Below are 115,343 nucleotides of genomic sequence, written 5' to 3'. Positions count from 1 at the left end.
TTCGGTGAGAAAGCAGATTTCGTCGTAGTCGTAGAACACCACGCGGCCGTGACGGGTGACGCCGAAGTTTTTCAGCAGCATGTCGCCGGGGAAGATATTCGCCGCCGCCAGTTGCTTGATTGCCAGGCCGTAATCTTCCAGGGCCTCGCGCACCTGGGCGGCGTTGGCATTCTCGAGGTAAAGGTTGAGTGGGGTCATCCGCCGTTCGGTCCAGCAATGGCGGATCAGCACGGTGTCGCCTTCCACTTCGACAGTGCCTGCGGCGACTTCCAACAGCTCGGCCAGGCACTCGGGTTCGAATTTGCTCAGGGGAAAGCGGAAGTCGGCGAACTCCTGAGTATCGGCCATGCGCCCTACGCGGTCGACACTTTTAACCAGGCGATACTTTTCGATCACCGTGGCGCGGTTGACGTTTTTCGACGGTGAAAAGCGGTCCTTGATGATTTTGAACACAGTGTTGAAGCCCGGCAGGGTAAACACGCTCATGACCATGCCGCGCACACCGGGGGCCATGATGAACTGATCGTCGGTGGTCGCCAGGTGATTGATCAGGGCACGGTAGAACTCTGACTTGCCGTGCTTGTAGAAACCAATGGAGGTGTACAGCTCGGCGATGTGCTTGCCCGGCAGGATGCGCTTGAGAAAGCCGATGAATTCCGCCGGCACCGGCACATCAACCATGAAGTAGGAACGGGTGAACGAGAAGATGATCGACACATCGGCTTCGTCGGTGATCAGCGCATCGATCTGGATGCCCTGGCCTTCGCGGTGCAGCAGCGGGATCACCAGGGGCCATTGTTCATCGCGGGTATAGATGCGCCCGACGAGGTAGGCGCCTTTATTGCGGTAGAGCACCGAGGAAAACAGCTCGACCTTGAGGTCCGGGTCCTTGCATACCCAGTCCGGCATGTTTTCCCGCAGTTGGGCTTCAAGGCGGCGCAGGTCGGCGGCGAGGTCGGCGTAGGGTTCGCTGAAGCGGTAGTCGGCAAAGATCTGCGCGAGCATTTCCGGGATTTTCCCGGCGGGCGTGTAGGTGCGCGTCTGCGCGGCCCTTGCCCGGCGCAGGCTGGGCCGAGTGGTGTGGATAAACATGCAGCCGTCGCTGATCAGGTCGTGACTGAACAGGCCGCAGAAGATCGAGTTGTACCAGGTCTCGGACAGCTCATCGTCAAAACGCAGGTCGATCAGGCCAATGTAGGCGCTTTTCACCACGGGCCACACATTAATGTCGAGTAAGGCGGCCTCATCGAAGTGCTCGCGCAGGCGTGCGGTCACTTCACTGACCTTGTCTTCATAGAGGTTGATCCGCGCCGCCGACGCCGCCTGCCCCTGCTGCCACTGAGCCTTTTCAAAACGCTCGCGGGCGCCATCGGTGATATGGCGGAAGTGCTCGCGGTAGTCGTCGAAGCCATCGAGGATCATCTGGGCGACAGCGAGGGCGAACTGCGACATGCGGGAAACCTCTATGGGCATCTGGAAGCCCTGAGCTTAGCCAGTGTACGAGTGCAGGAGAAGGGTCATTTTGGGAATGCCTCGTACACCTTCGTTCATTTCGTCCATTTATTTTCAATTTTTTAATTCGACCAATCGGTCAATAAACGCACCGTTTAGTCGCACTGCGTTTTATCTGCACGCTTAAAACGGCGGGCCTTGTCAGCCTGAGCCTGCAACATCGTTTTGCGCACGGGTCTGGGTGAACGACCAAGGGCATCGGATCCAACTAAGGGAAACCCTGATCACTACAGTGATAGCACTTTGATATACAGCGCGCCCTCTCCCTCCCTACAAGGTCCTAAGACCGATCCGGGAGCAGGATCTAATCGCCCAAGGAGCACTGAGATGTCATTGAGGAACATAAAGATCGGTCTGCGTGCCAGTCTGAGTTTTGCGGTTTTGGCCAGCTTGCTGGTGATCGTCGGGATGTTTGGCCTGGGCCAGATGGCCAAGCTGCGGCAAAGCGCGCTGATCATTGAGGAGGTGTGGATGCCGAGCATCGAGAGCATCCACGACAGCGCAACCTGGTGATCGCCAGCGCCGCCGAGCAACAGGCGCTGGTGGCACGTGATGTGGACCCCAGCCTGGTGAATATTCGCGACCTGTCCACCCAGAACGCCGCTGGCGCCACTCAAACTTCGGCGGCCAGCCAGGAACTGTCGCGTTTAGCGGTGGACCTGAATGGGATGGTGACGCGGTTTGTTCTGTAATCATTAGAAATGTCATGCAACACTCGCCGCCTATTTATGTGGGAGTGATCCGTGAGACCTGTCGACACCCTTTACTTGCTGGGGCTCGCTGCCATCTGGGGCGCGAGTTTCCTGTTCATGCGCATTATTGCGCCGGAAATCGGCACGATGCCGACTGCGTTTTTCCGCGTGTCGATTGCCGCCGCCGGGTTGCTGGTGATCCTGGCAATGATGCGCGTAAGCTGGGATTTCCAGGGCAAGTTCAAGACTGTATTGCTATTGGGGGTGATCAACTCCGGGATTCCGGCAACTATGTATTCGGTGGCCGCCCAGGTGCTGCCAGCGGGTTACTCGGCGATCTTCAATGCAACCACGCCGTTGATGGGCGTGCTGATTGGCGGGCTGTTTTTCAGCGAACGCCTGACGCCCTCGAAAGTCGCTGGGGTATTTCTCGGCTTGTTGGGCGTGGGTGTGCTGACCCGCGCGGGGCCGGTGGCGTTTGACTTGGAGTTATTGATGGGCGCGCTGGCCTGTTTGCTGGCAACCACCTGTTACGGCTTTGCCGGGTTCCTGACACGGCGCTGGCTGGATCAGCGCGGCGGCTTGGACAGTCGCCTGTCGGCCCTGGGCAGCATGCTTGGGGCGACGTTGTTCCTGCTGCCGTTTTTCGCCTACAGCGCGATCAGCCAGCCTCCAGCGAGTTGGGGTGGTTGGCAGGTGTGGTTGTCACTGTTGGGATTGGGGCTGGTGTGCACGGCGTTTGCCTACATCCTGTACTTCCGCCTGCTGACGTCCATTGGGCCGGTGAGGTCGATGACTGTGACCTTCATGATCCCGCCGTTCGGCGTGCTGTGGGGTGCGTTGTTGCTGGATGAGCCATTGTCCATGGCGCACGTGTATGGCGGGGTGCTGATTGCCGGCGCGTTGTGGTTGGTGTTGCGCCCGAAAAAACTGTGAGCGAAGCCCTTCGCTCACAGTTTGATTGGATCAGTTTTTACGGAAGACAAACATCAACCCGATGATGATCAACCCCATCCCCAGCAGACTCAGCACAGCGAGCGTGTTGCCAAAGATCAAGTAGTCCATCACCGCCGTCACCGCCGGCACCAGGTAAAACAGACTGGTGACATTCACCAGGTTGCCCCGGGCGATCAGGCGGTACAGCAACAGCGTTGCCAGCACCGACACCACCAGCGCCATCCACAACACCGGCAGGTAAAACCCGCTGTTGTGCTCAAAGTGGAACGGCTGGAACGGCACCACCACCGAACACAGCAGCAGCCCCGCCAGGTACTGCACCGGCAGCGTGCCCAAGGGGTTGTCGGCGATACGCTTTTGCATGATCGAGCCGAAGGTCATGCTTGCCAGGGCCAGCAGCCCGAACAGCATCCCGGCCAGGGACATACCGGACAACCCGATGCCCTGGTAAACCACCATGATCAGCCCCGCCAACCCCAGCCCCAGGCCGAACAGCCGGCGCCACGAGCGCTGACGTTCCATCAGCACCACCGTCAGGATCGGCTGCACGCCCATGATGGTTGCCATCATGCCGGGAGTGACTTTCAGGTCCAGGGCCAGCACATAAAAAATCTGGTAGGCCCCCAGCAACACCAGGCCGGTCGCCGCCGCATACACCATGGGTTTGCCGGGGCGTGGCAATTTCAGCTTGAGGATCGGCACCAGAATCACCAACCCCGCCAGGGCAATGGCAAAGCGGATCAACAGAAACGCGAAGGGTGAAGCATGGGCCAAGCCCAATTTGGAGAAAATCGCCCCGCTGCTCCACAGCAAGACAAACAGGCTCGTCGAGGCCGCCGCGGCCACGGATTGTTTCGAAAAAACAGACATGGATACCACCTGTCATCAGGCAAAAAAAGCCGATTCAGCAGTTGCTGAAACTCAGTAGGTTTTTTTCAGGCGGGCAGACGGGAACAGCAATCAGCTGATCAGCCCGAAAGGCCAACACCCGGCGGTGATACGACTGCGTACACCGGCGTGCGACTGACAGGTGGGGGGTAGTGACTGATCTGCGCAGGCTGCTGGTTCCCGCACGGCACGACTGCAGCGTTGGACGCTGAATCGACTACCGCTATGCGCTGGAAAGCTGGCATGGGCTGATCTTGTGTGAAGGGATGAAGAGGCCTGGACTATAACCAGTCGTTACCAGGGTTGGCAATCACTTCACCCACGCGCAGTGCGTGGAGGCGTTTTCATGCGGGCCTTGGCGGACCGGTCGCTATGCCGGGGCAGGATATGGCCTGGCTTATCGCTTCGGCGGCCTGGGCGCGGCAATAGCCACACACTTTGGTTTGAACCTGCTTCACTTCGGGTTGTTTACCTACCCGATGCTGGCCGGTTGATTGTTGCAAAAATAAGTTAAATAAACCGCCATTCCTGCCGACAACCCTTGAAAGCCTTGCGGATTGAACAACCATGCGTAATAACCAACCCGTTACCCAGCGCGAACGTACCTTCCCCGCTCAGCAACGGTTGATCTCCACCACAGATGCCAAGGGCGTGATCACTTACTGCAACGACGCGTTTGTCGAAATCAGTGGGTACACCCGCGAAGAACTGGTACGTGCCCCGCACAACCTGGTGCGTCATCCGGATGTTCCGGCGGCGGTGTTCGCGCACATGTGGTCGACGCTCAAACAAGGCTTGCCATGGATGGGCATCGTCAAGAATCGCTGCAAGACCGGTGATCACTACTGGGTTAACGCCTATGTGACGCCCGTCTTCGACGGCAACCAGGTGGTCGGCTACGAATCGGTGCGCATCAAGCCCACCTCTGAGCAAATCCGCCGGGCCGAAGCGCTTTATCACCGCATCAACCAGGGCAAGTCAGCGATCCCCCAGCGGGACAAATGGCTGCCGGTGTTGCAGGACTGGCTGCCGTTTATCCTGGTGAGCCAACTGAGCTTCATGATCGGCGCGTCACTCAACTCCCACTGGGGCTTTGCCCTGGCGGCGGGGTTGTCGGTGCCGTTGGGCCTGCTGGGCTTGAGTTGGCAACAGCGTGGCCTCAAGCGTTTGCTGCGCCTGGCCGAGCAGACCACGTCCGACCCGTTGATCGCGCAGATGTACACCGACAGCCGTGGTGCCCAGGCGCGCCTGGAGATGTCGATCCTCAGCCAGGAGGCGCGTCTGAAGACCTGTCTGACGCGCTTGCAGGACACTGCCGAGCACCTGAACGCCCAGGCGGCGCAGTCCAACACCCTGGCGCATAACAGCTCCAGCGGCCTGGAACGCCAGCGTGTAGAAACCGAGCAGGTGGCGACGGCGGTCAACCAGATGGCGGCGACGACCCAGGAGGTCGCCAGCCATGTGCAGCGCACCGCCGATGCGACCCAAGAGGCTAACCGCCTGACCGGTCGCGGTCGCGACATTGCCGGGGAAACCCGCGAGGCGATTCAGCGTCTGTCGGTGGCGGTTGGGGAGACGGGCGTGACCGTCACTCAATTGGCCAAGGACAGCGATGAGATTGGTGGTGTGGTCGATGTGATCAAAGGGATCGCTGACCAGACCAACCTGCTGGCCTTGAACGCAGCCATCGAAGCGGCGCGTGCCGGTGAGATGGGTCGAGGCTTTGCCGTCGTTGCCGATGAAGTCCGTCAACTGGCCCAACGCACCGCCGAGTCGACCGGGCAGATCCATGCCCTGATCGCCAAGCTGCAGCACACCGCTGCTGCCGCTGTGCAAACCATGGACGCCGGGCATCGCCAGGCCGAAGAAGGCGTAGCGCGGGTGATGGAAGCGGATCAGGCGTTGGTGGGCATCAGCGAAGCGGTGGCACATATCACCGACATGACGACCCAGATCGCTGCTGCCACTGAAGAGCAAAGCTCCGTGGCCGAAGAGATCAGCCGTAATATCAGCACGATTGCGCTGTTGGCGGACCAGACGTCGGAGCAGGCGTTGAACTCGGCGCAGTTGAGTGAAGAGCTGACGCATACCGCGCATACCCAGTATTCGCTGGTGGAGCGGTTTAACCGGTAGGCCGCTTTCGCGAGCAAGCCCCCACATTTGAATGCATTCACACATCTAAATGTGCGGGCTTGCTCGCGAAGGATCCCTAAGAGGCGCCGAGAAACTCAGCGACCTTCACCGCCGCAGCCTCCAAGTGCTGCTCATGACTAAACCCCGACGTCTTCAACGGCTTCAAATCATGATCCCCCGCCACCAGCCACATCACCTCGATGCTCGGCGACACGTCGTACCCCTCCACCGCCGCCCGATTGCCCAGCGCATCGCGCTCGCCCTGCACAATCAACGTCGGCGCCTTCAACCCAGCCAGGTGCTCGACCCGTGGTTTTTCCGGCTTGCCCACCGCATAGAACGGATACCCCAGGCACACCAGCCCATCGGCGCCCAATTCATCGGCCAACAAACTGGCCATGCGTCCGCCCATGGACTTGCCGCCAATCGCCAGTTTCCCAGCGACATGACGTCGCACCTCGACATACACCTCGCGCCATCCTTCCAGCAGTTTGGGCGCAGGGTTCGGTGGCCGCCTGCCCCCGTCCACCCGGCGCTGGGCCATGTACGCAAACTCGAAGCGCAACACGTTCACGCCATGCCCCGCAAGGCGTGCAGCCATGTCGTTCATAAACCCGGAATCCATTGGTGCACCGGCGCCGTGGGCCAGGATCAGCGTGACTGGAGCGGCTGAAGTCGTCCTCGACGCCGCATCCCACAGCCACCCATGTTCCCGCACACACTGCACCCATTGATCCCCGTCAATACTGGCCTTGTGCTCTTTGGCCATGCTTGCCTCGCTTTTTAGTCTGCCTATAACTCCAGCCCAAGTGTCGCATCTGCTTGGGCTGAACCGTGGATGGGGAACCATGAACACTACTTTAAGTACCGCCTATAACTACAAGGTGGTCCGCCAATTCGCCATTATGACGGTGGTGTGGGGCATCGTCGGCATGGGGCTCGGGGTTTTTCTCGCGGCTCAATTGGTTTGGCCTGCACTCAACTTCGACTTGCCCTGGACCAGCTTCGGCCGCCTGCGCCCGTTGCACACCAATGCGGTGATCTTCGCCTTTGGTGGCTGCGCGCTGTTCGCCAGCTCCTTCTACTCGGTGCAACGTACCTGCCAGACGCAGCTGTTCGCGCCGAAAATCGCCGCATTCTGCTTCTGGGGCTGGCAGCTTGTCATTCTCTCGGCCGCCATCTCCTTGCCACTGGGCTACACCAGTTCCAAGGAATACGCAGAACTGGAATGGCCGATCGACATCCTGATCACCATTGTCTGGGTGGCGTATGCCATCGTGTTCTTTGGCACGATCATGAAGCGCAACACCAAGCATATCTACGTCGGCAACTGGTTCTTCGGTGCGTTCATTATCACCGTGGCCATCCTGCATATCGTCAACAACCTGGAAATCCCGGTTAGCCTGACCAAGTCCTACTCCCTCTACGGCGGTGCGACGGATGCCATGGTGCAGTGGTGGTATGGGCATAACGCGGTAGGCTTTTTCCTCACCGCCGGTTTCCTCGGCATGATGTATTACTTCGTGCCGAAACAGGCCGAGCGCCCGGTGTATTCCTATCGTTTGTCCATCGTGCACTTCTGGGCACTCATCACCCTGTACATCTGGGCCGGCCCGCACCACTTGCACTACACCGCGCTGCCGGACTGGGCACAGTCGCTGGGCATGGTGATGTCGCTGGTGCTGCTGGCACCGAGCTGGGGCGGCATGATCAACGGCATGATGACGCTCTCGGGTGCATGGCATAAGTTGCGCAGCGACCCGATCCTGCGCTTCCTCGTCGTCTCCCTGGCGTTCTACGGCATGTCGACCTTCGAAGGCCCGATGATGGCGATCAAGACCGTCAACGCCCTCTCCCACTACACCGACTGGACCATCGGCCACGTACACGCCGGTGCCCTTGGCTGGGTAGCGATGATTTCCATTGGCGCGCTGTACCACATGATCCCGAAAGTTTTCGGTCGCGAGCAGATGTACAGCCTTGGCCTGATCAACGCGCACTTCTGGCTGGCCACCATCGGCACCGTGCTCTACATCGCCTCGATGTGGGTCAACGGCATTGCCCAGGGCCTGATGTGGCGTGCGGTCAACGAAGACGGCACCTTGACCTACTCCTTCGTCGAAACCCTGGTGGCCAGCCATCCTGGCTTCATCGTGCGGTTGGTGGGCGGTGCGATCTTCCTCAGCGGCATGTTCCTGATGGCTTACAACACTTGGCGCACCGTGCGTTCGGCGCAACCTGCCGAAGTTGCCGCTGCGGCGCAGATGGCCTGAGGAGTCTGTGATGAAACACGAAACGATTGAAAAGAACGTCGGCCTGCTGATGCTGCTCATGGTGCTGGCCGTGAGCATCGGCGGCCTGACCCAGATCGTCCCGCTGTTCTTCCAGGACGTGACCAACAAACCGGTTGAAGGCATGAAGCCCTACACCGCGTTGCAACTGGAAGGCCGTGACATCTACATCCGCGAAGGCTGCGTACAGTGCCACTCGCAGATGATCCGCCCGTTCCGCGCCGAAACCGAACGCTACGGCCACTACTCGGTCGCCGGCGAAAGTGTGTGGGACCACCCGTTCCTGTGGGGTTCCAAGCGCACCGGGCCGGACCTCGCGCGCGTTGGCGCACGCTACTCGGACGACTGGCACCGCGCGCACTTGTACAACCCGCGCAACGTGGTGCCCGAGTCGAAAATGCCGGCCTATCCGTGGCTGGTCACCGCGCAGGTCGACAGCAGCCACACCGAGACCAAGTTGAACGTGATGCGCACCCTCGGCGTGCCCTACACCGACGACGACATCAGTGCCGCCGTGGCCAGCCTCAAAGGCAAGACCGAGATGGACGCGCTGGTTTCGTACCTGCAAGTGCTCGGCACTGCCATCAAGAGCAAGAGGTGAGCCATGGGATTTGAATTCGATGCGGGCACCATCCGCGGCCTCGGCACGCTGGTGGTCGCCATCGCCTTTATCGGCCTGTCGCTGTGGGTGTTAAACAACCGGCGCAATGCGGAATTCGAACAGGCGCGCCTGTTGCCGTTCGCCGATGAACCTTCTCCATCCGACGCTCAAGAAGAGCCTGCAATAAGGAGCACTCGGCCATGACCCTGTTTTGGAGTACATGGATCTGCGTACTGACCCTCGGCAGCCTGATCGGCCTGACCTGGCTCTTGATCGGCACCCGCAAGGGCGAGACCAAGGGCAGCGTCGACCAGACCATGGGCCACGCCTTCGACGGTATCGAGGAATACGACAACCCGCTGCCCCAGTGGTGGTTCATGCTGTTCGCCGGCACCCTGGTGTTTGCGGTTGGCTACCTGATCCTCTACCCGGGCCTGGGCAACTGGAAAGGTGTGTTGCCGGGCTATGAAGACGGCTGGACGTCGGCCAAGGAGTGGGACAAGGAGATGGCCAAGGCTGACACCAGGTTCGGGCCGATCTTCGCCAAATTCTCGGCCATGCCGCTGGAAGAAGTCGCGAAGGACCCGCTAGCGCTGAAAATGGGCGGTCGCCTGTTCGCTTCCAACTGCTCGGTGTGCCACGGCTCGGATGCCAAGGGCGCGTTTGGTTTCCCAAACCTGGCGGACAACATCTGGCGCTGGGGCGGTTCGGCTGAAGCGATCAAGGCCACCATCCTGAACGGCCGTCACGCGGCCATGCCGGCCTGGGGTGACATGCTCGGCGACAACGGCGTGAAAAACGTCGCTGCCTACGTCCGCCACGACATGGCCAAGCTGCCATTGCCTGCCGACAGCACCGCTGACCTGGCCGCAGGCCAAGCGGCTTTCAACACCACCTGTGTCGCTTGCCACGGTCCGCAAGGCCACGGCATGGAAGCCATGGGCGCGCCCGACCTGACCAAACCGGCCGGCTACATCTACGGCACCAGCCTTGCGCAGTTGCAGCAAACCATCCGCCACGGCCGCCAAGGCCAGATGCCAGCGCAGGAAGCGCTGCAAGGTAACGATAAAGTGCACTTGTTGGCCGCGTATGTTTACAGCCTGTCCCACAACGCTGATGGTGCAACGCCAGAAAGCCAGCCCCAATAACATCTGACTGCCTCCTCTGATCAGGGGAGGCTCCGCTTACCTGTGGCGAGGGAGCTTGCTCCCTCGTCACAGGTTCATGCTCACTTTTGAATGAGCCACATCATGAGCGACCAAGTGTCGCACCCTTCCAAAGCACACCTTTCCCCTCCTCACTTTCGGGTCTACGCTTGTTCCCACAGTGGACCATTCCCGGCCTACGCGACGGCAGCCGTTGCGCCCCCGAAATTTCCTGTCCACTCGATCAGCTTTCCATTTCGGATTTTATCCCTACACCAAACATGGAAAGGGCGCAGAATCTGGCGTGGAACGTATTGATACAGGTCAGCCATTGCGTTGCATTGGCCCCTCGCTTTCTACATACTTGCGGCCGATTTTACCTATAAAAAAACCTAAACCGTGGAACCTTAGAATGAGCACAGCAATCAGTCCGACTGCTTATAACTATAAGGTAGTCCGCCAGTTCGCCATCATGACGGTGGTCTGGGGGATCCTTGGCATGGGGCTCGGGGTGTTCATCGCCTCGCAACTGGTTTGGCCGGAATTGAATTTCGGTTTGCCATGGACGACCTTTGGCCGCCTGCGCCCGCTGCACACCAACCTGGTGATCTTCGCCTTCGGCGGATGTGCATTGTTTGCCACCTCCTACTATGTCGTGCAGCGAACCTGCCAGACGCGACTGATCTCCGACAGCCTCGCGGCCTTCACCTTCTGGGGTTGGCAAGCGGTCATTGTCGGCGCCATCGTCACCCTGCCACTGGGGTACACCACCACCAAGGAATACGCCGAGCTGGAATGGCCCATCGCCATTTTGCTTGCCATTGTGTGGGTGACCTATGCCGTGGTGTTCTTTGGCACCATCGTCAAGCGCAAGACCAAGCACATCTATGTGGGCAACTGGTTCTACGGGGCGTTTATCCTGGTGACGGCGATGCTGCACATCGTCAACCACGCCTCGTTGCCGGTCAGCCTGTTCAAGTCCTACTCGGCCTACGCCGGGGCCACGGACGCGATGATCCAGTGGTGGTACGGCCACAACGCCGTAGGGTTTTTCCTCACCACCGGTTTCCTGGGGATGATGTACTACTTCGTGCCGAAACAGGCCGAACGTCCTATTTACTCCTATCGCCTGTCCATCGTGCACTTCTGGGCACTGATCACCCTGTACATCTGGGCCGGCCCGCACCACTTGCACTACACCGCGTTGCCGGACTGGGCGCAGTCCCTGGGCATGGCCATGTCGATCATCCTGCTGGCCCCGAGTTGGGGCGGCATGATCAACGGCATGATGACCCTGTCGGGTGCCTGGCATAAATTGCGCACTGACCCGATCCTGCGCTTCCTCGTGGTATCGCTGGCGTTCTACGGCATGTCGACCTTTGAAGGGCCGATGATGGCGATCAAGACCGTCAACTCGCTGTCCCACTACACCGACTGGACCATCGGCCACGTACACGCCGGTGCACTCGGCTGGGTAGCGATGATCTCCATCGGCGCGCTGTATCACATGATCCCCAAACTGTTCGGCCGTGTGCAGATGCACAGCGTCGGGCTGATCAACACGCACTTCTGGCTGGCGACCATCGGTACCGTGCTCTACATCGCCTCGATGTGGGTCAACGGCATCACCCAGGGCCTGATGTGGCGTGCAATCAACGATGACGGCACCCTCACCTACTCCTTCGTCGAAGCGCTGCAGGCCAGCCATCCGGGCTTTATCGTCCGCGCGTTGGGCGGTGCGTTCTTTGCCTCCGGCATGCTGTTCATGGCCTACAACGTCTGGCGCACTGTGCGTGCCTCCGACCCTGCCGAAGCCGAAGCCGCCGCCAAGATCGCCGTTGTGGGAGCCCACTGATGAAGCATGAAGTAGTCGAGAAGAATATCGGCCTGCTGGCCTTCTTCATGGTCATCGCCGTGAGTATCGGCGGCCTGACCCAGATCGTTCCGCTGTTTTTCCAGGACGTCACCAACAAGCCGGTGGAAGGCATGAAGCCGCGCACCGCGCTTGAACTGGAAGGCCGCGACGTCTACATCGCCAACGGTTGTGTCGGCTGCCACTCGCAGATGATCCGCCCGTTCCGCGCCGAAACCGAACGCTACGGCCACTACTCGGTCGCCGGCGAAAGCGTATGGGACCACCCATTCCTGTGGGGTTCCAAACGTACCGGCCCGGATTTAGCGCGTGTCGGCGGTCGTTACTCTGATGACTGGCAACGTGCGCACTTGTACAACCCGCGCAACGTCGTGCCTGAGTCGAAAATGCCGGCGTACCCGTTCCTCGTGGAAAACAAGCTCGACGGCAAGAACACCGCGAAGAAGATGGAAGTCTTGCGCACCCTGGGCGTGCCCTACACCGACGAAGACATCGCCGGTGCAGCCGCAGCCGTGAAGGGCAAGACCGAAATGGACGCATTGGTGGCCTACTTGCAAGGCCTTGGCACCATCATCAAAAGCAAACGGTGATTCTTCATGGATATCGGGATGATTCGTGGGCTGGGCACCGTTGTGGTGATGGTGGCCTTTATCGGCCTGGCGTTGTGGGTTTTCAGCCCCAAGCGCAAGTCGGAGTTTGAAGACGCGACCTTGCTGCCCTTTGCGGATGATCCCGAAGCCATCAAGCACGTCGAGCAAGCTTCTAGGAGTAACAAAGAATGACTACGTTCTGGAGTCTGTACGTCACAGTCCTCAGTCTGGGTACCATCTTCGCCCTGACCTGGCTGCTGCTGTCGACCCGCAAGGGCCAGCGGGCCGAGCAAACCGACGAGACTGTCGGCCACTCGTTCGACGGCATCGAGGAGTACGACAACCCGCTGCCCAAGTGGTGGTTCATGCTGTTTGTCGGCACCATCATCTTCGCCCTCGGCTACCTGGTGCTGTACCCGGGCCTGGGCAATTGGAAGGGCCTACTGCCAGGCTACAACTACCTCGATAACGACAAGCAAACCGCTTTCGCCAACGGCCAGACCGGTTGGACCGGCGTGCACGAGTGGGAAAAGGAAATGGCCAGGTCGGACGCCAAGTTCGGGCCGATCTTCGCCAAATTCGCCTCGATGCCGATTGAGGAAGTCGCCAAGGATCCACAAGCCTTGAAGATGGGGGGCCGTCTGTTCGCCTCCAACTGCTCGGTGTGCCACGGTTCCGACGCCAAGGGCGCCTATGGCTTCCCCAACCTCACCGACGCCGACTGGCGCTGGGGTGGCGAGCCCGCCACCATCAAGGAAACCATCATGAAGGGTCGCCATGCCGTGATGCCGGCCTGGCTGGATATCCTCAAGGAGCAAGGCGTCAGCGACGTCGCCGCCTTCGTGGTGACCAACCTTGACGGTCGCAAACTGCCAGAAGGCGTCAAGGCTGACGTGGCCAACGGCGAAAAACTCTTCGCCGCCAACTGCGTGGCCTGCCACGGCCCTGCCGGTAAAGGCACCCCCGCCATGGGCGCGCCTGACCTGACTCACCCGGGCGCCTTCATCTACGGCTCGAGCTTCGCCCAACTGCAACAGACCCTCCGCTGGGGCCGTCAGGGCCAGATGCCTGCGCAGGAGCAACTGCAAGGGAATGACAAGGTGCACTTGCTCGCGGCGTACGTTTACAGCTTGTCCCATGGGGATAAGAAGGCTGAGGAGCAGTAAGACCTTTCAAATGCTCTGAAAACACCGAAGACCTAGTGTGGGAGCGGGCTTGCCCGCTCCCACATTGGATCTCCTTCGATTTGGCGACCGAGCCAGCCAAAACCGACCCTACTTTCCAAGTCAATTGATCCAGATCACGTAGGTCGTCCCCTTTCAGCAGCAACGGGGGCGTATCATCAGGCCACTGCAACACCCTTTAATTTGACCCCGGTTGGCACGTACTGGCCGAGGCAAGTCTCCACCGCCGTGGGATGCAATGATGAGCGACCAGATACCGGTACAAGACGTTACCCCGCCTGCCAAAACCGTCGACCTCTACGCCTCGCGAGAGAAAATCTATACCCGTGCCTTCACCGGCCTGTTCCGCAATCTGCGCATGCTCGGTGGTGCCGGTCTGTTCCTGCTCTACTTCGGCACTGTGTGGCTGAACTGGGGTGGTCACCAGGCTGTGTGGTGGAACCTGCCGGAGCGTAAATTTTTTATTTTCGGCGCGACCTTCTGGCCCCAGGACTTCATCCTCCTGTCGGGCATTCTGATTGTTGCGGCGTTCGGCCTGTTCTTTATCACCGTGTACGCCGGACGCGTGTGGTGTGGGTATACCTGCCCGCAAAGTGTGTGGACATGGATCTTCATGTGGTGCGAAAAGGTCACCGAAGGCGACCGCAACCAACGCATCAAGCTCGATAAAGCGCCGATGGGCGCCAACAAATTCCTGCGCAAAGTCAGCAAGCACAGCCTGTGGCTGCTGATCGGCTTTGCGACCGGCATGACCTTTGTCGGCTACTTTTCGCCGATCCGCGAGCTGGTGTTCGAGTTCTTCACCGGCCAGGCCGATGGCTGGTCGTATTTCTGGGTGGGTTTCTTCACCCTCGCCACCTATGGCAACGCCGGCTGGCTGCGCGAACAGGTGTGCATCTACATGTGCCCGTACGCGCGTTTCCAGAGTGTGATGTTCGACAAAGACACGCTGATTGTTTCTTACGACCCACGTCGTGGCGAACTGCGCGGCCCGCGTAAAAAGGGCGTCGACTACAAGGCCCAGGGCCTGGGGGATTGCATCGATTGCACGATGTGCGTGCAGGTGTGCCCTACGGGTATCGACATCCGCGACGGCCTGCAGATCGAGTGCATCGGCTGCGCCGCGTGTATCGACGCCTGCGACAACATCATGGACAAGATGGACTACCCGCGAGGCCTGATCAGCTACACCACCGAGCACAATCTTTCCGGGCAGAAAACCCACAAGTTGCGCCCGCGCTTGATCGGCTATGCCTTGGTATTGCTGGCGATGATCAGCCTGCTGGCGGCGGCATTCTTCATGCGCTCTCTGGTGGGTTTCGACGTGAGCAAAGACCGCGTGCTGTTTCGCGAAAACGCCGAAGGGCGTATCGAAAACGTCTACAGCCTAAAGATCATGAACAAGGATCAGCGCGACCATACCTACGTGCTCGATGCTTCGGGCCTGCCGGACCTCAAGCTGCAGGGCCGCCGCGAGATCAAGGTGGCCGCCGGCGATATCGTCAGCATGCCGGTGGAGCTGTCGAGTGCGCCGGAACAATTACCATCGAGCACCAACGAGGTGACCTTCATGCTCAAGGATGCCGATGACGCCAGCGTCCAGATTGAAGCCAAGAGCCGATTCATCGGCCCACACGTCCGTTAATCAAGAGAGCCAACAATGCCCCTAGCGACTGCTGCAAGCCCCTGGTACAAGCATCTGTGGCCCTGGATCATCATTGCGATCCTGGCCTGCTCGGTGACCTTGACCCTGTCCATGGTGACCATCGCGGTGAACAACCCGGACAACCTGGTCAACGACAACTACTACGAGGCCGGCAAAGGCATCAACCGTTCCCTCGACCGTGAGTTGCTGGCCCAGACCCTGCAACTGCGCGCCAAGATGCACCTGGATGAGCTGACCGGTGAAGTCGAGGTGAACCTCACCGGCAACAGCAACCCTACCACCCTGGAATTGAACCTGATTTCCCCGACCCAGCCCGAGAAGGATCGCAAGATCAACCTGGCCCGCAGTGACAGTGAACCCGGCCGCTACATAGGCCAGGTCACCGACAAGGTCGAAGGCCGTCGCTTCGTCGAATTGCTCGGCGTGGAAGGCGACCGCACCTGGCGCATGTTCGAGGAAGAACAGGTCAGCCACGACAAAGACTTGCTGCTAGGTGATGAACCGTTGCAGGGTGCCGAAGACCTGAAAAAGTAAAAACCTGCGCTTCGCGCATCGCGGGCAAGTCGCACCGCCGCTCCCAGCCACTATAGATTCCAGATCATGACCACCCCGTGCTACCACTGCGCCCTCCCCGTCCCCTCTGGCAGCCGTTTTACCGCCGTGATCCTCGGCGAACGCCGCGAACTCTGTTGCCCCGGCTGCCAGGCGGTGGCCGAAGCGATTGTCGCCGGTGGCCTGGAAAGCTACTACCAGCACCGCAGCGAAGCCTCGGCCAACCCTGAGGCGTTACCCGTGCAACTGGTGGACGAGCTGGCGCTGTACGACCGCGCCGACGTGCAAAAACCCTTTGTACGCCACGACGGCGAACTCGCCGAAGCCACGCTGCTGATGGAAGGCATCAGCTGCGCCGCCTGTGGCTGGCTGATCGAGAAACACCTGCGCCGCCTGCCCGCCGTGGCCGAGGCGCGCCTGAACGTGTCCAACCACCGCTTGCTGGTGCGCTGGGCTGACGGGCAGTTGCCGTTGAGCCAGTTACTCAGCGAGCTGCGCCATATCGGTTACGCCGCCCACCCGTATCAAGCGGACCGCGCTGCCGAGCAACTGGCCAGCGAAAACCGCCTGGCCCTGCGCCAATTGGGTGTGGCTGGGCTGCTGTGGTTCCAGGCGATGATGGCAACCATGGCCACCTGGCCGGAATTCAACATCGACCTGAGCCCGGAGCTGCATGTGATCCTGCGCTGGGTGGCGATGTTTCTTACAACACCCATCGTGTTCTACAGCTGTGCACCGTTTTTCAAGGGTGCCCTGCGCGACTTGCGTACGCGTCACCTGACCATGGATGTGTCGGTTTCATTGGCCATCGGCGGTGCATATCTGGCGGGCATCTGGACCGCGATCACCGGCGTAGGTGAGTTGTACTTCGATGCGGTGGGCATGTTTGCGCTGTTCTTGCTGGCCGGTCGCTACCTCGAGCGGCGTGCCCGCGAGCGGACGGCTGCCGCGACGGCGCAGTTGGTCAACCTGCTGCCCGCCTCGTGCCTGCGGCTCAAGGCGGATGGTCAAAGCGAGCGCATCCTGCTTCCCGAGCTGGCGTTGGGTGACCGTGTACTGGTGCACCCCGGTGCCGTACTGCCGGCGGATGGCGTGATTCTCGACGGCCAATCGAGCATTGATGAGTCCCTGCTCACCGGTGAATACCTGCCGCAACCGCGCCAAACCGGGGATGCGGTCACGGCGGGCACCCTCAATGTGGAAGGCGCATTAACAGTCGAAGTGCGCGCCTTGGGCCATGACACGCGCCTGTCCGCCATCGTGCGCCTGCTGGAGCGCGCCCAGGCCGAGAAACCGCGCCTGGCGCAGATCGCAGACCGCGCTGCGCAGTGGTTCTTGCTGTGCTCGCTGATCGCCGCCGCCCTGATCGGCTTGCTGTGGTGGGAATTGGATTCTTCGCGGGCGTTCTGGATTGTATTGGCGATGTTGGTCGCGACCTGCCCATGTGCCTTGTCCCTGGCCACACCCACCGCGCTCACTGCCGCCACTGGCACCTTGCACAAACTCGGGTTATTGCTGACTCGCGGACACGTGCTGGAAGGGCTGAACCAAATCGACACGGTGATTTTCGACAAGACCGGCACCCTCACCGAAGGCCGCTTGGCCTTGAGAGCCATCCGTCCCCTGGGCACATTGAGCACGGACCTGTGCCTGAGCCTCGCCGCCGCCCTGGAAAACCGTTCCGAACACCCGATTGCCCGCGCCTTTGGCCGCGCGCCGCTGGCCGCCGATGAGGTGCTCAGTTCGCCTGGGCTTGGTCTTGAAGGCCGCGTTGGCGAGCGCCAATTGCGCATTGGCCAACCGGGCTTTGTCTGCGAACTCAGTGGTTGCGCGATCCCCGCCTCACCGACAGATTCGGGTCAATGGCTGCTGCTTGGCGACCGCGAAGGCGCCCTCGCCTGGTTTGTGCTCGATGATCGCCTGCGCAGTGACGCCCCGGCCCTGCTGGCCGCCTGCAAGGCGCGCGGCTGGCGCACGCTGTTGCTGTCCGGGGACAGTTCGCCGATGGTCGCCAGTGTCGCCGCCGAATTGGGGATCGACGAAGCCCACGGTGGCCTGCGCCCTGATGACAAGTTGCAGGTGCTGCAACAACTGCACAAGGAAGGCCGCAAGGTGATGATGCTCGGCGATGGGGTCAACGATGTGCCTGTGCTCGCCGCCGCGGATATCAGCGTGGCCATGGGCACCGCCACCGACCTGGCCAAGACCAGCGCCGATGCGGTGTTGCTTTCCAACCGTCTGGACGCGCTGGTGCAAGCCTTTTCCCTGGCGCGGCGCACGCGTCGCGTGATCATTGAAAACCTGCTGTGGGCCGGGCTGTACAATGGCCTTATGCTGCCGTTTGCCGCCCTGGGTTGGATCACGCCCATCTGGGCGGCGATCGGTATGTCCCTCAGTTCGTTGACCGTGGTGCTCAATGCCCTGCGCCTGACTCGCCTGCCGAGCGCGCCAGTTGCCCGAGCCCCCTCAGTAACCCGCCCGCTGCCGGTGTGAGCCGTGCGGACATGGAGTGCAGATGCCAGCTTTATACGTGATGATTCCGGCGGCGCTGCTGTTAGTGGGCGTGGCCATCTACATCTTCTTCTGGGCCGTGGACAGCGGCCAATACGACGACCTCGATGGGCCGGCCCATAGCGTGCTGTTCGACGATCAGGACCCGAATCACCTGGCCGGTGTCGAAGAAGCCAACCACCCCGAACAATCGCCCAAAGACCCGCCCCATGCTTGAACTGGCGCCGCTGTTGGTCTCCGCATTGATCCTCGGCCTGCTGGGGGGCGGCCATTGCTTGGGCATGTGCGGCGGGCTGATGGGCGCGTTGACCCTGGCGATCCCCAGGGAGCAGCGCAGCCGCAGGTTTCGCCTGCTGCTGGCGTACAACCTGGGGCGCATCCTCAGCTATGCCGCTGCCGGCGTGTTGATCGGCCTGGCCGGCTGGGCGGTGGCGAACAGCCCGGCCGCGATGTTCATGCGCGTACTCGCCGGGCTGTTACTGATCAGTATGGGCCTCTACCTGGCGGGCTGGTGGAGCGGCCTCACCCGCATCGAAAGCCTCGGACGCGGCCTGTGGCGGCATATCCAGCCCGTTGCCAACCGTTTGCTGCCGGTGTCCAGCCTGCCGCGCGCGTTGCTGCTGGGCGCACTCTGGGGCTGGTTGCCGTGCGGATTGGTCTACAGCACATTGCTGTGGGCGGCGAGCCAGGGGAATGCGTTGGACAGCGGGTTGCTGATGCTGGCGTTTGGACTGGGCACTTGGCCGGTACTGTTGGCCACCGGCCTGGCGGCTGAGCGGGTCACGGCGCTACTGCGCAAACGCAGCGTGCGGATGGCCGGTGGCTTGCTGGTCATACTCTTCGGTATCTGGACGTTGCCCGGTCCGCACCAGCACTGGCTAATGGGCCACTAAGTAGCGCCGCTCCCCGTTGATGCAAATCAAGATGGCACCCGCGACGTGCCCCTAGACTCACCCCACTAGCCAATCCGGGGGAGCGACCGCATGCTCGACGCCATTCGTTGGGACACCCATCTGATTCACCGCTACGACTTGGCAGGACCGCGCTACACGTCCTACCCCACCGCCGTACAATTCGACAGCCAGGTCGGCACGTTCGACCTGCTCCACGCCCTGCGCGACAGTCGCAAGGCTGTGCGGCCATTGTCGCTGTATGTGCATGTGCCGTTCTGCGCGAACATCTGCTACTACTGCGCCTGCAACAAAGTCATTACCAAGGATCGTGGCCGCGCCCAGGCTTACCTGCAACGCCTGGTGCAGGAAATCCAGCTGGTGGCCTGCCACCTCGACCCGAAACAACCAGTGGAACAACTGCACTTTGGCGGCGGTACGCCGACGTTTCTCAGCCACGACGAACTGCGCCAGGTCATGGCATGTCTGCGCCAGCACTTCAATTTGCTGGATGATGATTCCGGCGACTACAGCATTGAGATCGACCCCCGCGAGGCGGATTGGGCCACCATGGGCCTGCTGCGCGAGCTGGGCTTCAACCGCGTCAGCGTCGGCCTGCAAGACCTCGACCCCGAGGTGCAACGCGCGGTCAACCGCCTGCAAAGCCTGGAAGAAACCCGTGCAGTCATCGACGCCGCGCGCACCCTGCAATTTCGCTCGATCAATATCGACCTGATCTACGGCCTGCCCAAGCAGACCCCGCTGAACTTCGCGCGCACCGTGGAGGAAGTGATTAGCCTGCAACCGGACCGCCTGTCGGTATTTAACTATGCGCATCTACCGGAACGCTTCATGCCGCAGCGGCGCATCAACACCGACGACTTGCCTTCTCCGGCAGAAAAGCTGCTGATGCTGCAAACCACCATCGAGCAATTGACCCAAGCCGGCTATCGCTACATCGGCATGGATCACTTCGCCCTGCCGGACGACGAGCTGGCCATCGCCCAGGAAGAAGGCACTCTGCAACGCAACTTCCAGGGCTATACCACCCACGGTCATTGCGACCTGATCGGGCTCGGGGTGTCGGCGATCAGCCAGATCGGCGACCTGTACTGCCAGAACAGCAGCGACCTCAACGCCTACCAGAACAGCTTGGCCGGCGCGCAACTGGCCACCAGCCGCGGCCTGGTCTGCACCTCGGACGATCGGTTGCGGCGGGAGGTTATCCAACAGTTGATCTGCAATTTCAGCCTGGCGTTCGAGAAGATCGAGCCGGCCTTCAACATTGATTTTCGCGGGTATTTTGACGACATCTGGCCGCAACTGGAGGCCATGGCCGAAGATGGCCTGATCGAACTCGACGCCCAGGGCATTCGTGTATTGCCGGCCGGGCGACTGCTGGTGCGTTCGGTGTGCATGGTGTTCGATGCCTACCTGGAGCACCAGAATCGGCAACGATTTTCACGGGTGATCTGATTACATCGACAACGAGGCGGCCTTCATCGAGTCGTTGGCGCTCATACCTTTCATCGACTTGGCCAGGGAGGTCTGAGCCGACATCAGGCCCGCCTGCAAAGAACTGATTTCGCTTTGCAGAGCACTGGTCTTGGCTCGAGCCTCTTCGGGCGAGAGGTTATTGGCGGCCGCGACTGCCGCCAGTTCGGCCTGTTTTTCGGCGATCTGCTGTTTCAGTTGGCGGATCATTTTCAGCACCTGTTTGACGTTGTCGTCCAGGCCACTGTCATCGATATCCGCATTGGAGCTTTTGGCCGCACCCGCGGCTTTGAAGGCATCGGCGGAAATAGTCACGGTTACACCTTCTACCACTTTGGGCGCAGTAGCCGTTTCGGCGCCTGGAACTTCTTCCTTGGCCTCAGCCAATGGCTTTGCATCCGGCACAGTCGGAATGCGGATGGCAGGGTTGTAGGCGGCTATAACAGACATGATCCAGGCTCCGACTAATAGGTATGCCTGCTGTATCGACCTTGGTACAAAAACCTTTATACCGTTACCGGTTTTTTGTACACGCTGGCTTCAGCGGCCTCCAGTGCGTTACCCTTACGTCTTATGTGTGTTTTCCCACAAGGATTAAAAAATGTCCGAGCCAGTCAAACTGCGCGCTCACAGCCAGGCCCATTGCAAGGATTGCAGCCTGGCACCCCTCTGCCTGCCACTTTCGTTGAATTTGGAAGACATGGATGCGCTGGACGAGATCGTTAAACGCGGTCGCCCGCTGAAAAAAGGCGAGTTTCTGTTTCGCCAGGGCGACAAGTTCGACTCCGTTTATGCAGTGCGTTCGGGCGCGTTGAAGACGTTCAGCCTGAGCGATGGCGGCGAAGAACAGATCACGGGGTTCCACTTGCCCAGTGAACTGGTGGGGCTGTCAGGCATGGACACCGAGATTCACCCGGTGTCGGCCCAGGCGCTGGAGACTACGTCAGTGTGCGAAATCCCCTTCGAGCGCCTGGACGAACTGGCCCTGCAATTGCCGCAACTGCGCCGTCAGCTGATGCGCGTGATGAGCCGCGAGATTCGCGACGACCAGCAAATGATGCTGCTGTTGTCGAAGAAAACCGCCGACGAGCGCATCGCCACCTTCCTGGTCAACTTGTCCGCGCGGTTCCGCGCCCGTGGTTTCTCGGCCAACCAGTTCCGCCTGAGCATGTCGCGCAATGAAATCGGCAACTACCTGGGCCTGGCGGTGGAAACCGTGTCCCGCGTGTTTACCCGTTTTCAGCAGAACGAGTTGATCGCTGCCGAAGGCAAGGAAGTGCATATCCTCGACCCGATCCAACTGTGTGCATTGGCCGGCGGCACGGTCGACGCCTGATCCAGACGCTGCGGCCGCGCCAACTGGCGAGGCCGCAGGTATACTTCGAGTCCGTTTCCAGCCCAGGACTCTTCGACGATGACCTTTGATTCGTTCGACATCAAATCCCTGATCCGCCCTGTCATCGACTTCCCCAAGCCTGGGGTGATCTTTCGTGACATCACCCCGCTGTTCCAATCGCCTCGCGCCCTGCGGCTGGTGGCCGACAGCTTTGCCCAGCGTTATGTCGAGGCTGACTTCACGCACATCGGCGCCATGGATGCGCGGGGGTTCCTGATCGGTTCGATCATCGCCTATCAACTGAACAAGCCGCTGATCCTCTTTCGCAAGCAGGGCAAGCTACCAGCCGACGTGCTGGCCGAGGGTTATCAGACCGAGTACGGCGAGGCCTTCCTGGAAGTGCACGCTGACAGCCTGTGTGAGGGTGACTCGGTATTGATCTTCGATGATTTGATTGCCACAGGCGGCACCCTGATCGCGGCGGCGAACCTGGTGCGGCGCATGGGTGCGCAGATTTTTGAAGCAGCGGCGATCATTGATTTGCCGGAGTTGGGTGGGTCGCAGCGGTTGGAAGATATGGGGATTCCGACGTTTTGTTTGACGCAGTTTGCGTTGACTGAGCGTTGACCGCTTGAACTGATTACTTAGTTGTCCGGTCCGGCCTCTTCGCGAGCAAGCCCGCTTGCTCGCGAAGAGGCCAAGAAGAACACAAGATCACAACCCCATCTGCTTGCTGATGATTTCATTCATCACTTCCCGAGTCCCTCCCCCGATGGACAGGATACGGTTGTCCCGATACAGGCGCTCCACCAGGTTCCCACGCATATAGCCCTGGCCCCCGAGTATCTGCACGGCGTCAAACGTCACACGGTCCGCCGTGTCAGTGGCGAGGTTCTTGGCCATGGAAATTTCCTTGATCACACTCTTTCCCGCGGCCATCTTTGCCGCCTGGCGGTAGGTGAATTCGCGGGAGACTTCAACGGCAGTGGCCATTTCCGCCAAGCGATGCTTGATCACCTGGAATTTGCCGATGGGTTTGCCGAAGGCTTCGCGTTGCGCGGCCCATATAAGGCTTTCCTCAAGTGCCAGTTGTGCGGTCATGTTGGCCATAAGGGCCAAGGCCAGGCGTTCGCTCTGGAAGTTGCCCATGATGCAGGCGAAACCCATGTTCTCGGCGCCGATCAGGTTGCCAGCAGGCACCCGGCAATCGTCGAAGAATAATTCAGCCGTGTCCGACGCCCACCAGCCCATTTTCTTCAGAGGTTGGCCGACGGTAAAACCGGGGGTGTCTTTTTCGATCAGCAGCAGGCTGATACCGGCAAAACCCGGCTCGCCGGTGCGCACGGCCACGGTGTAGAAATCGGCGCGGATGCCGCTGGTGATAAAGGTCTTGCTGCCGCTGACGCGGTAGTGATCGCCGTCGCGAATGGCGCGGGTTTGCAGGCTGGCCACGTCGGAACCGCCGCCCGGCTCTGTGACAGCCAGGGCGATGATCTTCTCACCCGACAACACCAACGGCGCTACGCGCTGGCGTACGTCGGGTCGCGCCCACTTGACGACAGGCGGCAGGCCGATATCCAGCGAACCCAGCCCCGCCACCACGCCGCCGGAGCCGCAGCGCATCAACTCCTCGCTGGCCGCCACTTTGGCGAACAGATCACCTTCATGACTGCCACCCAGGGCTTCGGGGTAACCGATGCCCAGTATCCCCGCCGCGCCGGCCTTGAGGTACAGCTCTCGGGGAAAACTCTCGGCCTCTTCCCACTGCTCGACGCCGGGCAACATTTCGCGTTCGACAAAACGGCGCACGCTGTCGCGGACCAATTGATGGCTGGGGTCGAAGTAGTCCTGATAGGCAGACATCGGCAAGCTCCACTGTGAGGTAGAGCGAACTTACCAAGCGCTTGCTTGGTTATCAAGTTGACTGCAGATTTCACCCACAACACAAAACCAATGTGGGAGCGGGCTTGTTCGCGAATGCGGTGGATCAGTCAATATCTTTGTTGACTGCTACCCTGCATTCGCGAGCAAGCCCGCTCCCACCTTTTGATCTGTGTGGCCCCTTAAAGGGCGATGGGTTTGCGACCGGCGAAGGAATGCGCCAGCGTCCCACCGTCCACCAATTCCAACTCGCCACCCAGCGGCACGCCATGGGCGATGCGCGAAGTGATCAGGCCTTTGTTGCTCAGGAGTTGGGCGATGTAATGCGCGGTCGCCTCACCTTCCACCGTCGGATTGGTGGCCAGGATCACTTCGGTAAAGGTGCCCTGCTCTTCAATACGCGCCACCAGTTGCGGAATGCCGATGGCTTCCGGGCCCAAGCCGTCCAGCGGCGACAGGTGGCCCTTGAGCACGAAGTAGCGCCCGCGATAGCCAGTCTGTTCCACCGCGTACACATCCATCGGCCCTTCCACCACGCACAGCAGCGTGTCGTCGCGGCGCGGGTCGGCGCATTGCGGGCAGAGCTCCTCTTCGGTGAGGGTGCGGCACTGGCGGCAGTGGCCCACACCGGTCATGGCCTGGCTCAGGGCCTGGGCCAACCGGGTGCCGCCGCTGCGATCACGCTCCAGCAGTTGCAGCGCCATGCGCTGGGCAGTTTTCTGGCCCACGCCCGGCAAAGTGCGCAGGGCGTCGATCAGTTGGCGAATCAGGGGGCTGAAGCTCATGGGCGAAGGGTCCGACAAAACAACGAGACGCGGTTTATACCCGCGCCTCGGATTAGCGTCAAATGCTCAATCCTGTGCGACGCGCACCACCAACTTGCCGAAGTTGCGTCCCTCCAGCAAACCGATGAAGGCTTGCGGCGCCTGCTCCAGGCCGTCGACCACATCTTCGCGGAACTTGATCTTGCCATCGCGCACCCACGGCGCCATGGCGCTGAGGAACTCGGGCTGGCGATCACCGTAGTCATCAAACACGATAAAGCCCTGAATGCGCACACGCTTGGTCAGCAAGGTGCGTTGCAGCGCCGGCAAGCGATCCGGCCCGCTGGGGGCTTCATGGGCGTTGTACCCGGCGATCAACCCGCACAGCGGAATGCGCGCCTTGGGGTTGAGCAAAGGCACCACAGCGTCGAAGACTTTGCCGCCGACGTTCTCGAAATAGATGTCCACGCCCTTGTCGCACGCCTGCGCCAATTCGTTGGCAAAGTCCGCGCTCTTATGGTCGATGCAGGCATCAAAGCCCAATTCGTCTACCACGTAGCGGCACTTGTCCGCCCCCCCGGCGATCCCGATGACGCGCAAGCCCTTGAGCTTGGCCACCTGCCCCACCACCGAGCCGACCGCGCCGGATGCCGCTGCCACTACCAGGGTTTCCCCTTCCTTGGGCTGGCCGATGTCCATCAGCCCCATGTAGGCGGTCATACCCGGCATGCCCAGCACACCCAGGGCCATCGACGGGCTGGCCAGACCTTTTGGCACCGGGATCAGGTTGCGACCATCGGAAATGCTGTGGCTCTGCCAGCCGGTAGCACCGACCACCAGGTCGCCCACTTCGAATTTCGGATGACGCGACTGCTCGATACGGCTGACAGCGCCGCCGGTCATCACTTCATCGATTTCCACTGGAGCTGCGTAGGACGGTGCGTCGCTCATGCGGCCGCGCATGTAGGGATCAAGGGACAGGTACAGCGTCTTAAGCAGGACCTGGCCGTCTGCCACGTCCGGCAGACTCACCCGCTCCAGGCGGAAGTTCTCCGGGGTGGGTGCACCCTGGGGGCGTGAGACCAGGACGATGCGCTGGTTCAGTATCGGTTCTTGAGGCATGAAGGTGCTCCTTTAACGGTAATCGAATTCATCGCTATCAAGTGCAGACACCGGCTGATACCCCGAGGTTCTATAGAGTTACCGTCCCGTAGGGCGAGTAAAAAAAATGCCAGGCACGAGGCCTGGCATTTGAGTCTAGCTAAGGCTTGCCGATCAGAACGGCAGCTTCATGCCCGGTGGCAGTTGCATGCCAGCGGTCACGCCACCCATTTTTTCCTGACTGTTGGCTTCGATCTTGCGCACGGCGTCGTTGACGGCCGCGGCGAACAGCGCCTCGAGCATTTCCAGATCATCTTCGCTGGTGCCTGGCAATACGCTTGGGTCGATGCTCACGCGCTTGATGTCGTGACGACCGGTCATTACCACACTGACCATATCGCCACCGGCCTTACCGGTGACTTCGGCGTTGGCCAGTTCTTCCTGCATCTTGGCCATCTTTTCCTGCATCTGCTGCGCCTGCTTCATCAGGCCGGCCATGCCACCTTTCATCATGGGAATCACCTCAAAAGTACGTGGATCAATGATTGGCCCGGTGTTATGACGCTTGGGGCACCGGGGCTTCGACGGGTTCAATAGTATCGTGACGGACGACCGCACCGAACTGTTGCATCATTTGCTGGATGAGCGGATCAGCGTGGATCGAGTCTTGCGCTTCACGCTGGCGGTTGATACGCCGGCGGCTCGCGGCCTGAGCCGGGGTTTCCTGCTCAGGCTTGATCAGCTCGATGGCGATGGTCAACGCGCGCTCATGGTACTGGTTCAGCGCATCGTTCAGGCGGCGCTGCTGGGTCGCGTTGAACAGGGCGCTGTGGGCCGGGTCCAGGTGCAACAGCCAGTGGTCGCCTTCAATGGAAATCAGCGTGCAGTTAGCGGCGATGCTGCCGGTCATGCCGGAGATCGGCAGTTTCGGGAACAGCTCCAGCCATTGCAGCGCCAGGCCGGTGGCCGGGGCTGAAGCGGGTTCCGCCTCGGGCTCAGGGGCCGGCTCGGCGGTGTGTTCGCTGGCCAGGTCGTCCAGGTAGCTGTAGGCCGAATCCATGTCCGGCTCAATGTAGTCTTCGTCCAGCGGCGGTTCGTCGTCAAGGTCGATGCCTGGGGTGGCAGCTTCCACCTGGGCCACGGTTGGCTCGGGAACAGGCGCAGAGGCCCACTCAGGGGCATCCGGCACCACGCTGTCCGGGGTCGGCTTGGGCATCGGCGTCAGCTCGGGCTGCTCGCTGCTGGTTTCCAGCACAGGCTCCACGGCAGGCACCTGCTCGACTTCAGCGTCGGCGTCTACCGGATTATTCCAGGGCAAATCGACGACCGGCTCAGGCTCGGCGATCGGTTCCGACTCGACCACTGGCGCAGCAACCACAGGCTCTGGCTCAGGTACCGGCGCGACCGGCGCGACCGGCGCGGGTGCAGCCACCACTGGCGCAACCACTGCCGCGCCAGCCACTGGTTTGGCGGAATCAACTGTGGCCTGGCTGATCCCCACTGGCTTTAGCGGCTGTCTCGGCGCATCGGCAGCGTCCGCGGGCCGGAAGGCCAGCATGCGCAGCAGCACCATTTCAAAGCCACCGCGCGGGTCCGGCGCCAAAGGCAGGTCCCGGCGACCGATCAGGCCCATCTGGTAATAGAACTGCACATCTTCGGCCGGCAACGCCTGGGCCAGGGCCAACACGCGGTCGCGGTCGCCATGACCGTTGTCGACCCCTTCCGGCAGGGCCTGGGCGATGGCAACGCGGTGCAGCACATTGAGGATTTCCGAGAGCACGCCGTTCCAGTCCGGGCCTTGCTCCGACAGGTGGCGCACGGCTTCGAGCAACGCCTTGGCGTCGCCTTCGATCAGCGCGTGCAGCACGTCGAATACCTGCCCGTGGTCGAGGGTGCCGAGCATGGCGCGCACGTCGGCGGCCATGACCTTGCCTTCACCAAAGGCGATGGCCTGATCGGTGAGGCTCATGGCGTCCCGCATCGAACCATCGGCGGCGCGGCCGAGCAGCCACAAGGCATCGTCTTCAAACGGTACGTTCTCGACGCCCAGCACGTGGGTCAAATGCTCGACCACTCGCTCGGGGGTCATGTTTTTCAGGGAGAACTGCAGGCACCGCGACAAAATCGTTGCAGGTAGTTTCTGCGGGTCGGTGGTGGCCAGGATGAATTTAACGTAGGGCGGCGGCTCTTCCAGGGTTTTCAACAAGGCGTTGAAGGAATGGCTGGACAGCATGTGCACTTCGTCGATCAGGTAGACCTTGAAGCGGCCACGGCTCGGCGCGTACTGCACGTTATCCAGCAGCTCGCGGGTGTCTTCGACCTTGGTACGGCTCGCGGCGTCGATTTCGATCAGGTCGACGAAACGCCCTTCGTCGATTTCCTTGCACACCGAGCAGGTGCCGCAGGGCGTCGAAGTGATACCGGTTTCACAGTTCAGGCATTTGGCGATGATGCGCGCAATGGTGGTCTTGCCCACTCCTCGGGTACCGGTGAACAGGTAGGCGTGGTGCAGCCGTTGGCTGTCCAAGGCATTGATCAGAGCCTTGAGCACATGGGTCTGGCCGACCATTTCGCGGAACGAGCGCGGACGCCATTTACGTGCAAGAACCTGATAACTCATCGAAAACCGTCGCAACTGGGAAGCGGAAGCCGGTAATGCTAGCGGAGCAAGGGGGAAATTGCATCCGGCACGCTCGCCTAATCTGACTAAGCTCTCCTGATTGGCCCCAAAAAGGCCTGAACCCGGAGAGCATATGCGCGTAGTCCTGGGCGCCTTATGGATGATCACCACAGCGAGCCTGGCAGCGCCCGCACCGTTGCGTTTCTCGGTTTCCGACAGCTGGGCGATGCCCATGGTGCAATTGGAGGACGGACGGCCCACCCAGGGCATTTTGTATGACCTGATGTTGAGCCTGGCCACCCAGGTCGGTCAGCCGGCCGAATTCCACGTATTGGCACGCGCGCGAATCTCCAGCGCCATGGAGCATGGCGAGATTGACGTGCGCTGTTATGTCACCCAGGCCTGGGTCGACAACCTGTCGGGTGATTACACGTGGAGTATCCCGTTGATGGTGCAGCGCAACCTGTTGGTCAGCACTCAGATACCTGCGCAGCCGCTTCAGGTTGGCAAACTTGCGCCACAGGCCATCGGCACGGTGCTCAATTATCGCTACGCCATCCTTGAGCCTTTGTTTGCCAGCGGCCGGCTCAGCCGTGACGATGCCCGCAGCGAAGAGCAGGTGCTGCAAAAACTGGTGGCCGGGCGCTTCAAGTTCGCCGTGACCAATGAATGGATACTCGACCGGTTCAACCAGCGGATGCCGGTCGGCAAACGCCTGCACAAGGCCGCAGTGATCGATCAGCAGAACCTGGGCTGCACTGTGCGCAATGATCCGAATGTGCCGGTGCAAAAAATCCTGCGCACCTTGTTGCGCATGAAGATGTCGGGCGAGATCGACGAAATCATCAAGCTGTATACCGGAGAGGCCACCGCCAACGCCCTTCCAGACTGATCGCTGCCACGCTGGCCAACACAATCACGCCGCCCAGCACCACTTGCAGGGCGATGTGCTCACCCAGCAACGTCGCCGCCATCACCATGGCGACGGGCGGGATCAGGTACATCGCCACCGAGGCGCGGCTGACTTCGACATGCTTCAACACGTAGCCCCACGCCAGGTACGCCAAAGCACTGGGGAAAATCCCGAGCACAAGCACCGCAAGGTTTTCCGGCAACGGCGCCTGCACCACGGCAGCGGGCAGGCCAGGCAGGTTCACGCAGAGCATCAACGTGCCCCCCCACACCATGTAGCACGCCATCGTCAGCGGGCTATAGCGATGGGCATAGTGTTTCTGGATAACGAAGTACAGGCTCCACGACACCGCCGCCAGCAGGATCAGCACACCGCGCGGGTCGATATCGCCCACGCCGTGATCGCCCCAGATCACCACCAGCACGCCAAACAAGCCAAGTAACACGCAGCTCCAGCGCCAGAGGCTGACCCGCTCCTTCAAGCAGAAAAACGCGATCAACACACTGAACAGTGGTGCCGATTGCGCCAGTACGCTGGACGCCGCCGCACTCACGAATTGCTGTCCATAATTGAGGCTGGTGTGATGCAGGAACACCCCGAAAAAGCTCAACACCAGCAGCCACGGCACATCCCGCAGGCGCGGTCGGCCGATGCCCATCACCAGCGCCACACCGGCCATGAACAGCGAAGCGATCAGAAACCGCAGCAGCGCGAGCTGCCCAGGGCTGTAGCTGTTCAGCCCCATGTGCACGCCAATCGGCGAATAGGCCCAACAGAGGATGACGCTGGCAATGACTAGCGTAAGCTTCAGGGGTGACGGGGTGTTCATCGACGGCATCCGAAAACTGAGAAGGAATGCCGTCAGTCTTGGCCCGGGCAAGGCGTAGGACAATTAAGCGTTTCTGACTTCTGAATTCACTGGAACTGAGTAATGGAACTGGCCCAACTGAAAATGGTGCGAGCCGTGGCGCAGACCGGCAGCGTGGCCCATGCTGCCCTGCAATTGCACTGTGTGCCGTCCAACATCACCACGCGTATCAAGCAGTTGGAAGGCGAGCTGGGCACGCCGCTGTTTATCCGCGCCGGGCGCGGGCTGGCGATCAGTGCTGCCGGTGAGATATTCCTGGAGTATTGCGAGCGCATCCTGGCATTGGTGGACGAATCCAAACGCGCGGTGGATGCCAACGCCATTCCCCGTGGCCCCCTGCGCATCGGTGCGGTGGAGTCCAGCGCCAGCGGCCGTCTGCCGCCGCTGCTGGCGGAGTATCACCGGCGCTACCCGGATGTCAGCCTGGAGCTGGTCACCGGCGCATGGGGCGAACTGCTCGATGACCTGCAACACCACCGCCTGGATGTGGCGCTGGTGGCAGCCGGCAACAAAAGCACGAAGCTCGAGCACAGCGTGGTCTACAGCGAACGCCTCGTATTGATCGCCAGCGCCTCCAGCGCACCGATCCACAGCGCCGAGGACCTCGCCGGCCGTACCCTGCTGGTGTGGCCGCCCGGCTGCCCATATCGGGCGGCGCTGGAGAACTGGGTCAAGCCCCACGCCTTCAAGCCGGCCATCGCCAGCTATGCCAGTTGGGGCACGATCATCGGTTGCGTCAGCGCGGGCATTGGCGTGGCGCTCGCGCCGGAAGGCATCCTGGCCCGCTATGAGCAGGCCAATCAGTTGGCGTCGTACCGATTTGATGAACTGCAGGCCGTGGACAACCTGCTGTTCTGGCACAAGGACACCCAGCGGCACCTGGCGCGGGATGCGTTTGCCGGGTTGTTGCGGGAGACCTTTCGCTAACCCGTAGCAGGTCCTTTCAGTTATTATTTTGCGAAATTAATTCAAAATGTAAGGGACTACCATGAATTACTTCCGCCTGTTGTTGGCGGCGGCCGCTTTGAGCCTGCCTGCCGCCCCCGCCTTTGCCGCTTCCCCACCCGCGCCCGTTGAAGCCAGTGCGCCCGCCGAAACGGCCGAACATTTCCTCAAGTCCCTCAAACAGAAGACCGGCACGGTCACCTTGCCCAGTGGCATTGCAACCCTCAAGCTCAACGACGAGTTCTATTACCTCGACCCCGCCGACACCGAGCGCTTGCTGACGGATGGCTGGGGCAACCCGCCGGGCTTCAAGACATTGGGCATGATCGTGCCAAAAGCCGTTAGCCCATTGTCGGAGCGCGGCTGGGGCGTGATCGTCAGCTACAAGGCCGACGGGCACATTTCCGACGAGGACGCCGCAAAAATCGACTACGCCGAACTGCTCAAACAGATGCAGGAAGAGGACGAGGCCGAAAACAAAGAACGCCAGCAACAAGGCTACGCCGGCTTGCACTTGCTGGGCTGGGCCGAGCCGCCGCACTACGACGACAGCACCCACAAGATGTATTGGGCCCGCGAACTGAAGGCCGACGACGCCGAGCAGACCACCCTCAACTACAGCATCCGTGTGCTGGGTCGTGAAGGCGTGCTGGAACTCAACGCCGTCGCCGCCATGGCCGACCTGCCCACCATCAAGCAGGAATTGCCCAAGGTCTTGGCCTTTACCAACTTCACCGACGGCAACCTGTACACCGACTTCAACCCGAGCACCGACAAGCTTGCCACTTACGGTCTCGCTGCGTTGGTCGCCGGTGGGATTGCAGCCAAAGCCGGTTTTTTCGCCAAAATCGGCATCTTCCTGCTGGCTGCAAAGAAATTTCTGGTGATTGGCGTGGTGGCGTTGTTCGCCGTGATCCGTAAGCTGTTCAACCGCAACAAAGCCTGAAACCAGACATGAGAACGCCGCAACGTGCGTGGCACGTTGCGGCGTAATCGGAGGTTCTGACTAGGGCTCTGTCTGCCTGGGGCGCGTGGCTAGGGTTTAGGCGCAGACAAACGGCTGTACTGATCCTGGCTGATCCGACCGGTAAACGAACGGGTCTGAGCATTGATGAACTCGACCTGCGCCCAGCCATGCTTGAAGGCCAGCACGCCGACCACGTCGTTTTTGACAATGTAGGGCCGCTTAGCCGCCTTGGCACTTGGGGTTTTCAGCAGGTACGCCTTGTCGGCGGACACCTTCGCCAGGCCGATCCATTTCTTGTTCGCGGTCTGGGTCAAGTCCAGGCCGGTGGCGATCTCTGGCATCAGCACGTTCAAGCAACCGGGGTGGGCGTATTTGAGGTGACGGAACGGGTACTGGCTGATGCACTGCACCAACTGGCCATCGCACTTGCCATTCTCGGCCAGCGGAAAACCCAGTTTGGGAATGATCAGATTGAATAAATACTGGATGCACTGCACATCGGCGGGCAAGTTGCGGGCTTCACCGGGAGCCCCTACCGAAGCACTGATAAGACACGGTAACCCGTGCAGGCTTTTCATCACAGACATCCTTGTTAGTTAAAGAGGTGATAGCACTTCAATATCAAACGCTCACCCTTGTCATACTCTGAAATAAGTGGCTGGCGGAAACTAACAAGGTGGTTTGGGGTTGTTCAGAAAGTGTTTTAAAGCTGTGAGGGAGCCCTCAAGGACAGATCGGGAAAATGCAGTTTCTCAACTAAATAGGCGGTATTCAGCCGCCGGCTGGACTACTGTCTTTCGCGCAAGAGACTTGCCTCAAACTATTTTCAAGGATTGAAATGAAAATCACGCTAGTTGTTTTGTCTGTCTTGGCCCTGCTCTGCGGTTGCGCTTCGCCTCCAGCCACTGTTGCCCCCGACCTGTCGCGCCCCTCCATTGCCGAAACCAAATCGGTGGTGTTCGACGGCAAGACGTTCGTCCTGAAATTTCAGAAACCCGGCCTGTGGGAATACTTCCCGGCGCAGGAAAGCGTCGATGCCTGGAATGAGATGGTGGATTTTACCGTGGTCCCTCGCGAGATGAACCGTTTCGAACCCCTCGACCTCGCCAGGAATACCGTCCGGCTTCACCAGCAGGAAAACCCGAATATGCCGTCGATACTGGCGACGGACAATGCCACCGGCATCGTGTATTTGGTGATGTATTTCCACGAGTCTCTGCGCAAGGATGGGCGCTTCTCTGAAGTCAGTTTCTTCAAATACTACCGGGACAGTGGCACCGGCCAGACCATCATCTTTCACTTTGCCAGGAACATTCCCACACCGAGCAATCCGCCAAAAACGGTGGAGGCGATGGGCCCGGAAATAGTCCCGGTGATCAAGGCATTCCCGGTGTACCGGCCGTAATGCCGCTAAGCAGGCAGGCCCCATCGTCGGCCTAACCTGCTCGCCGCCAGTGCCTGTGAGTTCAATCAGTAACCGTGCGACCCGCTGAATCCCTGATAATTGTGGTACCCGAGCCATTCGACCACATCGTAAGGGACGTAAAGCTGTTGCTTTGCGCGGGAAATTGCGATGTACACGGCACAGATCCGCTGGTCGAACGCGTAGGCATCCTTGAACTTCACGTTGGTCAGCAGCTCAGGGGTCAGCAGCACCCGATCGAATTCCATGCCACCTGCCTCTTCCGCCAGCATCAGCAGGCAACGCTTGCCGGGGACCCCGCCCAGTCGGTTCAAGCGTGTGATATCGGCGACATTGAAGCCTTTTTCCAGCTCACTCTCGACCCACAGAAACGACTCATCGAACTGGCTGGCATCACGCACCTGTTGCCAGTCAGCCATGTCGCTGAAATACACGTGTGGCCCGTTTTCGTTGTGCTCGTTGCTGTAGAACTGCGGCTTGAACAAGGCGATGACGCTGACCATGAAGCGTTGGAGATCCTGCTGCGCCGCGTTGTCGGGGAACCCGAACGGGCAGTTGGCCTGCTGCAACTGAATGGCCCACTTCATGGTGTCCCAAGGCGAGGCGGTCAAGACCACGCAGCCTTCCGGCGGCACGAAGCCCTGGGGGTAATGTTCGATGCCGACGTCGGCATCCCGCGCGCCTTCGAAGGGGGTCTTGCATTTCTGCGAGTGCACGCTGATCAACGGGTTGACCAGCCGCTCGACGTTGCGGCCCGAGCGCACGGAATAACTGATGTCGGTGTGCCGGACTTCGCGCTTTCTTCTGACCATCACTCCGTTGGCCAATTGGTACTCATCGCCGAGGGTGATCAGCACTTGGCGGCCGCGTTCGATAATCTGCAACAACGAAGGCGGGATGTCCTGGCTTTCATCAATCAATACATGGGTGTACCGAGGCGGCACCACACAACCGTCGAGGCTCGCGCGCTTGATCAGCAACAGCGCCGCGAACGCGAGTGGGCTGGCCCATTGCGGGTTGGCCTCCAGGTAAGTCCACACACGGCTGGAATACTCCAGTAACACCTGGGCATCCACACCTGACAACGGTTGTTTGAAATGCGGCAAATGACTGGCCGACAGGCTGTGATGGCTGGAGTGGCAATAGCGTTCGAGCACCTTGAGACACACCTCGACGGTCGCTGGACCATCGTGCCCGCGCCACCCATGGATATCCAGGGTTTGCGCCACAGCCAGTTTGCCGGGCAACCTGGCCGGCGTTGCCTGCGCGGGCGGGCGTGGCCCGTGCAACAGGGACTTGGCGAACGCGGCAAACGTCGAGCCGGCCTTGCTGTCGCGCCCCAACCCCATACGCTCGCGAAGTGTCGCCAGCTTTGCTTGCGTGCGCGCCAGTATGAGGGTCGTTTCAGGCCGCAGGCACTCCATCAACGCGCCGAGCAGGTGGCTCTTGCCGATGCCCGCGTAGCCTTGAACATGCAAGTCTTCATTCAAGTTGGCGCGAAAGGTGCGCACCAGCTTGTCCTGGGCCGGGCTGAGCCAGCGTTCGCGATGCCGGGGTGTAATCATCTGCTGGCTGAACGGATCATTGCTGCGCAGATGGCGGACCTTGTAGCCGATATCCCATTTACCCGTAGGCAACAGGTAATCCCGCGCCGCAACTTCTTCAGCTGAAAGCAGGCGCAGGTTCACGCTTTTGAGCGCGTTAAAACCAAAGTACAGCTTGCGCGGGTCGAACAGCCGTTGCGCCTCAGACAGCAACGCGGCAGCGACCGCAGGCGGTGAATCGACTGCCCAGCCGAGCAACTTTTCCAGGATGCGCTCGGCACCCGCGCACGTCAGGTCTTTTTCCGCGGCCTGGGCCAGGTTCTGGATGACGAGCACGGCGGCCAGCTCCGGGTCCGTCAGGCCGACCAAGGCCTCGGCACCGTCCGTGCCGAGCAGTGCGGTGCAGGTTTCATCCGTGACAGGCAGGAAGACGGGGCTGGATAAATCAAAGTGTTCCGGTTGCATAGTTCCTCGCAGCCAGGGGCCGACGTACGTCGCGTGGATCAGGCATGGTCCTGGCTACCCAGTTCGAACCGATACTCGCCCAGGGAGCCTGACATGCCACCGCAATGGGCCGGCAAGTCAGCCCCAGAGGCCATCGCATTGATCTGCTGCTGGAGTTCGAAAACCGCCATCTCAAGCAACCTGCGCAAATCTTCGGCGCTCTGCGCGGCCACATTCAATTGCAGCGTGCAGGCGCCCGCGAGTGGCAGCGGCGCGGGCTCGGCGATCAGCACCGGGGCATCCGTCACTTCCTCGGCCCGGATCATTTGCGCCTGGCTGAGGATTTGCGCGTGTTCGTCGTCCATGAGGTCCAATACCCTCGACAATTCCAGGGTCTGTTCAGGATGCGATTGAATACGGTCCTTGATCTCCAGGCGCCGCATCTGCCATTCCCGCAGTTTTTCGCGCGTGAGGTCGTCGACTTTTTCCACGTGTGCTGTCTCCGGATGCCAGGCATGGAGTATGCCGCCATGGACTGCACGATGGCAGATGGCGTGAAAGCATTTTTTTGAATTGAAAGTGATGAGATGTTGCTAGGAGGAGCGTTATGGAGGCAACCCCACCAGCCACACCCCGGCACACAATGTTCCCGCTGTGGCTGCTGCCTTCCGGCTCTGACCAGGTTCACGGGTAATCGTTGCGGGGGGACCGATGGGGTCACCATAACGACGCCTGCCTCTCGGCAAGCGGGGCCATTGTACCGATCTCATAGGAAGTTACAACCATTGGGCCGGATAAAAAATATGAAGGGGCTCAAGCACTTGTCTGCGCCCGTGGGAGCAATATAGAACGCTGTGGGAGCCGGGCTTGCTCGCGCTGCTGGCGACTCGGTCTGCCTGGGCTACCGAGCTGCCACACAAGGCGGATTACTGCGCCTGTACCACCTCCTCCGCACGGCCGCCCTCTTCCTGGATCACCAGGTGAATAAAGTGCAGCTTGGCGATCACCGCCGGTGGCAGCACGAAGGGATAGAAATCCGGCTGGCCCATGCTGCGCGATAGTTCGTTAAGCATGCCGGCCAGTTCGATCCAGGCATTGACGAACGACAGGAACGCTGCACCGCCAGGGTGTTCAGGGTCGTAGAGCGTGCTGAGCGGGAATGGCTGGTAATCCAGCTCCATCGTGCGGGCGCTCATGCCGAAGCCGAGGGCGGTGTCGACCGCGTCCATCATGTGCAGGTAATGGGCCCAGGTTTCGGCCCAGTCTTCCCAGGGGTGCATGGTGGCGTAGGCACTGACGCAGGTTTGCTGCCAGTCGGCGCGTGGGCCGTTCTGGTAGTGCTGGTCGAGCGCATCGGCATAACTGGCGCGTTCGTCGCCGAACAGGTTGCGAAACGCTTCAAGCCAGTGGGTATTGGCGATCAGGCGATCCCAGTAATAATGGCCGACTTCGTGACGAAAGTGCCCGAGCAAGGTGCGATAGGGCTCACGCATTTGCACGCGGAGTTTTTCACGGTGGGCGTCGTCGGCTTCCTTGATATCGAGGGTGATCAGGCCGTTCGCATGGCCTGTCATGGGGGCGTTGCCTTCCAGGTCGACACCGACGAAGTCGAAGGCCAGGCCGTTATCTTCATCGGCACTCTTGGGCACCACGCGTAAACCCAGGCTGATCAGTTGCGCGACCAAGCGGCGCTTGGCGGTTTCGACTTTGCGCCAGCGATCGTGGTTTTCCGCGATCGACAGGTCGGGGATGGTGCGGTTTAAGCTGCAGGCCACGCACAGCGATGCGGTGCTGTGGGCCGGGATCAGCCAGTTGCAGGCGGCCGGCGTGTCGAGGTTGGCGCAGCGGCGGAAGGCGCCGGCGGCGAGGTTGTCGTCCTGTAGCCAAGTGCCTTCGACGGGCCCGGGTTGCAGGGAGGACAGGCGGCTTTGTGGCGCTTGATACCCCAACAACGCCTGGCAGGCCAGGCATTGGCTGTTGCGAAAAAACAGCGATTGGCCGCAGCGGCACTGCCACACCTTGCTATCGCGAGACGTGCCGGCTACGAACGGTGCAGCGATGCGCGAACTGAGTTGTTCGAAGTAGCGGAACATGGCGATCTTTTCCTGCCTTGAGTACCAACAATAACCGCGTAGCAGCTGTCGAGCTTAAGCGAGGCTGCGTCGGCAACACTGCCCATCCAGCGCCGCGCTCTGCACCGCATCGCCGCCAACGCAGCCTCGCTGGCGCTCGACAGCTGCTACGGGGCGCGCGTAGGAACTCTGAGCATTGCCAGTAAGAGATCGTTCAGTAAGAATCAGACCGTGATGTTATGCGTGGCCAGGAAGGCGACGAAAGCTTCTTCGTCCAATACCTTCAAGCCCAGCTCGCTGGCCTTGGCCAGCTTGGAGCCGGCGCCTGGCCCAGCCACCACGCAATGGGTTTTCGCCGAGACGGAACCCGCCACCTTGGCGCCGAGGCTTTCGAGCTTTTCCTTCGCCACGTCACGACTCATCAGCTCCAGGGAGCCGGTGAGCACCCAGGTGTGCCCGGCTTCGGGCAAACCTTCGACGACTCTCTTCTCGCTCAGCCAGTGCATGCCGAAGTCCTTGAGCTGCTGCTCGATGGCCAGGGCGCGGTTGGCATTGCCTTCGCTGTCGAAAAAGTCGCGGACGGCCTTGGCCTGTTTCTCGGGCAGGGCCTGGCGCATGTCCAGCCAGTCCGCCTTGATCACGCCCTCGAGGGTGCCGAACTTGTCCGCCAGTTTCTGCGCAGCGCCCGGGCCGACGCTCGGCACGTGCAACTTGTCGAGCAAACCGCCCAACGTGGTGCTGGCGGCGAATTCGGCACTCAGGTCGCCCTGATCCTGCAATTGCAGACCGCATTCATCCGGCGACAGCAGCGCGCCGATCACGTCTTGGTTATGGCTGTCTTCAAAGAAGCTGTGGATCTCGTGCGCCACTTCCAGGCCCACGTCCGGCAAGTACGTCAGCACTTCCGGCAAGGCCTTCTGCACACGTTCCAGCGAGGCCAGGGAACGCGCCAGCACCTTGGCGGTCTCCTCGCCTACGTCGGGAATACCCAGGGCATAGATAAAGCGCGCCAGGGTCGGGGTCTTGCTGTTTTCGATGGCGGTAATCAGCTTCTTGCTGGAAATATCGGCGAAGCCTTCCAGGTCGATAATCTGCTCGTACTTAAGTTTGTAGAGATCAGCCGGCGAGCCGATGAGTTTTTCATCCACCAACTGTTCGATGGTCTTGTCGCCGAGGCCGTCGATATCCATGGCACGACGCGACACAAAATGGATGATCGCCTGCTTGAGCTGCGCGCCACAGGCCAGGCGGCCGACGCAACGGTACACCGCGCCTTCGCTCACGGTTTCCTTGCCTTTGCTGCGCTTGACCAGTTGCGTGCGCTCCACATGGGAGCCGCACACCGGGCAGCGCTCGGGAATCGGCACTGCACGTGCTGTTTCCGGGCGCCGCTCGAGCACCACCGACACGACTTGTGGGATGACGTCACCGGCACGGCGGATGATCACGGTATCGCCGATCATCACGCCCAGGCGCGCGACTTCGTCCATGTTGTGCAAGGTAGCGTTGGAGACGGTGACACCCGCGACCTTGACCGGCTTCAAGCGCGCCACCGGTGTGACGGCGCCGGTGCGGCCAACCTGAAATTCGACGTCGAGCAGTTCGGTCAGCTCTTCGAGGGCCGGGAATTTATGCGCGATGGCCCAGCGCGGTTCGCGGGCGCGGAAGCCCAGCTCACGCTGGGAGGCAATGCTATTGACCTTGAACACCACACCGTCGATCTCATACGGCAGGCTGTTACGCCGCTCGCCGATATCGCGGTAGTACTCCAGGCAATCCTGAATGCCCTTGGCCAGCTTCAGCTCGTGACTGATGGGCATGCCCCACTGCTTCAGTTGCTGCAGGTTGCCGATGTGGGTGTCGCTGATATCGGTGGTCACGCCATAACAGCAAAATTCCAGCGGGCGGCTGGCAGTGATCTTTGAGTCCAGCTGGCGCAAGCTGCCGGCAGCCGCGTTGCGCGGGTTGGCGAAGGTCTTGCCGCCGACTTCCAGTTGCGAGGCGTTGAGCCGCTCGAAACCGGCCTTGGACATGAACACTTCGCCGCGCACCTCGAGGGTGGCCGGCCAGCCGCTGCCGTGCAGCTTCAATGGGATATTGCGCACGGTGCGCACGTTGACGCTGATGTCTTCACCGGTGGTGCCGTCGCCACGGGTAGCACCCCGTACCAACTCGCCATCCTGGTACAGCAGGCTGACCGCCAGGCCGTCCAGCTTGGGCTCGCAGCTGTACTCCACCGCCGCGCCACCGCCCAACAGATCGCCTGCGGGCAGGTCGAGACCTTCGGTCACCCGGCGATCGAACTCCAGCAGGGTGGTTTCATCAAACGCGTTGCCCAGGCTGAGCATCGGAACCTCGTGCTTCACCTGAGTGAACGCCGACAGCGCCGCACTGCCGACCCGCTGCGTCGGTGAATCCCGCGTAATCAGCTCCGGATGCTCGGCCTCCAGGGCCTTGAGCTCATGGAACAACCGGTCGTACTCGGCGTCCGGAATGCTTGGCTCGTCGAGGACGTGATAACGGTAGTTGTGCTGATCCAGTTCAGCGCGCAGTTCGAGGATGCGGGTATGGGCGGCGGTCATGGGTGTTCTCTCATAAAGCAAAAGAGCAGCCGAAGCTGCTCAATATGTTAGTGCACGGATTCTACAGGCAACGCTTAAGATCAGGCCTCAGCGTTTCTGTGTCAGGGCGCGACGTTCGAACTCGACGATGCGCTGACGGTAATGTTCGATGGTCTGGGCCGTGAGGACGCTGCGCTGGTCGTCCTTGAGCTCGCCATTCAGTTCCTGGGACAGCTTGCGGGCTGCGGCCACCATCACGTCGAATGCTTGTTTCGGGTGACGTGGGCCTGGCAGGCCAAGGAAGAAGCTCACCGCCGGGGTGCTGAACAGGTCGATATCGTCCAGGTCGAAGGTGCCCGGCTTGACCGCATTGGCCATGGAGAACAGCACTTCGCCGTTACCCGCCATGCTTTCGTGACGGTGGAAAATATCCATCTCGCCAAAACGCAGGCCACTTTCCAGGATGTTCTGCAGCAGGGCCGGACCTTTGAAACCGGCGGCGTCGCGGCAGATCACGCTGATCACCAGCACTTCTTCGGCGGCGGGCTGGTCGTTGACCGATTGGCGCGGCGCGCTGGAGGTCTTGCCCACATTTTCGTCCGGGAAATCATCGTCGCGGCTGCTGAAGCTTGGGCCTTCATCGACGTCGAGGTTCAAGTCGCCCTGATGCGGCTCGGCAGCGCTGGCACTGGCGCGTTTGCCACGCTTGGACGACGGCTCGCGGGCTTCACGCAGCGGCGCGCTCATCGACGGCAAGTCGTGCTCGTCCAACTGGGGTTCTTTATGGGTATCAAGCACACGAGGCGGCCCCAGCAGCTCGGCGGCACCGTCGTCGTCAGGCAAGTTGGACAGGTTGCGGTCCAGACGAAATTTGAGCTTGCCCTTGCCACCGCGCATGCGGCGCCAGCCATCAAAAAGAATACCGGCAATGACAATAATGCCGATGACGATCAGCCACTCGCGCAGACCGATTTCCATGTAATCCCGTGCCTCTAATAAAAAATGCTGAAAAATAAGGGGTTTAGCACTGCGCAAACCGCTTTAAAACGTGGCGCCAACTCTATGTTCTGACTGACGTTTTGCCCACGCATATGAAAATTTGACATTAAATTAGCACAGTTGACGAAAGATGTATTGGATTGGCATCTTCGCTCCCCAATGGCCTTTTCGTACATTGGCGCCAACGGTGAGCTGCAAGCTTCAAGCTCAAGCCAACTCACTTGCAGCTTGCAGCTAAACGCTACGCCGCTAGGCGTCCACCATCGCCATCGCTTCTTCGACATCCACCGCTACCAAACGCGAGCAGCCAGGCTCATGCATCGTCACCCCCATCAACTGATCCGCCATTTCCATGGCGATCTTATTGTGGGTGATATAGATGAACTGCACGGTCTGGGACATCTCCTTTACCAACCGTGCGTAGCGTCCAACGTTAGCGTCATCCAGCGGGGCGTCAACTTCATCGAGCATGCAGAACGGCGCCGGGTTCAACTTGAAGATGGCAAACACCAGGGCCAATGCGGTCAGGGCTTTCTCGCCGCCGGACAACAAATGGATGGTGCTGTTCTTCTTGCCCGGAGGCCGCGCCATGATCGTTACCCCTGTATCGAGTAGATCTTCGCCCGTCAGTTCCAAGTAAGCGCTGCCACCACCGAAAACTTTTGGGAATAACGCCTGTAAACCGGCATTAATCTGATCAAAGGTATCTTTGAAGCGGTTACGGGTTTCCTTGTCGATCTTGCGGATCACATTTTCCAGGGTGTCCAAGGCTTCCACAAGGTCGGCGTTCTGGGCATCCAGATAACGTTTACGCTCGGATTGCTGCTGGTATTCATCGATGGCCGCCAAGTTGATCGCGCCCAGTCGCTGGATACGCGCAGCAATGCGTTCGAGTTCTTCTTCGGCCTCTTTCTCGTTGGCCTGGGCGGTCAGGGTATTGAGCACGCCGTGCAGGTCGTAGCCGTCTTCCAGCAATTGGTCTTGCAAGGTCTTGCGGCGCACGGTCAAGGCTTGCCATTCCATGCGCTGTTGTTCGAGCTGACCGCGGATAAGCTGGGACTGCTGCTCGGCCTGGGTCCGGCGTTTTTCGGCGTCGCGCAATTCGCGATCGGCGTCTTCCAGGGCGATCTGCGCGGTCTTGAGCTCTTCGTCGACGGTCATGCGCTTGTCGAGCAATTCTTCGAGCTTGAGGCGCAGCTCTTCCAGCGGCGCTTCGCCCTCCTCCAGATTGAGGCTCAACTGCTCGCGCTTTTCGGTGAGGCGTTCCGATTGCATCTCCAGGCGCTCAAGGGCCTGAGCCGTGGAGTTGTGCTGGGCGCGCAGCGAGCCGAGGCGCACTGCCAATTGGTGGGCATGGTCCTTGTGTTGGCGGGCTTCCTGGCGCACGCGGTCGAGGCGCTCGCGCAGGCTGTCGCGCTGGGCCAACAGCAATTCGCGTTGCTCGGTGTCCAGGGCCATGCTGTCCAGGGCCTCCTGCAACTGCAGGCGCGCTTCGCCGATCTGCTCGTGTTCGAGAGCGCGTTGTTCGCCCATCTCGGCGACTTCTTCATCAAGACGGGTGCGGCGCAGGGTCAGCTGTTCGGCCTTGGCTTTGCTCGCGGAGAGCTGGGCCTTGAGTTCACCTTGCTGGCGCGCTTCGTCCTGCAACAGGCGGCGCAGGTGTTCGCGGCCGGTCTCTTGCTGGCGCTGGGTGGCGCGCAGGGTTTGCAGTTCGGTTTCCAGGCTTTCAAGGGTGGCTTCGCGTTCTTCGCGTTCGGCGCTCAGGTTGACGATTTCCTGGCCCCGGGCCAGGACGCCGCTTTCGGCTTCACTGGCACGGCGTACCCGCAGGAAATGGCGACCGACCCAGTAGCCATCGCGGCTGATCAGGCTCTCGCCGACGCCAAGCTGGCCGCGCTGGGCCAAGGCCTGCTCAAGTGATTCAACCGGTGTGACCTGGCCCAGCCACGGCGACAGATCAATTGCCGCTTCGACCTTGTCCATCAAACTGCCCGGCACCCGCATGCCATCGGCCGCAGGGCTGAGCAAGCGCAGATCACCCTGGGCAAAACCGGCCAGGTCGAAGCCGCCAAAATCATCCACCAGCACAGCCTGCAGGTCGGCGCCGAGCACGGTTTCCACCGCCAGCTCCCAACCCGCCTCGACCTTCAAGCCTTCCGCTAATCGCGGTCGTTCGGCCAGATGCTGCTCGCGCAACCATTCAGCCGTACCGGTGCCTGGGTCCAGGGCGGCTTGCTGCAAGGCCTCAAGGGATGCCAAGCGCCCATTGAGCCGCTGCAAATCACCCTGGGCTTGCTGCTGCGCCTGAGTCGCCTGTTGCAGTTGCTGACGCAATTGCTCCAGACGCTCCACTTGCTGTTCTTCGCTGGCTTCCAGTTCCTCCAGCGTCATCTCGCTTTCGGCCAGTTGCTCGCTCAGTTCCATGATTGCCGCGTCTTCCGGGTCGGCGGCGAGCAGCACACGCTCTTCCTGCAGACGACGCTGGCGTTCGGCCAGGCGCTCCATGCTGGTTTCCAGTTGCTGGATGCGCGACTGCTGCACCTCAGCCTGGCGACGCGGCTCGGCGGATTGCAGGTTGAAGGTGTCCCACTGCTCCTGCCAGCCGTGCATGGTAGTTTCGGCCTCTTCCAGCGCCGCCGCCGCCTCTTCGGCGGCGGCGCTGGTGATCTCCTGCTCGGGGGTGAGCATGTCCAGCTCTTCGCCGAGGGTCAGCAGTAACGTGCGGTCGTGCCCCAAGTGAGATTCTGTTTCCAGGCGCGCGCGCTCGGCTTCCTTCAAATCATCCTGCAGCTGGCGCAGCCGCTGCTGGCCGTGCTGGATGCTCTGCTCGACGCGGGCAATATCGCCGCCTACCGAATAGAAGCGGCCCTGCACCAGATTGAAGCGCTCGGACAGGTCGTGGTGCCCATCACGCAGGCGTTCGATGCTGGCGTCGGCATTGCGCTGCTCGGCCACCAGGGCTTCAAAGCTGATTTCCTGGGTGCCGATAATCGCTTCGCGCTGGCCAACCTGGTCATTCAGCGCCTGCCAACGCAGGGCCGACAGTTGTGCCTTGAGCTGGCGCTCTTCGCCCTTGTATTCCTGGTACTTCTCGGCGGCCTGGGCCTGGCGGTGCAGGCGCTCCAACTGGCGCTCCAGCTCTTCGCGCAGGTCGGTCAGGCGGGCGAGGTTTTCGTGGGTGCGGCGGATACGGTTTTCGGTCTCGCGGCGGCGCTCCTTGTACTTGGAGATGCCGGCTGCTTCTTCGATAAAGTTACGCAGGTCTTCGGGCTTGGCTTCGATCAGCTTGGAGATCATGCCCTGCTCGATGATCGAATAGCTGCGCGGGCCCAGGCCTGTGCCGAGGAAGATATCGGTGATGTCGCGACGGCGACACTTGGTGCCATTAAGGAAGTAACTGTTCTGGCTGTCGCGCGTCACTTTGCGGCGGATCGAGATTTCGGCGTAGGCCGCGTACTCACCGACCAGGGTGCCGTCGGCGTTGTCGAATACCAGTTCGATGCTGGCCTGGCTGACGGGCTTGCGGCTGGTGGAGCCGTTGAAGATGACGTCGGTCATCGATTCGCCGCGCAGGTTTTTTGCCGAGCTCTCGCCCATCACCCAGCGTACGGCGTCGATGATGTTCGACTTGCCGCAACCATTGGGCCCGACCACCGCTGCCATATTACTGGGGAAGTTCACCGTGGTCGGGTCGACGAAGGATTTGAACCCCGCCAGTTTGATGCACTTGAGCCGCACGTTTAGGCGTCCGCCAACGCGGCGATGACCAGCGAGCTGCTGCGCTGGCAGTAGGCCGACAGCACCAGGCGAATCTGCACCAGGTCACGGGCCAGTACAGCGGCGAGCAGTTGTTCGAACAGCGCCAGGTACTCGCTCATGGACGCCTTGCGTTGATCCAGGGCCAGGTAATAGGCACGGTTCATCGCAGGCTGCAGGTTCTCGACGGTTTCCTGCAAATACGGGTTGTTGGCGAAGGGGTACGCGGCACGCATGACATTGAAGCTTTCCTCAACGAAAGCGCGGATGTCCTCGCGCTCATAGCTGACCTGCAGGCGCTGCTGTATTTGCAGAAACGGTGCCATGTCGACCTGGGTCTGCCAGCCTTCGGCAACCGCATTGCCGAGCAGGATGTACATCTCGCCCATCAGGGTACACAGGCTCTGCACCTTGTGTGCGGTGAGTTCGGTGACGTGGGCGCCACGGCGCGGCAGAATCGCGATCAAGTGGCGACGTTCGAGGATCAGCAAGGCTTCACGCACGGAACCACGGCTGACATTGAGTGCCAGCGTGACCTTTTGCTCCTGGATCCGCTCCCCAGGCTTGAGATCGCCGCGAATAATGCGTTCGGCGAGGTGGTGAGCGATTTGCTCGGCGAGACTGTCCGGCGCCTTGAACGTCATGTTTTCCCTTCAAAATCTTCTATCAATACAGGCGCGGCAGTGTAGCGCATTGGCCCGCTGATGGCGCTACGCCCACCTTGGCGAATTTGGCACGGAATAAGCAAAGGTTGCAGTGTATAAGCCCGCAAAAACAACGGTTCCAGAAGACTGGACCATAATTGAACGTGTTGTGATCGGATTTTCTTGACCCTTAGGTCAGAAAACAATTGACCGAAAAGTCAGACATGACTAGATTCGGCGCAAAGCGGTTAACAACAATAATGAGTCTGCGAGGCCTTCCGTGATCCAGTTTTTACTTAACCAGGAACTCCGTAGCGAGCACGCCCTGGACCCCAACCTGACTGTGCTCAACTATCTACGCGAGCATGTGGGCAAATCCGGTACCAAGGAAGGCTGCGCCAGCGGCGATTGCGGTGCCTGCACCGTGGTGGTCGGCGAGCTGCACAAGGACGATCAAGGCGCCGAGCAGATCCGTTATCGCAGCCTCAACTCCTGCCTGACCTTTGTCTCGTCCCTGCACGGCAAACAACTGATCAGCGTCGAAGACCTCAAGCACCAGGGCCAACTGCACAGCGTGCAACAGGCCATGGTCGAGTGCCACGGTTCACAATGCGGCTTTTGCACCCCCGGTTTTGTGATGTCGTTGTTTGCCCTGCAAAAGAATAGCGACGCCCCCGACAGCCAGAAAGCCCATGAAGCCCTGGCCGGCAACCTGTGCCGCTGCACCGGTTATCGCCCGATTCTCGCTGCCGCCGAACAGGCTTGCTGCAACAAACCCCAGGATCACTTCGACAGCCGCCAGGCCGACACCATCGCCCGCCTCAAAGCCATTGCGCCGACGCAAACCGGTGAACTCAACAGCGGCGACAAACGCTGCCTGGTGCCCCTGACCGTTGCCGATCTGGCCGACCTCTACGATGCTTATCCCCAGGCGCGCTTGCTGGCCGGAGGCACCGACCTGGCGCTGGAAGTCACCCAGTTCCACCGCACGCTGCCGGTGATGATCTACGTCGGCAACATTGAAGAAATGAAGCACATCGAAGATCTCGACGACCACCTGGAAATCGGCGCGGCCACAGCCCTCTCCGATTGTTACGCCGCGTTGAACGCTGAATACCCGGACTTTGGCGAACTGCTGCATCGCTTCGCCTCTCTGCAAATCCGCAACCAGGGCACCCTGGGCGGCAATATCGGCAATGCGTCGCCGATTGGTGATTCGCCACCGCTGCTGATCGCCCTCGGCGCGCAGATCGTGCTGCGCAAGGGCGAAACCCGCCGCACCCTGGCGCTTGAAGACTACTTCATCGATTACCGCGTCACCGCGCGCCAGGACAGCGAGTTCATCGAGAAAATTATCGTGCCGAAGGGTCACGCGTTGTTCCGCGCCTACAAGGTTTCCAAGCGCCTGGACGATGACATTTCCGCCGTGTGCGCCGCGTTCAATTTGCAGATTGAAAACGGTGTGATCAGCGACGCCCGCGTTGCGTTCGGTGGCATGGCGGCCACGCCTAAACGCGCCAAGAGCTGCGAAGCCGCGTTGGTGGGCGCCACCTGGAACTCGACCACCGTCGAAAAAGCCTGCGCCGCCCTGGCCGAGGATTTCACCCCGCTGTCGGACTTCCGCGCCAGCAAGGAATATCGCCTGCTCAGCGCGCAGAACCTGTTGCGCAAATACTTCATCGAACTGCAAACGCCGCACATCGAGACTCGGGTGACCGCTTATGTCTAACCATCACGCCGTCGTTAAAACCCAAGCCGAACTCGCCGAGCTGTTCGCCCAGGATCTCACCTCTGGCGTGGGCCGCAGCGTCAAGCATGACAGCGCCGCCAAGCACGTCAGCGGTGAAGCGCACTACATCGATGACCGCCTTGAATTCCCCAACCAATTGCACCTGTATGCGCGCATGTCCGACCGTGCCCACGCGAAGATCATCAGCATCGACACCACGCCCTGCTATGCCTTTGAAGGTGTGCGCATTGTTATCACCCATGAAGACGTGCCGGGCCTGAAAGACATCGGCCCGCTGATGCCCGGCGATCCGTTGCTGGCGATTGATACGGTGCAGTACGTCGGCCAGGTTGTACTCGCAGTGGCCGCCCGCGACCTGGACACCGCACGCAAAGCAGCGATGGCGGCGGTGATCGAATACGAAGACCTGGAACCGGTGCTGGATGTGGTCGAGGCGTTTCGCAAAAAGCACTTCGTGCTCGACAGCCACACCCACCAGCGCGGTGATTCAGTCGGCGCATTGGCCACGGCCAAAAACCGTATCCAGGGCACTCTTCATATCGGCGGCCAGGAACACTTCTACCTGGAAACCCAGATCTCCTCGGTGATGCCCACCGAAGACGGCGGCATGATTGTCTATTGCTCTACGCAAAACCCCACCGAAGTGCAGAAACTGGTCGCCGAAGTGCTCGACGTGTCGATGAACAAGATCGTGGTGGATATGCGCCGCATGGGCGGTGGTTTCGGCGGCAAGGAAACCCAGGCCGCCAGCCCCGCGTGCTTGTGCGCGGTGGTCGCGCGCCTCACTGGCCAGCCGACCAAGATGCGCCTGCCGCGCGTGGAAGACATGCTGATGACCGGCAAGCGCCACCCCTTCTATATCGAATACGACGTCGGCTTTGACGACTCTGGTCGCCTGCATGGCATCAACCTGGAACTGGCGGGTAACTGCGGCTGTTCGCCGGACCTGTCCAACTCGATTGTCGACCGTGCGATGTTCCACTCCGACAACGCGTATTACCTGGGCGATGCCACGGTGAACGGCCATCGCTGCAAGACCAACACCGCGTCCAACACTGCCTACCGTGGCTTTGGCGGCCCGCAAGGCATGGTCGCCATCGAGGAAGTGATGGACGCCATCGCCCGCCATCTGGCGCTTGATCCGCTGGCGGTGCGCAAAGCCAACTACTACGGTAAGACCGAGCGCAACGTCACCCACTACTACCAGACGGTCGAGCACAACATGCTCGAAGAGATGACCGCTGAGCTTGAGGCCAGCAGCCAATACGCCGAGCGCCGCGAAGCGATTCGCCTGTACAACGCCCACAGCCCGATCCTGAAAAAAGGCCTGGCGCTGACCCCGGTGAAGTTCGGCATTTCGTTTACAGCCAGCTTTCTCAACCAGGCGGGTGCACTGATCCACATCTATACCGACGGCAGCATCCACCTGAACCACGGCGGCACCGAGATGGGCCAGGGCTTGAACACCAAGGTCGCGCAGGTGGTGGCCGAGGTGTTTCAGGTGGAGATCGACCGCGTACAGATCACCGCCACCAACACCGACAAAGTGCCCAACACCTCGCCGACCGCCGCCTCCAGCGGTGCTGACCTGAACGGTAAGGCCGCGCAGAACGCCGCCGAAACCATCAAGCAGCGACTGGTGGAATTTGCCGCGCGCAAGTACGACGTGAGCGAGGCCGATGTGGCATTCCGCAACGGTCATGTGCGCCTGCGTGACCAGATCCTGACCTTTGAGGCGTTGATCCAGCAGGCTTATTTCGCCCAGGTTTCGCTGTCGAGCACCGGCTTCTACAAGACCCCGAAAATCTTCTACGACCGCAGCCAGTCACGCGGTCGGCCGTTCTACTACTTCGCGTTCGGCGCGGCCTGTTGCGAAGTGATCGTCGACACCCTGACCGGCGAATACAAGATGCTGCGCACCGACATCCTCCACGACGTCGGCGCCTCGCTGAACCCGGCCATCGACATCGGTCAGGTCGAAGGCGGTTTTATCCAGGGTATGGGCTGGCTGACCATGGAAGAGCTGGTGTGGAACAACAAGGGCAAGCTGATGACCAACGGCCCGGCCAGCTACAAGATCCCAGCCGTGGCGGACATGCCGCTGGAGCTGCGCGTCAAGCTGGTGGAAAACCGCAAGAACCCGGAAGACACGGTGTTCCATTCCAAGGCCGTGGGCGAGCCGCCGTTCATGCTCGGGATTGCTTCGTGGTGCGCGATCAAGGACGCCGTAGCGAGCCTGGGTGATTATCGCCATCAACCGAAGATTGACGCACCGGCGACGCCGGAGCGGGTGTTGTGGGGGTGTGAGCAGATGCGGCAGTTGCAGGCTGTTGCGCCTGTGGTAACCGAAACCGAGTTGGCTTCGCTTTAGACCGAGACGCCGCCTTCGACTTGCTCGCAAAGACGGCCGAACGGACAACAGAAATGTTGAGGTAAACATGAACAACTGGATCAGCGCCCTCGCCGACCTGCAAAACCAGGGCGAACCCTGCGTCCTGGTGACCATCATCGAAGAGCTCGGCTCCACGCCGCGCAACGCCGGTTCGAAGATGGTAATCAGCGCCGCGCAGACCTTCGACACCATCGGCGGCGGGCACCTGGAATACAAGGCCATGCAGATCGCCCGGGACATGCTCGTAAGTGGCCAGCAGAACACTCATCTGGAACGCTTCAGCCTCGGCGCCAGCCTGGGCCAGTGCTGTGGCGGCGTGACCGTGCTGCTGTTCGAACCCATGGGCCAAGTGCAGGCGCAGATCGCGGTGTTTGGCGCCGGCCATGTTGGCCGCGCGTTGGTGCCATTGCTGGCGAGCCTGCCGTGCCGGGTGCGTTGGATCGATTCGCGCGACCAGGAGTTTCCGGAACATATCCCGCTAGGCGTGCGTAAAATCGTCAGCGAAGAGCCGGTCGACGAAGTCGCCGACTTGCCGGTGGGCAGTTACTGCATCGTCATGACCCACAATCATGCGCTGGACCTGGAACTGACCGCCGCCCTGCTCAAACGCAATGACTTTGCGTATTTCGGCCTGATTGGCTCAAAGACCAAACGGGTCAAATTCGAACACCGCTTGCGTGATCGCGGCTTCGACGCCGCACAGCTGCAACGCATGCGCTGCCCCATGGGCCTCACCGAGGTAAAGGGCAAATTACCGGTGGAGATCGCCGTCTCCATCGCCGGCGAAATCATCGCTACCTATAACGCGAATTTCGGCCAGCACACCGCCAGCGCCGAACCCATTGCCAAACTGCTGCCGGCTTCGCGTCGCAGCCAAGCCCTTTGAATTGAGACGACCATGCCTTTGACTCGCAAAGCCTACCGTGCCGCCATCCTGCACAGCATCGCCGATCCCGCTGAAGTGGGTATCGAAGCTTCCTACGAGTATTTCGAAGACGGCCTGCTGGTGATCGAAAACGGCCAGATCAGCGCGATTGGTCATGCCGGCGATTTGCTGCCGACGTTGCCCGCCGACATCGACATCACCCACTACCAGGACGCGCTGATCACACCCGGCCTGATCGATACACACATCCACCTGCCGCAAACCGGCATGGTCGGCGCGTATGGCGAGCAATTGCTGGATTGGCTGAACACTTACACCTTCCCGTGCGAAAGCCAGTTCGCCGACAAGGCTCACGCCGAAGAAGTCGCTGATATTTTTATCAAGGAGCTGCTGCGAAACGGCACCACCACCGCGCTGGTGTTTGGCAGCGTGCATCCGCAGTCAGTGAACGCATTTTTTGAGGTGGCAGAAAAGCTCGACCTGCGCATGATCGCCGGCAAGGTGATGATGGACCGCAACGCGCCGGACTACCTGACCGATACCGCAGAATCCGGCTACCAGGAGAGCAAGGCGCTGATCGAGCGCTGGCACGGCAAAGGCCGACTGCACTATGCGGTCACGCCGCGCTTTGCGCCGACCAGCACGCCGGAACAATTGGCCTTGGCCGGGCAACTGCTGGGCGAATACCCCGACCTGTACATGCAGACGCACATCAGCGAGAACACGCAGGAAGTCGAGTGGGTAAAAACGCTGTTCCCGGAGCGCAATGGCTACCTGGATGTGTACGACCACTACACATTGCTGGGCGAGCGCTCGGTGTTTGCCCACGGCGTGCACCTGTGCGATGACGAATGCGCGCGACTGGCAGAAACGGGCTCGGCCGTCGCGTTTTGCCCGACCTCGAACCTGTTCCTCGGCAGCGGCTTGTTCAACCTGCCGATGGCTGAGAAGCACAAGTTGAATGTGGGCCTGGGCACGGACGTGGGTGGCGGCACCAGTTTCTCGCTGCTGCAAACCTTGAACGAAGCCTACAAGGTCATGCAATTGCAGGGCGCGCGGTTGAGCCCGTTCAAATCGCTGTACCTGGCGACCCTGGGCGGCGCGCGGGCGCTGCGGCTGGAAGACAAGATCGGCACGTTGCAGCCGGGGACGGATGCGGACTTTTTAGTGCTGGACTACAACGCTACGCCGTTGTTGAGCTATCGCTTGAAGCAGGCGAATAACATTGCCGAGACGTTGTTTGTGTTGATGACACTGGGGGATGATCGGACGGTGATGCAGACGTATGCAGCCGGGCAGTTGGTGCATCAGCGCTAACTTTAAAATCACCGCAAAACAAAGGTGGGAGCAAGCCCGCTCCCACATTTAGAATCCCAGGTGAGCCTGGGAAATTACAGTTTGATCGAAGAGCGCCCTGGCTTCTTGGTCTGCAACAAATGCGAAAACACCGCATGCAAATCATCCGACGCGCTTTCCTCATCGAGGTTGAGCTTGCTGTCGATATGGTCCATGTGGTGCATCATCAAATTCACCGCCAACGCCGCATCCCGCGCTTCGATCGCATCGATCAGCTGAGTGTGTTCATCGTAGGAACAGTGCGAGCGGTTGCCGCTTTCGTACTGGGCGATGATCAATGAGGTCTGCGACACCAGGCTGCGCTGGAAGCTGATCAGCGGCGCGTTCTTCGCCGCTTCGGCCAGCTTGAGGTGGAACTCGCCGGAGAGGCGGATACCCGCACCGCGGTCGCCACGAGAGAAGCTGTCGCGCTCGTCGTTGACCATCTGGCGCAGCTCGGCCAGTTGTTCGGCGGTGGCATGTTGCACCGCCAATTCAGTGATCGCCCGCTCTACCAGACGTCGCGCGAGGAACACCTGGCGCGCTTCCTCGACGCTCGGGCTGGCCACCACAGCACCGCGATTGGGCCGCAGCAGCACCACGCCTTCATGGGCCAGCCGCGACAGGGCGCGGCGAATGATGGTGCGGCTGACGCCGAAGATTTCGCCCAGTGCCTCTTCACTCAATTTAGTACCGGGTGCCAGGCGTTGTTCGAGGATCGCCTCGAAGATATGCGCGTAGACGATATCGTCCTGGGTTCCGCTGCGACCGACCTTGCCGGCTCGCGGTGTTTTCTTGAGAGGTTGCAACTGTTCGTTCATGGGCACTCGGGTTTGGAGAACGGCGGCGAATTAACGGTAATACGTCAACAGCGGGTCGCTGGCAAGTATCACCTAAAAACAGGGCACATTGTACACAACCGGATGCGCCAACACACTGTACGGCTGTTTGCGGCGTCGGCTGTATTGCAATGAGTCGTTACGTTTGAGTTTAGGCTTGAGTCCGTACCGCCAACGGTAAAAAAACAGGTAAAAGGAACACCTCTTCATGAACGACGCCACCCAAGCGCCTTTGCGCCCGCTGGCCGACACGTCTGCGTCGGCCGTCGTCGCCGGCTTCATCGCAATGATGACCGGCTACACCAGTTCCCTGGTGCTGATGTTCCAGGCCGGGCAGGCCGCCGGCTTGACCACGGCGCAGATTTCTTCATGGATCTGGGCGATTTCCATCGGTATGGCGGTGTGCAGCATCGGCCTATCCTTGCGTTATCGCACGCCCATCACCATTGCCTGGTCGACGCCGGGCGCGGCGCTGCTGATCACCAGCCTTGGCGGTGTCAGTTATGGCGAGGCCATCGGCGCCTACATCACCTGCGCCGTGCTGGTGACGATTTGCGGGCTGACCGGCAGCTTTGAAAAACTGGTCAGGCGTATTCCGGCGTCACTCGCGGCCGCCCTGCTGGCGGGGATTCTGTTCAAGATCGGCAGCGAGATCTTCGTTGCCGCGCAGCATCGTACCGGGCTGGTGCTGGGAATGTTCTTCACTTACTTGATCATCAAACGCCTGTCGCCGCGTTACGCGGTGCTGGCCGCGTTGGTGATCGGCACCATATTGTCCGGGTTGATGGGGCTGTTGGACTTCAGCGCTTTTCACCTGGAAGTGGCGACGCCGGTGTGGACCACGCCGCACTTCTCGCTGGCGGCGACCATCAGCATCGGCATTCCACTGTTCGTGGTCGCGATGACCTCGCAGAACATGCCCGGCGTCGCGGTACTCAGGGCCGACGGTTACAACGTGCCTGCCTCGCCCCTGATCACCGCCACCGGCCTGGCCTCCCTGGTGCTGGCGCCGTTCGGCTCCCACGGCATCAATCTGGCAGCGATCAGCGCGGCCATCTGCACCGGGCCGCATGCCCATGAGGATCGTAACAAGCGCTACACGGCAGCGGTGTGGTGTGGGGTGTTCTACGGGATCGCCGGGGTGTTCGGCGCGACCCTCGCGGCCTTGTTCGCGGCCTTGCCCAAGGAACTGGTGCTGTCGATTGCAGCCCTGGCGTTGTTTGGCTCGATCATCAATGGCTTGAGTATCGCCATGAATGAGCCGAAGGAACGGGAAGCGGCGCTGATCACTTTTATGGTCACCGCGTCTGGCTTGACGCTGTTTTCCATCGGTTCGGCGTTCTGGGGAATTGTGGCGGGGGTGTTGACGCTGCTGATTCTGAATTGGAGAAGGGATTAGCTTCAAGCTTCAAGCTTCAAGCTTCAAGCTTCAAGCCACATGAGCTTGCGGCTTGAAGCTTGGAACTTACCGCTTCAATTCTTGGAATTGATCGGCTTTTCCGGATACCACACGTCCAGCAGTGGGCTGACTTCAGCGCTTTTCAGTTCGCTGCGGCCTTTGAGCCAGCTTTCAACAGCTACGCGCTGTTCTTCGTTGACCGAGCCACGCTTCTGCAGGCAAACCAGACCGAAGTCATCGCCGCCGACATAGCCCAGACCATTGGCTTCCATGGCTTCTTTGATGAATGCTTCGAGGAAAGCGTCGGTAGCTTCTTCACTCAGGTCTTCTTTGAAGTCCAGGTTCAGTTCGAAACCCAGCTCTTGAAATTCATCAACGCACAGTTTTTTGCGCAGACGCTGGGAACGGTTAGTCGCCATTGGAACAATCCTCATAAGTAATAACGGGCGGCACTTTAGCAGTTTAAGGCGACGATTGCCCGACTCTCTGGGACAGGCGGCACAATGCCGACAAAAAAAACGCTGAATACCCGCTATCGTTCAGCTACAAGTGAGCCTACGTTGGGGCATAATGCCGACACTTTCATGACCATTGAGGGATTTTTCTTGTTTACCCCTCGCCTTTTTCACCCTCCTCAGCAGTAGGGTTTTACTTCTTATGATCAAATCTTTGCGTTCAGTGTTTTTCGCCGGTCTTATTCTGCCACTGGCCTTTTCCGCCACCGCTGCCCCCGTCAACAACACCCTGCCACCGAATGTTCAGCAGGCCCTTTCAAAAGCCAAACTGCAGAACAATGCGTTGTCCCTGGTAATGATCCCTCTGAACGGCCCGGGTACGCCTACCGTGTTCAATGCCGACGTCTCGGTGAACCCAGCGTCCACCATGAAACTGGTCACCACTTACGCGGCCTTGGAAATGCTCGGTCCCAACCACCAGTGGAAAACCGAGTTCTACACCGACGGCACCCTCAGCGGTGGTGTGTTGCACGGCAACCTGTACCTCAAGGGCGGCGGCGACCCCAAGCTGAACATGGAAAAACTCTGGCTGCTGATGCGCGACCTGCGCGCCAACGGCGTGCAGCAAGTCACCGGTGACCTGGTGCTGGACCGTGGCTTCTTTATCCAACCACAATTGCCCGAGTTCAATGACGATGGCAACGACGAGAACAAACCGTTCCTGGTCAAGCCAGACGCGCTGCTGGTCAACCTGAAGGCGCTACGTTTTGTGACTCGCAATGATTCCGGCCGGGTGCTGGTGTCGGTCGAGCCACCGATTGCCAGTATCCGCATCGACAACCAGGTCAAGGCCTCCAACGCCAAGCAATGCACCGGCGATGTGCGCTACAACCCAGTCACCGCCGCCGATGGCAGCGTGACAGTAACGGTCAGCGGCCAATTGGCCGATGGCTGCAGTTCGCAGACCTATCTGTCGCTGCTGGACCACGCCACCTACGCCGCCGGCGCCGTGCGGGCGATCTGGAAGGAATTGGGCGGCACTATCCAGGGCCGGAATGTCCAGGCGCCTGTGCCCAAGGATGCCAAAGTGCTGGCCCGGGCGTTCTCGCCGGACCTGGCGGAAATCATCCGCGACATCAACAAATACAGTAACAACACCATGGCCCAGCAGTTGTTCCTGAGCCTGGGTGCACAGTTTCGCAACGATGCCGATGGCGACGATGCCAAGGCGGCGCAACGCGTCGTGCGCCAGTGGCTGGCGAAGAAAGGCATCACCGCGCCGCACTTGGTGATGGAGAACGGCTCCGGTCTGTCCCGTGCTGAACGCGTCAGCGCCCGCGAGATGGCGGCGATGCTGCAAGCGGCGTGGAAAAGCCCTTACGCGGCGGAGTACATCAGCTCGATGCCGATTGCGGGCACCGACGGCACCATGCGCAAACGTCTGAAGACCACTGCCATGCGCGGCGAAGCCCACATCAAGACCGGCACCTTGAACACCGTGCGCGCCATCGCCGGGTTCAGCCGCGACAACAACGGCAATACCTGGGCAGTGGTGGCGATTCTCAACGATCCGAAGCCATGGGGCGCGTCGTCGGTGCTGGACCAGGTGCTGCTGGACCTGTATCGCCAGCCTAAATTGGCGGCTGCACCGATACTCTAAAAGGTACTGTAATACCCCTGTGGGAGCGGGCTTGCTCGCGAATGCGTTGGGTCAGTCTAAACATTCGGCGCTGACACTCAGCATTCGAGAGCAAGCCCACATTGGGCCCTGCGGCGGCCTTCAGGTACGCAAGCGCTCCGCCTCGACCCGGTCCCTGCCCGCCTGCTTGGCCACGTACACCGCTGAGTCGGCGCGCAGCAGCAAGCCATCGACACCTTCATCCACCCGCCAACTGGCCACGCCAAAGCTGGCGGTGACAGTGCCGACCGGCTCCATCGGTGCACTGCGCAGTGACTCCCACAACTCTATGGCCAGGCGGTAGGCCTGCTCGCCATCGGTATGGGGGCACAGCACCATGAATTCCTCGCCTCCCAGGCGGCAGAACACATCAGTGCGGCGCAGGCGCTGGCTGATGCGTTTGCACAACGCCTGCAATACCCCATCGCCAACGGCATGCCCATGCCTGTCGTTGATGCGCTTGAAGTGATCGATATCCAGCATGATCACCGACAGTGCCCCCGAGGTGCGGTTAAGCCTCACCATCTCGGCCCTCAGGCGATCTTGAAAATAGCGGCGGTTGTGAATCCCGGTCAGGGAGTCGGTGATAGAAAGCGCGCGCAGTTCCTCTTCCACCCGCTTCAAGTCGGAAATATCCGACACATAGCCATGCCACAACGTGCCGCCTCCCGGTAACTCTTCAGGGGTGGCCTCCCCACGAATCCAACGCAGGCCGCGTTGCGGCAACTGCACCCGGTACTCTTCGCGCCAATGGCTCAACTGCAACGCGGACAAGCGGATTGATGCACGCACCCGTTCCACATCCAGCGGATGGATACGCTCAAAAACCTTCTTGGCGTCTTGCTGCAATACGCCGGGCTCGATTTCATAGAGGTCGTGCATGCCATCACTGGCGTAGATGAATGTCCAGTTGTTCTGGGGCTCCAGGGTGAACTGGAAGATTCCGCCGGGGACATGGGCGCTGAGTTTCTTGAGCAGGCGGTCCCGCGCCGCCAATGCCTCGTAGGCACGCTTTTGTTCGGTAACGTCCAGGTAAATCGCCAGGTGGCCGATCCACAAACCATGGTCGTCCAGCAGCACAGTGGCCAGCATGTTCACGGTCAGCTGGCTGCCGTCTTCGCGGACCAAGGTCCATTCGCGGGCTTCGTGCAGGCTGTCCGGGCCTTCCACCAACATCGCCTGGCTCGCGGGAATACGCTTGCCCAAGGCCACACTCAAACTGGCGGAGCGCGCCTCCAGTTCCACCGCCAGATGCAGGCTTTCCAGGGTGTGTGTGCCCACCACTTGCTCGGCCACGAACCCCAGCATCTGCTCCGCACCGGCGTTGAAGGTGTTGATGACGCCGCGCAGGTCGGTGGCAATGATTGCGACCTGCGTGGCCGCATTGAGCACGCTGCGCAACTGGCCATGGGCCGAGCGCAACTCCTGCTCACGCATACGCAGCTGCACGGTACGTTGCTCCACCAGTTTCAACGCGCGCTGGCGTTGGCTCACCAGTATATAGAGCAAGGCGCTGAGCAACAGGCTGAGCAGGCTCCCCATGGTCAGGATCGCGAACAACGAAGAGTGGTTGGCCTGTTCGAACACCTGACTCGGACGCAGGTTCAGGGCGTAGATGTGGTCGCCCAGCGTCAGGCGGCGCGTGCCGACAGGGTCGCTGATGGCCCCGAACGTGCCGGACTCGAAAAGCACGCGCTTGTGCAAGCCGGAGATGTCGACTACTTGCATCATCAGGTTATCCCGGTCAGGCTTGGGCAAACCGTCGGCCACCAACTGGCGAATGCTGATCACCGCCATCACATAGCCGTAGGGCTCGTTCTGGGATTGTCCGGAGATGGACAAGTGGCTCACCGGCGCGACCAGTAACACGCCGGTGGCATAGGCCGGTTCTACGCCCACCAATTGCATGGGCTGGGACACCGCCAGCTTGCCGGTCTTTTGCGCACGCTCAAGGGCCGAACGCCGCAAGGGCTGGGCCAGCAGATCAAAGCCGAGTGGTGCGCCCCGTAGGCTTTGGCTCTGGCTATACACCACCGGCACGTATTCATCGCGCTCGGTCGCAGGGGCCAGCTCACCCGCCGAATTCAACTCACGGATAACAAAGGGCGCGCCTCCCCGGCCGGACACGTCTTGCTCAAACTGGCTGCGCTGCTCGCGATACACCCGGGGCGCCCAGGAGTATGCGAGGGTGCGCAACAACAAGGGCTGGGCAAAACCGTCGAATTCTTCGCGGGACACATCATCGGAATTGACAAAGAAACGCCGCAGGCTGTCCAGGCGCTGCTCCTGGTCTTCGAAGCGCTCCTGCAGGTGGGTATAGCGTTCATTGACCAGCAATTGAAAGCGCTGGCGCAGTTGCTGCTGATAAAGGTCGGAGGCGGCCCAGGCGACAATCGCCGTCAAGGCAAATCCCGCCAGTAACACCACCAATGCCACCCGCCAAGCCGACGCCTGCTCACTGATAAGGCCTAGGATTTTCGGGCGAACAGCTTGCAACGGCATAAGCAACACTCACAGCGCCAGTGTGCGGGGTGTCACTTTGGCGGGACCTTAAGTTATAGCCATCGACCTTGAGTTTGACCAGCGTAAAAAAGCCGCAAGCCCGGAATAATCCAGGCTTGCGGCTTTTTAGTAGCGGCGATCAGCGAGCAGTGATTTTCCACGCCCGGTGGATCTTCGCATTACGTGCGAAATCCGGGTCGATGGTCTTGTCGCTGATCTCCTCGACCGCGTAGCGTTCGCTGAGGTTGTCCTCCAACGCGAACTTGCGGAAGTTGTTCGAGAAGTACAGCACGCCGCCCGGTGCCAGGCGTGCCATGGCTAGGTCGAGCAACTGCACGTGGTCACGCTGTACGTCGAAGATACCTTCCATGCGTTTGGAGTTGGAGAAGGTCGGCGGGTCGATGAAGATCATGTCGAACTCATCGCGGCAGGCTTCCAGCCACGCCATCACATCACCCTGCTCCAGGCGGTTCTTGTCGGAGAAACCGTTGAGCGAGAAGTTGCGACGCGCCCAGTCCAGGTAGGTCTTGGACAGGTCGACACTGGTGGTGCTGCGCGCGCCGCCCTTGGCCGCGTGCACACTGGCGGTAGCGGTGTAGCAATACAAATTGAGGAAGCGCTTGCCGGCGGCCTCTTTCTGGATGCGCATGCGCATCGGACGGTGGTCGAGAAACAGGCCGGTGTCCAGGTAATCGGTGAGGTTGACCAGCAACTTCACGCCGCCTTCGCTGACTTCGGTGAACTTGCCTTGGGCGCTCTGACGCTCGTACTGCTTGGTGCCGCTCTGACGCTCGCGGCGCTTGACCACCACGCGGCTCTTGTCGATATTCAGGGCCTGGGGAATCGCGGCCAGGGCATCGAACATGCGTGCGGAGGCTTTTTCCGGGTCGATGGACTTCGGCGCGACATATTCCTGCACGTGGACCCAATCGTGATACAGGTCGATGGCCATGGAGTATTCCGGCATGTCGGCGTCGTACACCCGGTAGCAGTCCACGCCTTCGCGCTTGGCCCACTTGCCCAGCAGCTTGAGGTTCTTCTGCAGGCGGTTGGCGAACATCTGCCCGCCTTCGCTCAGGCGCGGCTGCTCAACCACTGGCGCCGGAGCGGGTTTGATCGGGTTGCCGTTCTTGTTGTACTGACGCTCTTGCGGCTCAGCCGGGGCTTGATCGTAAGCGGCTTGCTCACGTTCGGCCTGACGCTGTTCTGGGGTGCGACGCTCACCGGTGACGAACTGGTCCGGGTTGACCTTGATAAGCAACAATTTGCACGGCAGGGCGCCGTTCCAGAACGAGTACTGCTTGTGGCTACGGATACCCATGCGCTTGCCCAGGTCCGGCGCGCCAGTGAATACCGCCGCTTCCCAGCCCATGCACGCTTGGCGCAGACGCTCGCCAAGGTTCTGGTAGAGGTACAACAAGCTGGCTTCGTCACCCAAACGCTCGCCGTACGGCGGGTTGCAGATGACCAGGCCTTTCTGGTTCTGGTCCGGGCGTGGCTCAAAAGTGCCGACTTCGCCCTGGTACACCTTGATCCAGTGGCTGAGGCCGGCACGCTCGATGTTGTTGCGCGCGGGCTGGATCAGGCGCGGATCGGCTTCGTAGCCACGAATCCACAGCGGTGGCTTGTTCATGCCGATGGCCGCACGTTCGGTGGCCTCGGTGTGCAGTTTTTTCCACAGCGCCGGGACGTGACCCAGCCAGGTGGTGAAACCCCACAGCTCGCGGTTCAGGTTGGGCGCCATATCGGCAGCGATCATCGCGCCCTCCACCAGGAAGGTACCCACGCCGCACATTGGGTCGCTCAGCGCGCCGCCTTCAGCAGCAATGCGCGGCCAGCCGGCACGAATCAGGATCGCGGCCGCCAGGTTTTCTTTCAGGGGTGCCGCGCCCTGCTGCAGACGGTAGCCACGCTGGTGCAGGCTGTGGCCGGAAAGGTCGAGGGACAGGATCGCTTCGCCGCGGTCCAGGCGCAGGTGGATGCGCAAGTCCGGGTTGATCTTGTCGATAGACGGGCGTTCGCCGGTCGGGGTGCGCAGCTTGTCGACAATCGCATCCTTGACCTTCAGCGCGCCGAAGTGGGTGTTATCGATGCCCGAGCCGTGGCCACTGAATTCGACCGCCAGGGAGCCATCGGAGACCATGTGCTCGGCCCACTCGATATCCAGCACACCGTGGTAGAGGTCTTCGGCGTCCTTCATCGGGAAGCGCTTAAGCACCAGCAGTACGCGGTTGGCCAAGCGTGACCAGAGACACAGACGGTAGGCGGTTTCCATGTCGGCCATGCCGCGCACGGCCGAGGTGTGCTCGCGGGCTTCCTCAAGGCCAAGCCCGACGGCTTCCTCGATCAGCAGGCCTTCGAGGCCTTTGGGGCAGGTGAGGAAGAGTTCAAAACGGTCCGACATGGGGCATTCCAGGCTTTTCAGCAATAAATGAACGGGCGACGCATCGCCAGCTCGGTTTTCAATCAAGCACTTTTCTTGAAGAGTGCCCGCGTGGCACGAATGTGCCGTCCCACCCCGTCTGTCTGGCCCTTGGGCCCTGATTGACGAGGCAGAGAGAACTGTTTAACAACAAAACGCGTAATAGAAAGAAATATTCCGCCCTTTCGTCGAATAATAACCGACCGCAACGGACGGGCATTCTCACTAAAGGATTAAACCCATCCTCTTTGCAGGGCACATCATAGCTGGGTTTGCCGGATAAATGGGGCAAAAAGCCAGCCCAGCTTATGGCTATAGCATCGTTATCGTTACGTGCTTATGACAAAACGATCATTGAATCCATGTGACCTATTGGTTAGAACTCACCACAGGTTGGTGCCGTAACGACGCCGACAAATAGGCTCGCCACGCCGGCAGCGAGCCGACCGACGGCAGAAAAACTCTGCCTGGCCCCAGACGAGGCCAAAGGATATCAAGACAGTCAACAAGTGAGGGAAACACCCTATGAGAAGACTTAAGCGTGATCCGTTGGAAAGAGCATTTTTACGCGGATATCAATATGGCGTTCATGGCAAATCCCGTGAGCTTTGCCCATTTACTCTACCGTCGGTACGCCAAGCCTGGATCAACGGCTGGCGAGAAGGACGCGGCGACAACTGGGACGGTATGACTGGCACTGCGGGAATCCACAGACTCAACGAACTTCACGCCGTCGGCTAATCAAGGGCAATTATTTCCGACATCATCACCTTTGAATGTGTAACGATTTAACCACGCACGTCCTATCCGGGCGGCGGGCTTCGGCCCAGGGGGCTCCTTGATGGAGCCCTTTTTAATGGCTGGTGAATAAACCTTGTGGGCGCATCAGCGCAGTGCGGCGATTGCATCCACCGACTGGCGGATCAGCGCCGGGCCTTTATAGATGAAGCCGGAGTAGAGCTGCACCAGGCTGGCACCCGCGGCGATCTTCTCGGCTGCGTGCTTGCCTTCGGTGATGCCACCTGCCGCGATAATCGGCAAACGCCCCGCCAACTCGGCAGCCAACACCTTGACGATATGCGTGCTCTGCTCGCGCACCGGGCCACCCGACAGGCCACCCGCTTCATCGCCATGGGCCAGGCCTTCGACGCCTACGCGGCTGAGGGTGGTGTTGGTCGCGATCACCGCGTCCATCCCTGAGTCCACCAGGGCCTGGGCGACCAGCACGGTTTCTTCGTCGCTCATGTCCGGGGCAATCTTGATCGCTAACGGCACGCGCTTGCCATGGCGCCCAGCCAGGTCTTCCTGGCGCTGGCGCAAGGCTTCGAGCAGTTGCTTGAGGGAGTCGCCGAACTGCAGGCTACGCAGGCCCGGGGTGTTGGGCGAGCTGACGTTGACCGTGACGTAGCTGGCGTGGGCGTAGACCTTGTCCAGGCAGATCAGGTAGTCATCCACGGCACGTTCAACCGGGGTATCGAAGTTCTTGCCGATATTGATGCCTAGGATGCCGTTGTACTTCGCCGCTTGAACCCGCGACAACAGATGATCAACCCCCAGGTTGTTGAAGCCCATGCGGTTGATGATCGCCTCGGCTTCCGGCAGGCGGAAGATACGCGGCTTGGGGTTACCCGGTTGTGGCCTTGGGGTCACCGTGCCGATTTCGACAAAACCGAAACCCAGCTGAGCAAAACCATCAATGGCCGCACCGTTTTTATCCAGGCCAGCCGCCAGCCCGACCGGATTGGGGAAATCGAGCCCCATCACCGATACCGGCATTTTTGCCGGCGCCTTGCATACCAGGCCATTGAGCCCCAGGCGGCCACCGGCACCGATCAGGTCCAGGGACAGATCGTGGGAGGTTTCCGGGGAGAGTTTGAACAACAGCTGGCGGGCCAGGGTATACATGGGCGGGCTAGACTCGGATGGCGGCGAAAGGTGACGGCGATTATAGCTGGGGAGACAGGGAGCGCGCGAGGCGTGAACCTCAATCGTCATTAGCGATGCGCGACCAACTGCTCGTAATACGCCCAGATTTTCTGCGCATACCGCATGCGCAACGCCTCACGCTCGGGCCCGGAGCCCGTCCCAACGTTGTAGGAACCTACCGCTGTCCAGTTGTAGCCAAAGCGCTGGATGAACTCGGCGAGAATCGAAGCGCCCACCTCAACCGACAGACAGGGCTCGTTGATCAGACGCTCCTCGGTAATACCCTGCTTGAGCAGGCGAGGCAGATGGATGCTGTTGATCTGCATCAGGCCGATGTCACGAGTGCCATTACGGTTGGCAAGATTCATCGCTTGCGCCCGATTACCTGACTCCACGACGGCGATCGCTTGCAGCAACTCTGGTTCGATATCGTAGTGCCTGGCGGCCTCCTGCCAACAATAGGCCACCGCTTGATGGCTGGTCATCACCATGCTCAACACCAAGCCTGTGCTCCAGAACCTAGCCACGGTTTATCGAACCATGGCTGACCTGGCCGCAGGCCGAGCACACATGTCTCATGCAGCCCGGCGCATGGCCCTCTGCAGTGACCGGGCATGTGAAGCGGTACCCTTGACCGTAGATCGTCTTGATAAACCCCTTGTCGACGCCAAGGTACTTGCGCAGTGAGTAAATGCAGCGCGTCAACGACTCCTCAGCCACCTCCCCCTGCGGCCAGGCCAGCTCCAGCAAGCGATCCTTGGTCATCAACGCGCCACCGGATGCCAGCAGCAGTCGCAACACCTGCCATTCCTTGGGCGGTAACTGAACATCCGAACCCTCGCCGGTCAGGCGACCGTCGTCATGCAGGGTCCAGCGCGAAAAAACCAGGGAAGTCGTCGTCCCTGCATCATCCATGACGGCCATCATTACCTCGGCATCCGGCTACTGACATTGAAGTCCTCACTTGCATCACTGACTCATGTACCTAGGTCACGACTATAAAAAACCTGCCTCCCGACTCACGCTAGGAAAAAGCCCAATCATCCAGCGGTTTTCGATACTGCTCTGTAAGACCTTTCGCTATCCACCACCTCCAGGCAGCCACGCCTGATACACCTCATGCAACTCAACCCCTAGCCGGTCCTCCAACTGCACCAGTTCACCCAAGGCGAGTAATTGCCCATTCACCCGAACTTCTACGCAGTGGGTTATCTGCCGCGTCAATGGCAATATCTTTCCCGGCGCGAAGGCTACCAGGCGCCTGCGGCTGATCAGCTGTTCCTGTAGAAGAATTTCCAGATGCATGGCTTACCACCTTGGTTACGGTGAGACATCGCGCCCCGGCCGCACAAAAGCACGTTGAACACGCTCATATTGCACGGCTGTCAAGGGTGGTGGCCCTACGCCCTCGTCCGGCCCCTTCAACGCGCCGCCCACCGCTCTGGCCTGGATCACAAACAGGCGCACTAGAGCCGGGCGACCAGCTCCCCGTCCTTCTGACTCCCTTTGAAAAGCGCCCAGCCATAGGCGTCTGCCTTGGGGCAAACGCACCACACTGTTGACGCCCACTCGTCCCACCGCCGCGTTTTTTTCACGCCGTTTCGGCTCGGTCATCTGGCGACCCTCTTCGACCTCAAGGCGCATCTCGATCTGGTTGGCCTCGGCAAAACGCGGCAAGACACTGACTTGGGTGCCGTAACGCACCGGTTTCCAGTCGGTTTTGTCGTTTTCGGCAGGTGGCAGATAGAACGTGTGGTTGTCCTGAAAAACCGCCGGCACGTTCTCCTGGGTGAGAATCGCCGGCAGTGTTGTCACCTTCGCGCGCCGACGACGCTCCAATGCGCTGATCTGCGCAAGCAGGTGGCTATCATCCAACGGCGCTAAAACGCGCGATGTCGAAGCCTTGCTTTGCGTATCCCAGCCCAAGCCCAGCTTCTTCAGTTCGTCGCGCTCCACATCCACCCACCACAGCGAGACCTCAATCGCGCGCTTAGGTATGTCGAGTTCCGCTACCAGTTTCTGGATGAAACTCACCTGCGCTGGCTTACCCTTGATAAGCAGGCTGTTGCTATCCGGGTAGGCGATCACGCCAAGGCTCTTGTCGGACAGCAACCCCTTGTGCTCGCTGGCCAGCAGGGTTTCGATCATCGAAGCCATCCCCGGAACGGTGACCGGTCTGTCGCTTGTGCCGTACTGACGGTCCGCCACATCGGTGTTGAGTACCTGGACAATGCCAAAGGCCTGCGCCCCCACCCGTAACTCAGCTTTTTGCCGGTCCATCAACTGGGCCAGGCGCAGCACCTGATCGACATAATTCGGTGGGCCGGAAACATAGAACGTTCGCCCTGCACTTTCACGCAAAGGATAGCGCGACTCATCGAGGCCCGACCGGCGCATGAGGCTACGCAGCCTGTCGACGGAAATATGCCGCAAGGTCACCGCAGAGCTTTTAGCCTCGCCCGCGTCATAGACATACAGCGCTTGCCCGTCGCTGTACCAGATCAATCCTTGTTGCAACGCAAGTGTCTCCAGGGCCTGTTGCGGTGCATCGAAATCCAGCGCTGTACTGAGGCGTTTGCGTGCCACCTCACGGCTGACAACAATGGGCAAGCCCAATGGCTCCGACAGTGCGGTGAACACGGTATACAGGCTTTGATCCTGTGCCTGGTAAAGCCCGGCCCAGGCAACAGCACTTTCGGACACCAGCACGGCGAGCAGCGCAGCAAAAAACAGCCGACGGCAAAGCCAGGGGCGGGGCATCGTTGCAAGGAAGTCGGCGTACACCGTGGGGTTTCCTGGGCGGTCTGACATTAAGAATGCGGCCATACTGAAAGGCCGCCAGGTTTCAATCTTGATGGAAAGTTGACGGCTGCCTGGGCCCCACTCCCCGTGGCATGTGCCTTGCTACACACTCTGCATCAGAGCACGCGCCAACGACGGAGCGAGCTTACGAACAAAGGCGTCGTTACCCGCACTGGCTTACATCGCCATCTGAGGGAACGACGCTTTTTTTTGAGAGAAAAGGTAGGTATTGATGAACGATTCGGTTGGCAACAGCCCGGTGAACGACCCGCTGGCTTGGGTCAACGGCAGTGATGCCCCGGAAAAGAGCAGCCTCGACCTGGGCTTCATGGCCTTGAGCGACTGCGCATCAATGATAGTGGCGGCCACCCAGGGCTTCGCTCAACCCTATGGCGTGACACTGAACCTAAAGCGCCAATCGTCCTGGGCCAACCTGCGCGACAAACTGGTCAGCGGCGAACTGGACGCCGCCCACAGCCTGTACGGGCTGATTTATGCCGTGCACCTGGGCATCGGCGGCGTAGCGCCCACCGACATGGCGGTACTGATGGGGCTTAACCAGAACGGGCAAAGCATCAACCTGTCCCACGGGTTGCAGCAACAAGGGGTGATCACTCCTGAGGCACTGGAGCGCCATGCGCACCAAAGCCGAACAAAACTGACCTTTGCCCAGACGTTTCCCACAGGCACCCACGCTATGTGGTTGTATTACTGGCTGGCGAGCCAAGGCATTCATCCCTTGCAGGATGTGGACAGCGTGGTGGTCCCGCCACCGCAAATGGTTGCGCACCTGCAAGCCGGACGCATCGATGGTTTTTGCGTCGGCGAACCCTGGTGCGCCAGCGCGGTCAAGCAAAACCAAGGGTTTACCCTGGCAACAACCCAGGCAATCTGGCCGGATCATCCAGAAAAGGTGCTCGGCTGTACCCAGGCGTTTGTCGACCAGTACCCCAACACCGCGCGTGTACTGATAATGGCGATCCTGGAGGCCAGTCGATTTATCGAAGAAAGCACCGAAAACCGCCGTTCCACCGCGCAATTGCTCAGTGGCCGCGAGTACCTCGACGCCCCGCTCGACTGCATCGAACCACGCCTGCTCGGCGCCTATGACGATGGCCTGGGCAACCAATGGCAGGATCCCCACGCCTTGCGCTTTTTTGCTGATGGCGAGGTGAACCTGCCCTACCTCTCTGACGGCATGTGGTTCATGACCCAGTTTCGGCGCTGGGGCCTTCTGCGTGAAGACCCGGACTATCTCGGCGTTGCGCGCCAAGTGCAGCAGCTGCCGCTGTTTCGCCAGGCGGCTGACGCGCTGGGTATCAAGGTGAAAGACCAGGACATGCGCAGCAGCCAACTGATCGACGGCAAAATCTGGGACGGTTCCGACCCCGCCGGCTATGCCCGCAGCTTCCGCCTGCATGCCCTGGCCAACACCACCCACCGCCAAGCCTTGCGCTGACAGGAGGACTTCCATGCTGCGAATCCTGTTGATCAACGACACCCCGCGCAAAGTCGGCCGCCTGAGGACGGCGCTGATCGAGGCCGGCTTTGAAGTCATTGACGAGTCCGGCCTGACCATCGACCTGCCCGCACGCGTCGAAACAGTGCGCCCGGACGTGATCCTGATCGATACCGAGTCACCGGGCCGTGATGTGATGGAGCAAGTGGTATTGGTCAGCCGCGACCAACCCCGGCCGATAGTGATGTTCACCGACGAACACGACCCGAGCGTGATGCGCCAGGCAATCAAATCCGGTGTCAGCGCTTATATCGTCGAAGGCATCCAGGCCGAGCGCCTGCAGCCGATCCTCGATGTGGCCATGGCGCGCTTCGAGAGCGACCAGGCCCTGCGCGCTCAGCTTCACGCTCGGGACCAGCAACTGGCGGAACGCAAGCGCATCGAGCTGGCCAAGGGCATGCTGATGAAAATGAAGGACTGCAATGAGGAAGATGCCTACACCCTCATGCGCCGGCAGGCCATGAGCCGCCAGCAGAAACTGATCCAGGTGGCGGAGCAGATTATCGCCATGAGTGAGTTGCTCGGCTGATTTGGCGCAGCTCTTGCTAAGTAAACATCACAGGTAGCCAACGGCGGTTGCCCCTCCACGACAAAGACGTCGCTCACCCGGTTTGCCCTCGCGAACCCGGTGGCGGCGTTTTTTTGTTTTAGCCCCCGCTAAAGGGGCCGGTGGGGCGGCCTTAACCGGCTGTTCCATCACCAGGCCTTCTTACAAGACTCCCAACCGTTGAGGTGCGTGATGAAATCAAGCTTCTGGAAATCCGGGCACACCCCGACCCTGTTTGCCGCGTTCCTGTATTTCGACCTGAGCTTCATGGTCTGGTACCTGCTGGGCCCACTGGCGATACAAATTGCCGCCGACTTGCACTTGACCACTCAACAACGCGGCCTGATGGTCGCAACGCCCATCCTCGCCGGTGCGATTTTGCGCTTTCTGATGGGGATGCTGGCTGACAAGCTGTCGCCGAAGACCGCGGGGCTAATTGGCCAGGTGATTGTGATCTGCGCCCTGTTCGGCGCCTGGAAGCTGGGAATCCACAGCTATGAGCAAGCCTTGCTGCTGGGCGTGTTTCTGGGCATGGCCGGCGCATCGTTTGCCGTCGCGCTGCCACTGGCCTCCCAATGGTACCCGGCAGAACACCAGGGCAAGGCCATGGGCATCGCTGGCGCGGGCAACTCCGGCACTGTATTCGCCGCATTGCTGGCGCCTGTGTTGGCGGCCGCTTTTGGCTGGAACAACGTCTTCGGCTTTGCCGTGATTCCACTGGTGATGACCCTGATCGTCTTTGCCTGGCTGGCGCGCAACGCCCCTGAACGGCCGAAAGCCAAGTCCATGGCTGACTACTTCAAGGCCCTGGGCGACCGTGACAGCTGGTGGTTCATGTTTTTCTACAGCGTGACCTTCGGCGGGTTTATCGGCCTGGCCAGCGCCCTGCCCGGCTACTTCAACGACCAATACGGCCTGAGCCCAGTGACCGCCGGTTACTACACCGCCGCCTGCGTGTTCGGCGGCAGCCTGATGCGCCCCCTAGGTGGCGCCTTGGCGGACCGTTTCGGCGGGATTCGTACCCTATTGGGCATGTACAGCGTGGCGGCGATTTGTATCGCGGCGGTGGGTTTCAACCTACCGAGTTCCTACGCGGCACTGGCACTTTTCGTCTGCACTATGCTCGGCCTGGGTGCCGGGAATGGCGCGGTGTTCCAACTGGTACCACAGCGTTTCCGTCGCGAGATCGGCGTGATGACCGGCCTGATCGGCATGGCCGGCGGTATCGGCGGTTTTGCTTTGGCGGCGGGCATGGGCGCGATCAAACAAAGTACCGGCAGCTATCAACTGGCCCTGTGGCTGTTCGCCAGCCTGGCCGTGTTGGCCTGGTTTGGCCTGCACGGCGTGAAGCGTCGCTGGAGGACCACCTGGGGCTCGGCTGCCGTGACGGCTGCGCGGGTCTGATGAGTCTGCAACTGAGCGTCGCCCAAGCCAGTGCCATCGGCCCACGGGCGGAAAACCAGGACGCGCTACGGGTGGTGACTCCTATGGCCGAACTGGCGGCGAGCAAAGGTTACCTGTGTGCCATCGCCGACGGCGTAAGCCAGTGCGCCGACGGTGGCTTGGCCGCGCGCTCGACCCTGCAGGCGCTGGCGATGGATTACTACGCCACGCCGCAAACCTGGGGCGTGGCCCAGGCCCTGGAACGTTTGCTGCTGGCACAGAATCGCTGGCTGCAGGCGAATGGCGGTGGTCAGCCCTTGTTGACCACCCTCAGCGCCCTGGTGTTTCGCGGCCAGCGCTTTACCCTGGCGCACGTCGGCGATTGCCGGGCCTATCGTTGGCTGGATGGCGAATTGCAGCGCATCAGCGAGGATCACGTGTGGGAACAACCGGGCATGCAGCATGTGCTCAAGCGCGCGCTCGGCCTGGATCAACACCTGGTGTTGGACTTTCTCGACGGCCAACTGCGCGAAGGCGAGTGTTTCCTGCTGCTCAGTGATGGCGTGTGGGCAACCCTGGGTGATCAGAGCATCCGCGCGATTTTGCGCGAGCAAACGGACCTGGATCTGGCAGTCAATACGCTGGTGAGCGCCGCACACCTAGCCGGTAGCCAGGACAATGCCAGCGCCCTGCTGGTGCGCATCGACAGCCTCGGCGCAGCCACGCTCGGCGATGCCTTGGTACAGTTGCAGCAATGGCCCCTGCCACCACCGCTGAAAGACGGGCAACACTTCGAAGGCTGGCAGGTGGAAACCGTACTGGCGCAAAGCCGCCAGTCGTTGTTATACCGGGTAAGGGACGCCCAGCAGCAACCCTGGCTGCTGAAAACACTGCCGTTGAGCCATGACGATAATCGCGACGCCGGCCAGGCGTTGCTGTCGGAGGAATGGTTTTTAAGGCGGGTTGCAGGGCGGGCGTTTCCTGAAGTCCACGTCGCCAGCGGGCGCCAGCATCTGTACTACGTGATGCGTGAATATTCCGGCGAAACCCTGGCTGAACGGTTCCAGCGCCAAGGTCCATTGCCCCTGGCGCAATGGCAATCGATGGCCGAACGCTTGCTGCGTGCGGTGGGCATGCTGCATCGGCGTCAGATTCTGCACCGTGATATAAAGCCGGAAAACCTCCTGCTGGGGGACGACGGCGAACTGCGGGTGCTGGATTTCGGCCTGGCGTACTGCCCAGGCCTGTCGGAAGACCATGCCCATGTGCTGCCGGGCACGCCAAGCTTCATCGCACCGGAGGCATTTAATGGCGACCGTCCTACAGCCCAACAGGATTTATACAGCGTCGGTGTCACCCTGTATTACTTGCTGACTGGGCATTACCCCTACGGTGAAATCGAAGCTTTCCAACGGCCAAGGTTCACCCACCCTGTCAGCGCCAGCCGCTATCGCCCCGATCTGCCGGATTGGTTGCCCCTCAGCCTGGAACGGGCCGTGGCTGCGAATCCGTCACACCGCTATGAAACCGCCGAAGAGTGGTTGCGGGTGCTGGACCAGGCTGACCGGCAGGAACTGAGCATCCGCCCCAGGCCGTTGCTGGAGCGTGAACCCTTGAAGGTCTGGCGCGCGCTGGGGTTGATCTCAATGCTGATCAACCTGGTGCTGTTGTACTCACTCTTTCACAGCTGACGTCATCCCTGGACGAGGAAAAACCTATGAACGCAAAAGTCTGGCTGGTAGGCGCAGGTCCCGGTGACCCGGAGCTGTTGACCCTCAAGGCCGTTCGGGCCATGCGCGAAGCCGATGTGGTACTGGTCGATGATCTGGTAAACCCGGCGGTGCTGGAACACTGTGCCGAAGCGCGGGTGATTATCGTGGGGAAACGCGGTGGCTGCCGCTCGACTCCGCAGGCTTTTATCCACCGCCTGATGCTGCGTTATGCGCGCCAGGGCAAATGCGTAGTGCGGCTCAAGGGTGGCGACCCGTGCATTTTCGGGCGCGGCGGTGAAGAAGCGGTGTGGTTGCGTGAGCGAGGCATCGAGGTGGAATTGGTCAACGGGATTACCGCGGGCCTGGCCGGCGCTACGAATTGCGCGGTTCCGTTGACGTTGCGCGGGGTAAGCCGTGGCGTGACCCTGGTCACGGCACATACTCAGGACGACAGCAGCCTGAATTGGCGTGCCCTGGCAGAGGGCGGGACAACCTTGGTGGTGTATATGGGCGTGGCGAAACTGGAGGAGATTCGCCAGCAATTACTGGATGGCGGGATGATGCCGGATATGCCGGTGGCGATGATCGAAAATGCATCGTTGCCGCAACAAAGGGAGTGCCGCAGCGATCTGTCCCATATGCATGAGGACGCCCGTGCGTTTGCCCTGAAGAGCCCGGCAATCTTGGTGATCGGCCGCGTTGCCGCCACCGAACAGGCTGTTTGCCTGGCAGATACAGCCAGCGCCTGAGGCAAATCACAGGCGAAAAAAAGCCCGGCCTAAGCCGGGCTTTTTTCTACAACTCAGTAATTACTGAGCGGTAGCTTCAACCGACGCTTCTACGCGACGGTTAACAGCGCGACCAGCTTCAGTTGCGTTGTCAGCAACTGGGCGGGATTCGCCGTAACCTACTGCGGTTACACGGCTTGGAGCAACGCCGTCTTTAACCAGGACTTGCTTAACAGCGTCAGCACGACGCTGGGACAGCTTCTGGTTGTAAGCGTCTGGACCTACGGAGTCAGTGTGACCAGCAACTTCTACGTTGGTAGCTGGGTACTGAGCCATGAAGTCGGCCAGGTTTTTAACGTCGCTGTAGCTGTTAGGCTTAACAACGGCCTTGTCGAAGTCGAACTTAACGTCCAGCTCAACACGAACAACCTGAGCAACTGGAGCTTCTGGCTCTGGAGTTGGCTCTGGAGCTGGTGCTGGGGTAGGGGCTGGAGCTGCTGCACCAGCGTTACCGCCGAAGTTCACGCCCAGGCCGACCAGTGCGGAGTAGTCCCACTTGCCGTTGTCCAGACCGTAGTCAGCTTCAACACCGGCACGAGCGTACAGGTTGTTGGTGAAGTAGTACTTCACGCCAGTACCAACGGTAGCGAAAGTAGTGTGGTCGCGACCGCTGTGGCCGTCAGCCAGAACGTTGGTACGGCTCTGGTGGCCGAAACCGCCTTCTACGTACGGACGCAGGCTGTCTACGCCAGCTTGACCGAAGTGATACTGGGCAACCAGGCTGCCGGTATCGCCTTTGATCTTCTGGTTACCAGTACCGTCGTTCGAACGGGTGTGGTTGGTCTTGTCGTACGACAGGTTCAAGGACAGGTCGTCGGTCAGGAAATAACCGATGCGAGCGCCAGGATTGAAGCCGTCTTCGATGTGCTTGACGCTATCGTTGTACTGCTTCTTGTAGAACAGCTCGCCTTCAACTGCGCCTTGGCCTTGTGCCAGAACGCCGAAAGAAGTAGCGGCAATAAGAGAACCAATGGCCAAGCCCAAGGTGTTTTTCAGTTTCATCCGTTAAATCCCCATCTGGTGATTGTAAAGCAGTCCCACAAACCGGGGGACAACTCGGCGACAAGTCTAACAGAACTTGCCTACACGTAAGAGATATTTGCCACGCACTAAGTTTCAGTCTCGCCCGCAAATTTCTCACGTAATTTATCAAGAGCACGTTTGTAACGCATTTTTGTAGCACTCAAACCCATGTGCATGATGTCAGCGATTTCCTGAAATTCCAGCTCTGCGACAAATCGTAGCACCAGAATTTCGCGGTCAATCGGGTTCACATACACCAACCAGCGATCAAGTCCGCCCTTCTCCTCGGGTGCCGGCGCCTTTTCTTCAGACGCCTCCTCAAGGGGGTCAAGACTCAAGGCGTCCATCAAGCGACGCTTTCGCCGTTCCTTCCGATACTGCGTGATGCACTCGTTGTAGGTGATGCTGTACAGCCACGTTTTGAACTTCGATTTGCCCTCGAAGTTCTTCAGGCCGTACAGCACCTTGAGCATCACTTCCTGACAGACATCATCCGCATCTCTATCGTTCCCTAAATACCTTGAACAAACGTTGAACAGAGTGCGTTGATATCTGCGCATCAATTCTTCATACGCACGAGTTACGTGAAACAGCTCCGTGCGTGCGCGCGCGACCAGCTCCTCATCAGAGAGCTCACGGGGGTCATAGCGCGTGGACAGCGTTTGGGCTTTATTCAAAACAAGTCGTGCCGACAGTCAGGTCAATGTCCGCCACTGCCCGGTCAGCCGGGCTCGCGGCGGCGTACATTAGCAGGGTTTTCCGGATTAGCGGCTACTGACCTGCTGCTCGAGGAGAATCCGATTGGACAACGACACCAGGTCGCCGTCATCGGTGAGTACTGTCGTCTTGACTGTGCCGATCTCTTCGATTTGCCCTTCGACCTCGCCCACACGCACCTGTTGCCCTACCTGATACAGCTCACGCACATAGATTCCCGCAAGAATCTGACTGGCAATTTCCCGGCTTCCCAAGCCCATGGCCAGCGCAACGGCCAGACCAACGGTAATCAAAACGATCACAATCACGTGGTTGAGCAGGTCAGTCTTGACCTCCAACTGGCTGATCGCGACCGAAATACTGATGATGATTACCAGTCCCTGAGCGATTCGCCCAAGACCGGCGGCATAGTCCAGCCCCACACCTTCAGCGGCGCCACGCACCAGCCCATTGGCCAATTGCGCCAGCAAAACGCCTACCAGCAATACCAGCGCGCCGCCGAAAACTTTCGGCAAATACAGCGCCAGCATGTCGAGCGTAGCTGATACTCGCTCAAGCCCAAGGGATTGAGCCGCAGAAACCAGGAAAATCAACAAAACAAACCAATAAACGATTTTGCCGATCAATGTGGAGATCGGCACCTGCAGCCCCGCGCGGCCCAGCAGCTTAGTCAGGCCAGTGCCTGCCATCAAGCGGTCGAGGCCCAGTTTTGCAAGCAATTTGGACAGCAGAGTGTCGAGCAACTTGGCCACGACAAAGCCCAGCAGTACCAGTACCAGTGCACCAAACAGGTTGGGAATGAAGTTCGCCACCTTAGTCCACAATGCGGTCATCGCGGTGACCAGGCTCTGGGTCCAGAGATCAAGTTCCATATTCAATCAGCCTTATCAGCAGTGCGAGCAAGAGGTTTACGACGGGAAACCGGCGATACGTGGGCCGAACCGTTGTTCAGGGCCATCATCAATGCCGGAACCCAGCGACCGAGCAGACCGAACAGGTCACCCGCACCCACCTGACGGTTGGCGGTTTTCAACACGCGGCCCAGGCAAGCATCGTCGTCGCGGTTGGACGGCGAGGCATTGAGCATGTCACGCAAAGACTGTTCGAACGGATCGTGCATAAAGACCTCTCGCAAGTGTTTTAAAAGACGAGGGTAAAATTCTCGGGGTCACATACGACCTTTCCTACGTTCAGCTCATATTCAGCTCAAACCCAGCGCAACCGTCGAAAAAGCCACCACTGGCCGAGCGCAACCGAGGCCATCAACAGGCACGCAATCATGAATCCATAGGGGCTGGCGGAGAACGGAATACCCCCCACATTTATACCCAGCAGACCGGTGAGAAAACTCATCGGCAGGAAGATCCCGGTAATGATCCCGAAGCGGTACATGGTGCGGTTCATACGCACGCTCAAGCGCCGATCTTCGGCCTCAAGCACAAGCCCCACGCGCTCTCGGGTCAATTCGAGCTCTTCCAAGTAACGGGTCAGGCTGTTGTTCAATTCGTTCCAGTAGTCGGCATCGTCATCGCAGAACCAGGGTAATTTGATGCGTGTGAGCTGGGCAAAAATATCCCGCTGCGGCGCGAGGAATCGCTTCAGCCCGGCCGCTCGCCGACGGATCTGTAAAACGCTGCGATGTTCCGGGGTATACCGTTCGTCGGTATCGAGTTTTTCTTCCTCGGCGTCGACGACTTCCGACAGGTCGGCGACCAAATCCTGCACTTTATGGGTCAAGTACTGCGCCATATAAAGGATGAGTTCCGACGCGGTTCTAGGCCCCTTACCGTCCGCCAATTGCACTAGCAACTCATCAGTGGCGCGCAACGGGCGCAATCGCAGGGAAATCACACGACTGGCCGCCGCGAAAATACGCACCGAAACCATATCTTCCGGTTCTGCGCCCGGGTTGAGGTTGACCCCACGCAGGAACAACAGCAATTCCGCGTCCGGCAGCGGCAACAGGCGCGGCCGGGTATTTTCCTCCAGCAACAGGTCACAGGCGAATTCACTCAACCCACTGGATTTACGTAGCCAGGTCTGGGTTTGCGGGTGGCTGCGATCCCAATGCAGCCAGAGGCTTTCCTGGGGCTGCAGTTGCAAATCATCGAGTTCAGTCCGGGCAATCGAACGCGCACCGCCTTTACCGTCCAGCACCAGGGCATGCACCAGCCCCCATTGCGCGTTTTCTTCCTCGAACATCCTCACTCCTGTCTTATTCAGGCATTTTCAGCGGACTGGGTGAAACGATCACGCCGTTGTTATCGGCGTATACGTATTCACCCGGGCGAAACGTCACGCCTGCAAACGTGACCACTACGTTCAGGTCACCGATACCGCGTTTGTCGGTCTTCATCGGATGGCTGGCCAGAGCCTGAACACCCAGGTCAGTCTGGGCGATCACATCGACGTCACGGATGCAGCCGTAGATCACCAGGCCTTCCCAGCCGTTTTTCGCGGCTTTCTCGGCAATCATGTCGCCCAGCAGCGCGCGGCGCAGCGAACCACCCCCGTCGACCACCAGCACCTTGCCAGCGCCAGGCTGGTCGGCTTGTTCCTTGACCAGGGAGTTATCTTCGAAGCATTTGATGGTGACAATCTCGCCGCCAAACGAATCTCGTCCGCCGAAATTGCTGAACATCGGCTCAAGCACTTGCACCCGATCCGGGTAGGCGTCGCACAGGTCGGGAGTCACGTAATGGTTCATTGAAAAATTCCTTTCAGTCAAAGAGGTGTCTTTCGAAAGAAGCGCCAGGCCAAGCAGGTGCGAAACATCCCATCCGCTTCGCCGCAACGCAATAGCCACTGCGCGACTGAATATGACCAGAAGCGTTTGACGCGTCATATCTTAGCCGCAACCACACACGAGTGAAACGCCCTTGGCAGAGCGCTCCTTCAAGCCTCGGCCAATACCTCGGCTTGCGCGCCAGACAAGGGTGTGAGCGGATCTTTCAGCCACTGCGCCACCAATGGCCACACTTCGACCTGCGCGGCTTTGCTGACGAGCATTTCCACATGCCCGAAATCCCCGCTAAACCCCCGCTGGCGGCCCAGGCACAAGTATTGGCGGTGCTCGGAGCCGACTTGCTCAAACAACTTGCGGCAGGCCCAGTCGGGGTCTTGATGATCCCCGGCAGCACTGACAGCCAGCAGCGGCACATCGACGCTTGCCAAGCCTTTCCACCAGTCGTGTTTACCTTCACCAAACCGCCCGAACAGGCCATTCCAGCGCATAGCTTCGATCAACACGCCCGCAGGCTCGTCCTCCGGGCCGCGCTTGAAGCGCGAGCCAGACAGCTCGCCGAAGCGCTTCAAGAGCAAGCGGCCCGTCCATTCCACCGGGGGGAGTTTCAACGGCCAGTGGGTGCGACTGACCTGACAGCCAAACAGTGCCACTGAAGCCACTGCCGGCGCGCCAAGGTGCTGCCCGCCCAAGGCCGCCGCCAAGCTTGTCCCGCCCAGGGAGTGGCCGATCCAGTGTGGAACCTGTCGGCTTTGCTCACGCACAAATGCGCCAATGGCCGGTAAGTCATAGCGTGCGTAGTCCGCGACGCGGTTGCGAGCGTAGTGATGATTGCGCTTGGACAAGCCGTGGCCACGCATTTCCGGGATCCACACATCAAAGCCCTGGCGCGCCAGATAAGCGCCCAGGCCGATCCCCTTGGGCGAATACCAGAAGCGCCGATTGGAAAAACTGCCATGCAACAAAATTACCGGAATACCGCGGTTTTCCGAGGCATCGGCCAAGCCCAAACGGGTAACCGCCAACTCCACGGTGCCGTCGGGGCTGTTGCCAGGTTTAAGGCGGTACACATCTTCACTCAGGTCGCCACGACGTTCAGCGCTGATCAGGGCGACGGGAAACAGGTTACTGCTGCTTTGCATAATGCTCTTGCACAAAAAAGGGCGGCGTCCGGAAGGATTTCCGCCCTGCACAGATAAGAATGCCGGTCACCCTCAGCGGGTGACCGGCACTTTTGACGTGACGACCTTAGGCCGACGCTTGGCCTTCCGCCAGGAAGAACCAGGTTTCCAGCACGGAATCAGGGTTCAGCGAGACACTTTCGATGCCCTGCTCCATCAGCCATTTGGCCAGGTCCGGGTGATCGGAAGGGCCTTGGCCGCAGATACCGATGTACTTGCCGGCCTTGTTACAAGCCTGGATAGCATTGGCCAACAGCTTCTTGACGGCAGGGTTACGCTCGTCGAACAGGTGAGCGATGATCCCGGAGTCGCGATCCAGGCCCAGGGTCAGCTGGGTCAGGTCGTTGGAGCCGATGGAGAAACCGTCGAAGAATTCCAGGAACTCTTCAGCCAGGATGGCGTTGGACGGCAGTTCGCACATCATGATGATGCGCAGGCCGTTTTCGCCACGGGACAGGCCGTTTTCCGCCAGCAGGTCAACCACTTGGCTCGCTTCGCCCAGGGTGCGCACAAACGGCACCATGATCTCGACGTTGGTCAGGCCCATCTCGTTGCGCACGCGCTTGAGGGCGCGGCATTCGAGTTCGAAGCAGTCACGGAACGCTTCGCTGATGTAACGCGAGGCGCCACGGAAACCCAGCATCGGGTTTTCTTCTTCCGGCTCGTAGAGTTTTCCGCCGATCAGGTTGGCGTACTCGTTGGACTTGAAGTCCGACAGGCGCACGATGACCTTTTTCGGGTAGAACGCCGCCGCCAGGGTGCTGATGCCTTCCACCAGCTTCTCGACGTAGAAGCCCACCGGATCGTTATAGCCAGCGATGCGCTTGTCGACGCTTTCTTTAATATCCAGCGGCAGGCCGTCATAGTTCAACAGGGCCTTGGGGTGCACGCCGATCATGCGGTTGATGATGAACTCCAGGCGGGCCAGGCCAACACCGGCGTTCGGCAACTGCGCGAAGTCAAAGGCACGGTCCGGGTTGCCGACGTTCATCATGATCTTGAACGGCAGGTCGGGCATGGCGTCGATGGAGTTCTGCTTGATATCGAAGCCCAGTTCGCCTTCAAAGATAAAGCCGGTGTCACCTTCGGCGCAGGAAACCGTCACGCCCTGGCCGTCCTTGAGCAGTTGGGTGGCGTTACCGCAACCCACTACCGCAGGAATGCCCAGCTCACGGGCGATGATCGCCGCGTGGCAGGTACGCCCGCCCCGGTTGGTGACGATGGCGCTGGCGCGTTTCATCACCGGTTCCCAGTCCGGGTCGGTCATGTCGGAAACCAGTACGTCACCTGGCTGGACTTTGTCCATTTCGGACACGTCCTTGATGATCCGCACCTTGCCGGCGCCGATGCGCTGGCCGATGGCACGGCCTTCCACCAGTACAGTACCGGTTTCTTTCAGCAGGTAGCGTTCCATGACATTGGCCGAAGTGCGGCTCTTCACGGTTTCCGGACGGGCCTGCACGATGTAAAGCTTGCCGTCGTCACCGTCTTTGGCCCACTCGATGTCCATCGGGCACTTGTAGTGCTTTTCGATGATCATCGCTTGTTTAGCCAATTCGCTGACTTCAGCGTCGGTCAGGCAGAAACGCGCGCGCTCGGCCTTGTCGACATCAACGGTTTTAACCGAGCGACCGGCCTTGGCCTCGTCGCCGTAGATCATCTTGATGGCCTTGCTGCCCAGGTTGCGGCGCAAGATGGCCGGACGGCCGGCTTCAAGGGTGTGCTTGTGTACGTAGAATTCGTCTGGGTTGACCGCGCCCTGTACAACGGTTTCGCCCAGGCCGTAGGCGCCGGTGATGAACACCACGTCACGGAAGCCCGATTCGGTATCGAGGGTGAACATCACGCCGGCGGTGCCGGTTTCCGAACGCACCATACGCTGTACACCGGCGGACAAGGCCACCAGCTTGTGGTCGAAACCTTGGTGCACACGGTAGGAAATCGCGCGATCATTGAACAGCGAGGCGAACACTTCCTTGGCCGCGCGGATCACGTTTTCCACGCCGCGGATGTTCAGGAAGGTCTCTTGCTGGCCGGCAAAGGAGGCGTCTGGCAGGTCTTCGGCGGTGGCCGACGAGCGCACGGCGACGGCCATGTCCGGGTTGCCAGCCGACAGGGCAGCGAAGGCGACGCGGATTTCTTCGTTGAGCTTCTCAGGGAACTCGGCGTCCATGATCCACTGGCGGATCTGGGCGCCGGTCTTGGACAGGGCGTTGACGTCATCGACGTCCAGAGCGTCCAGCGCGGCGTGGATCTGAGCGTTGAGGCCGCTCAGTTCGAGGAAATCCCGGTAAGCCTGGGCCGTGGTGGCGAAACCACCAGGCACCGACACACCAGCGCCTGCAAGATTACTGATCATCTCGCCGAGGGATGCGTTCTTGCCCCCCACGTGCTCTACATCATGGACGCCGAGCTTATCGAGGGAAACTACGTACTCTACCAAGGTGATCTCTCCACTAACTGTGTTGGAAAAGCTCAGGACGCCGGCAGCTCAGTAGGAGCATTCGCCAGCGCTTGTGGCCTGGACCTGGAAAATAAGTGAGAATGCGGCCCACTGCGGGACGGCAAAATCGCGCCTATCATATCCAAGATTCGCCATCAGCTTAAGGCCCAGGGCTCAAATGAAACGATCTGCTTTCTTTATCTCCGACGGCACCGGCATCACAGCCGAAACATTGGGTCAAAGCCTGCTCGCGCAGTTCGAAAACAATACCTTCGCCAAATTCACGCGGCCCTATATCGACAGCGTGGATAAAGCGCGGGCCATGGTACAACAAATCAATCTGGCAGCTGAAAAAGACGGCTTTCGGCCGATCATTTTTGACACCATCGTCAATCAAGACATCCGTGAGATACTCGCAACCTCCAATGGTTTCATGATCGACATCTTCTCGACGTTCCTGGCGCCACTGGAGCAGGAGTTGAGTGAACACTCCTCCTATTCAGTAGGAAAGTCCCATTCCATTGGTCATAACTCCAACTATATGGAGCGTATCGAGGCCGTCAACTTCGCCCTCGACAACGATGACGGCGCCCGCACTCACTATTACGATAAAGCCGACCTGATCCTGGTGGGCGTGTCGCGCTGCGGCAAGACCCCGACCTGTCTGTACATGGCTATGCAATTCGGCATTCGTGCGGCCAACTACCCGCTGACCGAAGATGACATGGAGCACCTGACGCTGCCGGCCGCCCTGCGGGCGCATTCGCATAAGCTGTTTGGCCTGACAATCGATCCGGACCGCCTGACTGCGATCCGCAATGAGCGCAAGCCTAATAGCCGCTACTCTAGCTATGCCCAGTGCGAGTTCGAGGTGCGCGAGGTAGAAAATCTGTTCCGGCGCGAAAATATTGCGCATATCAATTCCACGCATTTTTCGGTGGAAGAGATTTCGGCGAAGATTCTGGTGGAGAAAGGTGTGGAGCGCAGGTTCAAGTGAAGCAGTTGCAAGCTACAAGCTACAAGCTACAAGAAAGAACCAATCGGCTCTTCTAGTCTTGCAGCTTGTGGCTTGTGGCTTGTGGCTTGGCGCTTATAGCTTATAGCTGAAACCTTCCTCCCCCCTGCCCCAGCGCGGTGGCCAACGCATCAAACCCCGCCCGCAACAACTGATCATCCCCCGACGTATTACAGATACTCGCCCGAATAAATTGCGGCACCGCCGTCTGCCCCACGGCAAACGCCTCGGCCGTAGCAATCAAGTAGTTGTTCTGCCTGAGCTCCGCCTCGATTTCCGACGCCCGCCACGGCTCCGGTACTTCAATCCAGAAATGCGGGCTGTTGAGGTGTGTGCGGTATTCCAGGCCCGCCAGAAGATCACGTACCAGCGCCTTACGGCGGCTGATCTCATTGATCTGCTGGCGCAACAGGTATTGCGCCGTGCCGTTTTCGATCCACTGGGTGGCCAACTCAAGGGTGACAGGCGTGGCCATCCAGCAGGTCGAACGCAGCGCCGCCGAAATACGGCTGACCAACGCCGGCGGCGCATGCACATAGCCCACACGTAGCCCGGCCGACACCGCCTTGCTCAGACTACTGATCAAAATCGTACGCTCGGGGGCGAAATAGCTGAGGGGCGGTGGTCGGTCTTCGACCAGCACACCGTGGGCTTCATCCTCAAGAATCAGCAGGTTGTGTTCCCGACACACCCTGACCAAGGCTTCGCGACGCGCCACCGAGAGCACCGCGGTGGTCGGGTTCTGGATGGTCGGCGTGCAATACAGCGCTGAGACCCGGTGATTACGACAGACTTCATCCAGCGCGCTCGGCAGCACACCTTCTTCATCCATTTCCAGGCCGATCAACCGGATACCCAGCATGCGCGCGGCGGTGATCAAACCGGGGTAAGTCAGCTGTTCGGTGACCACCGTATCGCCGGCCCGCAACAGCGCCATCAGCGAGCACAGCAAGCCATGCTGGCCGCCGTTGACGCAGATGACTTGCTCGGGGATCGGATGAAAATCACGCTGCACCAGCCACTGCGCACCGGCTTCGCGGTAGCGCGGCAGGCCGGCGTCCGGGGTGTAGGCACTGATATCTTGGAGAAACTTGGCATTGGTCGACAGGGTTTGGAAGCTCTGGGCCAGAAACAGCGTTTCCTGCCCTGGGATGTGCATGTTGCGGCTCATGTCGAAAAACTGGCGCGGCTCTTCGCTGAAGTTGCGAAAACCTTCATCGCGCTGGCGCTCCATCCCACGCTTGCGCACGAACGTGCCGTCACCGACCCGCGCGACAACCAACCCCAGACGTTCCAGCTCGCCGTAAGCGCGGCTGATAGTGCCGATGGTGACGCCGAGATTGTCGGAAAGCACCCGATGGGGCGGCAGTTTTCGTCCCGGCTCAATCAAGCCTTCGAGGATGCCCCGCTCCATGACATCGGACAGGCGCTTGTACTTCACGCCCTGCCCGCTGGACAACCCCTCACGCATAATTGACACCATGTCAATATTTGTTTTGACAGCCATCTTTCGCCCTAATAGTGTGCTTTTACGGGTTCAATCGCCGAATTTTACAACTCATTACACGCTCAATATAGAGTTCAATTCCGGCTCAGGGAAGCAATAAACGATGCCAATGTCCGCCGTTCTCGAAAACACTGCCAAGACAAAACCCCAAAAACAGTGGTTGGCCGGCTTGGTCACCAGCGTGATGTTCCTGATCGTGTGCCTGAGCTGGGGCACAACCTGGCTGGGGATCAAGATTGCCGTGGAGAGCGTTCCGCCACTGACCTCCGCCGGTTTGCGCTTCCTCATCGCCTTCCCGCTGTTCCTGTGTTTTGCCATGGTGCGTCGCGAGCCGATCCTGTTTCCCCGTGAGAGCCGCTGGTTCTTCGTGTTCGTGACCTTGTCCTACTTCAGCGTGCCCTACTACCTGCTCAACTACGGCGAGATGCATGTCTCGTCCGGCCTCACCGCTTTGTTATTCAGCTGCATGCCGGTATTCATCCTGATTTTCTCCGCGCTGTTCCTGCGCGAACGTATCTACTTTTCCCAGGTGGTCGGCATCGGTATCGGCTTCGGCAGCCTCTACATGATCATCAAGAGCCAGGGCCTGCACCTGGACCACGCGGAGTTCTTTGGCGTTCTGGCGATCCTGACCGCCGCAATCATGCATGCCTTGTGCTACGTGATTACCAAGCAAAAAGGCAGCGCCATCAGCGTTATCACCTACAACACTCTGCCCATCGGCATTGCCGGGATGATGCTGTTCGTCGCCGGGCTGTGGTTTGAAACACCGACATTCGAAGACATCACCCTGCGCTCCTGGAGTGCCCTGTTCTACCTGGGGCTGGTGGCTTCAGTGGGTGGGTTCATCGTGTACTTCATGCTGCTCAAGCGCTTGAGCCCGATCATCCTGTCGTTCGTGTTCATCATCTTTCCGGTGTTCGCGGTGATCATCGGCGCCTGGTACGAAGGCTTGGCGATTTCCCGCGACCTGATGCTGTATTCGGCCATTCTGCTGGCCGGCTTTGCGATTACCAAATTGCCCATCGAGAAACTCATGGCCAAGAAAAATTGACCCTCCTTTCCCATCAACATGAGCAACGCGAGAGAAACATGGACGTACTCCGCCCAAAAGCCCTGGAACAGATTTACGCCCACGCCAGCCGCAGCTACCCCGAGGAATGCTGTGGTTTTGTCTTCGCCGACGGCAGCGTGTACCTGGGCAGCAATATCCAAAATGAGCTGCACCGCAAGAACCCCGAGATGTACCCGCGCAGCGCCGCCAATGGCTACACGTTTTCGGTGGCCGACACCCTGCTGATGAACAAGGCGTTTCGCAGCGACAACCCGGTGGTGGTGATCTACCACTCCCATCCGGATGTGGGTGCCTATTTCAGCGACGAAGACCAGGACAAGGCGCTGTTCATGGGCGAGCCGATCTACCCCGTCAGCTACCTGGTGGTAGACGTTCGCCAGGGCCAGGCCCTGGGCTCCAAGCTGTTTGCCTGGGATGGCAAGCATTTCGCCCTTAAACCTTTCAACGACCTGCACACGGAGTTGTCCATGAACGCTGTCTCTTTCCCTGACATTCTAGTTCGCGTGGCCAAGCTGCCGGAATCGACCCTCAAGAGCCCCGGATCGACATTGCGCGAAGTCATTGAAAAACTCTGCGGCAGCCACCCGCTATTGCGTCCGCACCTGTTTCACGAGAAGAACAACCAGCTCAAGGAACACTTCCTGTTTACCGCTGAGGAGGAGCTGATTGGTGCCGATGAACGGCTGCCTGAAAAAGCCAGAATCGAAGTACTGCTCGCCACGTCGGGCGGCATCGACGTCGACGCTTTGAGCAACGAGGAAGTACAGCGCTATGTGCGCCACATCACCCTACCGGGTGTCGGTCGCGAAGGTCAGTTGAACCTCAAGAAAGCCAAGGTGCTGATCATCGGCACCGGTGGCCTGGGTTCGCCGATCAGTCTGTACCTGGCAGCCGCCGGCATCGGCACCCTGGGGCTGGTGGACTTCGATGTGGTGGAAAGCAGCAACCTGCAACGCCAGATCGTCCACGGCAACAGCACATTGGGTATGCCAAAGGTCGAATCCGCCAAGCAGCGCCTGCAAGACCTCAACAGTCATATCCAGATCAATGCCCACGACACCGCCCTGAATGCCGACAACGCCCTGGAACTGGTGGGCGCCTACGACCTGGTGATCGACGGCACCGACAATTTCGACACCCGCTATTTGGTCAACGACGCCTGCGTGCAACTCGGCAAGCCCTTGGTGTACGGCGCCATCTACCGCTTCGACGGGCAGATCAGCGTGCTCAACTACAAAGGCGGCCCGTGCTACCGCTGCCTGTTTCCCAGCGCGCCGCCGGCCGAACTGGCCCCCAATTGCAGCGCCGGGGGCGTGATCGGCGTACTGCCCGGCGTGGTTGGGATGATCCAGGCGACCGAGGCCATCAAGCTATTGATCGGCATTGGCGAGCCTTTGTCCGGGCGCTTGATGCGTTTTGATGCGCTGGCGATGAAGTTCAGCGAGATCCGCTTCAAGCGCCGCGCTGATTGCCCGTGCTGCTCGGAACTGCGCCACAGCCAGGCCCACACTCCAACGGTCTGCGCCGACGCAGTGCCGAACAAGCCTTCACTGGCCGAAGAGCGCTATATCAAGCCCCGCGTGCTCAAGCAACTGCTCGACCACCCGCGCAGCGCCGACGTACTGGTGGACGTGCGTGACGCCAGCGAACTGGAAGTGTGCAAATTGCCGGGCGTGGTGCATATCCCCCTCGCCGAACTGGACGGGCACCTCGACAGCCTCAGTCGGGACAACACCCACTATTTGATCTGCTACGCCGGAACCCGGGCCGAACAAGCCGCCAGTACCTTGCTGGCAGCCGGCTTCGCTAACACCAAAGTCCTGCAAGGCGGCATGAAACACTGGGTTCGCGACGTCGAACCCGACATGCCTTTGTACTGAGCCGGGGGCTGACTGATGTTGCATAACTCCATTCTCGACGTGATCGGCCATACGCCAATCGTGCGCCTGGCGCAGTTTTCCGAAGACCTCGGCGTCGAGGTCTACGCCAAGCTGGAATCCCTAAACCCGGGCGGCAGCCACAAGGCGCGCATCGCGTTGGGCATGATCCTCGACGCCGAGCGCCGGGGTGTGCTGATCCGCGACTCCGGGCAAACCATCATCGAGCCCAGCGGCGGCAATACCGGCATTGGCCTGGTAATGGCCGGCAATGTGCTGGGCTACAAAGTAGTGCTGGTGATCCCCGACAACTACAGCCCCGAAAAACAGAAGTTGCTGCGTTTGTACGGAGCCAAGGTGGTGCTGTCGGACAGTCGCCTGGGTAACAACTCCCACGGCGAAAAGTGCATGGAGCTGCAGCTGGAAAACCCCAGCTATGTGATGCTCAACCAGCAGCGCAACGGCGCTAACCCACAGACTCATCGCGACACCACTGCACCAGAAATCCTCCGCGCCTTTGGCGAGCAACGCGCAGACTATTTCGTCAGCGGCATCGGCACCGGTGGGCATATCACCGGCATCGGCGAAACCCTGAAAGCTGCCTGGCCAGCCCTTCGCGTCATGGGCGTGGAACCGGAAGAATGTGACCTGCTGAAAAACCAGCACGCGCCGCACCACATCCAGGGCCTGTCGATTGGCCTGATACCAAGCATCCTCAACCTGAGCGTGATCGACGGCATGCTCAAGGTCTCGCGCCAGGAATGCATCGACATGATGAAACGCATCATGCGCACCGACGCCATCAGCCTGGGCCTGTCTTCCGCCGCCAGCATGGTGGCCATCGCCAAGCTTGCCCCCGAACTGCCGCCCGAAACGGTGGTGTTGACCATGGTCTACGACAATGCCGACAGCTACCTGCCGAGTTTCGAATAATCGGTTTTCCAACCATCCAGAACGCGGGGGTGCCTCTATGGGCGGCTTTATCGACATGCAACAGTTGCACGATGAGTTGATCACTCACCTCATCAAGACCCTCACACCCGTGCAAATGAAACAGCTGGAACCGCACCTGGCACCGTTGATCCAGAATGCCGCCCAGGCAGTGGCCGAGGACCTGATCGCCTACGCCTACCGCGATCCGGCATCACGTGGGCGTGGCGAGCTGATCCTGGAGTCCTACGCTTCGTTCAAGGCGGTGCTGTATTACCGGCTGGCGCACTTGGTGTGGAACTTTCCCGACCAGACCAACGGGATGTTTTCCCGCATCGCGCTCAAGCTCAGTAACCAGGGCAAAGTGCTCTCCGGCGCCGAGATTCACCCGGCAGCGCGGATCGGCCGACGCTTCGTGCTGGACCACGGCTACGGCACGGTGATCGGCGAAACCTGCGAGATTGGCAACGACTGCTACATCCTCTGCGGCGTCACCCTGGGCGCCCGTGGCATCGCCAACAACCCCGACGGCAAGCGCCACCCGCGCCTGGGCAATAACGTCGAAGTCGGCTCCGGCGCCCGCGTGCTGGGCTATGTACTGATCGGCGACAACGTATTTATCAGCCCATCCTGCGTGATCACGCAGGACGTTCCCGCTGGCACCAAAGTGAAGGTGGTGAACCAGATCCAACTGCAAAAGAACGATGAGTCGGACCACAGCAACTACCTCGGCGCCTTCGCCCTGGATGAGCGGTTACATGTGGTTGGCGAGATCAATGCCAGCCACAAGGTGACGGTGCTGGACGCCGACTTTCACCCCTTGCAGGGCCTGATGCTGGAGCCCACGGTAAAAGAGCGTCACCACCTGCAGTTCCGGTTGCACCGGGTGGAGTCGGGCAACCCATTGCCGCGCTTGCCACTGAACCTGAAGGTCTGCGGCCCCGAATTTGAAATCACCCTGCTCTCACCTCCTGGCTTGAGTGCAATGGTGCGTTCCCTGCTGCAAGCCAGCCCACTGATCGTGCGAGGTTGAACATGTCTGTGCACACCATGGAAACCCTGGCGCTGTTCGACAGCGCGCCCTACCAGAATGCTTTCAGCGCACGGGTGATTGCCGTCAGCGAACACGGCATTGCCCTGGAGCACACGCTGTTCTATCCCACGGGTGGCGGGCAGCCAGGCGACGCCGGCCACCTCACACTGGCGGACGGTACGCGGGTCGAAGTGACGGGCACGGTGCGCGACCCGGTGCTGCGCTCGATCATCTGGCATCAGGTGGAATACTGCCCCGAGCAACTGGTCGCCGGGGTGCAGGTGGACGCCGGACTCGATTGGGATCGCCGTTACCAGCACATGAAAATGCACACCTGCCTGCACCTGTTGTGCTCGATCATCAACGCACCGGTAACGGGATGCAGCATCAGCGCGGACAAGGGGCGCCTGGATTTCGACCTGCCGGAAATGACCCTCGATAAAGACACCATCACCCGCGACCTCAATGCGCTGATTGAACAGGCTCACGCGGTGAAGACCCTGTCGATGCCGGCCTCGGAGTACGCCACCTTGCTGCAGATCACCCGCACCCAGGCGGTGGCTCCGCCGGTGATTCAGGGCTCGGTCCGGGTGATTGAAATTGCCGGTATCGATATCCAGCCGTGTGGGGGCACGCATGTGACCAACACCGAAGAAATCGGCCGGGTGTTTTGCGAGAAGATCGAGAAGAAGAGCAAGCACAACCGCCGAGTTATTTTACGGTTCGAATGACCTCTGGCCCTGACTTGATAGCACTGACAATAAAGATCATTGATAGGGTTTCCACCGATGAATACGTAGTGCCAATCAGATCACGAACAGGTCCACGAACCGATTCACGGGCATCGCCTCAAGCCGCGCCTGGTCCTTGCACAACGCAACAATCTCGCCACAGCGCTGTGCAGTAAACCACGTAGCCAGGTTGGCCTTGAACTTGTCTTCCAGCAAGGGAATGCCATCCACTCGGCGCCGGCGATGCCCAATCGGGTACTCAACCGCCACCTGCTCAGTGCTGCTGCCATCCGTGAAGAACACCTGAACGGCGTTGGCGATGGAGCGCTTGTCGGCCTCCAGGTATTCACGGCTGTAGCGCGGGTTTTCGACAATGACCATTTTTTCCCGCAACTGATCGATAATTGGATGCGCGGCGTGGAATTCATCTTCGTACTGCTCGGCCACCAGATTGCCGAAGGCCAGCGGCACCGCAGTCATGTATTGCAGGCAATGGTCACGGTCCGCTGCATTCGCCAGTTGGCCGACCTTGGAGATAATGCGAATCGCCGACTCATGGGTGGTAATAACGATACGCTCGATTTCATGCAGGCGATCTTTTACCAATGGATGCAAGGTCACCGCCGCTTCACAGGCCGTTTGCGCGTGGAACTCTGCCGGGAAGCTGATCTTGAACAGCACGTTCTCCATCACATAAGTGCCGTAGGGCTGGGACAGGCTGAACGCGCGGTTGTCCTCCGGCTTGAGCATCAGGTCCTTGTTGGTGTGGCTGAACAGCACGTCGTAGAACCCCCACTGCGGCGCGCTCAATACGCTGGGAATACCCATCTCGCCACGCAACGCGATATGCGCCAGCCGCACACCCCGACTCGACGCATCCCCTGCCGCCCAGGATTTGCGCGACCCGGCGTTCGGCGCATGCCGATAAGTGCGCAACGCCTGCCCATCGACAAACGCATGGGACAACGCCGCAAGCAACTGCTCCCGGTTGGCGCCCATCAGCTTGGCGGTGACGGCCGTGGAGGCGACTTTTACCAACAGCACATGGTCTAGGCCGACGCGGTTGAACGAGTTTTCCAGGGCAATCACGCCCTGGATTTCGTGGGCCATGATCATCGCTTCCAGCACGGTGCGAACTGTCAGCGGTGCGTCGCCATTGGCCACGCGCTTTTGCGACAGGTGATCGGCGACGGCGAGGATGCCGCCGAGGTTATCCGAAGGGTGACCCCATTCGGCGGCGAGCCAGGTGTCGTTGTAGTCGAGCCAACGCACGATGCAACCGATGTCCCACGCCGCCTTGACCGGGTCCAGCCGGAACGACGTCCCCGGCACCCGCGCGCCAAACGGCACCACCGTGCCCTCGACGATCGGCCCCAGGTGCTTGGTGCACTCGGGGAAGCGCAAGGCCAGCAGGCCGCAACCTAATGTGTCCATCAAGCAGTGGCGGGCGGTGTCCAATGCGTCCTGCGAGTCGATCCGGTAGTTGAGGACATAGTCGGCGATGTCCTGCAGGACCTGGTCGTAGTCGGGGCGGTTGTTCTGGTCGACGTTGGCGCTCATGGCAGTGCTCCAAAAAATGGTTGGGGGGTAGTCCTCGGGGTCACGGTTGATCGGGTTGCGGCCGGTCTGGTTACCTGCCTATATGCGTAATGCACTACTTACCCTGTGGGGTCTGTGTTGGGGGTTAGAACGCGTCGCCGGGCACGCGTACAAAGCCTTCCATCAGCACCCGTGCGCTGCGGCTCATGATGGCTTTCTTAACAATCCATTCGCCGTTCACTTGAGTGGCTTCGGCCCCGACACGCAAGGTGCCGGACGGATGCCCAAACCGCACGGCGTTACGCTCGATACCACCGGCTGCGAGGTTGACCAAGGTCCCGGAAATGGCCGCCGCGGTGCCAATCGCCACCGCCGCCGTGCCCATCATCGCGTGGTGCAGCTTGCCCATGGACAGCGCACGCACCAGCAAGTCCACATCGTCGGCCTTGATCGTCTTTGCGCTGGAGGCCACGTAATCCGCAGGCTTGGCCACAAACGCCAGCTTCGGCGTGTGCTGGCGCTGCGCGGCTTCGTCCAGGTGTTTGATCAGGCCCATGCGCAACGCGCCGTAGGCCCGCACGGTTTCGAACATGGCCAACGCTTTCGGATCGCTGTTGATTGCGCCTTGCAGTTCGGTACCGGTGTAGCCGAGGTCTTCAGCGTTGATGAAAATCGTCGGGATGCCGGCATTGATCAGCGTCGCCTTGAAGGTGCCGACACCGGGTACTTCCAGGTCATCCACCAGGTTGCCAGTGGGGAACATCGAGCCACCACCGCCCTCCTCTTCCGCCGCCGGGTCCATGAACTCCAACTGCACTTCGGCTGCCGGGAAGGTCACGCCATCCAGTTCGAAATCGCCGGTTTCCTGCACAGCGCCGTCGGTGATCGGCACGTGGGCGATGATGGTCTTGCCGATATTCGCCTGCCACACGCGCACCACGGCCACGCCGTTACGGGGCACGCGGGCGGGGTCAACCAAACCGGCGCTGATGGCGAAGGCGCCGACTGCCGCCGACAGGTTGCCGCAGTTGCCGCTCCAGTCGACGAAGGGTTTATCGATGGATACCTGGCCGAACAGGTAGTCCACGTCATGCTCAGCGCGGGTGCTTTTGGCCAGGATCACGGTTTTGCTGGTGCTCGACGTGGCACCGCCCATACCGTCGATCTGCTTGTCATAGGGATCGGGACTGCCGATCACCCGCAGCAACAGGGCATCCCGCGCAGCGCCCGGTACCTGCGCCGCTTCGGGCAGGTCCTGGAGGCTGAAAAATACACCCTTGCTGGTGCCGCCACGCATGTAGGTGGCGGGGATCTTGATTTGCGCTACGTGTGCCATGGTTACCCCTCAGGCGGTCGCCGCCGATTCCAGGAAGTCCTGGGCAAAACGCTGCAACACGCCGCCCGCCTCGTAGATCGACACTTCTTCGGCGGTGTCCAGGCGGCAGGTCACCGGCACTTCGACACGTTCGCCATTCTTGCGGTTGATCACCAATGCCAGCGTGGCACGCGGGGTGCGCGCGCCGACCACGTCGTAGGTCTCGCTGCCGTCGATCTTCAGCGTATGGCGATCCGTGCCCGGCAGGAACTCCAGCGGCAACACGCCCATGCCCACCAGGTTGGTGCGGTGGATACGCTCGAAGCCCTCGGCGGCAATCGCTTCCACACCGGCCAGTCGCACGCCCTTGGCCGCCCAGTCGCGGGACGAGCCCTGGCCGTAGTCGGCGCCGGCGATGATGATCAGCGGCTGCTTGCGCTCCATGTAGGTTTCGATGGCTTCCCACATCCGCGTGACCTGGCCTTCCGGCTCGATGCGCGCCAGAGATCCCTGCTTGACCTTGCCGTTTTCAACAACCATTTCGTTGAACAGTTTCGGGTTGGCAAAAGTCGCGCGCTGCGCAGTCAAGTGGTCGCCACGATGCGTCGCGTAAGAGTTGAAGTCGACTTCCGGCAAGCCCATTTTCGCCAGGTATTCGCCGGCGGCGCTGTCGAGCATGATTGCGTTGGACGGCGACAGGTGGTCAGTGGTGATGTTGTCCGGCAGCACCGCCAGCGGGCGCATGCCCTTGAGCGGCCGCGCGCCGGCCAGCGCGCCTTCCCAATACGGCGGACGGCGGATATAGGTGCTCTGCGGGCGCCAGTCATACAGCGGCGCGACTTTCGGGCCGGTGTCTTCGTGGATCGCGAACATCGGAATGTAGACCTTGCGGAACTGCTCCGGCTTGACCGAGGCCTTGACCACCGCGTCGATCTCTTCGTCGCTCGGCCAGATGTCCTGCAGGCGGATGTCCTTGCCGTTGGCGTCGAGGCCGAGCACGTCCTTCTCGATATCGAAACGGATAGTGCCGGCAATCGCGTAAGCCACCACCAGCGGCGGCGAGGCCAGGAACGCTTGCTTGGCGTACGGGTGAATACGCCCGTCGAAGTTGCGGTTGCCCGAGAGCACGGCGGTCGCGTACAAGTCGCGGTCGATGATTTCCTGCTGGATGACCGGGTCGAGTGCGCCGGACATACCGTTGCAGGTGGTGCAGGCGAAGGCCACGACACCAAAACCAAGCTGCTCCAATTCAGTGGTCAAGCCGGCTTCGTCGAGGTACATCGCCACGGTTTTCGAACCGGGAGCCAGGGAAGATTTGACCCAAGGTTTGCGCACCAGCCCCAGTTTGTTGGCGTTGCGCGCCAAGAGGCCTGCGGCGATGACGTTGCGCGGGTTGCTGGTGTTGGTGCAACTGGTGATGGCGGCGATGATTACCGCGCCGTCGGGCATTTGCCCCGGCACTTCTTCCCACTGGCCAGAGATACCTTTGGCCGCCAGGTCACAGGTAGCGACGCGAGCGTGCGGGTTGCTCGGGCCGGCCATGTTGCGCACAACGCTGGACAGATCGAAGGTGAGGCCACGCTCGTATTGCGCGCCTTTGAGGTCATCGGCCCACAGGCCAGTGTGGCGGGCATATTGCTCAACCAAGGTGACTTGTTCGTCTTCGCGGCCAGTAAGCTTGAGGTAAGCGATGGTCTGTTGATCGATGTAGAACATCGCCGCGGTGGCGCCGTATTCCGGTGCCATGTTGGAGATGGTTGCACGGTCGCCGAGGGTGAGGTTTGAAGCGCCCTCGCCGAAAAACTCCAGCCACGCGCCGACCACTTTTTGCTTACGCAGGAACTCGGTCAGCGCCAGCACCATATCGGTGGCGGTGATGCCGGGTTGCAGCTTGCCCGTCAGCTCCACGCCGACACTTTCCGGCAGGCGCATCCACGAGGCGCGACCGAGCATCACGCTTTCGGCTTCCAGACCACCGACGCCGATGGCGATCACACCCAGTGCGTCTACGTGCGGGGTGTGGCTGTCGGTGCCAACGCAGGTGTCGGGGAATGCAACACCGTCACGCACCTGAATCACCGGGGACATTTTCTCCAGGTTGATCTGGTGCATGATGCCGTTGCCTGGCGGGATCACGTCGACGTTCTTGAAGGCCTTCTTGGTCCACTCGATAAAGTGGAAACGGTCTTCGTTGCGACGGTCTTCGATGGCGCGGTTTTTCTCGAACGCGTCCGGGTCAAAACCGCCGGCTTCGACGGCCAGGGAATGGTCGACGATCAGTTGGGTCGGCACCACCGGATTGACCTGCGCCGGGTCACCGCCTTGCAGGGCGATGGCATCGCGCAAGCCGGCGAGGTCGACCAAGGCGGTCTGGCCGAGAATGTCGTGGCACACCACGCGCGCCGGGAACCACGGAAAGTCGAGGTCGCGCTTGCGTTCGATCAGTTGGCTCAGGGACGCGTTGAGGGTGGCCGGGTCGCAACGACGCACCAGGTTTTCTGCGAGGACGCGGGAGGTGTAGGGCAAGGTGGCGTAGGCGCCGGGGGTGATTGCCTCGACAGCCGCGCGGGCGTCGAAGAAATCCAGGCGGCTGCCGGGGAGTGGTTTGCGGAATTCAGTGTTCATCGTCAGGGCTCGGTCACGGTAGATACAAAAGGAAAAGACGACGCGGATTTGATGTGAAATGCGATCCAATGTAGGAGCGAGCAAGCCCGCTCCCACATTGGATTCGGTGACCACTTCAAGACGCCGGTCTCTTCATTCAGCGACGTTCGATTGGCACGAACTTGCGCTGCTCAACGCCGGTGTATTCGGCGCTTGGACGGATGATGCGGTTGTTGGCGCGCTGCTCGAAGACATGCGCGGCCCAGCCAGTCAGGCGCGAGCACACGAAGATCGGGGTGAACAGCTTGGTCGGGATGCCCATGAAGTGATACGCCGAGGCATGGTAGAAATCGGCGTTGGGAAACAGCTTCTTCTGTTCCCACATGGTTTTATCGATGGCTTCGGAGACCGGGAACAACACCTTGTCACCCACCTCGTCAGCAAGTTTTTTCGACCAGCCCTTGATCACTTCATTGCGCGGGTCGTTGTCTTTGTAGATCGCGTGGCCAAAGCCCATGATCTTGTCCTTGCGCGCCAGCATGCCGAGCGTGCCTTCGACAGCTTCTTCAGCCGAAGAGAATCGCTCGATCATCTCCATCGCCGCTTCGTTGGCGCCGCCATGCAGTGGACCGCGCAGGGAGCCGATGGCGGCGGTAACGCAGGAATAGAGATCGGACAGGGTCGACGCACACACGCGGGCGGTGAAGGTCGAAGCGTTGAATTCGTGCTCGGCGTAGAGAATCAGCGACACGTTCATGACTTTCTCGTGCAACTCGCTCGGTTTTTCGCCGTGCAACAGATGCAGGAAATGGCCGCCGATGGTCGGCTCGTCGGTCACGCAGTCGATACGCTTGCCGTCGTGGCTGAAGCGATACCAGTAGCACATGATCGCCGGGAAGGCCGCCAACAGACGATCGGTGACGTCGCGCTGCACGCTGAAGTCTTTCTCCGGCTCGATATTGCCAAGGAACGAGCAACCGGTGCGCATCACGTCCATCGGGTGGGCGTCGGCAGGAATGCGTTCCAGCACTTCCTTGAGCGCTTGGGGCAGGTCGCGCAGCTTGCCCAGCTTTTTGCGGTAGTCCGCCAGCTCGGCCTGGGTCGGCAGTTCGCCGTACAGCAGCAGGTAGGCGACTTCTTCAAACTGCGCATCGGCGGCCAGTTCACGCACGTCGTAGCCGCGATAGGTCAGGCCGGCGCCCGCTTGGCCGACGGTGGACAGTGCGGTCTGCCCGGCCACCTGGCCACGCAGGCCGGCGCCACTGAGTACTTTTGCTTCAGCCATGTTCTTTCTCCAATCTTGAATTTATTAGGGAGGCCATTCGTTACTTCTTGGCTGCGAACAGCGCGTCGAGCTTCTGCTCGAAGGTGTGGTAGTCGATGCGATCGTAAAGCTCCATGCGGGTTTGCATGGTGTCGATCACATTCTGTTGGGTGCCGTCGCGACGGATCGCGGTGTAGACGTTTTCGGCGGCCTTGTTCATGGCGCGGAACGCCGAGAGCGGGTACAGCACGATGGAAACATCAGCAGATTTCAACTGTTCGGTGGTGTACAGCGGTGTGGCGCCAAACTCGGTGATGTTGGCCAGGATCGGCGCTTTCACGCGGGAGGCAAACAGCTTGTACATCTCCAATTCGGTAATGGCCTCCGGAAACACCATGTCGGCGCCAGCTTCGATGCAGGCGGCGGCGCGTTCCAGGGCGGATTCCAAACCCTCGACGGCCAGGGCATCGGTGCGCGCCATGATCACGAAGCTGTCATCGGTGCGCGCATCCACGGCGGCCTTGATGCGGTCGACCATTTCCTGCTGCGACACAATTTCTTTGTTCGGGCGATGGCCGCAGCGCTTGGCGCCGACCTGGTCTTCGATATGGATGGCAGCCGCGCCAAACTTGATCATCGACTTGACGGTACGCGCCACGTTGAACGCCGAGGAGCCGAAACCGGTGTCCACGTCCACCAGCAGCGGCAGGTCGCACACATCCGTAATGCGGCGTACGTCGGTGAGTACGTCATCCAGGCCGGTGATGCCCAGGTCCGGCACGCCGAGGGAGCCGGCAGCCACCCCGCCACCCGACAGGTAGATCGCCTTGAAACCGGCGCGCTTGGCCAGCAGCGCGTGGTTGGCGTTGATCGCGCCGACCACCTGCAAGGGGTGCTCACTGGCGACGGCGTCACGGAAACGCTGGCCGGGGGTGCTTTTATTGTTAGAACTCATGACTCACCTCTATCAGTAGCACCGCCTGGGAAGTGACGGGCAATGTTGCGTTTGGACGCGCCGATGTGCCGGCGCATCAACAGTTCGGCCAATTCACCGTCGCGATCGGCAATCGCGTCAAGAATGCGGTGGTGCTCGGCAAAGGCCTGGCGTGGACGATTGGGGGTGGCGGAAAACTGGATTCGGTACATGCGCACCAGTTGGTACAGCTCGCCGCAGAGCATTTGGGTCAGGGTGCGGTTGCCAGCGCCTTGAATGATCCGGTAATGAAAGTCGAAGTCGCCTTCCTGCTGGTAATAACCGAGGCCGGCCTGGAACGCTTCATCGCGTTCGTGGGTGTGCAGCACTTGGCGCAGCTCTTCGATTTCAGCATCGGTCATGCGCTCGGCGGCCAGGCGACAGGCCATGCCTTCGAGAGATTCGCGGATTTCATAGAGTTCGATCAGCTCGGCATGGCTCAACGACACCACCCTCGCGCCGACGTGAGGCACACGCACCAGCAGGCGCTGGCCTTCCAAGCGATGGATCGCCTCACGCAACGGGCCACGGCTGATGCCGTAGGTGCGAGCCAGTTCCGGCTCGGAGATCTTGCTGCCCGGGGCGATCTCACCCTTGACGATGGCGGCCTGGATACGCCGGAAGACGTTCTCGGACATGGTCTGGGAATCGTCTTGCACCATCACTGGGGGTTCCAGCTGATCCAGCATATTGTCGACACCTTTAAAAACAATGCCTTAAAAACTAGCCAATCAGACCAATATAGTCAAAGAATAAAACTACATTGTCGACAATCGCCTAATAACTACCTCTGAACGCGTGCACGGCATGGCCGCCTGCCAGCGCTGGCGCCAAAACAGCATCATGTTAGAATGCTCGCCGTATTTGCCTGACATCGCTAGATGAAACGGCGCACGAGGGAGCTTGCGCAGTAATGCCAGTCGCCTTGAATCAAACATCGCACTGCACCGCCTCAGGATTTATGAGACTCAAGCCCTTACCCCTGTTCTGCCTATTGTTCATGCCAGGCCTTGGCGTCGCTGCCGAGAAGACCGTGTATGGCCTCAACGAATACGCCCAATTGGCCGGCATCAATCTGGAAGTCGCCGCCAAACTGGACACCGGTGCCAAGACCGCCTCCCTCAGCGCCCGCGACATCAAGCGCTTCAAGCGCAATGGCGAATCCTGGGTTCGCTTCTACCTGGCCATCGACACCGCCCATTCCCACCCCATCGAACGCCCCCTGGCCCGCGTCAGCAAGATCAAGCGCCGTGCCGGTGACTACGACCCCGATGAGGACAAAAACTACACCGCCCGTCCGGTGATTGCCCTAGACATCTGCATGGGCACTGCTTTACGCAGCATCGAAGTGAACTTGACTGACCGCAGCGCATTCCAATACCCGCTGCTGATTGGCTCCGAAGCGCTGAAACGCTTTGATGCGCTGGTCGACCCCAGTCTTAAATACGCAGCGGGCAAGCCCGCTTGCGCCGCCGACGCTCATACCGCCGAGTAAAACGAATGCGCTCTCTGACCCTGCACCTGAAATTCCTGATCGCCATCCTGGTGGTGTTGGGTATTTCGGTCACCACCTATCAGATCTTCGTGCTGGGGATCCCCGTTACCGAGGACGCCACCGACGACTTGTGGAACATCGACGCCAAGGTCGAGTTCGTCGCCAACCCGAAAGATCCCGTGAAAATCCAGATGTTCGTACCGCCCTTGAGCCGCGACTTCGTCAGCCTCAACGAGAGCTTCATCTCGAATAATTACGGCGTGAGCGTCAACCGCACCGACGGCAACCGCAAGGTCACCTGGTCGGCACGCCGCGCCAAGGGCAACCAGACCCTGTATTACCGCCTGGTCCTGACCAAGCGCTACAGCGGCGAAAAGGTCAAGGTCAAGGGCCCCACCTTCCGCGACAGCATCGCGGTGGAAGGCCCGGAGAAGATCGCCGCCGAAGCCCTGCTTGCGCCGATCCGCCAGCACTCGGCCGACGTCGAGACCTTTATTACTGAAGCCATCAAGCGCACCAACAACCTCAACGACGACAATGTGAAACTGCTGCTCGCGGGCGATCCGTCGACGCCGCACAAAGCCAAGATCGTCGAATTGCTGCTGTCCATTGCCCACGTGCCGGTGGAAAAAGTCCACACCATCCGCCTGGTCGCCGACCAGCCGCAAAGCCCGGAACTGTGGCTGCGCAGCTTCAACGGCAATGAATGGTTGTACTTCAACCCGGAGACCGGCGAACAAGGCCTGCCCGCCGACCGCTTGCAGTGGTGGACCGGCGATGAAAACCTGATCACCGTCGATGGCGGCAAGAAGGCCATGGTGACCTTCAGCCTGAACAACAGCGAAATGAACGCGATTCGCCTGGCCAAGCTGACCGACGAGAACACCGACGCCAACTTCCTCGAATACTCGCTGTACGGCCTGCCGCTGCAAACCCAGCAGACCTTCATGATCATGGTGATGATCCCGATCGGCGTGTTGGTGATTTTGATCCTGCGCAACCTGATCGGCCTGCAGACCCTGGGAACGTTCACCCCGGTGCTGATCGCCCTCGCGTTCCGCGAGACGCAGCTGGGCTTCGGGATTGTGCTGTTTACGATTATCACGGCGCTGGGTTTGTCGCTCAGATCGTACCTGGAGCACTTGAAGCTGCAGATGCTGCCGAGGTTGTCGGTGGTGTTGACCTTTGTGGTGGTGCTGATCGCGGCCATCAGCCTGTTCAGCCATAAACTGGGGCTGGAGCGTGGGCTGTCGGTGGCGCTGTTCCCGATGGTGATTTTGACCATGACCATCGAACGCCTGTCCATCACCTGGGAAGAACGCGGCGCCAACCATGCGTTGAAAGTGGCGATTGGTACGCTGTTCGCCGCATCCCTCGCGCACTTGATCATGAGCGTGCCGGAGCTGATCTACTTTGTGTTCACCTTCCCAGCCATCCTGCTGATTTTGGTGGGCTTCATGCTGGCCATGGGTCGGTATCGCGGCTACCGCTTGACCGAGCTGGTGCGATTCAAGGCCTTCTTGAAGGCAGATCAGTAATGTTCGGATTCTGGAAGACCTGGAAGGCGCTGGAAGCGCGGGGGATCATGGGCATCAACCGGCGTAACGCCGACTACGTGCTCAAGTACAACAAGCGCAGCCTGTACCCGATTGTGGATGACAAGATCATCACCAAGGAACGCGCGCTGGCGGCCGGCATCCATGTGCCGGAAATGTACGGGGTGATCTCCACCGAGAAGGAAATCGACAAGCTCAACGAGATCATCGGCGGGCGCAGCGACTTCGTGATCAAGCCGGCCCAGGGCGCCGGCGGCGACGGCATCCTGGTGGTGGCGGACCGCTTTGAAGGGCGCTATCGAACGGTGTCCGGCAAGATCATCAGCCATGAGGAGATCGAACATCAGATTTCCAGCATCCTCACCGGCCTGTACTCATTGGGCGGCCACCGTGATCGCGCGCTGATCGAATACCGCGTGGTGCCTGACCAGATCTTCAAGAGCATCAGCTATGAAGGTGTGCCGGACATTCGCATCATCGTATTGATGGGTTACCCGGTGATGGCCATGCTGCGCTTGCCGACCCGCCAGTCGGGCGGCAAGGCCAACCTGCACCAGGGCGCGATTGGCGTCGGCGTCGATCTCGCCACCGGCTTGACCCTGCGCGGCACCTGGCTGAACACCATCATCACCAAACACCCCGATACCACCAACGCGGTGGATGGCGTGCAACTGCCCAACTGGGACGGTTTCATGAAGCTCGCAGCCGGCTGCTATGAGCTGTGCGGGCTGGGTTACATCGGCGTGGACATGGTGCTGGACCAGGAGAAAGGCCCGCTGATCCTGGAACTGAATGCGCGGCCTGGGTTGAATATTCAGATTGCCAACGACTGCGGTTTAACCTTGCGTACGCATGCGGTGGAAGCGCGACTGGAAGAACTGAAAGCAGCCGGCGTGACGGAAACCCCGGAAGAGCGGGTGAAGTTCGTGCAGGAAATGTTTGGGCATATTGGGGCTTTCGCCAGCTAAAAGCTGCAAGCTATAAGCTTCAAGACACAGCCCTCGTGTTTGTTACACTTGCAGCTTGAAGCTCAAAACTTGCAACTGCCTTTAAGGCCCCTCATGTCAACCTGTTCCGTACACCCGCTGCCCTACCGGGCCAACCCCGCCGAGTATTTCGCGGTCATTCGCCACGCGCCTGGTGCCGTGCTGCTGGACAGCGGCCGGCCAGCGGCTGAACGCGGGCGGTATGACCTTCTCAGCGCTTGGCCGCAAGCGACGCTGACGGTATCGCCTGACGAAAGCGGTGGCGATTTCCTGCAACGGTTGCGGGAAAATCTCACGCAGCTGGGTGAGGCGGATTTGCCTGTCGGGTATGAGCTGCCATTTGCCGGAGGCCTGATCGGCTACCTGAGCTATGACTTTGGTCGGCACCTTGAGCAGATGCCACACCTTGCAACAGACGACCTGCACCTGCCGGATGCGCGCTTTGGGCTGTATGCCTGGGCGCTGATCAGCGATCACCACACGCAGACCAGCCAGTTGGTGTTTCATCCGGCACTGGCCGACAGCGAGCAGCAACGGTTGATTGCGCTATTCAGCACTGGCGCTATCGACGCGCCCGCATCCTTCAAACTTCAAGGCCCCATGGCCCCGGACCTCACCGCCGAGGCTTACCGCCAGGCCATCGCGCGCATCCAGGATTACATTCAGGCCGGCGACTGTTACCAGGTCAACTTTGCTCAACGCTTCCGTGCACCGTGCATTGGCGATCCATGGGTCGCCTACTGCGCATTGCGTAAAGCCTGCCCGACACCGTTCTCCGGGTTCCAAAGCCTGCCGGACGACGGCGCGGTACTGAGCCTGTCGCCAGAGCGCTTCGTGCACATCAGCAAGCGTCGCGTCGAAACCCGCCCCATCAAAGGTACCCGCCCCCGTGGCCTGACGCCCGAAGAAGACGCTGCCAACGCTGCCGAACTGCTGGCCAGCCCCAAGGACCGCGCCGAAAACCTGATGATCGTCGACCTGCTGCGCAACGACCTCGGCCGTACCTGCCGCACCGGCTCGGTGAGCGTGCCGGAGCTGTTCAGCCTGGAAAGCTACCCTAACGTCCACCATCTGGTGAGCAGCGTTATCGGCGAGTTGGCCGACGACAAAGACGCTCTCGACCTAATCGCGGGCAGCTTTCCCGGCGGCTCCATCACCGGCGCACCGAAGATCCGTGCGATGCAGATCATCGACGAGCTGGAGCCTACTCGACGCGGGCTGTACTGCGGTTCTTTGGTGTATCTGGATGTTAGGGGGGAAATGGACAGCTCCATCGCCATCCGTAGCTTGCTGGTCAAGGAGGGGCAGGTCTGCTGCTGGGGCGGCGGCGGGATTGTGGCGGACTCGCAATGGGAGGCGGAGTATCAGGAGTCGCTGACGAAGGTGCGGGTGTTGTTACACACTTTGGAAGGCTTGTAGCGTCAGCGCCCCCGAGTTCCAGGTGGGAATTTACTCTCCCACATTTGATCGGGTTCACATCATTCAAATGTGGGAGCTGGCTTGCCTGCGAAGAGGCCACCAGCCGCGCCGAAGGACTTACAGGCTCAACGGGCGATTCGACGCCTTGATGAACTCGTTCTTCAAATCCTCAAACGTATGCACCGCCGGGAACTGCGGGAACTCGCGGATCACATTCTCCGGCGCATGGAACAGAATCCCACGGTCGGCTTCGCCCAGCATGGTGGTGTCGTTGTAGGAATCGCCTGCGGCGATCACGCGGTAGTACAGGCTCTTGAAGGCCAATACCGACTGGCGCTTTGGGTCTTTCTGACGCAGTTGATAACTCACCACGCGGTCGGTTTCGTCGGTGATCAGGCGGTGGCAGAGCAGGGTGGGGAAACCCAGTTGGCGCATCAGCGGCTGGGAAAATTCGTAGAAGGTGTCTGACAGGATCACCACCTGAAAGCGCTCACGCAGCCAGTTGACGAACTCGATAGCGCCGTCCAGCGGCTTGAGGGTGGCGATCACTTCCTGGATGTCGGCGAGCTTGAGCCCGTGTTCATCGAGGATGCGCAGGCGTTGCTTCATCAGCACGTCGTAGTCGGGAATATCCCGGGTGGTGGCCCGCAGGGATTCAATACCGGTTTTTTCGGCGAAGGCGATCCAGATTTCCGGAACCAGTACCCCTTCCAGGTCAAGACAGGCAATTTCCACAAGACACTCCCATTTAGATGTTGTTGATTGAGCGGGCAAAAGGACTGCCGAACTCTAGCGACTCACGCTCGCCGCCGCAACGCAGGGCGGATTTTGATACCATCACTCCCCTATAGAGCGCTCAGCGCCACTGACCTGTAGGAAACCGTCCTGATGAACCAAGCCTTCGACGTCGTTGAACTCGCCGCGACTTACGCCAACAAGTCTGCGCAGGACATTCTCAAGCTGGCGTTCAGCCAGTTCGGTGATGATCTGTGGATTTCCTTCAGCGGCGCCGAGGACGTGGTGCTGGTAGACATGGCCTGGAAGCTGAACAAGAACGTCAAAGTGTTCAGCCTCGACACCGGCCGCCTGCACCCGCAGACCTACCGGTTTATCGAGCAGGTGCGCGACTTCTACAAGATAGACATCGAGTTGATCTCACCAGACCAGCGCGAGCTGGAGCCCTTCGTCAAAGAGAAGGGCCTGTTCAGCTTTTACAAGGACGGCCATGGCGAATGCTGCGGCGTGCGCAAGATCGAGCCGCTGCGCCGCAAGCTTTCCGGCGTAAATGCCTGGGCCACCGGCCAGCGCCGCGACCAGAGCCCGGGTACACGGAGCCAGGTGGCTGCACTGGAAATCGACACGGCGTTCTCTACGCCTGAGCGCACTTTGTACAAGTTCAACCCGCTGGCGCAGATGACCAGTGAGGAAGTCTGGGGTTACATCCGCATGCTGGAGCTGCCGTATAACAGCTTGCATGAGCGTGGTTTCATCAGCATTGGTTGCGAACCTTGCACGCGTCCGGTGTTGCCGAACCAGCATGAACGCGAGGGGCGTTGGTGGTGGGAAGAGGCTACACAGAAGGAATGTGGGTTGCATGCGGGGAACATCATCAGTAAGGCCTAAGTCCTTAGCGCCCACATTTGTTTTGTGTTGACCTCTAGAATGTACACATAGATGTAACCATAGGTGCCATTTATGTGTGCAATCCTCCTCAATCCGCACCATAACGTAACACCTCTACTCGCCCTCTGTTTTCCGTCGTGATCTATCCCTCTCCCATAGAAAAATAAATAGCTGTTCAAACGGTCAATTTATATCGCTTTCAATTCAGCGAGTTATTTATAAAATCTACGAAAAGGAAATTATCCGTCGTTTTCATAGATCGAAAACTGGCACGCATGTGGCTTAAGGTGAAATACGCTTTGTATACAATAAATACAAAACCTACATACACTTTGCCATCTGCGGCCCGGCTGCTGATGTGCCGGAGCCTGCCGGAATGCGTACTAGCCTCTCGAATGACATCGCACTGGATCTGCCCTCCCCCCTGAACCCCGAGGCGACACCTCCGGGCCCGCTGGTACTCAGCCCGCGCCTACATAACAGGGACCTGGCGCCCACCAAGGTCGAAGGCCGGCGTTGGGGGCGCTACAGCATCTTTGCGTTATGGACCAACGACGTACACAACATCGCCAACTACTCGTTCGCCATTGGCTTGTATGCATTGGGCCTGGGCGGCTGGCAGATCTTGTTGTCCCTCGGCATCGGTGCGGCGCTGGTGTACTTCTTCATGAACTTGTCGGGCTATATGGGGCAGAAGACCGGCGTACCGTTTCCGGTGATCAGCCGCATCAGTTTCGGCATTCATGGCGCACAGATTCCGGCGTTGATCCGCGCGGTGATTGCGATTGCCTGGTTCGGTATCCAGACCTACCTGGCCTCGGTGGTTTTCCGCGTATTGCTGACAGCCATTCATCCAGGCTTCGCCGACTACGACCACAACTCCATCCTCGGTCTGTCATCCCTCGGCTGGGCCTGTTTTGTGGCGATCTGGCTGGTGCAACTGGTGATCCTGGCCTACGGCATGGAAATGGTGCGCCGCTATGAAGGCTTCGCCGGGCCGGTGATTCTGCTGACGGTAGCCTCGTTGGCCGGTTGGATGTACTTCCAGGTCGGCGGCAATATAGCCTGGTCGATCCGTGAACCGCTGAGTGGTGGCGAGATGTGGCGCAATATCTTTGCCGGCGGCGCGCTGTGGCTGTCGATCTACGGCACGTTGATTCTCAACTTCTGCGACTTCGCCCGCTCTTCGCCGTGCCGCAAGACCATTCAGGTCGGCAACTTCTGGGGCCTGCCGGTGAATATTCTGGTGTTCGCTGCGATCACGGTACTGCTGTGCGGCGGGCAGTTCCAGCTCAATGGCCGGGTGATCGAAAGCCCGACCGAGATCATCGCAGCCATCCCTGATACCGTGTTTCTGGTACTGGGTTGCCTGGCGTTCCTGATCGTCACCGTGGCGGTGAACATCATGGCCAACTTTGTCGCGCCGGCCTTTGTGCTGAGCAACCTGGCGCCCAAGTACCTGAACTTCCGTCGCGCCGGGTTGATCAGCGCGACCGTGGCCGTATTGATCCTGCCGTGGAACCTCTACAACAGCCCGCTAGTGATCGTGTATTTCCTGTCTGGCCTGGGCGCACTGCTGGGGCCGTTGTACGGGGTGATCATGGTCGATTACTGGTTGATCCGTAAAACCCAGGTGGACGTGCCACAGTTGTATAGCGAAGACCCCCGTGGTGTTTATTACTACAGCCGCGGGGTCAATTTACGTGCAGTGGCGGCGTTTGTTCCTGCGGCAGTGATCGCCATTCTCCTGGCCCTGCTGCCCGGTTTCGCCAGCGTCTCACCGTTTTCCTGGATGTTTGGCGCCGGTATTGCAGCGCTGCTGTATGGGCTGATCGCCAAGCGCCAGCCGTTCTACGCCGATGTCAGCGGCGAAAGCATTGCAGTCGATAACGTCAGTCACTAATCAAGGACATTCCATGCGTATCCTCGTGGTCAACGTCAACACCACCGAATCCATCACTGAAACCATCGTCCAGCAGGCACGGGCCGTGGCCGCGCCGGGCACCGAGATTGTCGGGCTCACGCCCTACTTCGGCGCGGAGTCGGTAGAGGGCAATTTTGAAAGCTACCTGGCGGCCCTCGCGGTGATGGACCGGGTGATGGCCTACGACCAGCCGTTCGACGCGGTGATCCAGGCCGGCTACGGCGAACACGGTCGCGAAGGCTTGCAAGAATTGCTCAACGTGCCGGTGGTGGACATCACCGAAGCCGCCGCCAGCACCGCGATGTTCCTGGGCCATGCGTACTCAGTGGTGACCACCCTGGACCGCACTGTGCCGCTGATCGAAGACCGCCTGAAACTCGCCGGCCTGTACCAGCGTTGCGCCTCGGTGCGGGCCAGTGGCATGGCGGTGCTGGAGCTGGAAGAAGACCCGTTGGCGGCGATGGAGGCTATCGTGCGTCAGGCCGAACTGGCCATCCGCGAGGACAAAGCTGAGGTGATCTGCCTGGGGTGTGGTGGCATGGCCGGGCTGGATGAGCAGATTCGCCAGCGCACCGGGGTGCCGGTGGTGGATGGCGTGACGGCGGCGGTGACCATTGCTGAGTCCTTGGTACGGTTGCGGTTGTCGACGTCGAAGATCAGGACGTATGCGACGCCGCGGCCGAAGAAAATCATTGGCTGGCCGGGCCAGTTCGGCCGGTAGACCGAGGTGTGGTCATCCTTGGCTTGACCAAAGGGTTGGCGCGGGATCTGGGGCCTCGCGGGATTACCATCAATAACGTGCAGCCTGGGCCGGTAGATACTGATATGAACCCGGCGAACAGTGATTTTGCCGAGAGTTTAATTGGGTTGATGGCGGTGGCGGTGTATCAGCCAATTTATCCAGCGACTGATACTCCGCTATCGCAGGCAAGCCAGCTCCCACATTTTTTTGACCGCGTTTTGGTCAGGAGAGCGGCGGCAGGCCGTAGGCGGCCAGGTCGAAATCCGCGAGTTTGCGGATGATCTGGTCGGCGTGGTGGTATTTGCTGTCGGCCATTGCTTCATCCGGCACGGCGATGGCGGTCATGTGGGCAGCCTTCGCGGCGGTCACGCCGAAGGGCGAATCTTCGAACACCAGGCAATCCTCGGGCGCAACGCCCAGGCGGCGCGCGGCGGTGAGGAAAATGTCCGGCGCAGGTTTGGCGGCGCCGACTTCCGGGTCGTCAGCGGTGACGATGGTGTCGAACAGGGCAAACCATTCGCGGTGCAACGTGGTCTTGTGACCAAACGAATTGCGCGACGAACTGGTGCCCACAGCAATCGGAATATTGTGCGCTTTCAGGTGCCGCACCAATGCTTCGGCGCCGGGCATGCCCAACGCCTTGGGGAAGCGCTCGCTCATCAGCGGTTCACGGATTTCGAGAAACTCGGCCGGTGTGATCGGCAAATCCAGCGCCTTGACCACGTAGTCGGCCAAATCCTGAGCGCCACGCCCGATGATGTGCTGCTTAATGCTCCAGTCATAGGTACGGTCGTAGCGTTCGGCGATGATCTGCGTGACTTCGGTGTAGATGCCTTCAGTGTCCAGCAACAACCCGTCCATGTCGAAAATCACGGCCTTGATCGGACCGACTGCGGTATGCGGTGCATTCATCACTACAGAACCCTGGAGGAAGGACTAAAAGGATTCAGCACAATACCGGCCCGCGCGGCTTGCAAGCAACCTGTGCAGTTGCCAAGCAACAATCACATACAGCAACAGCTCTGATCGCCTGACTTCAGCGGGACAAGCTAACGTTGGGAGGCACCGGGTGTAAGGTATTCCCGAAAAAACCTCAAAACACTTATTAAATCCTTATAAAAATATAAGATTTATATAAGGCTAAACAGGAAAAAATGGTTAATACATCTCCCCACATACAGATCATCAACGATACCAAAGGCGAGCCTGCGTTTGTGGTCATCCCATACTGGCAGTACTTTTCACAGCTGGGACGGGACCACCTTATCCCGCATCAAGTCGTCGGCCTGATTGTCGATGGCTTTACTCCCATCCGCGCCTGGCGCGAGCACCTGAATCCAACGCAAAAAGAAGCAGCCAACCGCCTGGGCATCTCCCAATCGGCATTTGCTCAGCAAGAAACGGTGAACAAGCCTCGTAAGATCACACGAGAGAAGATAGCCAAAGCGTTCGGCATCCATCCGAACCCGTTGAAGCTTTAGGATCTATGGCAAGTCATCATCCACACCCCTTCCTTTCACGCCTGCGACGTTGCAGTCTCACGCGACCATTGCAGTCGAGGTGTTTCACCTGCCTTGCCCATTGACCCGTTGGGAAAACCTGTTTCGTCATCTCGCCGGGCAGGACGTCTATGGCGGTGGGTTCATCGAGCATTACATCCTCACACTCATCTACCCCGCCGGGCTGACCCCACAGATCCAATGGGGCTTAGGCGCGCTGGTGCTGATGATTAATATCGCGGTGTATGCGCGGTTGATCCGGCGTTACGTACAGGCTTGAGACAGCTTCGCTGGTGAAGAATCAGACGCCCTCATTCCCTTCACAGACGCCGCCATGTCCGAAGCCTTCGAAGTCCCCAGCCCCCACGAAAAACACGTCGAACACACCACCGAACATGCCCACGGCCGCGGGGACAATTTCGCCAGTCGTATCGCCGTGATGACCGCCCTCATGGCCACCCTCGGCGCCATGCTCAGCTACCAGGCCGGCTCCACGGAAAGCGAAGCGGCGATGGACAAAAACAACGCCGCCATTTTCAAGACCGAAGCCGCCAACCAGTGGAATTACTACCAGGCCAAATCCAGCCGACAAAACCTCGCGGAACTCGCCACGCACATTCCAGGTGTGGACGCGGTGCATTACAAGGAAGAGATCGAGCGCTACAAGGGCCAGAAGGAAGACGTGCGCAAGCAGGCCGAAAAGCTTGAAGCCACGTCAACGCAGTGGGATGAGAAGTCGGAGCAGCCGCTGCACCAGCATCATCGCTGGGCCCAGGCGATGACCGCGATTCAGATCGCGATTTCGTTGGCGGCGATTACGTTGCTGACGAGGAAGGAGTGGTTGAAGCGTGTGTCCTACGCGGCAGCGGGTGTGGCCGTGCTGTTGGGTAGCTTGGCATGGCTGCATATCTGACACGGCGCAGGCTAAATGTGGGAGCTGGCTTGCCTGCGATGACGGACCATCACTCAACATCATCGTTGACTGTCACACCGTAATCGCAGTCTGGCCAACTACCAGATCTACTGACTTGCGCTGAACTGAATCAGGCCCGATTCGCCGCTCTGCTGTGGTGGAAGTACAAGTAAGCCAGCCCAACTGGCGCAATGAAAATAGCCATGCTCCAGCAGATCGCCATGGTGAACACCTTGACGGTCAGCATCAGAATCGCATTCACGAAGAACACGTTGTTGCCAAAGATGTAATCCATGATGCTTTCGTAAACGAAGCGTGCGTAGGGGTAAAGCACGCTGTTGACCACGCAATAAAACAGAGCACCCATTGTGAACACTCCGGTTTTCGAGTGGGTAAGCGCGGTATAGATCAGCACGGGAAAAATCAGCCCGAACAGAAAATTGCGAATGTAGTACTGGGCAGAAAGCCCGCCGAATGTCTTGCGAAGCACCGGATGCATTTAGATCCCTCTGAATGGCGTGTTGGAAAGGCGGCGACCTTAGCAAGTCCTGGAATTCATGACCAGCATTTGTAATGCCCTTTGCCATCACACCGCGATAGCGTAAAACCTCAAACAAATCCGTCCCGTTTATCCATCTATCTACAAGGAAGTACTCGTGCGGGCGCCGGGGGGAAACCATTGTTATCGACAACGTACTGCTGATGGGTGCGGCTGGAAACCTTCCGGGCTGACGTCTTCGGAGTGGCCCTGGTTGCTGGGTGCCATTGGGTTGGTTGCTGGACTGGTTAACTGCAGCCTCGCGCTCTATCTGGTTCTCCTGACTGTTTTTCCGATTACATGCAGGTATCGGAACATGAAATCTTCAGGCAATTGATTTCAATATGTTGCCCGAGCAACTAGAGTAGCGCCCCCTCGAGAATTGGATCTCGATATTTAGTCCATGGAGTTACACAGTGAAGTACGTCAGTAAAGCAGTTGCCGCAGCCGTTCTTGGTCTCGCCCTCGCAGGTTGCACCGGCACCGCTATCAAATCCCCGCAATACGACAGCAGCCAATACACTGTGCTGGGTCACAGCGAAGCCAGCGCCACTGGCATCATGCTGTTCGGCGTCATCCCAATCGGCCAGAACAGCCGTTTCGTTCGCGCCCAGGATGCTGCCATCAAGGCAAAAGGCGGCGATGCGCTGATCAACACTCAGATCCAGGAAAAATGGTTTTGGGCGTGGGTGCTGAGCGGTTACACCACCAAGATTTCGGGTGATGTGGTCAAGTTGAAAGCTGCGAAATAAAGCAGTACGCATAAAAAAACACCGGGCATTGCCCGGTGTTTTGGTTTTTTGAATGTGGATTTAATGAATCACGTCCCCCATCACTCGTTTCAGACTCGAGCGGGTGACACGATGATTTTCACATTGTGCTCCTTGTTGTTGACCAGTTCCTCGAAGCCCTGACCCACGATCTGTTCCAACTGAATGCGCCCAGTCACCAGCGGTGTGATGTCCAGCCGTCCATCCGCGATAAAAGCGATCACGTCAGCGAACTCGCCGTTGTAGGCCAGTGCACCCAGTACCTGCTTTTCCGTGGCCACCAACTCGAAAAAGTTGAACTCGCTGGGCTCCTCGAAAATCCCCACCAGTACGCACTTGCCGGCCTTGCGGATCAAATCGATCGCGAGCTTGGCCGTGTGTTTGTTACCGATGCATTCGAAACTGACATCCGCCCCGAGCCCACCCGTCAGGCGTCGTACCTCAGCCATAACGTCGCATTGATTGGGATCGAGCACATGCGTCGCCCCCACTTCCAGGGCCTTGGCCTTGCGGGATCCGGACATTTCCAGAGCGATCACCTGAGCCGCACCGGCCGCTTTGGCGCACATGATGGTGCACAGGCCAATGGTGCCGGCACCGACCACCACCACGTGTTGCCCGAGTAGGCTTCCGGCTTTTTTCACCGCGTGCATGCCCACTGCCAGCGGCTCGATCAGTGCCCCCGCTTCGGCCGGAAAGTTCGCCGGCAACTTGTACAGCAGGTTGGCTGGCACATTGACCAGTTCGGCGAAGGCACCATTGTTCATCAACCCAGTGAACGCCAGATTCTCGCAAATGTTGTACAGCCCGTGGGTGCAGTAGTAGCACGTGCCGCAATGTTGGCACGCATCGGCCGCCACCGGTTCGCCGACACTGAAGCCCTGCACACCGTCACCGAGTTCGACGATCTCGCCACAAAACTCATGACCGAGAATGCATTGGCCCTTAATCCCGGTCAGCGGGTGCGGAGCGTCAACCGGTATGAACACCGGCCCCGCCACGTACTCATGCAAATCGGACCCGCAAATTCCGCACCATTGCACACGGATCTGCACCCAACCAGCAGGCGGCGAAATCGGCAGCGGAACATCCTCGACACGAATATCATTGCGGCCGTGCCAGACAGCGGCACGCATGCTGCGTTGCGGTTTGATCGAAAGGGTCATCGCGACATCTCCTTGAGACGGTTGATCCTGGCGCCCCGCAACCGTCCGCCGGCAGAGGCCTCAGTGCTATTGCACAGCGGCCAGAACCAGTCGATTGAGCGAGACATCGGGCACTTCTTTTTATTATTGGTTGACCAGTCGGGCTGGGTACTGGAGGCAGAGCAAGGCCGGTGCCAGATCCGCAAAAACACCTGGGCAACCCTTTTTTAGAGCGGCGGGATGGGTACTCAAGAATGGCGAGGATCGAGTTCAGGTGAGACGCTGCAGGTCAGACCACATTAGGTAGACACGAGACGGTGAGACGTTGCGTCTCAGCGCTAGGCGCGAGCAATGAAGCAAGTAGGGATCAATGAAGACGGCCATACCAGCAGCCTGTGTTCCCATGGATATTCCCATATGGGCCTTTTTTGACCTTCTGAAAACACAAAACCCCTGAAAACTTTTACGTTTTCAGGGGTTTTGTCGTTTCAAATTTGGCGGTGAAGGAGAGATTCGAAACTACCCGTTTGCGATTTTCGAAGCATACCCCCCCGGTTTATAAGGGCTGCAGCCCGGCGGCGTTTTCAATCTCAGTCCCATGCCAGTCCCACGGGATTTACGTACAGAACTGGAGCACGACTGCTGGGCAGGCATTCTGGCGTTTTATGTTGACCCATGGGAAAAAGGTAATTTTGGTAATACGGCGAGGAAATGCCAGTAGAAGCCTTTAAAACCGGGATGGTGATAGGTTTTTGTGAGGGTAATAATTAGGTAAGTACGAGGTTAGAAAATTACCTTTCCTATGAGTAATCCCTGATAGCCCTCAAACCCAGTAAAATGGGGCACTTCAGAAAATATTACCCTAACCCTTACCTAAAATTACCCTTTGAGGTAATGATTGAAACCCAAGCACCATAAGGGCTGCAGCCCACTTCTATACCTCGCTTACCAAAATTACCTTTTTCCCAGCCCACGTTTGAAAAATGGCCGAGCGCCATACCTTTTTGGCAATTTCCTCTCCCTCTTAACCGGCGCTGACACCCGCCAATTTCTTGGTGGCGTTGTGCAATGGTGCAAAACGCCGGAAAGCCTTACTGGCTGGGCCTTTCAGCTATTTTACGGTCAGGCTGGGTGATGACTAAAACCCAAGTAATGCCAACAGTTCCAAAAACGAAAATTGCATCTATTGGCGATTTTCACAGCCGCAGGCCCCGTGAACCGGCCATCTCGCTCCCCTGATCAATTCGCGCGCGCGCCACAACGCTGTGCAAGTCCACTGCACTTCTTTTCAAAACCTTGCACTCCGTGCAATCACGACAACACCCACATGGCCCGCAGCCGGCCTGGGCGGAGCTATTGTTTGCACCCGTACCCGCCTTTGCACAAAAAAGCGACGCAAAGCCCGTTGGCGGGAGGGGGATAAGTGCTTTTTTGAGCGATTTTTTCTTTGCTGGATGATTTTCGGCTTTGGCTTTACCACTATCGCCCAGCTTCTCATCGGACAGATGTAGCCATGCGACGGCGATCGATATACTGTTTATTTATACAGCGATCGACGACGTTTTTTGGGAGGTATGATGATCGAGGGGAATGTGGAGACGCCGCCTGAGAAGGCGATCGCACTAAAACAATGGAAAGCGTTGCTACACGACGAGCCCGCATTACTCAAAGCACCTGGTGCTCATCACAAGGCCCTTTTGTCCTTGGCCCATGCGCTGTACAAAATAGGGGAAATCGACTCCGATGATCTCAGCGACTTACTAGAGCAGGCGGACGGCGCGTTAGCTTATGCAATCGAATCACTTCTCGACATTGATCAAGACGAATAGGTGAGCAAATGCATATGCTGGTTAGCCCAATGCGGTCACGTGGTGTCCCAATGGATGCCAAAGCGCGGCGCCGCTACCCCGCCATCAGAGGCAATGTCCTGATTAGTTCCACGATCTGCAAATAGCTTGGGCAGAGCCTCAAACATCGCCCGAGTGGAAGTGGGGATGCCACGCGACCCGGATCCCTTGCCGCCACTGCTAGATGCTACTCTCGCAGGTATGGCTGTGACCGGTTTCGTTCTGAGTGGTATCGAGTACATTGATGGTTGCGCTAATGCACAATCTTGATAGTGTCGCTTAGAATAGACACTCCAATTTAAGAATAATAAGGATAGGCAAGGAATGTCTAAAACAAAAGTTAGAAGCGAATGCACAAGATGTCAAAGAACTACAAACCAAGAGGTTCAAGGCTCGCATTTTTTTGAGGGCAACCCCGAGGACTACCATTACACTGAGATCCACGAAATAATAAAGTGTTGCGGGTGTGATTTCGTTTCATTCAGAACAGTAATTAAAGATATTGAGGCCGCATACTTTATAGACGAGGAACAAGAGTGGGTCGTACCTACAGACACTTTTATTTACCCCAAAGCCAGCATAGCGAAATTAGATGGAGATAAGCTTCCTGATATAGTGGGCTCTATTTACTCTGAAGTGTGTACCGCTTTCGAGGCTGGCTCATTAACACTGGCAGGCATAGGGCTACGGGCAACGATTGAAGCCATCTGCAATGATCTAAAAGTAACAGGCAGAGATTTAAACTCAAGAATCAACAGTCTTGCGAGCAAGGGCTTTATATCAAAAAAAGATTCAGTCAGACTTCACTCAATCCGATTTATGGGGAATGATGCAGCCCATGAAATAATAACGCCAAGCAAAAAATCATTGCAAGCAGCACTTGTTATTATTGAACACTTAATCACAACAGTCTATCTACTCGATAAAGATTCAAAAAAGCACCTACAGCATCTAATTGAAGAATACATGGACTTTGAGAAATTACTACTATCAAAACTAAATGATTACAAAGCTGGGGATGAATATCCGCTAGCTAAATATCTAGGTAAAGATATGAGGCTGATCGCAGGAAACTTAAAAAAAATCACATCAGAACTAAACAGAAAAATCGGGAAAAAGGAATTCACAGCCTTGTCGTTTGGCAAAGATGACAAATTTATGGGATCGGAGGAAACCCTCCTTCACTATGTCGTAACGTAATTAACCTTTGCTGCGTCCCATGAAAAACCTACCACCTACCACGCGGTTGGCTAGAGAACAAATGCATGCACTATGAAAAGAAGTGGCTTTATAAAACATCAAAGCAAAAGATGCTGGCAAATGCAGCACTGGCCATAGTCGCATTAACTGTAATACTTTTACTGTTGTACATTCATGCCCCCCATGATTTTTGGTGGCCCATGAAATTCATTGACATCATAAATGTCATTGCCCAGTTAGCAACAGCAGCTGCTTTTTTTCTAGCCATCTACCAATACAAGAAAAACAGCGACTCGGAAAGACAAAAAGTTTTAATAGATGAGGCGAGAACTCTCATCACAAAAATGAAAACAATTTCTGAGTCCTTCTCAGGAATCGAAGGGCCGTCTCGAAAGCAGGCAATGTCATTCATGAATGACATGACGAGCCACGCCGGAAATTTCAATGCGATCTTTGCGTCATTAAACGAGGGAATCCACAAAGCCATTATCAGGATGCATTGGCAAGACATGTATTTCAAGGAGCTTCACAACGCAATCCAATACTTTAACGCTACAATTGATATCACCAAATTTAAAGTTCACCAAACAGAGTACTTAAAAGCCCTTTCAAAATTCAGCTCTTTGAAAAACAACAATGGGCCCGCCCCTATTTTCTCCAACTACATAATGCTGCAATACATGATTAACATTAGTTTCATCAGAGAAAAAACTCAAATAGACAACGACGACCACTTAACATTATATCTTTTTGAGAAAACCTTCCTTGATAACGATACCCTCAAAGACCATCTATTTGGGTGTCTGAATCATATTGATATACGAGTACGCGCACCTCTAATTGCCGTTATAAATGAGCTGTATTCGATACAACCTCAAACACGCGACTCACAGGCATACAAAACCTTTTATCCTATTCCAGCTTAGTTACAACGTAATGAGTTTTAGCTTATTTGACAGAAAATTTGCTTGAGTAGCTTTAGCCGTGAATGCCGCCGCATCGGCCGGGCTTGGTGCTGGCCCAGGTACGTGCGTGTGTGCTGCCAGTTGGGTGTTCATCTGCTGCAGCAGATCGAGCATGTCGCACACCACCTGAAACAAGTTTACGCCTTCAGACCCGATCCAGTTTTTCGGCGCCTGCAGACGCTGACTGACGCCAGCCACGCTTTTACGAAGGCCTTCGATCCGCTCATGCATGTCGCCACCCACCGTGGCGTTGTGCTTCTGGCCCACAACTACGTTCAGGTCCCGCCCAGTCGCCTGGTGCAGATCATTCACCGCCGCTAGGCTCGCAGATCCACCGGACAGCAACTTGAGCGCGCCCAGCGCCTCAATCTTCTTGATCCGTATCCGCTCCACGAACCCCACATTTCAAGCAGATAGCTGACGTCTGATCCTGTGCTCCCGATTTCCCTCAGGAGCCCACCACCATGATGCGTCGTAACTGATCCATAAACCCCACCTATTCAAAAAAAGGTGAACCGTTCAGGATGCGACATTCCGTTATTTCTTGTGCTTGATATCCACCACCGTTCCTGCCCGTACGTCTTTGATCGGCGAGAGCA

The 115,343-nt window shown here is 59.5% G+C and carries 100 protein-coding genes, 1 other RNA gene and 5 pseudogenes (1 of these 106 running past the window's edge); 58 read left to right on the top strand and 48 right to left on the bottom strand.

The annotated features are described in order from the left end of the window. Positions 1–1,452, bottom strand: partial view of a bifunctional isocitrate dehydrogenase kinase/phosphatase gene (gene aceK, locus AACY44_RS19930; protein WP_339418721.1) — the 5' portion only. Its footprint begins 264 nt before the window's first position; the window shows 1,452 of its 1,716 coding nt (coding positions 1–1,452); the start codon lies at positions 1,450–1,452; its stop codon lies beyond the left edge, outside the window. Positions 1,453–1,839: 387 nt separating this feature from the next. On the opposite strand from aceK, the gene AACY44_RS19925 reads away from it, so the two are divergent. From AACY44_RS19925 to AACY44_RS19915, 3 genes and pseudogenes are all read left to right on the top strand, one after another. Then, a complete protein-coding gene (locus AACY44_RS19925) occupies positions 1,840–2,025 on the top strand; it encodes a hypothetical protein (protein WP_339418722.1) in 186 nt (61 codons plus the stop codon). Then, positions 2,010–2,204: pseudogene (locus tag AACY44_RS19920) on the top strand (methyl-accepting chemotaxis protein); the annotation flags it as partial. The gene AACY44_RS19925 and the pseudogene AACY44_RS19920, both read left to right, overlap by 16 nt. Before the next feature lie 51 nt (positions 2,205–2,255). Further along, positions 2,256–3,140, top strand: a complete 885-nt coding sequence (locus AACY44_RS19915; RefSeq protein ID WP_339530921.1) for a DMT family transporter — start codon at positions 2,256–2,258, stop codon at positions 3,138–3,140. A 30-nt stretch (positions 3,141–3,170) separates the two neighbouring features. Here the strand turns inward: AACY44_RS19915 and AACY44_RS19910 are convergent, their stop codons facing one another. Then, a complete protein-coding gene (locus AACY44_RS19910; RefSeq protein WP_339530919.1) occupies positions 3,171–4,031 on the bottom strand; it encodes a DMT family transporter in 861 nt (286 codons plus the stop codon). Between the two features lie 392 nt (positions 4,032–4,423). On the opposite strand from AACY44_RS19910, the pseudogene AACY44_RS19905 reads away from it, so the two are divergent. Further along, positions 4,424–4,543 (top strand): annotated as a pseudogene (locus tag AACY44_RS19905) (CPBP family intramembrane glutamate endopeptidase); the annotation flags it as partial. A gap of 73 nt (positions 4,544–4,616) precedes the next feature. Then, on the top strand, positions 4,617–6,182 hold the full coding sequence (locus AACY44_RS19900; protein WP_339418727.1) for a methyl-accepting chemotaxis protein: 1,566 nt from the start codon (positions 4,617–4,619) through the stop codon (positions 6,180–6,182). 76 nt (positions 6,183–6,258) lie between these two features. Here AACY44_RS19900 and AACY44_RS19895 read toward each other — a convergent pair whose 3' ends face one another. Continuing rightward, positions 6,259–6,951 carry an alpha/beta family hydrolase gene (locus tag AACY44_RS19895; RefSeq protein ID WP_339439012.1) on the bottom strand — a complete coding sequence of 231 codons (693 nt, stop codon included), beginning with the start codon at positions 6,949–6,951 and terminating at the stop codon, positions 6,259–6,261. Positions 6,952–7,030: 79 nt separating this feature from the next. Between AACY44_RS19895 and ccoN (AACY44_RS19890) the strand changes: the two genes are divergently transcribed. From ccoN (AACY44_RS19890) to hemN, 14 genes are all read left to right on the top strand, one after another. Beyond that, positions 7,031–8,455: a cytochrome-c oxidase, cbb3-type subunit I gene (ccoN, locus tag AACY44_RS19890; protein WP_339418731.1), complete on the top strand. Its 1,425-nt coding sequence runs from the start codon at positions 7,031–7,033 to the stop codon at positions 8,453–8,455. 10 nt (positions 8,456–8,465) lie between these two features. Next, positions 8,466–9,074, top strand: coding sequence for a cytochrome-c oxidase, cbb3-type subunit II (gene ccoO / locus AACY44_RS19885; protein ID WP_065881223.1), 609 nt, complete (start codon positions 8,466–8,468; stop codon positions 9,072–9,074). Positions 9,075–9,077: 3 nt separating this feature from the next. Continuing rightward, a complete protein-coding gene (locus AACY44_RS19880; RefSeq protein ID WP_339530916.1) occupies positions 9,078–9,278 on the top strand; it encodes a cbb3-type cytochrome oxidase subunit 3 in 201 nt (66 codons plus the stop codon). Then, positions 9,275–10,222 (top strand): cytochrome-c oxidase, cbb3-type subunit III, encoded by a 948-nt coding sequence (gene ccoP / locus AACY44_RS19875; protein ID WP_339418733.1) that lies wholly within the window; start codon positions 9,275–9,277, stop codon positions 10,220–10,222. The genes AACY44_RS19880 and ccoP (AACY44_RS19875) overlap by 4 nt, the downstream gene beginning before the upstream one ends. Before the next feature lie 409 nt (positions 10,223–10,631). Beyond that, on the top strand, positions 10,632–12,074 hold the full coding sequence (gene ccoN / locus AACY44_RS19870; RefSeq protein WP_339418735.1) for a cytochrome-c oxidase, cbb3-type subunit I: 1,443 nt from the start codon (positions 10,632–10,634) through the stop codon (positions 12,072–12,074). Next, on the top strand, positions 12,074–12,682 hold the full coding sequence (gene ccoO / locus AACY44_RS19865) for a cytochrome-c oxidase, cbb3-type subunit II (protein ID WP_339418736.1): 609 nt from the start codon (positions 12,074–12,076) through the stop codon (positions 12,680–12,682). Before ccoN (AACY44_RS19870) ends, ccoO (AACY44_RS19865) begins: the two co-directional genes overlap by 1 nt. A gap of 6 nt (positions 12,683–12,688) precedes the next feature. Beyond that, positions 12,689–12,874, top strand: a complete 186-nt coding sequence (locus AACY44_RS19860; protein ID WP_003175465.1) for a CcoQ/FixQ family Cbb3-type cytochrome c oxidase assembly chaperone — start codon at positions 12,689–12,691, stop codon at positions 12,872–12,874. Further along, the gene (gene ccoP / locus AACY44_RS19855) at positions 12,871–13,848 is read left to right on the top strand and encodes a cytochrome-c oxidase, cbb3-type subunit III (protein WP_339418737.1); all 978 of its coding nucleotides are present in this window, start codon (positions 12,871–12,873) and stop codon (positions 13,846–13,848) included. The genes AACY44_RS19860 and ccoP (AACY44_RS19855) overlap by 4 nt, the downstream gene beginning before the upstream one ends. Positions 13,849–14,107: 259 nt before the next feature. After that, the gene (gene ccoG / locus AACY44_RS19850) at positions 14,108–15,511 is read left to right on the top strand and encodes a cytochrome c oxidase accessory protein CcoG (RefSeq protein WP_339418738.1); all 1,404 of its coding nucleotides are present in this window, start codon (positions 14,108–14,110) and stop codon (positions 15,509–15,511) included. A 15-nt stretch (positions 15,512–15,526) separates the two neighbouring features. After that, positions 15,527–16,066, top strand: a complete 540-nt coding sequence (locus AACY44_RS19845; protein ID WP_339418740.1) for a FixH family protein — start codon at positions 15,527–15,529, stop codon at positions 16,064–16,066. A gap of 66 nt (positions 16,067–16,132) precedes the next feature. Continuing rightward, the gene (locus AACY44_RS19840) at positions 16,133–18,577 is read left to right on the top strand and encodes a heavy metal translocating P-type ATPase (protein ID WP_339530914.1); all 2,445 of its coding nucleotides are present in this window, start codon (positions 16,133–16,135) and stop codon (positions 18,575–18,577) included. A gap of 22 nt (positions 18,578–18,599) precedes the next feature. Then, positions 18,600–18,812: a cbb3-type cytochrome oxidase assembly protein CcoS gene (gene ccoS, locus AACY44_RS19835; protein ID WP_339418744.1), complete on the top strand. Its 213-nt coding sequence runs from the start codon at positions 18,600–18,602 to the stop codon at positions 18,810–18,812. Beyond that, positions 18,805–19,488 (top strand): sulfite exporter TauE/SafE family protein, encoded by a 684-nt coding sequence (locus AACY44_RS19830; RefSeq protein ID WP_339418746.1) that lies wholly within the window; start codon positions 18,805–18,807, stop codon positions 19,486–19,488. The genes ccoS and AACY44_RS19830 overlap by 8 nt, the downstream gene beginning before the upstream one ends. Positions 19,489–19,578: 90 nt before the next feature. Then, positions 19,579–20,961, top strand: coding sequence for an oxygen-independent coproporphyrinogen III oxidase (hemN, locus tag AACY44_RS19825; RefSeq protein WP_339418748.1), 1,383 nt, complete (start codon positions 19,579–19,581; stop codon positions 20,959–20,961). Here the strand turns inward: hemN and AACY44_RS19820 are convergent, their stop codons facing one another. Next, positions 20,962–21,429 carry a hypothetical protein gene (locus tag AACY44_RS19820; protein ID WP_339418749.1) on the bottom strand — a complete coding sequence of 156 codons (468 nt, stop codon included), beginning with the start codon at positions 21,427–21,429 and terminating at the stop codon, positions 20,962–20,964. 151 nt (positions 21,430–21,580) lie between these two features. Between AACY44_RS19820 and fnr the strand changes: the two genes are divergently transcribed. Both fnr and AACY44_RS19810 read left to right on the top strand, forming a co-directional pair. Beyond that, positions 21,581–22,315 (top strand): fumarate/nitrate reduction transcriptional regulator Fnr, encoded by a 735-nt coding sequence (gene fnr, locus AACY44_RS19815; protein WP_049712041.1) that lies wholly within the window; start codon positions 21,581–21,583, stop codon positions 22,313–22,315. Positions 22,316–22,393: 78 nt separating this feature from the next. Next, complete coding sequence (locus AACY44_RS19810; RefSeq protein WP_065873845.1) at positions 22,394–22,942, top strand: adenine phosphoribosyltransferase; 549 nt, start codon at positions 22,394–22,396, stop codon at positions 22,940–22,942. A gap of 87 nt (positions 22,943–23,029) precedes the next feature. Here AACY44_RS19810 and AACY44_RS19805 read toward each other — a convergent pair whose 3' ends face one another. The 5 genes from AACY44_RS19805 to dnaX form a co-directional block, all read right to left on the bottom strand. Beyond that, a complete protein-coding gene (locus AACY44_RS19805) occupies positions 23,030–24,178 on the bottom strand; it encodes an acyl-CoA dehydrogenase family protein (RefSeq protein ID WP_339418750.1) in 1,149 nt (382 codons plus the stop codon). A 200-nt stretch (positions 24,179–24,378) separates the two neighbouring features. Beyond that, the gene (gene recR / locus AACY44_RS19800; protein WP_065873846.1) at positions 24,379–24,981 is read right to left on the bottom strand and encodes a recombination mediator RecR; all 603 of its coding nucleotides are present in this window, start codon (positions 24,979–24,981) and stop codon (positions 24,379–24,381) included. 66 nt (positions 24,982–25,047) lie between these two features. Then, entirely contained in the window at positions 25,048–26,082 is a 1,035-nt protein-coding gene (locus AACY44_RS19795) for an NADP-dependent oxidoreductase (protein WP_339436438.1), read from the bottom strand. Between the two features lie 153 nt (positions 26,083–26,235). Beyond that, positions 26,236–26,574, bottom strand: a complete 339-nt coding sequence (locus tag AACY44_RS19790) for a YbaB/EbfC family nucleoid-associated protein (RefSeq protein WP_049712036.1) — start codon at positions 26,572–26,574, stop codon at positions 26,236–26,238. Positions 26,575–26,617: 43 nt separating this feature from the next. Next, positions 26,618–28,681: a DNA polymerase III subunit gamma/tau gene (gene dnaX / locus AACY44_RS19785; RefSeq protein WP_339436439.1), complete on the bottom strand. Its 2,064-nt coding sequence runs from the start codon at positions 28,679–28,681 to the stop codon at positions 26,618–26,620. A gap of 133 nt (positions 28,682–28,814) precedes the next feature. Between dnaX and AACY44_RS19780 the strand changes: the two genes are divergently transcribed. Beyond that, complete coding sequence (locus AACY44_RS19780) at positions 28,815–29,573, top strand: substrate-binding periplasmic protein (RefSeq protein WP_339436440.1); 759 nt, start codon at positions 28,815–28,817, stop codon at positions 29,571–29,573. Here AACY44_RS19780 and AACY44_RS19775 read toward each other — a convergent pair. Continuing rightward, the gene (locus AACY44_RS19775; RefSeq protein ID WP_339436441.1) at positions 29,527–30,423 is read right to left on the bottom strand and encodes a DMT family transporter; all 897 of its coding nucleotides are present in this window, start codon (positions 30,421–30,423) and stop codon (positions 29,527–29,529) included. The genes AACY44_RS19780 and AACY44_RS19775 overlap by 47 nt on opposite strands. 102 nt (positions 30,424–30,525) lie before the next feature. Here AACY44_RS19775 and AACY44_RS19770 point away from each other — a divergent pair, with 102 nt between their 5' ends. Further along, entirely contained in the window at positions 30,526–31,389 is an 864-nt protein-coding gene (locus tag AACY44_RS19770; protein ID WP_339418760.1) for a LysR family transcriptional regulator, read from the top strand. 61 nt (positions 31,390–31,450) lie between these two features. Next, positions 31,451–32,353 (top strand): DUF2167 domain-containing protein, encoded by a 903-nt coding sequence (locus AACY44_RS19765; RefSeq protein WP_339493471.1) that lies wholly within the window; start codon positions 31,451–31,453, stop codon positions 32,351–32,353. A gap of 89 nt (positions 32,354–32,442) precedes the next feature. Here the strand turns inward: AACY44_RS19765 and AACY44_RS19760 are convergent, their stop codons facing one another. After that, entirely contained in the window at positions 32,443–32,952 is a 510-nt protein-coding gene (locus AACY44_RS19760; RefSeq protein ID WP_339455423.1) for a hypothetical protein, read from the bottom strand. Between the two features lie 260 nt (positions 32,953–33,212). On the opposite strand from AACY44_RS19760, the gene AACY44_RS19755 reads away from it, so the two are divergent. Continuing rightward, positions 33,213–33,779 carry a hypothetical protein gene (locus AACY44_RS19755; RefSeq protein WP_339418764.1) on the top strand — a complete coding sequence of 189 codons (567 nt, stop codon included), beginning with the start codon at positions 33,213–33,215 and terminating at the stop codon, positions 33,777–33,779. 65 nt (positions 33,780–33,844) lie between these two features. Here the strand turns inward: AACY44_RS19755 and AACY44_RS19750 are convergent, their stop codons facing one another. The 8 genes from AACY44_RS19750 to AACY44_RS19715 form a co-directional block, all read right to left on the bottom strand. Further along, the gene (locus AACY44_RS19750) at positions 33,845–35,806 is read right to left on the bottom strand and encodes a hypothetical protein (protein ID WP_339530911.1); all 1,962 of its coding nucleotides are present in this window, start codon (positions 35,804–35,806) and stop codon (positions 33,845–33,847) included. Between the two features lie 38 nt (positions 35,807–35,844). Continuing rightward, positions 35,845–36,276: a hypothetical protein gene (locus tag AACY44_RS19745; protein WP_339418767.1), complete on the bottom strand. Its 432-nt coding sequence runs from the start codon at positions 36,274–36,276 to the stop codon at positions 35,845–35,847. Positions 36,277–36,402: 126 nt separating this feature from the next. Next, positions 36,403–36,499, bottom strand: an RNA gene (gene ffs, locus AACY44_RS19740) — signal recognition particle sRNA small type. A gap of 212 nt (positions 36,500–36,711) precedes the next feature. Beyond that, on the bottom strand, positions 36,712–37,878 hold the full coding sequence (locus AACY44_RS19735; RefSeq protein WP_339427942.1) for a zinc-binding metallopeptidase family protein: 1,167 nt from the start codon (positions 37,876–37,878) through the stop codon (positions 36,712–36,714). A gap of 203 nt (positions 37,879–38,081) precedes the next feature. Beyond that, a complete protein-coding gene (gene ligA / locus AACY44_RS19730) occupies positions 38,082–40,439 on the bottom strand; it encodes an NAD-dependent DNA ligase LigA (protein WP_339418771.1) in 2,358 nt (785 codons plus the stop codon). An 87-nt stretch (positions 40,440–40,526) separates the two neighbouring features. Further along, positions 40,527–41,396 (bottom strand): cell division protein ZipA, encoded by an 870-nt coding sequence (zipA, locus tag AACY44_RS19725; protein ID WP_339418773.1) that lies wholly within the window; start codon positions 41,394–41,396, stop codon positions 40,527–40,529. Positions 41,397–41,666: 270 nt separating this feature from the next. Beyond that, positions 41,667–45,155, bottom strand: a complete 3,489-nt coding sequence (gene smc / locus AACY44_RS19720) for a chromosome segregation protein SMC (protein ID WP_339530909.1) — start codon at positions 45,153–45,155, stop codon at positions 41,667–41,669. A gap of 2 nt (positions 45,156–45,157) precedes the next feature. Further along, entirely contained in the window at positions 45,158–45,817 is a 660-nt protein-coding gene (locus AACY44_RS19715; protein WP_339418775.1) for a GntR family transcriptional regulator, read from the bottom strand. 280 nt (positions 45,818–46,097) lie between these two features. Here AACY44_RS19715 and xdhA point away from each other — a divergent pair, with 280 nt between their 5' ends. The 4 genes from xdhA (at position 46,098) to guaD (ending at position 52,162) form a co-directional block, all read left to right on the top strand. Further along, the gene (gene xdhA, locus AACY44_RS19710; RefSeq protein ID WP_339418777.1) at positions 46,098–47,546 is read left to right on the top strand and encodes a xanthine dehydrogenase small subunit; all 1,449 of its coding nucleotides are present in this window, start codon (positions 46,098–46,100) and stop codon (positions 47,544–47,546) included. Beyond that, entirely contained in the window at positions 47,539–49,938 is a 2,400-nt protein-coding gene (xdhB, locus tag AACY44_RS19705) for a xanthine dehydrogenase molybdopterin binding subunit (RefSeq protein WP_339436449.1), read from the top strand. The genes xdhA and xdhB overlap by 8 nt, the downstream gene beginning before the upstream one ends. 67 nt (positions 49,939–50,005) lie before the next feature. Beyond that, a complete protein-coding gene (gene xdhC, locus AACY44_RS19700) occupies positions 50,006–50,845 on the top strand; it encodes a xanthine dehydrogenase accessory protein XdhC (protein WP_339418780.1) in 840 nt (279 codons plus the stop codon). A 12-nt stretch (positions 50,846–50,857) separates the two neighbouring features. Continuing rightward, positions 50,858–52,162 (top strand): guanine deaminase, encoded by a 1,305-nt coding sequence (guaD, locus tag AACY44_RS19695; RefSeq protein WP_339418782.1) that lies wholly within the window; start codon positions 50,858–50,860, stop codon positions 52,160–52,162. A 74-nt stretch (positions 52,163–52,236) separates the two neighbouring features. Here the strand turns inward: guaD and AACY44_RS19690 are convergent, their stop codons facing one another. Further along, positions 52,237–53,001, bottom strand: a complete 765-nt coding sequence (locus tag AACY44_RS19690) for a GntR family transcriptional regulator (protein ID WP_339418784.1) — start codon at positions 52,999–53,001, stop codon at positions 52,237–52,239. 226 nt (positions 53,002–53,227) lie between these two features. Between AACY44_RS19690 and AACY44_RS19685 the strand changes: the two genes are divergently transcribed. After that, on the top strand, positions 53,228–54,418 hold the full coding sequence (locus tag AACY44_RS19685) for a benzoate/H(+) symporter BenE family transporter (RefSeq protein ID WP_339418786.1): 1,191 nt from the start codon (positions 53,228–53,230) through the stop codon (positions 54,416–54,418). Positions 54,419–54,492: 74 nt separating this feature from the next. On the opposite strand, the gene AACY44_RS19680 is transcribed toward AACY44_RS19685, so the two are convergent. After that, positions 54,493–54,837, bottom strand: a complete 345-nt coding sequence (locus AACY44_RS19680; protein WP_339418787.1) for a YggL family protein — start codon at positions 54,835–54,837, stop codon at positions 54,493–54,495. Between the two features lie 238 nt (positions 54,838–55,075). On the opposite strand from AACY44_RS19680, the gene dacB reads away from it, so the two are divergent. Beyond that, positions 55,076–56,533 carry a D-alanyl-D-alanine carboxypeptidase/D-alanyl-D-alanine endopeptidase gene (gene dacB, locus AACY44_RS19675; protein ID WP_339418788.1) on the top strand — a complete coding sequence of 486 codons (1,458 nt, stop codon included), beginning with the start codon at positions 55,076–55,078 and terminating at the stop codon, positions 56,531–56,533. 120 nt (positions 56,534–56,653) lie between these two features. Here the strand turns inward: dacB and AACY44_RS19670 are convergent, their stop codons facing one another. Beyond that, positions 56,654–59,053 (bottom strand): sensor domain-containing diguanylate cyclase, encoded by a 2,400-nt coding sequence (locus tag AACY44_RS19670; protein ID WP_339418790.1) that lies wholly within the window; start codon positions 59,051–59,053, stop codon positions 56,654–56,656. 139 nt (positions 59,054–59,192) lie between these two features. Beyond that, complete coding sequence (gene rlmKL / locus AACY44_RS19665) at positions 59,193–61,457, bottom strand: bifunctional 23S rRNA (guanine(2069)-N(7))-methyltransferase RlmK/23S rRNA (guanine(2445)-N(2))-methyltransferase RlmL (protein ID WP_339530907.1); 2,265 nt, start codon at positions 61,455–61,457, stop codon at positions 59,193–59,195. 543 nt (positions 61,458–62,000) lie between these two features. On the opposite strand from rlmKL, the gene rmf reads away from it, so the two are divergent. Continuing rightward, positions 62,001–62,216 carry a ribosome modulation factor gene (gene rmf / locus AACY44_RS19660; RefSeq protein WP_002553055.1) on the top strand — a complete coding sequence of 72 codons (216 nt, stop codon included), beginning with the start codon at positions 62,001–62,003 and terminating at the stop codon, positions 62,214–62,216. Between the two features lie 144 nt (positions 62,217–62,360). Here the strand turns inward: rmf and AACY44_RS19655 are convergent, their stop codons facing one another. From AACY44_RS19655 to sctC, 5 genes are all read right to left on the bottom strand, one after another. Next, a complete protein-coding gene (locus AACY44_RS19655) occupies positions 62,361–63,380 on the bottom strand; it encodes a quinone-dependent dihydroorotate dehydrogenase (protein WP_339418794.1) in 1,020 nt (339 codons plus the stop codon). A gap of 89 nt (positions 63,381–63,469) precedes the next feature. Next, a complete protein-coding gene (locus AACY44_RS19650; RefSeq protein WP_339418796.1) occupies positions 63,470–63,928 on the bottom strand; it encodes a transglycosylase SLT domain-containing protein in 459 nt (152 codons plus the stop codon). Further along, positions 63,921–64,325 (bottom strand): winged helix-turn-helix domain-containing protein, encoded by a 405-nt coding sequence (locus AACY44_RS19645; RefSeq protein ID WP_339418889.1) that lies wholly within the window; start codon positions 64,323–64,325, stop codon positions 63,921–63,923. Before AACY44_RS19645 ends, AACY44_RS19650 begins: the two co-directional genes overlap by 8 nt. 156 nt (positions 64,326–64,481) lie before the next feature. Then, on the bottom strand, positions 64,482–64,706 hold the full coding sequence (locus AACY44_RS19640; protein WP_339418798.1) for a FliM/FliN family flagellar motor switch protein: 225 nt from the start codon (positions 64,704–64,706) through the stop codon (positions 64,482–64,484). 15 nt (positions 64,707–64,721) lie between these two features. Then, complete coding sequence (gene sctC / locus AACY44_RS19635; RefSeq protein ID WP_339436498.1) at positions 64,722–66,161, bottom strand: type III secretion system outer membrane ring subunit SctC; 1,440 nt, start codon at positions 66,159–66,161, stop codon at positions 64,722–64,724. Between the two features lie 274 nt (positions 66,162–66,435). Between sctC and AACY44_RS19630 the strand changes: the two genes are divergently transcribed. The 5 genes from AACY44_RS19630 to cobA all read left to right on the top strand — a co-directional run bounded on the left by AACY44_RS19630 (position 66,436) and on the right by cobA (position 72,113). After that, on the top strand, positions 66,436–67,662 hold the full coding sequence (locus AACY44_RS19630) for a CmpA/NrtA family ABC transporter substrate-binding protein (RefSeq protein ID WP_339436451.1): 1,227 nt from the start codon (positions 66,436–66,438) through the stop codon (positions 67,660–67,662). Positions 67,663–67,675: 13 nt separating this feature from the next. Next, positions 67,676–68,251 carry an ANTAR domain-containing response regulator gene (locus AACY44_RS19625; protein ID WP_339418800.1) on the top strand — a complete coding sequence of 192 codons (576 nt, stop codon included), beginning with the start codon at positions 67,676–67,678 and terminating at the stop codon, positions 68,249–68,251. Between the two features lie 210 nt (positions 68,252–68,461). Next, positions 68,462–69,673, top strand: a complete 1,212-nt coding sequence (locus tag AACY44_RS19620) for a nitrate/nitrite transporter (RefSeq protein ID WP_339418802.1) — start codon at positions 68,462–68,464, stop codon at positions 69,671–69,673. Continuing rightward, positions 69,673–71,343, top strand: a complete 1,671-nt coding sequence (locus AACY44_RS19615; protein ID WP_339418804.1) for a bifunctional protein-serine/threonine kinase/phosphatase — start codon at positions 69,673–69,675, stop codon at positions 71,341–71,343. The genes AACY44_RS19620 and AACY44_RS19615 overlap by 1 nt, the downstream gene beginning before the upstream one ends. A 26-nt stretch (positions 71,344–71,369) precedes the next feature. After that, complete coding sequence (cobA, locus tag AACY44_RS19610; protein WP_339418806.1) at positions 71,370–72,113, top strand: uroporphyrinogen-III C-methyltransferase; 744 nt, start codon at positions 71,370–71,372, stop codon at positions 72,111–72,113. Between the two features lie 60 nt (positions 72,114–72,173). On the opposite strand, the gene AACY44_RS19605 is transcribed toward cobA, so the two are convergent. From AACY44_RS19605 to ppsA, 8 genes are all read right to left on the bottom strand, one after another. After that, the gene (locus AACY44_RS19605; RefSeq protein WP_339418808.1) at positions 72,174–73,154 is read right to left on the bottom strand and encodes an OmpA family protein; all 981 of its coding nucleotides are present in this window, start codon (positions 73,152–73,154) and stop codon (positions 72,174–72,176) included. Positions 73,155–73,261: 107 nt separating this feature from the next. Further along, positions 73,262–73,852 carry an RNA polymerase sigma factor SigX gene (gene sigX / locus AACY44_RS19600; RefSeq protein WP_339530905.1) on the bottom strand — a complete coding sequence of 197 codons (591 nt, stop codon included), beginning with the start codon at positions 73,850–73,852 and terminating at the stop codon, positions 73,262–73,264. Between the two features lie 87 nt (positions 73,853–73,939). Further along, positions 73,940–74,764, bottom strand: coding sequence for a mechanosensitive ion channel family protein (locus tag AACY44_RS19595; protein WP_131699687.1), 825 nt, complete (start codon positions 74,762–74,764; stop codon positions 73,940–73,942). Positions 74,765–74,766: 2 nt separating this feature from the next. Beyond that, on the bottom strand, positions 74,767–75,012 hold the full coding sequence (locus tag AACY44_RS19590; RefSeq protein WP_025854229.1) for a hypothetical protein: 246 nt from the start codon (positions 75,010–75,012) through the stop codon (positions 74,767–74,769). An 86-nt stretch (positions 75,013–75,098) separates the two neighbouring features. Beyond that, positions 75,099–76,094, bottom strand: coding sequence for a zinc transporter ZntB (locus AACY44_RS19585; RefSeq protein ID WP_339530903.1), 996 nt, complete (start codon positions 76,092–76,094; stop codon positions 75,099–75,101). 13 nt (positions 76,095–76,107) lie between these two features. Then, entirely contained in the window at positions 76,108–76,599 is a 492-nt protein-coding gene (rraA, locus tag AACY44_RS19580; protein ID WP_339418815.1) for a ribonuclease E activity regulator RraA, read from the bottom strand. Between the two features lie 188 nt (positions 76,600–76,787). Beyond that, a complete protein-coding gene (locus tag AACY44_RS19575; protein WP_339418817.1) occupies positions 76,788–77,777 on the bottom strand; it encodes an alpha/beta fold hydrolase in 990 nt (329 codons plus the stop codon). Positions 77,778–77,883: 106 nt separating this feature from the next. Continuing rightward, on the bottom strand, positions 77,884–80,259 hold the full coding sequence (gene ppsA / locus AACY44_RS19570; RefSeq protein ID WP_339418818.1) for a phosphoenolpyruvate synthase: 2,376 nt from the start codon (positions 80,257–80,259) through the stop codon (positions 77,884–77,886). A gap of 178 nt (positions 80,260–80,437) precedes the next feature. Between ppsA and ppsR the strand changes: the two genes are divergently transcribed. After that, a complete protein-coding gene (gene ppsR / locus AACY44_RS19565; protein WP_027603681.1) occupies positions 80,438–81,256 on the top strand; it encodes a posphoenolpyruvate synthetase regulatory kinase/phosphorylase PpsR in 819 nt (272 codons plus the stop codon). Positions 81,257–81,356: 100 nt separating this feature from the next. On the opposite strand, the gene AACY44_RS19560 is transcribed toward ppsR, so the two are convergent. After that, positions 81,357–82,781: an aminotransferase-like domain-containing protein gene (locus AACY44_RS19560; RefSeq protein ID WP_339418822.1), complete on the bottom strand. Its 1,425-nt coding sequence runs from the start codon at positions 82,779–82,781 to the stop codon at positions 81,357–81,359. A gap of 160 nt (positions 82,782–82,941) precedes the next feature. On the opposite strand from AACY44_RS19560, the gene AACY44_RS19555 reads away from it, so the two are divergent. Genes AACY44_RS19555 through AACY44_RS19535 form a run of 5 tightly spaced genes read left to right on the top strand, consistent with a single transcriptional unit; the run spans position 82,942 to position 88,427 of the window. Further along, positions 82,942–83,835: a DMT family transporter gene (locus tag AACY44_RS19555; protein WP_175403055.1), complete on the top strand. Its 894-nt coding sequence runs from the start codon at positions 82,942–82,944 to the stop codon at positions 83,833–83,835. A 38-nt stretch (positions 83,836–83,873) separates the two neighbouring features. After that, positions 83,874–85,736, top strand: a complete 1,863-nt coding sequence (gene moeB, locus AACY44_RS19550) for a molybdopterin-synthase adenylyltransferase MoeB (RefSeq protein ID WP_339436453.1) — start codon at positions 83,874–83,876, stop codon at positions 85,734–85,736. 15 nt (positions 85,737–85,751) lie between these two features. Continuing rightward, a complete protein-coding gene (locus AACY44_RS19545) occupies positions 85,752–86,666 on the top strand; it encodes a PLP-dependent cysteine synthase family protein (protein ID WP_339418826.1) in 915 nt (304 codons plus the stop codon). 37 nt (positions 86,667–86,703) lie between these two features. After that, positions 86,704–87,696 (top strand): serine O-acetyltransferase, encoded by a 993-nt coding sequence (locus tag AACY44_RS19540; protein ID WP_339418827.1) that lies wholly within the window; start codon positions 86,704–86,706, stop codon positions 87,694–87,696. A 2-nt stretch (positions 87,697–87,698) separates the two neighbouring features. Further along, positions 87,699–88,427: an alanyl-tRNA editing protein gene (locus AACY44_RS19535; RefSeq protein WP_339418828.1), complete on the top strand. Its 729-nt coding sequence runs from the start codon at positions 87,699–87,701 to the stop codon at positions 88,425–88,427. 75 nt (positions 88,428–88,502) lie between these two features. Here AACY44_RS19535 and prpD read toward each other — a convergent pair whose 3' ends face one another. The 6 genes from prpD to AACY44_RS19505 form a co-directional block, all read right to left on the bottom strand. Then, positions 88,503–89,987: a 2-methylcitrate dehydratase gene (prpD, locus tag AACY44_RS19530; protein ID WP_339530901.1), complete on the bottom strand. Its 1,485-nt coding sequence runs from the start codon at positions 89,985–89,987 to the stop codon at positions 88,503–88,505. A gap of 124 nt (positions 89,988–90,111) precedes the next feature. Continuing rightward, entirely contained in the window at positions 90,112–91,302 is a 1,191-nt protein-coding gene (gene prpF / locus AACY44_RS19525) for a 2-methylaconitate cis-trans isomerase PrpF (protein WP_339418831.1), read from the bottom strand. Positions 91,303–91,311: 9 nt separating this feature from the next. Beyond that, positions 91,312–93,906, bottom strand: coding sequence for a Fe/S-dependent 2-methylisocitrate dehydratase AcnD (acnD, locus tag AACY44_RS19520; RefSeq protein ID WP_339530899.1), 2,595 nt, complete (start codon positions 93,904–93,906; stop codon positions 91,312–91,314). A gap of 136 nt (positions 93,907–94,042) precedes the next feature. Continuing rightward, on the bottom strand, positions 94,043–95,170 hold the full coding sequence (gene prpC, locus AACY44_RS19515; RefSeq protein WP_339427930.1) for a bifunctional 2-methylcitrate synthase/citrate synthase: 1,128 nt from the start codon (positions 95,168–95,170) through the stop codon (positions 94,043–94,045). 40 nt (positions 95,171–95,210) lie between these two features. Next, positions 95,211–96,104: a methylisocitrate lyase gene (gene prpB, locus AACY44_RS19510; RefSeq protein WP_025854214.1), complete on the bottom strand. Its 894-nt coding sequence runs from the start codon at positions 96,102–96,104 to the stop codon at positions 95,211–95,213. Beyond that, a complete protein-coding gene (locus AACY44_RS19505; RefSeq protein WP_370468044.1) occupies positions 96,101–96,811 on the bottom strand; it encodes a GntR family transcriptional regulator in 711 nt (236 codons plus the stop codon). The genes prpB and AACY44_RS19505 overlap by 4 nt, the downstream gene beginning before the upstream one ends. Before the next feature lie 272 nt (positions 96,812–97,083). On the opposite strand from AACY44_RS19505, the gene rloA reads away from it, so the two are divergent. The 4 genes from rloA to pabB all read left to right on the top strand — a co-directional run bounded on the left by rloA (position 97,084) and on the right by pabB (position 101,578). Beyond that, a complete protein-coding gene (rloA, locus tag AACY44_RS19500) occupies positions 97,084–97,617 on the top strand; it encodes a retropepsin-like aspartic peptidase RloA (RefSeq protein WP_339418834.1) in 534 nt (177 codons plus the stop codon). A gap of 5 nt (positions 97,618–97,622) precedes the next feature. Further along, entirely contained in the window at positions 97,623–99,155 is a 1,533-nt protein-coding gene (rloB, locus tag AACY44_RS19495) for an osmotic stress tolerance membrane protein RloB (protein WP_339418836.1), read from the top strand. Next, positions 99,155–100,141 carry an alpha-L-glutamate ligase-like protein gene (locus AACY44_RS19490; RefSeq protein ID WP_339418837.1) on the top strand — a complete coding sequence of 329 codons (987 nt, stop codon included), beginning with the start codon at positions 99,155–99,157 and terminating at the stop codon, positions 100,139–100,141. Before rloB ends, AACY44_RS19490 begins: the two co-directional genes overlap by 1 nt. Before the next feature lie 93 nt (positions 100,142–100,234). Beyond that, positions 100,235–101,578, top strand: coding sequence for an aminodeoxychorismate synthase component I (pabB, locus tag AACY44_RS19485; protein ID WP_339418839.1), 1,344 nt, complete (start codon positions 100,235–100,237; stop codon positions 101,576–101,578). Between the two features lie 117 nt (positions 101,579–101,695). Here pabB and thrH read toward each other — a convergent pair whose 3' ends face one another. Continuing rightward, entirely contained in the window at positions 101,696–102,313 is a 618-nt protein-coding gene (thrH, locus tag AACY44_RS19480; protein WP_339436457.1) for a bifunctional phosphoserine phosphatase/homoserine phosphotransferase ThrH, read from the bottom strand. A 153-nt stretch (positions 102,314–102,466) separates the two neighbouring features. On the opposite strand from thrH, the gene AACY44_RS19475 reads away from it, so the two are divergent. The 4 genes and pseudogenes from AACY44_RS19475 to AACY44_RS19460 form a co-directional block, all read left to right on the top strand. Next, on the top strand, positions 102,467–103,201 hold the full coding sequence (locus AACY44_RS19475; protein ID WP_339418842.1) for a phosphoadenylyl-sulfate reductase: 735 nt from the start codon (positions 102,467–102,469) through the stop codon (positions 103,199–103,201). Positions 103,202–103,577: 376 nt separating this feature from the next. Next, positions 103,578–105,104 carry an NCS1 family nucleobase:cation symporter-1 gene (locus tag AACY44_RS19470; protein ID WP_339418844.1) on the top strand — a complete coding sequence of 509 codons (1,527 nt, stop codon included), beginning with the start codon at positions 103,578–103,580 and terminating at the stop codon, positions 105,102–105,104. Positions 105,105–105,117: 13 nt separating this feature from the next. Continuing rightward, positions 105,118–105,846: an aspartate/glutamate racemase family protein gene (locus AACY44_RS19465; RefSeq protein ID WP_339530896.1), complete on the top strand. Its 729-nt coding sequence runs from the start codon at positions 105,118–105,120 to the stop codon at positions 105,844–105,846. A gap of 14 nt (positions 105,847–105,860) precedes the next feature. After that, positions 105,861–106,013: pseudogene (locus AACY44_RS19460) on the top strand (SDR family oxidoreductase); the annotation flags it as partial. A gap of 76 nt (positions 106,014–106,089) precedes the next feature. Here the strand turns inward: AACY44_RS19460 and AACY44_RS19455 are convergent. After that, positions 106,090–106,779 (bottom strand): HAD-IA family hydrolase, encoded by a 690-nt coding sequence (locus AACY44_RS19455; protein ID WP_339418847.1) that lies wholly within the window; start codon positions 106,777–106,779, stop codon positions 106,090–106,092. 242 nt (positions 106,780–107,021) lie between these two features. Between AACY44_RS19455 and AACY44_RS19450 the strand changes: the two genes are divergently transcribed. The 3 genes and pseudogenes from AACY44_RS19450 (at position 107,022) to AACY44_RS19440 (ending at position 108,279) form a co-directional block, all read left to right on the top strand. Continuing rightward, complete coding sequence (locus tag AACY44_RS19450; RefSeq protein ID WP_339418849.1) at positions 107,022–107,348, top strand: helix-turn-helix domain-containing protein; 327 nt, start codon at positions 107,022–107,024, stop codon at positions 107,346–107,348. A gap of 67 nt (positions 107,349–107,415) precedes the next feature. After that, positions 107,416–107,646 (top strand): annotated as a pseudogene (locus AACY44_RS19445) (DUF2784 domain-containing protein); the annotation flags it as partial. A 54-nt stretch (positions 107,647–107,700) separates the two neighbouring features. Continuing rightward, on the top strand, positions 107,701–108,279 hold the full coding sequence (locus AACY44_RS19440; protein ID WP_339418851.1) for a DUF4337 domain-containing protein: 579 nt from the start codon (positions 107,701–107,703) through the stop codon (positions 108,277–108,279). A gap of 130 nt (positions 108,280–108,409) precedes the next feature. On the opposite strand, the gene AACY44_RS19435 is transcribed toward AACY44_RS19440, so the two are convergent. Continuing rightward, entirely contained in the window at positions 108,410–108,778 is a 369-nt protein-coding gene (locus tag AACY44_RS19435) for a hypothetical protein (protein WP_339418852.1), read from the bottom strand. Between the two features lie 455 nt (positions 108,779–109,233). Here AACY44_RS19435 and AACY44_RS19430 point away from each other — a divergent pair, with 455 nt between their 5' ends. Then, positions 109,234–109,569: a hypothetical protein gene (locus tag AACY44_RS19430; RefSeq protein WP_339418854.1), complete on the top strand. Its 336-nt coding sequence runs from the start codon at positions 109,234–109,236 to the stop codon at positions 109,567–109,569. 89 nt (positions 109,570–109,658) lie between these two features. On the opposite strand, the gene AACY44_RS19425 is transcribed toward AACY44_RS19430, so the two are convergent. Next, positions 109,659–110,723, bottom strand: coding sequence for a 2,3-butanediol dehydrogenase (locus AACY44_RS19425; protein ID WP_339468286.1), 1,065 nt, complete (start codon positions 110,721–110,723; stop codon positions 109,659–109,661). Positions 110,724–112,309: 1,586 nt separating this feature from the next. Between AACY44_RS19425 and AACY44_RS19420 the strand changes: the two genes are divergently transcribed. The 3 genes from AACY44_RS19420 to AACY44_RS19410 all read left to right on the top strand — a co-directional run bounded on the left by AACY44_RS19420 (position 112,310) and on the right by AACY44_RS19410 (position 114,705). Continuing rightward, on the top strand, positions 112,310–112,561 hold the full coding sequence (locus AACY44_RS19420; protein WP_339530894.1) for a hypothetical protein: 252 nt from the start codon (positions 112,310–112,312) through the stop codon (positions 112,559–112,561). Positions 112,562–112,903: 342 nt separating this feature from the next. Next, entirely contained in the window at positions 112,904–113,779 is an 876-nt protein-coding gene (locus tag AACY44_RS19415) for a DUF4145 domain-containing protein (protein ID WP_339530892.1), read from the top strand. 65 nt (positions 113,780–113,844) lie between these two features. Further along, the gene (locus tag AACY44_RS19410) at positions 113,845–114,705 is read left to right on the top strand and encodes a hypothetical protein (RefSeq protein WP_339530891.1); all 861 of its coding nucleotides are present in this window, start codon (positions 113,845–113,847) and stop codon (positions 114,703–114,705) included. On the opposite strand, the pseudogene AACY44_RS19405 reads toward AACY44_RS19410, so the two are convergent. After that, positions 114,706–115,122 (bottom strand): annotated as a pseudogene (locus AACY44_RS19405) (hypothetical protein); the annotation flags it as partial. It lies immediately after the preceding gene. Positions 115,123–115,343: the final 221 nt, after the last annotated feature.

Source organism: Pseudomonas sp. RA_15y_Pfl1_P11 (genome assembly GCF_963970975.1).
Lineage (GTDB): Bacteria > Pseudomonadota > Gammaproteobacteria > Pseudomonadales > Pseudomonadaceae > Aquipseudomonas > Aquipseudomonas tritici.
This window is presented reverse-complemented; position numbering and strand designations above follow the sequence as displayed.

Bases quoted from the DNA above. Each gene is read 5' to 3' on its own strand.
- dnaX (WP_339436439.1), bottom strand. From the start codon at position 28,681: ATGAGTTATCAGGTTCTTGCACGTAAATGGCGTCCGCGCTCGTTCCGC.
- AACY44_RS19735 (WP_339427942.1), bottom strand. From the start codon at position 37,878: ATGTTCCGCTACTTCGAACAACTCAGTTCGCGCATCGCTGCACCGTTC.
- ccoN (WP_339418735.1), top strand. From the start codon at position 10,632: ATGAGCACAGCAATCAGTCCGACTGCTTATAACTATAAGGTAGTCCGC.
- AACY44_RS19490 (WP_339418837.1), top strand. From the start codon at position 99,155: ATGTTCGGATTCTGGAAGACCTGGAAGGCGCTGGAAGCGCGGGGGATC.
- AACY44_RS19615 (WP_339418804.1), top strand. From the start codon at position 69,673: ATGAGTCTGCAACTGAGCGTCGCCCAAGCCAGTGCCATCGGCCCACGG.
- AACY44_RS19415 (WP_339530892.1), top strand. From the start codon at position 112,904: ATGTCTAAAACAAAAGTTAGAAGCGAATGCACAAGATGTCAAAGAACT.
- rloB (WP_339418836.1), top strand. From the start codon at position 97,623: ATGCGCTCTCTGACCCTGCACCTGAAATTCCTGATCGCCATCCTGGTG.
- AACY44_RS19670 (WP_339418790.1), bottom strand. From the start codon at position 59,053: ATGCCGTTGCAAGCTGTTCGCCCGAAAATCCTAGGCCTTATCAGTGAG.
- AACY44_RS19760 (WP_339455423.1), bottom strand. From the start codon at position 32,952: ATGAAAAGCCTGCACGGGTTACCGTGTCTTATCAGTGCTTCGGTAGGG.
- AACY44_RS19435 (WP_339418852.1), bottom strand. From the start codon at position 108,778: ATGCATCCGGTGCTTCGCAAGACATTCGGCGGGCTTTCTGCCCAGTAC.
- AACY44_RS19770 (WP_339418760.1), top strand. From the start codon at position 30,526: ATGGAACTGGCCCAACTGAAAATGGTGCGAGCCGTGGCGCAGACCGGC.
- AACY44_RS19755 (WP_339418764.1), top strand. From the start codon at position 33,213: ATGAAAATCACGCTAGTTGTTTTGTCTGTCTTGGCCCTGCTCTGCGGT.
- AACY44_RS19575 (WP_339418817.1), bottom strand. From the start codon at position 77,777: ATGCAAAGCAGCAGTAACCTGTTTCCCGTCGCCCTGATCAGCGCTGAA.
- cobA (WP_339418806.1), top strand. From the start codon at position 71,370: ATGAACGCAAAAGTCTGGCTGGTAGGCGCAGGTCCCGGTGACCCGGAG.
- AACY44_RS19465 (WP_339530896.1), top strand. From the start codon at position 105,118: ATGCGTATCCTCGTGGTCAACGTCAACACCACCGAATCCATCACTGAA.
- AACY44_RS19790 (WP_049712036.1), bottom strand. From the start codon at position 26,574: ATGATGAAAGGTGGCATGGCCGGCCTGATGAAGCAGGCGCAGCAGATG.
- rloA (WP_339418834.1), top strand. From the start codon at position 97,084: ATGAGACTCAAGCCCTTACCCCTGTTCTGCCTATTGTTCATGCCAGGC.
- AACY44_RS19630 (WP_339436451.1), top strand. From the start codon at position 66,436: ATGAACGATTCGGTTGGCAACAGCCCGGTGAACGACCCGCTGGCTTGG.
- AACY44_RS19715 (WP_339418775.1), bottom strand. From the start codon at position 45,817: ATGACGTTCAAGGCGCCGGACAGTCTCGCCGAGCAAATCGCTCACCAC.
- zipA (WP_339418773.1), bottom strand. From the start codon at position 41,396: ATGGAAATCGGTCTGCGCGAGTGGCTGATCGTCATCGGCATTATTGTC.
- xdhB (WP_339436449.1), top strand. From the start codon at position 47,539: ATGTCTAACCATCACGCCGTCGTTAAAACCCAAGCCGAACTCGCCGAG.
- AACY44_RS19440 (WP_339418851.1), top strand. From the start codon at position 107,701: ATGTCCGAAGCCTTCGAAGTCCCCAGCCCCCACGAAAAACACGTCGAA.
- prpC (WP_339427930.1), bottom strand. From the start codon at position 95,170: ATGGCTGAAGCAAAAGTACTCAGTGGCGCCGGCCTGCGTGGCCAGGTG.
- rmf (WP_002553055.1), top strand. From the start codon at position 62,001: ATGAGAAGACTTAAGCGTGATCCGTTGGAAAGAGCATTTTTACGCGGA.
- AACY44_RS19595 (WP_131699687.1), bottom strand. From the start codon at position 74,764: ATGGAACTTGATCTCTGGACCCAGAGCCTGGTCACCGCGATGACCGCA.
- AACY44_RS19880 (WP_339530916.1), top strand. From the start codon at position 9,078: ATGGGATTTGAATTCGATGCGGGCACCATCCGCGGCCTCGGCACGCTG.
- AACY44_RS19420 (WP_339530894.1), top strand. From the start codon at position 112,310: ATGATCGAGGGGAATGTGGAGACGCCGCCTGAGAAGGCGATCGCACTA.
- AACY44_RS19645 (WP_339418889.1), bottom strand. From the start codon at position 64,325: ATGGCCGTCATGGATGATGCAGGGACGACGACTTCCCTGGTTTTTTCG.
- AACY44_RS19505 (WP_370468044.1), bottom strand. From the start codon at position 96,811: ATGCTGGATCAGCTGGAACCCCCAGTGATGGTGCAAGACGATTCCCAG.
- AACY44_RS19455 (WP_339418847.1), bottom strand. From the start codon at position 106,779: ATGAATGCACCGCATACCGCAGTCGGTCCGATCAAGGCCGTGATTTTC.
- prpF (WP_339418831.1), bottom strand. From the start codon at position 91,302: ATGGCACACGTAGCGCAAATCAAGATCCCCGCCACCTACATGCGTGGC.
- AACY44_RS19845 (WP_339418740.1), top strand. From the start codon at position 15,527: ATGCCCCTAGCGACTGCTGCAAGCCCCTGGTACAAGCATCTGTGGCCC.
- AACY44_RS19925 (WP_339418722.1), top strand. From the start codon at position 1,840: ATGTCATTGAGGAACATAAAGATCGGTCTGCGTGCCAGTCTGAGTTTT.
- ccoP (WP_339418733.1), top strand. From the start codon at position 9,275: ATGACCCTGTTTTGGAGTACATGGATCTGCGTACTGACCCTCGGCAGC.
- ccoO (WP_065881223.1), top strand. From the start codon at position 8,466: ATGAAACACGAAACGATTGAAAAGAACGTCGGCCTGCTGATGCTGCTC.
- recR (WP_065873846.1), bottom strand. From the start codon at position 24,981: ATGAGCTTCAGCCCCCTGATTCGCCAACTGATCGACGCCCTGCGCACT.
- AACY44_RS19830 (WP_339418746.1), top strand. From the start codon at position 18,805: ATGCTTGAACTGGCGCCGCTGTTGGTCTCCGCATTGATCCTCGGCCTG.
- AACY44_RS19470 (WP_339418844.1), top strand. From the start codon at position 103,578: ATGCGTACTAGCCTCTCGAATGACATCGCACTGGATCTGCCCTCCCCC.
- ccoS (WP_339418744.1), top strand. From the start codon at position 18,600: ATGCCAGCTTTATACGTGATGATTCCGGCGGCGCTGCTGTTAGTGGGC.
- prpB (WP_025854214.1), bottom strand. From the start codon at position 96,104: ATGAGTTCTAACAATAAAAGCACCCCCGGCCAGCGTTTCCGTGACGCC.
- prpD (WP_339530901.1), bottom strand. From the start codon at position 89,987: ATGAGCGCCAACGTCGACCAGAACAACCGCCCCGACTACGACCAGGTC.
- AACY44_RS19910 (WP_339530919.1), bottom strand. From the start codon at position 4,031: ATGTCTGTTTTTTCGAAACAATCCGTGGCCGCGGCGGCCTCGACGAGC.
- AACY44_RS19640 (WP_339418798.1), bottom strand. From the start codon at position 64,706: ATGCATCTGGAAATTCTTCTACAGGAACAGCTGATCAGCCGCAGGCGC.
- pabB (WP_339418839.1), top strand. From the start codon at position 100,235: ATGTCAACCTGTTCCGTACACCCGCTGCCCTACCGGGCCAACCCCGCC.
- sctC (WP_339436498.1), bottom strand. From the start codon at position 66,161: ATGCCCCGCCCCTGGCTTTGCCGTCGGCTGTTTTTTGCTGCGCTGCTC.
- AACY44_RS19560 (WP_339418822.1), bottom strand. From the start codon at position 82,781: ATGGCTGTCAAAACAAATATTGACATGGTGTCAATTATGCGTGAGGGG.
- dacB (WP_339418788.1), top strand. From the start codon at position 55,076: ATGATCAAATCTTTGCGTTCAGTGTTTTTCGCCGGTCTTATTCTGCCA.
- ccoG (WP_339418738.1), top strand. From the start codon at position 14,108: ATGAGCGACCAGATACCGGTACAAGACGTTACCCCGCCTGCCAAAACC.
- guaD (WP_339418782.1), top strand. From the start codon at position 50,858: ATGCCTTTGACTCGCAAAGCCTACCGTGCCGCCATCCTGCACAGCATC.
- AACY44_RS19860 (WP_003175465.1), top strand. From the start codon at position 12,689: ATGGATATCGGGATGATTCGTGGGCTGGGCACCGTTGTGGTGATGGTG.
- AACY44_RS19475 (WP_339418842.1), top strand. From the start codon at position 102,467: ATGAACCAAGCCTTCGACGTCGTTGAACTCGCCGCGACTTACGCCAAC.
- ccoO (WP_339418736.1), top strand. From the start codon at position 12,074: ATGAAGCATGAAGTAGTCGAGAAGAATATCGGCCTGCTGGCCTTCTTC.
- AACY44_RS19590 (WP_025854229.1), bottom strand. From the start codon at position 75,012: ATGCACGATCCGTTCGAACAGTCTTTGCGTGACATGCTCAATGCCTCG.
- AACY44_RS19655 (WP_339418794.1), bottom strand. From the start codon at position 63,380: ATGTATACCCTGGCCCGCCAGCTGTTGTTCAAACTCTCCCCGGAAACC.
- AACY44_RS19795 (WP_339436438.1), bottom strand. From the start codon at position 26,082: ATGCCTCAAGAACCGATACTGAACCAGCGCATCGTCCTGGTCTCACGC.
- AACY44_RS19535 (WP_339418828.1), top strand. From the start codon at position 87,699: ATGTCTGTGCACACCATGGAAACCCTGGCGCTGTTCGACAGCGCGCCC.
- AACY44_RS19810 (WP_065873845.1), top strand. From the start codon at position 22,394: ATGACCTTTGATTCGTTCGACATCAAATCCCTGATCCGCCCTGTCATC.
- AACY44_RS19585 (WP_339530903.1), bottom strand. From the start codon at position 76,094: ATGTTCGAGGAAGAAAACGCGCAATGGGGGCTGGTGCATGCCCTGGTG.
- AACY44_RS19690 (WP_339418784.1), bottom strand. From the start codon at position 53,001: ATGAACGAACAGTTGCAACCTCTCAAGAAAACACCGCGAGCCGGCAAG.
- AACY44_RS19605 (WP_339418808.1), bottom strand. From the start codon at position 73,154: ATGAAACTGAAAAACACCTTGGGCTTGGCCATTGGTTCTCTTATTGCC.
- AACY44_RS19840 (WP_339530914.1), top strand. From the start codon at position 16,133: ATGACCACCCCGTGCTACCACTGCGCCCTCCCCGTCCCCTCTGGCAGC.
- ppsR (WP_027603681.1), top strand. From the start codon at position 80,438: ATGAAACGATCTGCTTTCTTTATCTCCGACGGCACCGGCATCACAGCC.
- moeB (WP_339436453.1), top strand. From the start codon at position 83,874: ATGGACGTACTCCGCCCAAAAGCCCTGGAACAGATTTACGCCCACGCC.
- AACY44_RS19620 (WP_339418802.1), top strand. From the start codon at position 68,462: ATGAAATCAAGCTTCTGGAAATCCGGGCACACCCCGACCCTGTTTGCC.
- AACY44_RS19680 (WP_339418787.1), bottom strand. From the start codon at position 54,837: ATGGCGACTAACCGTTCCCAGCGTCTGCGCAAAAAACTGTGCGTTGAT.
- AACY44_RS19820 (WP_339418749.1), bottom strand. From the start codon at position 21,429: ATGTCTGTTATAGCCGCCTACAACCCTGCCATCCGCATTCCGACTGTG.
- AACY44_RS19805 (WP_339418750.1), bottom strand. From the start codon at position 24,178: ATGTCTGCCTATCAGGACTACTTCGACCCCAGCCATCAATTGGTCCGC.
- AACY44_RS19780 (WP_339436440.1), top strand. From the start codon at position 28,815: ATGCGCGTAGTCCTGGGCGCCTTATGGATGATCACCACAGCGAGCCTG.
- xdhC (WP_339418780.1), top strand. From the start codon at position 50,006: ATGAACAACTGGATCAGCGCCCTCGCCGACCTGCAAAACCAGGGCGAA.
- ccoP (WP_339418737.1), top strand. From the start codon at position 12,871: ATGACTACGTTCTGGAGTCTGTACGTCACAGTCCTCAGTCTGGGTACC.
- AACY44_RS19750 (WP_339530911.1), bottom strand. From the start codon at position 35,806: ATGCAACCGGAACACTTTGATTTATCCAGCCCCGTCTTCCTGCCTGTC.
- rraA (WP_339418815.1), bottom strand. From the start codon at position 76,599: ATGAACCATTACGTGACTCCCGACCTGTGCGACGCCTACCCGGATCGG.
- AACY44_RS19425 (WP_339468286.1), bottom strand. From the start codon at position 110,723: ATGCGTGCCGCTGTCTGGCACGGCCGCAATGATATTCGTGTCGAGGAT.
- AACY44_RS19775 (WP_339436441.1), bottom strand. From the start codon at position 30,423: ATGAACACCCCGTCACCCCTGAAGCTTACGCTAGTCATTGCCAGCGTC.
- AACY44_RS19685 (WP_339418786.1), top strand. From the start codon at position 53,228: ATGAACGACGCCACCCAAGCGCCTTTGCGCCCGCTGGCCGACACGTCT.
- hemN (WP_339418748.1), top strand. From the start codon at position 19,579: ATGCTCGACGCCATTCGTTGGGACACCCATCTGATTCACCGCTACGAC.
- rlmKL (WP_339530907.1), bottom strand. From the start codon at position 61,457: ATGTCGGACCGTTTTGAACTCTTCCTCACCTGCCCCAAAGGCCTCGAA.
- ligA (WP_339418771.1), bottom strand. From the start codon at position 40,439: ATGACCGCCGCCCATACCCGCATCCTCGAACTGCGCGCTGAACTGGAT.
- AACY44_RS19450 (WP_339418849.1), top strand. From the start codon at position 107,022: ATGGTTAATACATCTCCCCACATACAGATCATCAACGATACCAAAGGC.
- fnr (WP_049712041.1), top strand. From the start codon at position 21,581: ATGTCCGAGCCAGTCAAACTGCGCGCTCACAGCCAGGCCCATTGCAAG.
- AACY44_RS19895 (WP_339439012.1), bottom strand. From the start codon at position 6,951: ATGGCCAAAGAGCACAAGGCCAGTATTGACGGGGATCAATGGGTGCAG.
- ccoN (WP_339418731.1), top strand. From the start codon at position 7,031: ATGAACACTACTTTAAGTACCGCCTATAACTACAAGGTGGTCCGCCAA.
- acnD (WP_339530899.1), bottom strand. From the start codon at position 93,906: ATGAACACTGAATTCCGCAAACCACTCCCCGGCAGCCGCCTGGATTTC.
- AACY44_RS19625 (WP_339418800.1), top strand. From the start codon at position 67,676: ATGCTGCGAATCCTGTTGATCAACGACACCCCGCGCAAAGTCGGCCGC.
- AACY44_RS19545 (WP_339418826.1), top strand. From the start codon at position 85,752: ATGTTGCATAACTCCATTCTCGACGTGATCGGCCATACGCCAATCGTG.
- AACY44_RS19765 (WP_339493471.1), top strand. From the start codon at position 31,451: ATGAATTACTTCCGCCTGTTGTTGGCGGCGGCCGCTTTGAGCCTGCCT.
- AACY44_RS19540 (WP_339418827.1), top strand. From the start codon at position 86,704: ATGGGCGGCTTTATCGACATGCAACAGTTGCACGATGAGTTGATCACT.
- AACY44_RS19410 (WP_339530891.1), top strand. From the start codon at position 113,845: ATGCACTATGAAAAGAAGTGGCTTTATAAAACATCAAAGCAAAAGATG.
- AACY44_RS19900 (WP_339418727.1), top strand. From the start codon at position 4,617: ATGCGTAATAACCAACCCGTTACCCAGCGCGAACGTACCTTCCCCGCT.